At 69.6% G+C, this 115,343-nt stretch carries 99 protein-coding genes and 4 tRNA genes (2 of these 103 cut by a window edge); 78 read left to right on the top strand and 25 right to left on the bottom strand.

Annotated features, from left to right (window positions below):
• From QSK05_RS04650 to QSK05_RS04705, 12 genes are all read left to right on the top strand, one after another.
• On the top strand, positions 1-838 hold the 3' portion of the coding sequence (locus tag QSK05_RS04650) for a glutamyl-tRNA reductase (RefSeq protein ID WP_285594234.1). It extends 533 nt beyond the left edge of the window; the window shows 838 of its 1,371 coding nt (coding positions 534-1,371); its start codon lies off the left edge, out of view; it ends in the stop codon at positions 836-838.
• Positions 839-903: 65 nt separating this feature from the next.
• Positions 904-1,935, top strand: a complete 1,032-nt coding sequence (gene hemC, locus QSK05_RS04655) for a hydroxymethylbilane synthase (protein ID WP_502879732.1) — start codon at positions 904-906, stop codon at positions 1,933-1,935.
• Positions 1,932-3,548: a bifunctional uroporphyrinogen-III C-methyltransferase/uroporphyrinogen-III synthase gene (locus QSK05_RS04660; protein ID WP_285594238.1), complete on the top strand. Its 1,617-nt coding sequence runs from the start codon at positions 1,932-1,934 to the stop codon at positions 3,546-3,548. The genes hemC and QSK05_RS04660 overlap by 4 nt, the downstream gene beginning before the upstream one ends.
• Complete coding sequence (gene hemB / locus QSK05_RS04665; protein WP_285594242.1) at positions 3,545-4,528, top strand: porphobilinogen synthase; 984 nt, start codon at positions 3,545-3,547, stop codon at positions 4,526-4,528. The genes QSK05_RS04660 and hemB overlap by 4 nt, the downstream gene beginning before the upstream one ends.
• A gap of 155 nt (positions 4,529-4,683) precedes the next feature.
• On the top strand, positions 4,684-4,890 hold the full coding sequence (locus tag QSK05_RS04670) for a hypothetical protein (protein ID WP_285594244.1): 207 nt from the start codon (positions 4,684-4,686) through the stop codon (positions 4,888-4,890).
• Positions 4,891-4,962: 72 nt separating this feature from the next.
• Positions 4,963-6,300 (top strand): glutamate-1-semialdehyde 2,1-aminomutase, encoded by a 1,338-nt coding sequence (gene hemL / locus QSK05_RS04675; protein ID WP_285594246.1) that lies wholly within the window; start codon positions 4,963-4,965, stop codon positions 6,298-6,300.
• 122 nt (positions 6,301-6,422) lie between these two features.
• Positions 6,423-7,088, top strand: coding sequence for a histidine phosphatase family protein (locus QSK05_RS04680; protein ID WP_352300274.1), 666 nt, complete (start codon positions 6,423-6,425; stop codon positions 7,086-7,088).
• A 5-nt stretch (positions 7,089-7,093) separates the two neighbouring features.
• On the top strand, positions 7,094-7,645 hold the full coding sequence (locus tag QSK05_RS04685; protein WP_285594250.1) for a TlpA family protein disulfide reductase: 552 nt from the start codon (positions 7,094-7,096) through the stop codon (positions 7,643-7,645).
• Positions 7,642-8,376 (top strand): cytochrome c biogenesis CcdA family protein, encoded by a 735-nt coding sequence (locus tag QSK05_RS04690; protein WP_285594252.1) that lies wholly within the window; start codon positions 7,642-7,644, stop codon positions 8,374-8,376. The genes QSK05_RS04685 and QSK05_RS04690 overlap by 4 nt, the downstream gene beginning before the upstream one ends.
• Before the next feature lies 1 nt (position 8,377).
• Positions 8,378-10,120: a cytochrome c biogenesis protein ResB gene (gene resB, locus QSK05_RS04695; protein WP_285594254.1), complete on the top strand. Its 1,743-nt coding sequence runs from the start codon at positions 8,378-8,380 to the stop codon at positions 10,118-10,120.
• Positions 10,121-11,137, top strand: coding sequence for a c-type cytochrome biogenesis protein CcsB (gene ccsB / locus QSK05_RS04700; protein WP_285594256.1), 1,017 nt, complete (start codon positions 10,121-10,123; stop codon positions 11,135-11,137).
• A gap of 100 nt (positions 11,138-11,237) precedes the next feature.
• Positions 11,238-11,531, top strand: a complete 294-nt coding sequence (locus QSK05_RS04705) for a PLD nuclease N-terminal domain-containing protein (protein ID WP_285594258.1) — start codon at positions 11,238-11,240, stop codon at positions 11,529-11,531.
• A 3-nt stretch (positions 11,532-11,534) separates the two neighbouring features.
• On the opposite strand, the gene QSK05_RS04710 is transcribed toward QSK05_RS04705, so the two are convergent.
• A complete protein-coding gene (locus tag QSK05_RS04710) occupies positions 11,535-14,213 on the bottom strand; it encodes an EAL domain-containing protein (protein WP_285594260.1) in 2,679 nt (892 codons plus the stop codon).
• Positions 14,214-14,393: 180 nt separating this feature from the next.
• On the opposite strand from QSK05_RS04710, the gene QSK05_RS04715 reads away from it, so the two are divergent.
• Positions 14,394-14,687 carry a DUF4229 domain-containing protein gene (locus tag QSK05_RS04715; RefSeq protein ID WP_285594263.1) on the top strand — a complete coding sequence of 98 codons (294 nt, stop codon included), beginning with the start codon at positions 14,394-14,396 and terminating at the stop codon, positions 14,685-14,687.
• Here the strand turns inward: QSK05_RS04715 and QSK05_RS04720 are convergent.
• Together QSK05_RS04720 and menE are read right to left on the bottom strand one after the other, a co-directional pair.
• Positions 14,684-15,565, bottom strand: a complete 882-nt coding sequence (locus tag QSK05_RS04720) for a 1,4-dihydroxy-2-naphthoate polyprenyltransferase (protein WP_285594265.1) — start codon at positions 15,563-15,565, stop codon at positions 14,684-14,686. The genes QSK05_RS04715 and QSK05_RS04720 overlap by 4 nt on opposite strands.
• A gap of 2 nt (positions 15,566-15,567) precedes the next feature.
• Entirely contained in the window at positions 15,568-16,806 is a 1,239-nt protein-coding gene (gene menE / locus QSK05_RS04725) for an o-succinylbenzoate--CoA ligase (protein ID WP_285594267.1), read from the bottom strand.
• A gap of 78 nt (positions 16,807-16,884) precedes the next feature.
• Here menE and QSK05_RS04730 point away from each other — a divergent pair, with 78 nt between their 5' ends.
• Positions 16,885-18,210: a hypothetical protein gene (locus QSK05_RS04730; protein WP_285594269.1), complete on the top strand. Its 1,326-nt coding sequence runs from the start codon at positions 16,885-16,887 to the stop codon at positions 18,208-18,210.
• A 271-nt stretch (positions 18,211-18,481) separates the two neighbouring features.
• Here QSK05_RS04730 and QSK05_RS04735 read toward each other — a convergent pair whose 3' ends face one another.
• Complete coding sequence (locus QSK05_RS04735) at positions 18,482-24,667, bottom strand: EAL domain-containing protein (RefSeq protein ID WP_285594271.1); 6,186 nt, start codon at positions 24,665-24,667, stop codon at positions 18,482-18,484.
• A gap of 102 nt (positions 24,668-24,769) precedes the next feature.
• On the opposite strand from QSK05_RS04735, the gene QSK05_RS04740 reads away from it, so the two are divergent.
• Positions 24,770-25,651: a TIGR03620 family F420-dependent LLM class oxidoreductase gene (locus tag QSK05_RS04740; RefSeq protein WP_285594273.1), complete on the top strand. Its 882-nt coding sequence runs from the start codon at positions 24,770-24,772 to the stop codon at positions 25,649-25,651.
• Positions 25,652-25,700: 49 nt separating this feature from the next.
• Here QSK05_RS04740 and QSK05_RS04745 read toward each other — a convergent pair whose 3' ends face one another.
• Both QSK05_RS04745 and QSK05_RS04750 read right to left on the bottom strand, forming a co-directional pair.
• Positions 25,701-26,075: a PLD nuclease N-terminal domain-containing protein gene (locus QSK05_RS04745; RefSeq protein WP_285594275.1), complete on the bottom strand. Its 375-nt coding sequence runs from the start codon at positions 26,073-26,075 to the stop codon at positions 25,701-25,703.
• Positions 26,076-26,205: 130 nt separating this feature from the next.
• The gene (locus QSK05_RS04750) at positions 26,206-27,156 is read right to left on the bottom strand and encodes a 1,4-dihydroxy-2-naphthoyl-CoA synthase (RefSeq protein ID WP_285594278.1); all 951 of its coding nucleotides are present in this window, start codon (positions 27,154-27,156) and stop codon (positions 26,206-26,208) included.
• 98 nt (positions 27,157-27,254) lie between these two features.
• Here QSK05_RS04750 and QSK05_RS04755 point away from each other — a divergent pair, with 98 nt between their 5' ends.
• Complete coding sequence (locus QSK05_RS04755) at positions 27,255-30,398, top strand: GAP1-M domain-containing protein (RefSeq protein ID WP_285594279.1); 3,144 nt, start codon at positions 27,255-27,257, stop codon at positions 30,396-30,398.
• 130 nt (positions 30,399-30,528) lie between these two features.
• Entirely contained in the window at positions 30,529-32,241 is a 1,713-nt protein-coding gene (menD, locus tag QSK05_RS04760) for a 2-succinyl-5-enolpyruvyl-6-hydroxy-3-cyclohexene-1-carboxylic-acid synthase (RefSeq protein WP_285594281.1), read from the top strand.
• Here menD and QSK05_RS04765 read toward each other — a convergent pair.
• On the bottom strand, positions 32,231-33,490 hold the full coding sequence (locus QSK05_RS04765) for an isochorismate synthase (RefSeq protein WP_285594282.1): 1,260 nt from the start codon (positions 33,488-33,490) through the stop codon (positions 32,231-32,233). The genes menD and QSK05_RS04765 overlap by 11 nt on opposite strands.
• A gap of 216 nt (positions 33,491-33,706) precedes the next feature.
• On the opposite strand from QSK05_RS04765, the gene QSK05_RS04770 reads away from it, so the two are divergent.
• From QSK05_RS04770 to QSK05_RS04855, 18 genes are all read left to right on the top strand, one after another.
• Entirely contained in the window at positions 33,707-34,396 is a 690-nt protein-coding gene (locus QSK05_RS04770; RefSeq protein ID WP_285594283.1) for a demethylmenaquinone methyltransferase, read from the top strand.
• Positions 34,397-36,088: 1,692 nt separating this feature from the next.
• Positions 36,089-36,448, top strand: a complete 360-nt coding sequence (locus QSK05_RS04775) for an NADH-quinone oxidoreductase subunit A (RefSeq protein ID WP_231482892.1) — start codon at positions 36,089-36,091, stop codon at positions 36,446-36,448.
• 47 nt (positions 36,449-36,495) lie between these two features.
• The gene (locus QSK05_RS04780) at positions 36,496-37,050 is read left to right on the top strand and encodes a NuoB/complex I 20 kDa subunit family protein (RefSeq protein ID WP_231482891.1); all 555 of its coding nucleotides are present in this window, start codon (positions 36,496-36,498) and stop codon (positions 37,048-37,050) included.
• A complete protein-coding gene (locus QSK05_RS04785) occupies positions 37,047-37,766 on the top strand; it encodes an NADH-quinone oxidoreductase subunit C (protein ID WP_285594286.1) in 720 nt (239 codons plus the stop codon). The genes QSK05_RS04780 and QSK05_RS04785 overlap by 4 nt, the downstream gene beginning before the upstream one ends.
• Positions 37,766-39,118, top strand: coding sequence for an NADH-quinone oxidoreductase subunit D (locus QSK05_RS04790; RefSeq protein WP_285594288.1), 1,353 nt, complete (start codon positions 37,766-37,768; stop codon positions 39,116-39,118). The genes QSK05_RS04785 and QSK05_RS04790 overlap by 1 nt, the downstream gene beginning before the upstream one ends.
• On the top strand, positions 39,118-40,014 hold the full coding sequence (gene nuoE, locus QSK05_RS04795) for an NADH-quinone oxidoreductase subunit NuoE (RefSeq protein ID WP_285594290.1): 897 nt from the start codon (positions 39,118-39,120) through the stop codon (positions 40,012-40,014). Before QSK05_RS04790 ends, nuoE begins: the two co-directional genes overlap by 1 nt.
• A gap of 7 nt (positions 40,015-40,021) precedes the next feature.
• Complete coding sequence (nuoF, locus tag QSK05_RS04800) at positions 40,022-41,344, top strand: NADH-quinone oxidoreductase subunit NuoF (protein WP_285594292.1); 1,323 nt, start codon at positions 40,022-40,024, stop codon at positions 41,342-41,344.
• Positions 41,344-43,968, top strand: coding sequence for an NADH-quinone oxidoreductase subunit G (locus QSK05_RS04805; RefSeq protein ID WP_285594294.1), 2,625 nt, complete (start codon positions 41,344-41,346; stop codon positions 43,966-43,968). The genes nuoF and QSK05_RS04805 overlap by 1 nt, the downstream gene beginning before the upstream one ends.
• 2 nt (positions 43,969-43,970) lie before the next feature.
• On the top strand, positions 43,971-45,308 hold the full coding sequence (gene nuoH / locus QSK05_RS04810) for an NADH-quinone oxidoreductase subunit NuoH (protein WP_285594296.1): 1,338 nt from the start codon (positions 43,971-43,973) through the stop codon (positions 45,306-45,308).
• Entirely contained in the window at positions 45,301-45,945 is a 645-nt protein-coding gene (gene nuoI / locus QSK05_RS04815) for an NADH-quinone oxidoreductase subunit NuoI (protein WP_285594298.1), read from the top strand. Before nuoH (QSK05_RS04810) ends, nuoI begins: the two co-directional genes overlap by 8 nt.
• On the top strand, positions 45,942-46,916 hold the full coding sequence (locus QSK05_RS04820; protein ID WP_285594300.1) for an NADH-quinone oxidoreductase subunit J: 975 nt from the start codon (positions 45,942-45,944) through the stop codon (positions 46,914-46,916). The genes nuoI and QSK05_RS04820 overlap by 4 nt, the downstream gene beginning before the upstream one ends.
• The gene (gene nuoK, locus QSK05_RS04825) at positions 46,913-47,212 is read left to right on the top strand and encodes an NADH-quinone oxidoreductase subunit NuoK (RefSeq protein ID WP_285594302.1); all 300 of its coding nucleotides are present in this window, start codon (positions 46,913-46,915) and stop codon (positions 47,210-47,212) included. Before QSK05_RS04820 ends, nuoK (QSK05_RS04825) begins: the two co-directional genes overlap by 4 nt.
• A gap of 14 nt (positions 47,213-47,226) precedes the next feature.
• On the top strand, positions 47,227-49,161 hold the full coding sequence (gene nuoL, locus QSK05_RS04830; protein WP_285594304.1) for an NADH-quinone oxidoreductase subunit L: 1,935 nt from the start codon (positions 47,227-47,229) through the stop codon (positions 49,159-49,161).
• A gap of 18 nt (positions 49,162-49,179) precedes the next feature.
• Positions 49,180-50,709 carry an NADH-quinone oxidoreductase subunit M gene (locus tag QSK05_RS04835; protein ID WP_285594306.1) on the top strand — a complete coding sequence of 510 codons (1,530 nt, stop codon included), beginning with the start codon at positions 49,180-49,182 and terminating at the stop codon, positions 50,707-50,709.
• A 35-nt stretch (positions 50,710-50,744) separates the two neighbouring features.
• Positions 50,745-52,286, top strand: coding sequence for an NADH-quinone oxidoreductase subunit NuoN (gene nuoN, locus QSK05_RS04840; RefSeq protein WP_352300280.1), 1,542 nt, complete (start codon positions 50,745-50,747; stop codon positions 52,284-52,286).
• Between the two features lie 5 nt (positions 52,287-52,291).
• Positions 52,292-53,293: a polyprenyl synthetase family protein gene (locus tag QSK05_RS04845; protein ID WP_285594310.1), complete on the top strand. Its 1,002-nt coding sequence runs from the start codon at positions 52,292-52,294 to the stop codon at positions 53,291-53,293.
• 127 nt (positions 53,294-53,420) lie between these two features.
• Entirely contained in the window at positions 53,421-53,738 is a 318-nt protein-coding gene (locus tag QSK05_RS04850) for a Uma2 family endonuclease (protein WP_285595165.1), read from the top strand.
• A 184-nt stretch (positions 53,739-53,922) separates the two neighbouring features.
• Positions 53,923-56,190 carry an FdhF/YdeP family oxidoreductase gene (locus tag QSK05_RS04855; protein ID WP_285594312.1) on the top strand — a complete coding sequence of 756 codons (2,268 nt, stop codon included), beginning with the start codon at positions 53,923-53,925 and terminating at the stop codon, positions 56,188-56,190.
• Here QSK05_RS04855 and rarD read toward each other — a convergent pair.
• From rarD to QSK05_RS04870, 3 genes are all read right to left on the bottom strand, one after another.
• The gene (rarD, locus tag QSK05_RS04860) at positions 56,187-57,119 is read right to left on the bottom strand and encodes an EamA family transporter RarD (protein ID WP_285594314.1); all 933 of its coding nucleotides are present in this window, start codon (positions 57,117-57,119) and stop codon (positions 56,187-56,189) included. The genes QSK05_RS04855 and rarD overlap by 4 nt on opposite strands.
• Before the next feature lie 69 nt (positions 57,120-57,188).
• Entirely contained in the window at positions 57,189-58,280 is a 1,092-nt protein-coding gene (locus tag QSK05_RS04865) for a 2-oxoacid:ferredoxin oxidoreductase subunit beta (protein WP_285594316.1), read from the bottom strand.
• A 1-nt stretch (position 58,281) separates the two neighbouring features.
• Complete coding sequence (locus QSK05_RS04870) at positions 58,282-60,162, bottom strand: 2-oxoacid:acceptor oxidoreductase subunit alpha (RefSeq protein ID WP_285594318.1); 1,881 nt, start codon at positions 60,160-60,162, stop codon at positions 58,282-58,284.
• Between the two features lie 260 nt (positions 60,163-60,422).
• On the opposite strand from QSK05_RS04870, the gene QSK05_RS04875 reads away from it, so the two are divergent.
• Positions 60,423-61,352: a LysR family transcriptional regulator gene (locus QSK05_RS04875; protein ID WP_285594319.1), complete on the top strand. Its 930-nt coding sequence runs from the start codon at positions 60,423-60,425 to the stop codon at positions 61,350-61,352.
• A 60-nt stretch (positions 61,353-61,412) separates the two neighbouring features.
• Here QSK05_RS04875 and QSK05_RS04880 read toward each other — a convergent pair whose 3' ends face one another.
• From QSK05_RS04880 to QSK05_RS04890, 3 genes are read right to left on the bottom strand one after another with little or no spacing between them, the layout of a single operon-like run.
• Positions 61,413-62,159: an amino acid ABC transporter ATP-binding protein gene (locus tag QSK05_RS04880; RefSeq protein ID WP_285594320.1), complete on the bottom strand. Its 747-nt coding sequence runs from the start codon at positions 62,157-62,159 to the stop codon at positions 61,413-61,415.
• Positions 62,156-63,019, bottom strand: a complete 864-nt coding sequence (locus QSK05_RS04885) for an amino acid ABC transporter permease (RefSeq protein ID WP_285594321.1) — start codon at positions 63,017-63,019, stop codon at positions 62,156-62,158. Before QSK05_RS04885 ends, QSK05_RS04880 begins: the two co-directional genes overlap by 4 nt.
• Positions 63,016-63,885, bottom strand: coding sequence for an ABC transporter substrate-binding protein (locus tag QSK05_RS04890; protein WP_285594323.1), 870 nt, complete (start codon positions 63,883-63,885; stop codon positions 63,016-63,018). The genes QSK05_RS04885 and QSK05_RS04890 overlap by 4 nt, the downstream gene beginning before the upstream one ends.
• A gap of 188 nt (positions 63,886-64,073) precedes the next feature.
• On the opposite strand from QSK05_RS04890, the gene QSK05_RS04895 reads away from it, so the two are divergent.
• The 5 genes from QSK05_RS04895 to nuoH (QSK05_RS04915) all read left to right on the top strand — a co-directional run bounded on the left by QSK05_RS04895 (position 64,074) and on the right by nuoH (QSK05_RS04915) (position 67,597).
• Positions 64,074-64,385, top strand: a complete 312-nt coding sequence (locus tag QSK05_RS04895) for a GNAT family N-acetyltransferase (RefSeq protein WP_285594325.1) — start codon at positions 64,074-64,076, stop codon at positions 64,383-64,385.
• A gap of 110 nt (positions 64,386-64,495) precedes the next feature.
• Positions 64,496-64,858, top strand: a complete 363-nt coding sequence (locus QSK05_RS04900) for an NADH-quinone oxidoreductase subunit A (RefSeq protein WP_285594326.1) — start codon at positions 64,496-64,498, stop codon at positions 64,856-64,858.
• Positions 64,859-64,935: 77 nt separating this feature from the next.
• Positions 64,936-65,502 carry an NADH-quinone oxidoreductase subunit B gene (locus QSK05_RS04905; protein ID WP_352300289.1) on the top strand — a complete coding sequence of 189 codons (567 nt, stop codon included), beginning with the start codon at positions 64,936-64,938 and terminating at the stop codon, positions 65,500-65,502.
• 245 nt (positions 65,503-65,747) lie between these two features.
• Complete coding sequence (locus tag QSK05_RS04910) at positions 65,748-66,635, top strand: NADH-quinone oxidoreductase subunit C (RefSeq protein ID WP_285594329.1); 888 nt, start codon at positions 65,748-65,750, stop codon at positions 66,633-66,635.
• Positions 66,632-67,597 carry an NADH-quinone oxidoreductase subunit NuoH gene (gene nuoH, locus QSK05_RS04915; protein ID WP_285594330.1) on the top strand — a complete coding sequence of 322 codons (966 nt, stop codon included), beginning with the start codon at positions 66,632-66,634 and terminating at the stop codon, positions 67,595-67,597. Before QSK05_RS04910 ends, nuoH (QSK05_RS04915) begins: the two co-directional genes overlap by 4 nt.
• Positions 67,598-67,767: 170 nt before the next feature.
• On the opposite strand, the gene QSK05_RS04920 is transcribed toward nuoH (QSK05_RS04915), so the two are convergent.
• Both QSK05_RS04920 and QSK05_RS04925 read right to left on the bottom strand, forming a co-directional pair.
• Positions 67,768-68,253: a GNAT family N-acetyltransferase gene (locus QSK05_RS04920; RefSeq protein ID WP_285594331.1), complete on the bottom strand. Its 486-nt coding sequence runs from the start codon at positions 68,251-68,253 to the stop codon at positions 67,768-67,770.
• Positions 68,250-68,717 (bottom strand): VOC family protein, encoded by a 468-nt coding sequence (locus QSK05_RS04925; protein ID WP_285594333.1) that lies wholly within the window; start codon positions 68,715-68,717, stop codon positions 68,250-68,252. Before QSK05_RS04925 ends, QSK05_RS04920 begins: the two co-directional genes overlap by 4 nt.
• Positions 68,718-69,297: 580 nt before the next feature.
• Between QSK05_RS04925 and QSK05_RS04930 the strand changes: the two genes are divergently transcribed.
• The 8 genes from QSK05_RS04930 (at position 69,298) to htpX (ending at position 77,583) form a co-directional block, all read left to right on the top strand.
• Positions 69,298-69,936, top strand: coding sequence for a TetR/AcrR family transcriptional regulator (locus tag QSK05_RS04930; protein WP_285594335.1), 639 nt, complete (start codon positions 69,298-69,300; stop codon positions 69,934-69,936).
• 49 nt (positions 69,937-69,985) lie between these two features.
• Positions 69,986-70,726, top strand: coding sequence for a 4Fe-4S binding protein (locus QSK05_RS04935; RefSeq protein ID WP_285594338.1), 741 nt, complete (start codon positions 69,986-69,988; stop codon positions 70,724-70,726).
• On the top strand, positions 70,723-71,253 hold the full coding sequence (locus tag QSK05_RS04940; RefSeq protein ID WP_285594339.1) for an NADH-quinone oxidoreductase subunit J family protein: 531 nt from the start codon (positions 70,723-70,725) through the stop codon (positions 71,251-71,253). The genes QSK05_RS04935 and QSK05_RS04940 overlap by 4 nt, the downstream gene beginning before the upstream one ends.
• Positions 71,250-71,627, top strand: a complete 378-nt coding sequence (nuoK, locus tag QSK05_RS04945) for an NADH-quinone oxidoreductase subunit NuoK (RefSeq protein ID WP_285594341.1) — start codon at positions 71,250-71,252, stop codon at positions 71,625-71,627. Before QSK05_RS04940 ends, nuoK (QSK05_RS04945) begins: the two co-directional genes overlap by 4 nt.
• On the top strand, positions 71,624-73,543 hold the full coding sequence (locus QSK05_RS04950) for an NADH-quinone oxidoreductase subunit 5 family protein (RefSeq protein ID WP_285594343.1): 1,920 nt from the start codon (positions 71,624-71,626) through the stop codon (positions 73,541-73,543). The genes nuoK (QSK05_RS04945) and QSK05_RS04950 overlap by 4 nt, the downstream gene beginning before the upstream one ends.
• The gene (locus QSK05_RS04955; RefSeq protein WP_285594345.1) at positions 73,540-75,051 is read left to right on the top strand and encodes a complex I subunit 4 family protein; all 1,512 of its coding nucleotides are present in this window, start codon (positions 73,540-73,542) and stop codon (positions 75,049-75,051) included. The genes QSK05_RS04950 and QSK05_RS04955 overlap by 4 nt, the downstream gene beginning before the upstream one ends.
• Positions 75,051-76,634, top strand: coding sequence for an NADH-quinone oxidoreductase subunit N (locus QSK05_RS04960; protein ID WP_285595167.1), 1,584 nt, complete (start codon positions 75,051-75,053; stop codon positions 76,632-76,634). Before QSK05_RS04955 ends, QSK05_RS04960 begins: the two co-directional genes overlap by 1 nt.
• An 88-nt stretch (positions 76,635-76,722) precedes the next feature.
• Entirely contained in the window at positions 76,723-77,583 is an 861-nt protein-coding gene (gene htpX / locus QSK05_RS04965; protein WP_285594347.1) for a zinc metalloprotease HtpX, read from the top strand.
• 47 nt (positions 77,584-77,630) lie between these two features.
• Here the strand turns inward: htpX and QSK05_RS04970 are convergent, their stop codons facing one another.
• Positions 77,631-78,047, bottom strand: coding sequence for a hypothetical protein (locus QSK05_RS04970; protein WP_285594349.1), 417 nt, complete (start codon positions 78,045-78,047; stop codon positions 77,631-77,633).
• A 137-nt stretch (positions 78,048-78,184) separates the two neighbouring features.
• A complete protein-coding gene (locus QSK05_RS04975) occupies positions 78,185-79,426 on the bottom strand; it encodes a glycosyl hydrolase (RefSeq protein WP_285594352.1) in 1,242 nt (413 codons plus the stop codon).
• A 194-nt stretch (positions 79,427-79,620) separates the two neighbouring features.
• Between QSK05_RS04975 and QSK05_RS04980 the strand changes: the two genes are divergently transcribed.
• On the top strand, positions 79,621-80,499 hold the full coding sequence (locus tag QSK05_RS04980; protein WP_285594354.1) for a dioxygenase family protein: 879 nt from the start codon (positions 79,621-79,623) through the stop codon (positions 80,497-80,499).
• 13 nt (positions 80,500-80,512) lie between these two features.
• On the opposite strand, the gene QSK05_RS04985 is transcribed toward QSK05_RS04980, so the two are convergent.
• The gene (locus QSK05_RS04985) at positions 80,513-81,067 is read right to left on the bottom strand and encodes an NUDIX domain-containing protein (RefSeq protein WP_285594355.1); all 555 of its coding nucleotides are present in this window, start codon (positions 81,065-81,067) and stop codon (positions 80,513-80,515) included.
• Positions 81,068-81,216: 149 nt separating this feature from the next.
• On the opposite strand from QSK05_RS04985, the gene QSK05_RS04990 reads away from it, so the two are divergent.
• Positions 81,217-81,840: an FMN-binding negative transcriptional regulator gene (locus tag QSK05_RS04990; protein WP_352300292.1), complete on the top strand. Its 624-nt coding sequence runs from the start codon at positions 81,217-81,219 to the stop codon at positions 81,838-81,840.
• A gap of 50 nt (positions 81,841-81,890) precedes the next feature.
• Here QSK05_RS04990 and QSK05_RS04995 read toward each other — a convergent pair.
• Positions 81,891-81,972 (bottom strand) — tRNA-Tyr (locus QSK05_RS04995).
• 151 nt (positions 81,973-82,123) lie between these two features.
• On the opposite strand from QSK05_RS04995, the gene QSK05_RS05000 reads away from it, so the two are divergent.
• Positions 82,124-82,618, top strand: a complete 495-nt coding sequence (locus QSK05_RS05000) for a YajQ family cyclic di-GMP-binding protein (protein WP_285594359.1) — start codon at positions 82,124-82,126, stop codon at positions 82,616-82,618.
• Positions 82,619-82,691: 73 nt separating this feature from the next.
• On the opposite strand, the gene QSK05_RS05005 is transcribed toward QSK05_RS05000, so the two are convergent.
• On the bottom strand, positions 82,692-84,245 hold the full coding sequence (locus QSK05_RS05005; RefSeq protein ID WP_285594361.1) for a DHA2 family efflux MFS transporter permease subunit: 1,554 nt from the start codon (positions 84,243-84,245) through the stop codon (positions 82,692-82,694).
• Between the two features lie 196 nt (positions 84,246-84,441).
• On the opposite strand from QSK05_RS05005, the gene QSK05_RS05010 reads away from it, so the two are divergent.
• The 8 genes from QSK05_RS05010 to QSK05_RS05045 all read left to right on the top strand — a co-directional run bounded on the left by QSK05_RS05010 (position 84,442) and on the right by QSK05_RS05045 (position 88,665).
• Complete coding sequence (locus QSK05_RS05010; RefSeq protein WP_285594364.1) at positions 84,442-85,038, top strand: TetR/AcrR family transcriptional regulator; 597 nt, start codon at positions 84,442-84,444, stop codon at positions 85,036-85,038.
• 114 nt (positions 85,039-85,152) lie between these two features.
• Positions 85,153-85,225, top strand: a tRNA-Thr gene (locus QSK05_RS05015).
• Positions 85,226-85,258: 33 nt separating this feature from the next.
• Positions 85,259-85,331 (top strand) — tRNA-Met (locus tag QSK05_RS05020).
• A gap of 69 nt (positions 85,332-85,400) precedes the next feature.
• On the top strand, positions 85,401-85,571 hold the full coding sequence (rpmG, locus tag QSK05_RS05025; protein ID WP_285594366.1) for a 50S ribosomal protein L33: 171 nt from the start codon (positions 85,401-85,403) through the stop codon (positions 85,569-85,571).
• A gap of 84 nt (positions 85,572-85,655) precedes the next feature.
• Complete coding sequence (locus QSK05_RS05030) at positions 85,656-86,105, top strand: MaoC family dehydratase N-terminal domain-containing protein (protein ID WP_285594368.1); 450 nt, start codon at positions 85,656-85,658, stop codon at positions 86,103-86,105.
• Positions 86,102-86,527 (top strand): MaoC/PaaZ C-terminal domain-containing protein, encoded by a 426-nt coding sequence (locus QSK05_RS05035; RefSeq protein WP_285594370.1) that lies wholly within the window; start codon positions 86,102-86,104, stop codon positions 86,525-86,527. The genes QSK05_RS05030 and QSK05_RS05035 overlap by 4 nt, the downstream gene beginning before the upstream one ends.
• Positions 86,524-87,564, top strand: a complete 1,041-nt coding sequence (locus QSK05_RS05040; protein ID WP_285594372.1) for a UDP-N-acetylmuramate dehydrogenase — start codon at positions 86,524-86,526, stop codon at positions 87,562-87,564. The genes QSK05_RS05035 and QSK05_RS05040 overlap by 4 nt, the downstream gene beginning before the upstream one ends.
• A 72-nt stretch (positions 87,565-87,636) precedes the next feature.
• Positions 87,637-88,665 (top strand): adenosine deaminase, encoded by a 1,029-nt coding sequence (locus QSK05_RS05045; RefSeq protein ID WP_285594374.1) that lies wholly within the window; start codon positions 87,637-87,639, stop codon positions 88,663-88,665.
• A 229-nt stretch (positions 88,666-88,894) separates the two neighbouring features.
• Here the strand turns inward: QSK05_RS05045 and QSK05_RS05050 are convergent, their stop codons facing one another.
• A complete protein-coding gene (locus QSK05_RS05050; protein ID WP_285594376.1) occupies positions 88,895-89,176 on the bottom strand; it encodes a hypothetical protein in 282 nt (93 codons plus the stop codon).
• Positions 89,177-89,735: 559 nt separating this feature from the next.
• On the opposite strand from QSK05_RS05050, the gene QSK05_RS05055 reads away from it, so the two are divergent.
• From QSK05_RS05055 to QSK05_RS05065, 3 genes are all read left to right on the top strand, one after another.
• Complete coding sequence (locus tag QSK05_RS05055; RefSeq protein WP_285594377.1) at positions 89,736-90,929, top strand: helix-turn-helix domain-containing protein; 1,194 nt, start codon at positions 89,736-89,738, stop codon at positions 90,927-90,929.
• An 82-nt stretch (positions 90,930-91,011) separates the two neighbouring features.
• Complete coding sequence (locus QSK05_RS05060) at positions 91,012-92,322, top strand: hypothetical protein (RefSeq protein ID WP_285594379.1); 1,311 nt, start codon at positions 91,012-91,014, stop codon at positions 92,320-92,322.
• 121 nt (positions 92,323-92,443) lie between these two features.
• Complete coding sequence (locus QSK05_RS05065) at positions 92,444-93,742, top strand: hypothetical protein (protein ID WP_285594381.1); 1,299 nt, start codon at positions 92,444-92,446, stop codon at positions 93,740-93,742.
• Between the two features lies 1 nt (position 93,743).
• On the opposite strand, the gene QSK05_RS05070 is transcribed toward QSK05_RS05065, so the two are convergent.
• The 4 genes from QSK05_RS05070 to QSK05_RS05085 are packed head-to-tail and all read right to left on the bottom strand — an operon-like array spanning position 93,744 to position 97,213.
• Entirely contained in the window at positions 93,744-94,385 is a 642-nt protein-coding gene (locus QSK05_RS05070) for a response regulator (protein WP_285594383.1), read from the bottom strand.
• Entirely contained in the window at positions 94,382-95,638 is a 1,257-nt protein-coding gene (locus tag QSK05_RS05075; RefSeq protein WP_285594385.1) for a sensor histidine kinase, read from the bottom strand. The genes QSK05_RS05070 and QSK05_RS05075 overlap by 4 nt, the downstream gene beginning before the upstream one ends.
• Positions 95,572-96,378 carry an ABC transporter permease gene (locus tag QSK05_RS05080; RefSeq protein ID WP_285594387.1) on the bottom strand — a complete coding sequence of 269 codons (807 nt, stop codon included), beginning with the start codon at positions 96,376-96,378 and terminating at the stop codon, positions 95,572-95,574. The genes QSK05_RS05075 and QSK05_RS05080 overlap by 67 nt, the downstream gene beginning before the upstream one ends.
• A complete protein-coding gene (locus QSK05_RS05085) occupies positions 96,371-97,213 on the bottom strand; it encodes an ABC transporter ATP-binding protein (protein WP_285594389.1) in 843 nt (280 codons plus the stop codon). Before QSK05_RS05085 ends, QSK05_RS05080 begins: the two co-directional genes overlap by 8 nt.
• 225 nt (positions 97,214-97,438) lie before the next feature.
• Between QSK05_RS05085 and QSK05_RS05090 the strand changes: the two genes are divergently transcribed.
• The 15 genes from QSK05_RS05090 to fusA form a co-directional block, all read left to right on the top strand.
• Positions 97,439-97,511: transfer RNA gene (locus QSK05_RS05090), tRNA-Trp, on the top strand.
• Between the two features lie 163 nt (positions 97,512-97,674).
• Complete coding sequence (gene secE, locus QSK05_RS05095; RefSeq protein ID WP_285594391.1) at positions 97,675-97,896, top strand: preprotein translocase subunit SecE; 222 nt, start codon at positions 97,675-97,677, stop codon at positions 97,894-97,896.
• Between the two features lie 112 nt (positions 97,897-98,008).
• Positions 98,009-98,824, top strand: coding sequence for a transcription termination/antitermination protein NusG (gene nusG, locus QSK05_RS05100; RefSeq protein WP_285594394.1), 816 nt, complete (start codon positions 98,009-98,011; stop codon positions 98,822-98,824).
• Positions 98,825-98,859: 35 nt separating this feature from the next.
• Entirely contained in the window at positions 98,860-99,297 is a 438-nt protein-coding gene (gene rplK / locus QSK05_RS05105) for a 50S ribosomal protein L11 (RefSeq protein ID WP_285594396.1), read from the top strand.
• Between the two features lie 88 nt (positions 99,298-99,385).
• On the top strand, positions 99,386-100,096 hold the full coding sequence (rplA, locus tag QSK05_RS05110) for a 50S ribosomal protein L1 (protein WP_285594398.1): 711 nt from the start codon (positions 99,386-99,388) through the stop codon (positions 100,094-100,096).
• Between the two features lie 263 nt (positions 100,097-100,359).
• The gene (locus QSK05_RS05115; RefSeq protein ID WP_285594399.1) at positions 100,360-101,556 is read left to right on the top strand and encodes a PP2C family protein-serine/threonine phosphatase; all 1,197 of its coding nucleotides are present in this window, start codon (positions 100,360-100,362) and stop codon (positions 101,554-101,556) included.
• A gap of 13 nt (positions 101,557-101,569) precedes the next feature.
• Positions 101,570-103,243, top strand: coding sequence for an ATP-binding protein (locus QSK05_RS05120; RefSeq protein WP_285594400.1), 1,674 nt, complete (start codon positions 101,570-101,572; stop codon positions 103,241-103,243).
• On the top strand, positions 103,240-103,662 hold the full coding sequence (locus QSK05_RS05125; RefSeq protein ID WP_285594401.1) for a response regulator: 423 nt from the start codon (positions 103,240-103,242) through the stop codon (positions 103,660-103,662). Before QSK05_RS05120 ends, QSK05_RS05125 begins: the two co-directional genes overlap by 4 nt.
• Positions 103,663-103,903: 241 nt before the next feature.
• Positions 103,904-104,470: a 50S ribosomal protein L10 gene (rplJ, locus tag QSK05_RS05130; RefSeq protein ID WP_231482817.1), complete on the top strand. Its 567-nt coding sequence runs from the start codon at positions 103,904-103,906 to the stop codon at positions 104,468-104,470.
• Between the two features lie 114 nt (positions 104,471-104,584).
• Positions 104,585-104,965, top strand: a complete 381-nt coding sequence (rplL, locus tag QSK05_RS05135) for a 50S ribosomal protein L7/L12 (protein ID WP_231482816.1) — start codon at positions 104,585-104,587, stop codon at positions 104,963-104,965.
• A gap of 562 nt (positions 104,966-105,527) precedes the next feature.
• Entirely contained in the window at positions 105,528-109,004 is a 3,477-nt protein-coding gene (rpoB, locus tag QSK05_RS05140) for a DNA-directed RNA polymerase subunit beta (RefSeq protein ID WP_352299975.1), read from the top strand.
• Positions 109,005-109,133: 129 nt separating this feature from the next.
• Entirely contained in the window at positions 109,134-113,009 is a 3,876-nt protein-coding gene (locus QSK05_RS05145; protein ID WP_285594407.1) for a DNA-directed RNA polymerase subunit beta', read from the top strand.
• 459 nt (positions 113,010-113,468) lie between these two features.
• Positions 113,469-113,843: a 30S ribosomal protein S12 gene (gene rpsL, locus QSK05_RS05150; RefSeq protein ID WP_052530777.1), complete on the top strand. Its 375-nt coding sequence runs from the start codon at positions 113,469-113,471 to the stop codon at positions 113,841-113,843.
• Entirely contained in the window at positions 113,843-114,313 is a 471-nt protein-coding gene (gene rpsG, locus QSK05_RS05155; RefSeq protein WP_231482812.1) for a 30S ribosomal protein S7, read from the top strand. Before rpsL ends, rpsG begins: the two co-directional genes overlap by 1 nt.
• A 135-nt stretch (positions 114,314-114,448) precedes the next feature.
• Positions 114,449-115,343: the start of an elongation factor G gene (gene fusA / locus QSK05_RS05160; protein ID WP_285595169.1), read on the top strand. Its footprint extends 1,208 nt past the window's final position; only the first 895 of its 2,103 coding nucleotides appear in the window; its start codon is at positions 114,449-114,451; its stop codon lies off the right edge, out of view.

Below are 115,343 nucleotides of genomic sequence, written 5' to 3' on the forward strand. Positions count from 1 at the left end.
CCCGCTGTCCGGCCTGAACGTGCTGGTGCTCGGCGCGGGAGCGATGAGTGGCCTGTCCGTGGCCTCCGCGCACCGCGCCCAGGTCGGCTCGATCTCCGTCTGCAGCCGCACCCTGCCGCGCGCCCGGCGCCTGGCCGAGTCGGTCGACGGGACGCCGGTGCCGCTGGAGCAACTGCAGCCCGCACTGGCCGCGGCCGACCTGGTGATCGCCTGCGCCGGGGCCACCGGCTACCTGGTCGACCGCGAGGCCGCCGGACTGGCCGCGGCCGCCCGCGCCGGGCGCCCGCAGGTCTACGTGGACCTGGCCCTGCCCCGCGACGTGGAGCCGCAGATCGCGGAACTGCCCAGCACCCAGGTGTTCGACCTGGAACACCTCGGCCAGATCCTGACCGCGGAGGGCCTGGCCGAAGACCTGGCCGAGGCCCGCGCGCTGGTCGAGCTCGAGGTCGCGACCTATCTCGCGGATCAGCGAGCCAAGGAGGTCGCGCCGACCGTCGTCGCTCTGCGCGCCATGGCCCGCTCGGTGATGGAGGCGGAGCTCGGGCGGCTGTCCGGGCGTCTGGACGGGCTCGATCCCGACGTCTTCGCCGAGCTGGAACAGACCGTGCACCGGGTGGTGGAGAAACTGCTGCACCAGCCCACCGTGCGGGTGAAGGAACTCGCGGCCGCGCCGGGTGGCGACACCTACGCCGAGGCGCTGCGCCTGTTGTTCAATCTCGGCCCCGCGCCGGAGGCCAAGGCCGGGGAACTGCCCGGGGTGGAGCTCGCCGTCACCCTCGAGCAGGACTCGATGACCGACCTCTCCGCGCTGCTCGGCCACAGCGGAGGAGCTTCGTGACCACGCTCGACAACCTCTACTCGTCGACGTCCGGCGGTTCCGGCCTGGTGCCGACGCTCGACGACCTGCCCAGCGTGCTGCGGCTGGGAACCCGCCGCAGCCAGCTCGCCCGCACCCAGTCGCAGTGGTTCGCCGACCGGCTGGTGGCCGCCCTGGCGCTGGTCGCACCGGAGCGCGAGTTCCGGGTCGAGCTGGTCGAGGTGGTCACGTCGGGCGACGTCTCGGCCGCCTCGAACACCCCCCTGACGAGTCTCGGCGGCACCGGTGTGTTCGTCTCCGCGCTGCGTGAGGCCGTGCTGCGGGACGAGTGCGACTTCGCCGTGCACTCGCTGAAAGACCTGCCCAACGCCCAGCCCGAGGGCCTGACGCTGGCCAGCGTGCCGCGCCGGGAGTGCCCGGCCGACGTGCTGATCGGCCGCGACGACCTGGGCTTCGACGAACTCCCGGCGGGCTCGGTGATCGGCACCGGCTCACCCCGCCGCGCGGCCCAGATGCTCGCGCTGCGCGACGACATCAAGATCGTCGGCATCCGCGGCAACATCGACACGCGCATCGGCAAGGTGGCGACCGGTGAGGTCGACGCCGTGGTGCTGGCCCTGGCCGGCCTGCGCCGCATCGGCCGGCACGCCGAGGCCACCCACGTCTTCACGTCCGAGCAGATGCTGCCCGCCCCCGGGCAGGGCGCACTCGCCGTGGAGTGCCGCTCCGAGACCAACGGCTCGGTGGCGCTCCTGGCCGCGCTGCGGCTGATCGACGACGCGGTCACCCGGTTGTGCGTCCTGGCCGAGAGGGCGCTGCTGGCGCGGCTCGAGGCCGGTTGTGCCGCCCCGGTGGGCGCGCTGGCCACCTACCAGAACTCAGGCGGGGACCAGACGCTGACGCTGACCGCGTTCGCCGGTTCCACCGACGGCACGACGAGCATCCGTCACACCGCGACCGCACGGACGCGCGACCCCCGCACGGACGAGCCGGTCGCCATCACCCTGGGCCGCGCGCTCGCCGAGCAGATGCTCGACGCCGGCGCCGCCCTCCTGATCCCTGTACCAGACCCCGTGCCGGCGGCCGACGAGGCTCTGGCAAGAGAAGGTGACTCGTGACCTCGACCACCACCAGCAAGAAGGCCGCCCCCGGCGGATACGTGGCCTTCGTCGGGGCCGGCCCCGGCGACGACGGCCTGCTCACCCTCCGGGCCGTGGAACGGCTCGGCGAGGCGGATGTCGTCGTCGTCGACCAGATCCCGCGGGAGACGATGATCAGCCGGTACTGCCGGCCCGGCGTCGAGATCGTGGACGCCGGTTTCGGTGAGGACGGCCAGCCGATGACCCGGGCCGGCCGGGCCAAGGTCGTGGTGACCGCGGCGAAGACCGGGGCCCGGGTGGTGCGCCTGATGGACGGCGACCCGGCCACGTTCACCGGTCTGGCCGAGGAGATCACGGCCTGCCGCAAGCAGTCGCTGCCCTTCGAGGTCGTCCCCGGGGTCTCCGCCGCGTCGGCCGTCCCCGCCTACGCCGGTGTGCCTCTCACCCCGCCCGGGGTGAGCAGCGTGCACGTGCTGTACCCGCACGGCGAGGTGGTGAACTGGAAGCTGCACGCCTCCACCGGCACCACCCTGGTGGTGCTGGGGGCCGAGGAAGACATCTCCAACGCCGCCGACGGTCTGCTCTCGGCCGGCCGCAAGGCCACCACCCCGGTCGTCGTCACCTCGCACGGCACCACCACCCGGCAGCGCTCCATCGCCTGCGCACTGGGCGAGCTGATCCCGCTGCTGGCCTCGTCCAAGATGGACAAGCCGATGACCGCGGTGATCGGCGAGGCCGCCGCCCTGCGGGAGAAGGCCTCCTGGTTCGAGACCAAGCCGCTGTTCGGCTGGCGGGTGCTCGTGCCGCGTACCAAGCAGCAGGCCGGGGGCATCGTCTCCGCGCTCGCCGACCACGGCGCCACCGCCCAGGTGGTGCCCACCATCTCGGTCGAGCCGCCGCGCACGCCGCACCAGATGGAGAAGGCAGTCAAGGGCCTGGTCACCGGCCGCTACGAGTGGATCGGCTTCACCAGCGTCAACGCCGTGCGCGCGGTGCGGGAGAAGTTCGAGGAGTTCGGCCTGGACGCCCGCGCGTTCGCCGGGCTCAAGGTCGCGGCCGTGGGCGGGGTCACCGCCACGGCCCTGCGCGACTGGGGCATCGAGCCCGACCTGATGCCGGCCGAGAACCAGTCCGCGCTCGGTCTGCTGGAGTGCTGGCCGCCCTACGACGAGGTGCTCGACCCGATCAACCGGGTCTTCCTGCCCCGCGCCGACATCGCCACCGACACCCTGGTGGCCGGGCTCGAGCAGAACGGCTGGGAGGTGGACGACGTCACCGCCTACCGCACCGTGCGGGCCGCCCCGCCGCCCGCCGAGACCCGGGAGGCGATCAAGAGCGGGCACTTCGACGCGGTCGTCTTCACCTCGTCCTCGACCGTGCGCAACCTGGTCGGCATCGCGGGCAAGCCGCACGCCACCACGGTGGTCGCCTGTATCGGCCCGCAGACCGCGAAGACCGCGGAGGAGCACGGTCTGAGGGTCGACGTGCTGGCCGCCGAGCCGAGCGCCGACGACCTGGTCGCGGCCCTGGCCGAGTACGGCGCCGGGCTGCGGCTGAGCGCCGACGAGGCCGGTGAGCCGGTGCTGCGCCCGAGCCAGCGCAAGGGCGCCACCCGCCGGACCGCGAAGTGAGCGGGTTCCCGGCCGTCCGGTCGCGCCGCCTGCGGGTGAACCCCGCGGTGCGGCGCCTGGTCGGCGAGACCCGGCTGCACCCGGCCGAACTGGTGCTGCCGGTCTTCGTCAAGGAAGGCCTGTCCGAGCCGCACCCGATCAGCTCGATGCCGGGGGTGTACCAGCACACCCGCGACTCGCTGCGTAAAGCCGCGGCCGAGGCCGCCGGCCTCGGGCTGGGCGGGATCATGCTGTTCGGCATCCCGGCGGTGAAGGATGCCGTCGGATCCGGCGCCACCGATCCGCAGGGAATCCTCAACCAAGCCGTCGCCGATGTGCGCGCCGAGGTCGGTGACGACCTGGTCGTGATGGCCGATCTGTGCCTGGACGAGTTCACCGACCACGGTCACTGCGGCGTGCTGACGCCCGACGGCCGGGTCGACAACGACGCCACGCTGGTGCGTTACGCCGACATGGGCGTGGCGCTGGCCGAGGCCGGCGTCCACATGGTCGGGCCCAGCGGGATGATGGACGGTCAGGTGGCTGCCGTCCGTCAGGCCCTGGACGGTCAGGGTTTCCAGGACATCTCGGTCCTGGCGTACAGCGCCAAGTACGCCTCGGCGTTCTACGGCCCGTTCCGCGAGGCGGTGGACTCCAGTCTGGAGGGCGACCGCCGCACCTATCAGCAAGACCCGGCGAACGGTGAGGAAGGCCTGCGCGAGATCGAGCAGGACCTCGCCGAGGGCGCGGACATCGTGATGGTGAAGCCGGCCATGAGCTACCTCGACGTGGTCGCCCGGGCGGCCGACCGGTTCGGCGTTCCCGTTGCGGCCTACCAGATCTCGGGTGAGTACGCGATGATCGAGGCGGCGGCCGCAAACGGCTGGATCGACCGCGGTCGGGCGATCCAGGAGTCGCTCCTGAGTATCCGCCGCGCCGGAGCGTCGATCATCCTCACCTATTGGGCCACGGAAGTAGCAACTTCGCTGCGCTCCAGCTGAACCACGAACTCACGGTTACGGATTCGTCCTCCCGGATTCACCCGACCGGCGCCTTTGGTCACGGGTGAACCGGCCGATCGGGAAGGTGCGGGCCGGATCAGGGCCCGTGGGTCCCCGCACCGGGGACCCACCCGTTCGGCCCTAGGAGGACGGCCATGAGCGTAGGAGCAGTGAGCAACCAGTACGGGTATGTGGGCAACGGCGGCGCAGACCTGCTGTCGTCGATGGCGGCTATCGCCCAGCGCCAGGTGTCCCGGCAGCTGGCCCAGAGGGCGGCGGACGCGGCCCTGGTGGCCGCCCAGGCCGCACAGATGGCGGCGATCCAGGCCGTGGGTGCCGGCCGGGTCGACATGTACCTCTGACCAGCGCCAAGATCAACGGGCCCCCGGACCCCCGATAGCGGGTCCCGGGGCCGGAGCTGGGACACTGCCGGGGTGACAGACGTCAGTGGGGTCTACCCGGCCGACGCTCCCGCCTCGCAGGCGCTTTTCGAGCGCGCCTCTGCCGTGACGCCCGGTGGTGTCAATTCCCCGGTGCGTGCCTTCCGCGCCGTCGGGGGCACACCGCGGTTCATGGTCCGGGGCGAGGGAGCGTATCTCTTCGACGCCGACGGGCGACGTTACGTCGACCTGGTCTGCTCCTGGGGTCCGATGATCCTCGGGCACCGGCACCCGGCAGTGGTCGACGCGGTGTCTGCGGCTGCTGCGAACGGGTTCTCGTTCGGCACGCCGACCGAGGGCGAGGTCGCCCTGGCCGAGGAGATCGTCTCCCGGGTCGAGCCGGTCGAGCAGGTGCGCCTGGTCTCCAGCGGCACCGAGGCGACGATGAGCGCCATCCGCCTGGCCCGGGGGTTCACCGGCCGCAGCAAGATCGTCAAGTTCGCGGGCTGCTACCACGGCCACGTCGACAGCCTGCTGGCCGCGGCCGGGTCGGGCCTGGCCACCTTCGCGCTGCCGGACACCCCCGGTGTCACCGGGGCCGCGGCCGCCGACACGATCGTCCTGCCGTACAACGACGTCGAGGCGCTGACCAAGATCTTCGAGGTGGACGGCGCCCAGATCGCCGCCGTCATCACCGAGGCCGCCGCCGGCAACATGGGCGTGGTCCCGCCCACGGCTGAGTTCGAGGCCGCCCTGCGCGACCTCACCCGGCTCCACGGCTCGCTGCTGGTCTCCGACGAGGTGATGACCGGCTTCCGGGTCTCGAAGGCGGGCTGGCACGGGCTCTCCGGGGGCACGACCCCCGACCTGCTCACCTTCGGCAAGGTGATGGGCGGAGGTTTCCCGGCCGCGGCCTTCGGCGGCCGCGCCGACGTGATGGCGCACCTGGCCCCGTCCGGTCCGGTCTACCAGGCAGGCACCCTCTCCGGTAACCCGGTCGCCACCGCGGCCGGTCTGGCCACCCTGCGCAACTGCACGGACGACGTCTACACCCACCTGCTGTCCGCCTCGGCCCGGCTCGCCGGTGAGGTGCGCGACGCCCTGAACGCGCAGAGCGTGCCGCACGCCATCCAGTTCGCCGGCTCGATGTTCAGCGTGTTCTTCACCGATCTGGACGCGGTGGGCAACTACGACCAGGCACGCCAGCAGAACCTGCCGGCGTTCGCCGCGTTCTTCCACTCGATGCTGAGCCAGGGCGTCTACCTGCCGCCGAGCGCGTTCGAGGCCTGGTTCCTCTCCGCCGCACACGACGACGCCGTGCTCGACGCCGTCGTGGCCGCTCTTCCCCGGGCCGCGAGGGCCGCCGCCGAAGCTGGGAGTATTGACCGGTGACCGAGAACCCGTCCAGCGGTGAGAACGCCACCCCGCCCACCAATGCCGAGCTGATCCACCCCGACGTGCCCTCGGCGCCGGACCACCTGCCCGAGGTGGATCCGGAGGTGAACGCCGGGTTCGTGCACCACCCGGCCGGTGACGAGGCGAACCACCGCACGGTGGTGCACCTGCTGCGCCACGGTGAGGTCTACAACCCGCAGGGCATTTTCTACGGGCGTCTGCCCGGCTTCCGGCTCTCCGAGCTGGGCGAGCGGATGGCCGAGCGGGCCGCGGGCTTCTTCAGCACCCGCGACGTGGTGCTGGTGATCGGCTCGCCGATGGAGCGCGCACAGCAGACCGCCGCGCCGGTCGCCGCCACGCACCACCTCGAGGTCGGTCTCGACCCGCGGATCACCGAGGGCACCAGCGTTTTCCAGGGTCTGACGTTCGGGGTGGGCGACGGATCGCTGCGGCACCCGCAGCACTGGTGGCACCTGCGCAACCCGTTCCGGCCGAGCTGGGGCGAGCCGTACGAGCAGGTCGCCACCCGCATGCTGGCCGGCGCGGCCGACGCCCGAGACAAGGCGGTCGGCCATGAGGCGGTGCTGGTGAGTCATCAGCTGCCGATCTGGATGGCCCGTCTGAAGGCGGAGAACCGGCGTCTGTGGCACGACCCGCGTCGGCGGGAGTGCTCGCTGGCCTCGGTCACCTCGATCACCTACCACGACGACAAGATCGTCTCGGTGGCCTACACCGAGCCCTCCCGGGACCTGCTTCCCGGTGCACAGAAAATTGCGGGAGCCTGACGGTCATGTCTTCTCCAGGGCGGCGCTCGGCCGTCACCGCTGCCGCCGGCGCTCTCCTGCTGGCGGTGGCGGGTTGCTCCGGTTCCTCGAACAGCACTGACACTGTCCAGATCATCCCGGTCGCCGACCGCAAGTCGCCGATCGAGATGTCCGGCACCACGGTGGACGGCGACAAGCTGAACATCGCCACGATGCGTGGCAAGCCGCTTGTGATGAACGTGTGGGGCTCGTGGTGCGGGCCCTGCCGTACCGAGGCCCCGGCGCTCGAAGACGCTTACCAGGAGCTGGAAGGCACCGCCGACTTCGTCGGGATCGCCTTCCGCGACACCCGCACCGGGGCGAAGACGCACGAGAAGGAATACGGCATCACCTACCCGAGCCTGTTCGACGAGGGTGATCTGCTGCTGAACCTGAACGGGGCCGTCACCTCACAGACCATCCCGGTCACCCTGATCCTCGACGCGAAGGGCCGGATCGCCGGCCGCTACGTCGGTGTGGTCAGCAAGGTGACCCTGACGGACGTGGTGAAGGACATCGCCAAGGACACCCCCGCGTGACGGGCACCGTGCTGAGCGGGCCTCTGCTGCTCGCCATCCCGATCGCCGTCCTGGCCGGGTTCATCTCGTTCGCCTCCCCGTGCGTCCTCCCGCTCGTGCCCGGATACCTCGGCTACGTCACCGGTCTCACCGGGGAAGACCTGGAACAGCAGCGCCGCGGCCGGATGGTGCTCGGAGTGAGCCTGTTCATCGCCGGGTTCACCGCGGTCTTCGTCACCATGGGCTGGATCGCGGGGGCGCTGGGGCGCTCGCTGATGGAGTACAACGACGTCATCACCCGTGTGCTCGGTGGGGTGACGATCGTGCTCGGCCTGGTCTTCGCCGGTTTCGTGCCGAAGCTCGCCGGGGAGAAGCGGATGGACGTCCGCCCGGCCGCCGGCCTGATCGGCGCACCCCTGCTGGGGGTGGTCTTCGGGCTCGGCTGGACCCCCTGCATCGGCCCCACCCTCACCGCGATCGTGTCGCTGTCCAGCGGTTTCGGCGACGCGCAGCGCGGTGGGCTGCTGGCCTTCGCCTACTGCATGGGCCTGGGCCTGCCGTTCCTGCTGGCCGCCCTCGCCTACCGGCGGGCCATGTCGGCGTTCGGCGTGCTGCGCCGGCACCGGGTCGCCATCACCCGCTTCGGCGGAGCCATGCTCGTGCTGATCGGCGTGATGCTCGTGTCCGGTCTGTGGGCGCACCTGATCGCCGGCAGCCAGGGCTTCATCGCCGGCTTCGAACTGGCGGTCTGAGATGAGCGTCGACGACGAGATCGAGCTGAGGCCGGGGCAGAAGGGCAAGATGCCCCGGATCGACGCCAAGAACGACGTGGCCCAGCCGAAGCTGAGTCCCCTGGGCTGGCTGCGCTGGACGTGGCGCCAGCTGACCAGCATGCGCACGGCGCTGATCCTGCTGATGCTGCTGGCTTTCGCCGCGGTGCCGGGCTCGCTGATCCCGCAGACCCGCATCGACCCGTCCAAGGTCAGCACGTTCCTCGAGGACCACCCCGACCTGGGGCCCTGGGTGCGACGGCTCGACGGGTTCGACGTCTACGGCTCGCCCTGGTTCTCCGCGATCTACCTGTTGCTGTTCATCTCGCTGATCGGCTGCGTGGTACCGCGCACCCGGCAGCAGTACAAGGCGCTGCGGGCGAAACCGCCGCGCGCCCCGCGCCGGCTCGAACGCATGCCGGTGCACGCCACCACCCATACTCCGGCGTCCTCCGAAGAGGTGCTCGCGGCGGCCCGCAAGGCGCTGCGCCGCAAGCGCTACCGGGTGCACGCGCACGACGCCGAGACGCTCTCGGCCGACCGCGGCCTGCTCAGCGAGACCGGCAACCTGGTCTTCCACCTGGCGCTGCTCGGCCTGCTGGCGACGATGGCGATCGGCTCGTTCATCAGCTACTCCGGCCAGAGCGTGGTGGTGGTCGGCGACAAGTGGTCGAACACCCTGCCGCAGTACGACTCCTTCACCGGCGGCCGGGCGGTGGGCGCCGACGACCTGGCGCCGTACTCGTTCACCCTGAAGAGTTTCGACGCCGACTTCGACAAGGTCTCGACCGGTAACCAGTTCGGCGCGGCCCGCGACTTCGAGGGCAAGCTCGAGGTGATCGAGAAGCCGGGTGCCACGCCGGTGGAGCGCACGATCAAGGTCAACGATCCGCTCGACGTGAACGGCTCGCGGGTGTTCCTGGTCGGTAACGGCTACGCGCCGAAGATCACCGTGCGGGACGGTGAGGGCAACGAGGTCGCCTCCGGAGCGGTGCCGTTCCTGTCGACCGACGCGAACTACACCTCCACCGGTGTGCTGAAGATGGCCGACGCCAAGCCCGAGCAGCTCGGCCTGATGGCCGTGTTCCTGCCGACGGCGAGCACCGATCCCGACACCGGCGCCGAGATCTCGGTGTTCCCGGACGACGACAACCCGAAACTCCAGCTCTACGCCTTCACGGGTGACGTTGGTCTGGACGACGGTGTCGGGCGGTCGGTCTACGTGCTCGACACGAGCAGGCTGACGGCGATCAAGGGCTCCGACGGCAAGCAGTTCACCAAGACCATCGGCGTCGGCGACAGCGTGAAACTGCCCGGTGGCAACGGCACCGTCACCTTCGACGGTGTCACCCGGTACGTCGCACTCGACGTGCGGTACGACCCGACGAAGATCTACGTGCTGGTCTTCGCCCTCGCGGCCCTGTGCGGTGTGACGGCCTCGCTGTTCGTCCGCCGCCGCCGGGTCTGGTTCCGGGTCACGCCGTCGGGCGGCATCACCGCCGTGGGGATCGGCGGCCTGTCGCGCACCGAGGACACGCAACTCGCCGAAGAGGTGCGTAGCCTGCTGATGACCGCGGTACCGGACAGAGTCGACCGAGTCGACCGAGTCGACCCGGTCGACCCGGTCGACCGGGTCGACCCGGTGGAAGTGAAAGCGCCCGAAACCGCGGGCGGGACGAACGATGAGCCGGCGAGGCGCCACGAGCCGCCGGGCGAAGGAGTCTGAGTGGGCGTCAACGAGAACCTGGCGCATCTGAGCAACAACCTGATCTATTCGGCGATGGCGGCCTACGCGGTCGCGCTGATCGCCTTCGCCATCGATCTCTCCGGCCGCGGCCGGGTGGCCAGTCCTGCCGTACAGCAGGGCGTGCGGCAGCAGGAGTTCGGCGAGGGCAGCGTGCTGACCCTCAACGGTCCGGGCGCCGGCGGCACCGAGCTGCCCCGCACCTCACTGGCAGCCGGCGACACCTCGAGCGAGAAGCGCCAGACCGTGGCCATCGCCGTCATGGTGACCTGGGTGGCCCTGGCCCTGCACATCGGGGCCGTGGTCTGCCGCGGTCTGTCGGTGGAGCGGGTGCCGTGGGGCAACATGTACGAGTTCTCGATCAGCGGCTCGGTCGTCGTGACCGCCGTCTACCTGATCGCGCTCTGGCGTGCCGACCTGCGGTTCCTCGGCACGTTCGTGATCGGCCCGGTACTGCTCACGCTGGGTCTGGCCATCGCCGTGTTCTACACCGACGCCGCCCAGCTGGTGCCGGCCCTGCAGAGCACCTGGCTGGTCGTGCACGTGTCGGTCGCCTTCGTGGCCTCCGCGCTCTTCGTGCTCGGCTTCTCCCTGACCGTGCTGCAGCTGGTGCAGGACCGCCGGGAGGCGCTGATCACGGCCGGGAAGCCGCCGGTGCGGGGCGCCTTCATGGAGAAGCTGCCCAGCGCCGGGGTGCTGGACCGCACCTCCTACCGGCTCTACGCCGTGGCCTTCCCGCTCTGGACGTTCACCCTGATCGCCGGGGCGATCTGGGCGGAGAAGTCGTGGGGCCGCTACTGGAACTGGGACCCGAAGGAGATCTGGAGCTTCGTCATCTGGGTCGCCTACGCCTCCTACCTGCATGCCCGCGCCACCCGCGGCTGGGACGGCCGCCGGGCTGCCTACCTGGCCTGCGTGGCGTTCTTCTGCCTGATGTTCAACTGGTTCGGGGTGAACATCTTCTTCGCCGGTCTGCACTCGTACGCCGGTGTCGGATAGAGCTTCGACCACCCGAACGCAGGACGCCGACCCGCACGGGTCGGCGTCCTGCGTTCTTTGCGGTCCAGCGCGATGGGGGTCGAACACCTACCATTGGCCAATGGCCAGAGTTCTCTTCGTACTCGCGGTGATCGGGGTCACCATCTACGCCGCCATCGACTGCCTGCGGAGCGACGACGACGAGATACGTATCCTCCCGAAACCGTTGTGGTTGCTGTTCATCGTGCTGATCCCGCTGCTCGGGGGAGTGACCTGGATCCTCTTCGGGCGCCAGTCGTCGCCGGGCCATCAGCCACCGCGCCGGTTGCGCACCCTGGGGCCGGACGACGACCCCGAATTCCTGCGCAATCTCGATGTGCGCAGGCCGAAGCCCGACGACGGCGAGAAGAAGTAACGCCTACGGCTTCTCCGAGCGCAGCCGAAGTTCACGCGGCATGCGCAGGGTGAGCAGGTTGGTCACGTCCTGGGCCGACATCGGCCGGGCGATCGCACTGCCCTGCACGGCGTCGGCCCCGATCTGCCGCGCGCCCTCCAGCTGCTGGGCGGTCTGGACCGACTCGCAGATCACCTGGAGCCCCAGGGAGTGGCACAGCCGGGCCACGGCCCGGGGCACGTCGTCGCCCTCGCCGAACTCGTTCAGCTCCGGAGCCAGCCGTCCGTCCAGCTTCACCGCGCTGATCGGCAGCCGCCGCAGCATGGTCAGCGAGGTCCCGCCACAGCCGAAGTCGCCCAGTGCCACGAAGATCCGCAGTGAGCGCAGCATGCCCAGGGTCCGCAGAGCCTGTTCCGACTCCACCAGCTCGCCCGCGCCGACCTGGAGCACCAGGGACGAGGCGGCCAGCCCCCGGATGGCCAGCTGGGCCGCCACCTCGTGGGCGAAGTCGGGGTCTTCGAGCTGGGCGGGGGAGAGGCTGACCCAGACCTGATCGATGTTGATGCCCTCGTGCCGCCAGATCACCAGGGCGGCCAGGGCCCGGTTGATGGTCTGCAGGCCGAGCGTGACCCCCAGGCCGAGGTCGTCGGCCAGCGGCACGAAGGTGGACGCGGTCACGGTGACGCCGTCCTGCCGCCGCCAGCGCGGCAGAGCCTGCGCACCGGCGATCCGGTCGTCGTCGTCCGTCCCGCGGCCGAGGGCGAGCATGGGCTGGAAGTCGACCTCGATCAGGCCCATCCGCACCGCGTGCCGCAGTTCCTGTTCCAGGCCGGCCCGCATCAGGCTCTGGGCGCGTAGGGCGGTGTCGAACATGGCCCAGCGGCCGCGGCCCCGGCCCCGGGCCGTGCGCACGGCCTCGTCGGCCGCCTGCAACAGGTCGTCGGCGGTGGTCAGGCCCGGGGTGGTGGTCAGGCCGCCGGCGGAGATCGGGCCGGGCGAGGTGATCGGGTCGGGTCCGGAGACGGCCCCACCGAGCGAGCACGTCAGGCTGAACTCGCGGGCCCCGGCGAGAACCGGCTCGTCCAGCAGACGGCTGATCACCCGGGCCACGTCGGCGCAGGTGTCGGCGTTCGGTGGGAGCAGGTCGTCGCTGAGCATCACGGCGAACTGCTGCCGGGACACCCGGGCCACCAGAGCGTCCGGGAAGTGCCCGGCGATCCGGCCGCCCACCTGCCCGGCCAGTTCGTCGGCCGTACCCGCGCCCAGGCTGTCGGCCAGGTCGTCGAACCGGTCCACCTCGGCGAGTACCAGGCCGACGGGCCGACGGTTCTGAGGGGCGAGGGAGAGGGCGAGCGCCCCGAGCAGGCCGTCACGGTTCGGGAGGCCGGTGGCCGGGTCGAGGGACGACGATGCGGCGAGCACGGCGGCCCGGGCCCAGGCCTGGCGCTCGCCGGCCCGGGCGGCGCCGGCTGCCCGGGTGAGGCGGCGGCGGGCGGCGGTGGCGGTGATCCCGACCAGGGCGGCGACGAGTACGCCCGAGCCCAGCGCGATCTGGATGCCGACGACGGGGTGGTCCTGCGGGTCGGCCAGCAGACGCGCGATCCGGGCCGGGCCGTCGATCAGGGTGCGGCCGGTCAGGGCGCCGGTCAGGGCGATCACGCCGAGTGCGGTGACGGTCCAGCCCGCCACCGGGCCGACCAGCAGCGGGTAGGAGGCCACGGTGGTCAGGGCGATCACCAGCGACACCGGGGTCAGGGCGGGTTGGAGCACGGGCAGCGCGGCCGCGACCCCCAGCAGGGCGGTGGCGCGCAGCACCCGGGCTGCGGTGAATCCCGGCAGCAGCAGGGCCATCAGGCCGGCGAGGGGCAGGACCGAGAGAGTCAGCCAGACCGGGGGCGGCGCGGCGACGGCCCAGGCGGTGGCCGAGGCGATCAGCGACAGCACCAGGGTGAGCAGGGCTTCCGGCATCCGGCGGGGTTCGGTGGGGGATGCGGGCGACGGGACGGCCGGCTCGGGGACCGGGTTGAGAGTGGTGCGGGTGAGGACCCGGAGGTCTTCCGACGGTGCTCTCGACGGCTCCTGCGACGGCTCCTGCGACGGCGACGGCGACGGCGACTGCGACGGCGACTGCGGCGACGACTGCGGCGACGACTGCGGCGGCTGCGCCGGCTGGGGGTGGCGGATCAGCTTCGGTCCGTCGGACAGGTCGATCGCCATCGGTGTGGGCATTTCCCACTCGGCGGTGTCGCGCTCCTCCTCCTCCTCGTCGGTGCCCCGGTCCTGCGGTGTGTCCAGGGCATCCGCCGGGTTCGGCGGGTGGGCCGCCGACCTGGGCCACGGGATACCGCTTCCGGCGCGCGGGTCGGCGGGCCGGCTGACCCCGAACGTCAGGGTGTCGAAACCGCACTCGCCGGCGCGGGAGACCTGGTCGCGCAACGGGTTGGCGACGGCCATCGGTGGGGTCAGCAGCTTGGGCTGCTCGACCGGTGCGGTGGCCGCGTCCCGCCGGGTGCGACGGTGGGCCAGCCGGGTGCGCATGCGTCCGGGCCGTCGTCTCCAGCGTCCGCCGGTGCCGGGGCGCCCGGGCCGGTCGGGCCGGTCGGGCCGGTCGGGCCGGTCGACACCGAAACCACCGGCGGGCAGTGCCGTCCGGTCGTTGCGGCCCGTGGGCTCGCCGCCGCTGTTGGCCCCGAGAAGCGTCATGGTGTCCCCCTGCTGGCGCCGGATCTGCTCAGCGGGCCCCTACGGCACTCCTCACCCGGACGGGTGAACGCTGATGGCTCTGCTTCGGCAGGGAAGGGGAACGGCTTGAAGTCCTGAGCAATCCTGGAGCCGCCCTGGAGCCGGTGCAGGGCGGCCGATCGGGCCGACTACCCTGATGACGTGCACCAGGCCCTGATCAAGTACACCGTCATGCGGCTGGCGATCTTCGTGGTCGTCCTGATCGTGCTCGACCTCTTCATGGATCCGAGCGTGGTCTGGATCGCCCTGGGCGCCGGGATCTCGCTGGCGCTGTCGTACCTGCTGCTGAGCCGGCCGCGGGAACAGCTCACCGAGGCCATCGTCGAGCGCACCGAGAAGCGGCTGAACGCCAAGCACGAGGGCCTGGCCCGCTCCGACGCCGAGATCGAGGACGAGGCGGACGAGGCGGCCCGGGCCCGCGGCGAACAGTCTTAAAAACCCAGCCCGACAGCGATCAGTAGCGCCCAGACCAGACCGAGCCGGCCCGTGTCCTTCAGCGCCGGGATCAGGCCACGGCCCGTCTCGCCGGTCGTCACGCAGGTCACCGGGCCCCGGGCCAGCGGCAGTGCGAGCAGCGCGATCGTGGTCCACGGGTGCCAGGGGGCGATCACCACGGTGAGTACGAACGGCGTCGCGACCAGGAACACGTAGAACACCCGGGTGCTGGCGTCACCGAGCCGTACCGCCAGGGTGTTCTTCCCCGTCACCGAGTCGGTCGGGATGTCGCGCAGGTTGTTCGCCACCAGCACCGCGCAGGCCAGCGAGCCCATGCCGGCGGCCGCCGCGACACCGGAGGCCGAGAGGGTGGCGACCTGGGTGTACATCGTGCCGAGAACCGCCACCAGGCCGAAGAACACGAAGACCGCGACCTCGCCCAGCCCGGAGTAGCCGTAGGGGTGCTTGCCGCCGGTGTAGTACCAGGCCGCGAGCACGCAGATCACGCCGATCGCGAGCATCCAGTACTGCCCGGCCAGCACCACGAGCAGCAGCCCGGCCACCCCCGCGAGGCCGAAGCAGGCGAACGCGGCCGTCTTGACCTGCCCGGGGGCGGCGGCCCGTGACCCGGTCAGCCGGAACGGCCCGACCCGGTTGTCGTCGGTGCCGCGGATACCGTCGGAGTAGTCGTTGGCGTAGTTCACGCCGACCTGCAGGGCCAGCGAGACGATCAGCGCCAGCAGGGCCTCGAACAGTTCCAGCGCGCCCCAGCCGATGTCCTGGCCGATCGCCGCACCGGTACCGATGAGCACGGGGGCCACCGCGAGCGGGAGGGTGCGCAACCGCGCGCCCTCGACCCATTGGGCAGTGGTGGCCATGCTCAGTTTCCTTCCGGAGACCCGGGCACGGGGGTGCCCGAGAGGATCGTCGTGATCGCCGCGCGGTCGGGCTTGCCCGGCCCGCGCAGGGGGAGGTGCTCCAGCACCGTCAGCTGCCGGGGCGCCGACCGGGCGGACAGCTCGTGGGTGACCCGTGCCCGGACCTCGGCAAGGGTAGGGGCTTGCGCGCCCGGCGTGAGCACGAGCGCCGCGCCCACCCGCTGTCCCCACTCCGGATCGGGCACCCCGACCACCACCGCCTCGGCCACCCCGGGAAGGCGTTGCAGCACGTCCTCCACCGGGCCGGGGGCGATGTTGACCCCGCCGCTGATGATCATCGCGTCCAGGCGGCCGTGGACCCGCAGCCGGCCGTCGGCCCAGGAACCGTGGTCGGCGGTGACGAACACACCGTCCCGGAAGGGCGCGCCCAGATAGCCGCGGGCCAGGGTCGGGCCGCTGATCCGGATCCGGCCGGTGCCCTCGTCCAGGGCGATCCCCACCCCGTCCAGCGGCACCCCGTCGTAGACGCAGCCGCCCGCGGTCTCGCTCATGCCGTAGGTGGTGACCAGCCGGGCCCCCGCCTGCGCGGCCCGCGCCAGCAGGGTCTCGCCGACGGCCGAACCACCGACCAGGACCGCGTCGTAACGGCACAGGGCCCGCGTGGCGGCCGGGTCGTCGAGGATGCGGGTGATCTGGGTCGGCACCAGCGAGGTGTAGAGCCGACGGCCCCTCAGCCGGGCGGTGGCCCCGGCGAACCCCTCCGGCGTGAAGCCGCCGCCGAGGTCCATCACGCCCGGCGTGGTGCCCGCGACCAGCGAGCGCACCAGCACCTGGAGGCCGGCGACGTGCTGGGCGGGCAGGGCCAGCAGCCACTGCCCACCGCCGCCGAGCCGGTCGTGGGTGGCCGAGGCGGAGGCGAACAGGGCGGACGCGGAGAGCAACACCCGCTTGGGGACGCCGGTGGAACCGGAGGTGCGCACGGAGACGGCCGTCGGGTCGGCCGGATCGTCGTCGGGGCCCAGTAGCGGTACCGGTTCCTCGACGAGATCCAGGACGCCGGGAGGTGCCGGATCGGGACGTTGCGTGGGTTCGAGGTGACTTTGTGGAACTTTGTCGCTGAGGGCGAGGGCGGGTCCACTGCCCGAAAGCGCCTCCCGAAGGGCCGGTAGGACCCCCAGAATTCGGTCGTCCGCGCAGGTCAGCCGGGTTTCGAGGGTACGTGCGGAGGGCCCGGGAGTCACCGTCCCAGCGTAAGCGGTGACCGGTTCGGTCAGCGCGGCAGGTTCCCCAGACGGTCAGTAAGTGGCAGGCTGCTGCTCGTGCATTCCGTGGAACAGGCGTTGGCAGCTATCAGCCGCGCCGAACCCGAGGTGGCCGAGGACGCTCGGGCGGCTTGGGAATCGCTGACCGGGGGTGACGGCCCCGAATCGGTGACGCAGTGGCGGCTCCAGCAGTTCTGCTGGGACGAGCTGAACCGGGCCTGGATGTCGGACGGTCAGGGCCGGTGGCGGGTTGCCACGGCGCTCTCCGCCCTGCTCGACGGCCTGGGCATGCAGCGCTACGCCGGTATCGCGCGCAGCGACACCACGCGTCAGATTCTCTTCACCGGTGATCAGGCCCCCGACCGGGGCCGCACCGTGGTGCGCCGGGCCATGCAGCGCTCGGGCATCGAGCCGCCCGACACCGAGCTGCTCACCTGGGGCGCGATCATGGGCACGGCCGAGGCACAGGCCCGCGAGGCGGTGGCCGACCGGCTGGAACTGGCGGTCGCGGTCGGCGACCTGCAGCCCGGCACCCGGGGCTGGCGTGATCTGCAGGCCGAGATCACCCTCAACGTTCTGCTCTCGCCGCGGATGGACCTCTCCGGTGAGGCCCTGTACGACCAGATCCTCGACGAGCGTCTCGACGACTGGATCCGGGGCCCGCGCTCGACCACCCGCGGTGGTCTGCTCGCCCCGCTGGAGACCAGCCTGCGCGAGAACGTCGACCCGGGCATGGCCGCGCCCGCCCGGGCCCTGCTGCGCCCCCTCGACTGGCTGCTCACCGAGATCGGCGACGGCCTGGCCCTGACCGCGGCCGGCTACCTGCCGCCGCGCACGGTCTCCCGCGCCCTCGACGAACTGGGCTGGCGCGACGAGCTGATCGGCCCCGCCAACCGCGAGGTCGACGCCTACCCGGTGCTGGTGCTCCGTGAGACCGCCCAGCGTCTGGGCCTGTGCCGGCGCCGCGCCTCCCGTCTCACCCTGACCCCGAGCGGCCGGGCCGCGCTCGCCGACGGCCGCACGCTGTGGCAGGCCGTGGCCGCCGGTCTGGTCGGCCCCGAGCACTCCGCCCTGGCCGTGGCCTGGGAGGTCGTGCTGGCCGTGCTCGCCCCGGGCGACGTGGTCGGTGAGGAAGACGTGCGCACCCTGGTGCAGGCCGTCATCACCGAGTCGGGCTGGCGGGTGGCCGGGCGCCGCACGCCGAGCGAGTCCGACACCAGCGCGCTGTTCTTCGCGGTGCTGCGGGAGCTGCGCTGGATGGAACTCGTCGAGGAGTCCGGCGCGCTGCTGGACCGGCAGCTGCGGGCACGGGCGGGTGCGGCCGACCTGTTCCGGGCCGCGCTGCGACACCGGGTGCTGCACCGCGACATCGTCCCCTTCTAGTGCGGCGACCACGAAGGCTGGCCACCTCCTCGTTCGTGATCAGGTAAACCTTCCCCGGGGAGGTGGGGGCACCTTCCGGCCGAAGGCTGGGGGATTGCCTGATCACGGTGAGTTGGTGGCCACCGCACCTGGGCGTGTGGGGGAAGTCCATGCCTCCTGCGGGGCACCCGGTGAGCCGTCATGACACGTCCGGCGTGGCCCCGGGGAGAACCACCACGAGCCGGCTCACCGGGCACCTCCGCAGCTCACGGCGTGATCCGCGGGACAGACCCTAGAATTTACTCAAGAACTCAGGAAGCTGTTCCGGCGGAAGCGGTCTGGCGAACCAGTAGCCCTGGCCGGTCTCACAGCCGATGTCGCGCAGCAGATCGGCCTGGGCCTCGCTCTCGATGCCCTCGGCGGTGGTCTGCAGCGAGAGGATCCGGGCCAGGTCGACCACGGTGCGCACGATCGCCAGGTCTTCGCCGACGGTCTCGATGTTGTCGATGAACGACTTGTCGATCTTCAGCTTGTCTACCGGGAAGCGTCGCAGGTAGGACAGCGACGAGTAGCCGGTGCCGAAGTCGTCGATCCCGACCTGCACCCCCAGCCGCCGCAGCTCGGACAGCTGCGCGGTGATGCCCTCCGGATCTTCCATCATCACCGTCTCGGTCAGTTCGAGCGTGAGGGCGGAGGCGGGCAGCCCGGTCTCGGCCAGCGTGCTGATCACGTGCTCGGGCAGCCCTCCGTCGGAGAGCTGACGGGCCGAGACGTTGATGTTGAGCCCCAGGTCGACGTGGGCGTGACGCCGCCAGGCGGCCACCTGACGGCAGCTGAGGGCCAGCACCCACCGGCCCATCTCGATCACCGAGCCGGTCTCCTCGGCGATCGGCACGAACACGGCCGGCGAGATCATCCCGCGCTCGGGATGACGCCAGCGGATCAGCGTCTCCACCCCGAGCGGACGACGTGCGGCCAGGTCCATCAGCGGCTGGTAGACCAGCTCGAACTGGCCCTCCGACAGGGCGCGGCGCAGGTCGCCCGCCAGCTCCAGCCGGTCGCGGGCGTCGGCCTGCATCTGCGGTTCGAACACCACCGCCCGCCGTGAGCCGGTCTTCTTCGCCCGGTACATCGCCAGGTCGGCTTGCCGGAGCAGCTCACCGGTCCCGGGCTGGGCCGGGTCGCCGTGGGCCACACCGAGACTGGCGGAGACGAAGAGGTCCCGCCCGGACAGTCGCACCGGCTGGGCCAGCGCCGCGGTGATCCGCTCGGCCGCCCGCAGGGCCGCACCCGGGCCGCGGGTGCCCTCCATCAGCACCGCGAACTCGTCACCGCCCAGCCGGGCCACGGTGTCGCTCTCCCGGATGCACTCACCCAGCCGCCGGGCCACCTCGGCCAGCAGCTCGTCGCCGGCGCTGTGCCCGAGGGTGTCGTTCACCGCCTTGAACCGGTCCAGGTCGATGAACAGCACGCTCACCTCGGAGATCTGGGCGTCGTGCCCGCCGTCGGCCGACAGGGCCTGCTGCAGCCGGTCCAGGAACAGCGAACGGTTGGCCAGACCGGTCAGCGAGTCGTACGACGCCTCGCGGATCGCCTCCAGCGTGCTGGCATCGTTCAGGGCCAGGCTGACCTGCTCGGCGAACGCTCCGAGCAGGTCCTGACGCCAGTCCTCGGGACCGAGCCGGTCGGCCGCGCTGGTCACCAGACTGCCGATGATGCGGCCGCTGACGTGCACCGGGGCCGCGATCAGGGTGACGCTCTCCAACGCGCCGTCCAGCTCCGTGACCAGCTCGTTCGCCGCAATCGCGGCCTCGGCCATCCGCAGCACCGCCTCGTCGGTGTCGGTGCCGGACCGGTGCCCGCTCACCGAGGGGATGTTCGGCCGCCCGTCGCCCTCCGGGTCGCGCAGCACCAGGGCCACGAAGGCGCCCTCGAGCATGCCCGAAGCGCCCTCGGTGACGGAGTCCATCACCATCTGCAGCGGCACCCGGTGGGCAATGTCCCGCTGGATCGCCAGCAGGGTCTCCAGCAGGCGCTCGCGCTGTCGCACGGTCTCCAGCAGCCGTTCGCGCTGCTGCCCCTCGAGCTCGGTGTGCCGCCGGGCCAGGGCGTTCTCGAACGACACGGCCAGCTGACCGGCGATCAGCCGGACCGCGTCCAGCCGGGACGGCGAGAAGGCGTTGCTGTGCAGGTGGTTCTCCAGCACGAGCACCAGGCGGTTCTGCCCGCCGGAGCCGATCGGGACCACCATCAGTGCGCAGCAGCGCAGGTTGACCAGGTGCTCGTCGGCGCTGAAGCGGTCGTCGCGGGTGGCGTCGGCGACCAGCAGGGGTTCGCCCGTGCGCTCGGCGTACCGGAAGGCCGACACCGGAAAACCCTGGTCCGGCCCGGTCCGGCGGCCCGGCACGGTCCAGTCCCCGTCGGCGTCACGGATCAGGATCGTCACGTCGGTGGCCCCGGTCATCGCGGTGAGCACCTCGACCACCCGGGCGTGCAGCTGATCGAACCCGGTCTCCCGGGCGACCGCCTGGGACGCCGACAGGACCGCGAGAAGGTCGACGGGGTCGCCGGTCTCGGGTACGACGACGGCGTCCACGGCGGACGGGTCGCGTTCGGGCAGGGCGGTGCGCAGATGGGGGTGGCGCCGGTGCAGCTGTTCCACCTTCGCGCTCGCCCCCCAGACCGCGTACGAGTCCCGGGCCAGGGTGAACATCGCCCGGGCGCCGTACGCGTGGCCGTGCGCCTCTCGGAACATCCCGGCGCGCTCCAGCACGGTGGCGCGGTGCCAGCCGCGGTTGGCCGGGGCGTGCAGGATCGCGTCGTCGAAATGCTTCATCGCGGCCGGCAGGTCGTCGTCGGCCCAGGCCACCTCGGCGTCGATCCAGGAGACCAGGTGGCCGAAGGTGGCGGGCAGGTCGGCGGCGCGAGCGGCCAGCCAGTCCCGGCCGGCCGCGAGCCGGTCGCGGGAACCGGGCCGGCGGGCCAGCGACAGGGTGTTCAGCAGGTGGGCCTGGGCCGCGGCGTAGGTGCTCTCCAGGAACACGAACGTCTCCATGACCCGGTCGATCTCGGACCGCAGGGTGGCGTCGTCACCCATCACCGCGGCCCCGGTCGCCCGCAGCAGGTGCCGGTTCACCCGGGCGGCGGGCGTGGCCGGTTCCGGTGCCCGCACGACCTCTTGTCCCTGCAGCTCCTGCGCCAGCTCGCGGTAGCCCACGATCAGCTGCCGGGCCTGTTCGTTACTCATCCGGGAGGCCAGGGCCAGACCCTGGTCGGTGATCGCGAGCAGCCCGGTCAGGTTCGGGGTGAAGTCGAGCAGGCTGGAGCACAGCGTGCTGTAGCTGAACGCCGCCGACTGTGGTTCGCCGCCGCGCAGCAGCCCGGACTCGGCCTGCTGCAGGTCGGCGATCGCCGTCTCCAGCGGCTCGAACCAGGGCCGGGCGGTGGCGCCGCAGAGAAACCGGGCGTGCGAGGTCTCCGGCTCGTAACCTCGCTCGGCGCTGACCGTCAGGACCCGGCGCACCACGCGGTAGCCGGTGCGGAAGTCGCCGGCCCGGCCGATCGTCAGCAGGGCGGAGTGCGAGAGCGACTCCACCAGACCCCGGAGCGGGCCGTGCTGCGCCCACATCTTCCAGCCGGCCAGGATCAACCAGCCGAGGAGGTCGTGGTCGGCGAAGTAGGCGGTGTGATTGAGACGCCGCAGCACATCGGCGCGGGCGAGGACGAGCGGGTCGTCCGTGGCCGGTCGGAGCCGGTCACCGGCCACGTCGTCGGCCTCGGCCCAGGCCGTGAATCCGGGTAGCCCGGCCTCGACGAGGCCGGGCAGCAGCTCCTTCGCCGGCACGTCCAGACCCAGCCGGGCCAGGTGCGAGCGGCCGAGGTCGATGGCCTCGGCCACCCGGTCCCGGTTGGTGAGGGCAGCGATCTGCAGGCACACCGACTCGTTCAGCCGCAGCGGGTCGTCGCAGCGCCGGCGTACCGATGCGAACAGCTCGTCCATGACGTCGAGCCGCCCGAGCCCGTACAGGGTGGCGTGGCGTTCCAGGTCGAGCCGCAGCCGCAGCTCCTCGTCGGCGGGGTCGTGGCGGCCGGCCAGCAGGGTCTGCGCGGCGGCGTAGAACCGTTCCGCAGAGCCGGGGTTCGTCACCCGGATCGCCGAGCCCGCACGTTCCAACAGGTCGGCGGCCCGGCGTTGCTCGGCCGGATCGGTGAGTTCGGGCAGCGCGGCCACGTACTGGGCCGCGGCGGTGGTCAGGTGCCGGGGGTCGGACGAGAGGCGGTGCGCGACGGTGAGGTGCAGCATCAGTGCGGCCACGGCGCCGGGGCCGCCCAGCCGGTCGCGCACCAGCTGACGGCTGCGCTCGTGCCGGAACCGCACGGTGGCGTCACCCTCGGCCTCCCCGGTGGTGGTCACGATCAGGCCGTCGGCCAGGGCGGGCCCGAGCCGGTCGTCCAGCTCGGCCACCGACATGCCCGCCGCCGTGGCCAGCACCGTCAGCTCGCTCTTCTGCCCCAGCCCGGCCAGCACCTCGAGCACGGCCACCGTCTGGTCGGGCAGGCCGCGCAGCCGGGCGGCCAGCAGGTCGCCGCTCTCGCTGCCGACCAGCCGTCCGTTCACCGCGATGGTGTCCCAGGTCCAGCCGGACTCGCCGAGTCGCAGGGCACCGTCGGTGCGCAACGCGTTCAGCAGCTCGATCGTCTCGTACGGGTTGCCCCGGGTGCGGGCGCCGACCACGTCGGCCAGCCGGGCGGCCTCCCGGCGGTCCAGTCGCAGCATCTCGCCGAGCATCCCGGCCAGGTCGTCACGGCTGAGGTTCTCCAGGCGGACCGCCGGGGGCCAGAGCCCCAACTGGGTCCAGCGCGGTATCAGCATCCCGACGGAACCGGCCGGACCGGCCGGACCGGCCGGACCCGTCGGACCGGGCGTCTCGTCGTCGCGGAAGACCCCCACGACCAGCAGCCCGTCGATGTCGTTGCCCGACAGCACCGCGTCGAGCAGACCCAGCTGGAACGGGGTGGCCCACTGCAGCGAGTCCAGCACCATCACCATCGGCCGCTGTCGTGAGGCGGTGGCCCGCAGCACGTCGACGGCGCCCTGCCGGGCCCGGCTCTGGATCTCCAGCGGGTCGCCCAGCGGTGGGTCGCCGGTCACGCCGAGCACCGGTGCCAGGTCGGGCACCAGCCCGGCCATCAGGGAGGCGTTGCCGCCGAGCATGCGGCGCAGTCGCTGACGCTGCTCCAGCAGGGCGCTCTCCGGCTCTGCCAGCAGCAGCCGGCCCAGCGACCCCAGGGCCTCGACCACCGCGTCCGACCGCAGGTCCGCCTCGGCCGCGTCGAAGGTGCCCGCGATGAACCAGCCGCCGGCCGCGGCGACGACGGGCCGGAGCTGATCGACCAGGGTGGTCTTGCCCACCCCGGCCCGCCCGGTGACCAGCAGACCGCCCGTGCCGCCGGCCCAGACCGTGGTGAAGGCCGACCGCAGACGGGCGATCTCGGTGTCCCGGGCGAACAGCCGGGCCGGGCCGGTGAGCTGGTGCGGGAAGTCGTGGTCGCCGAGCACGAACGGGCGGATCGTCGCCATCTGCCGCCCGGCGTGACCGCCACCGGCCGCGACCATCTCCTGGCGCAGCCGCTTCAGGTCGTGCAGCAACCCGGCCGCGCTCTGGTAGCGCCGGCCGGGCTCCTTCTCCAGCAGCTTCGCCACGATCTCCGAGAACGGGCGGGGACAGGCCGGGTTCATCATGTGCACGGGTGTGGGCAGCCGGGCCAGCTGGTCGCGCATCAGGCTCAGCGCGTCGCCCTCGCCCCGGCCGAACGGGGGCCGGCCGGTACACAGCTCGTAGAACACCACCCCGAGCGCGTAGAGGTCGGCCCGCTGGTCGACCGGCTGGGCGGTGCGGCCGGTCTGCTCAGGAGCCAGGTAGACCAGGCGGTCGATGATCGAGTTCGAGTGCGAGTAGCCCGGCTGCTCGCCGGAGAACAGCGTGGCGCGATCGAAGTTGACGATGATGGGCCGGTTCTGCGGAACGCTGAGCAGGATCACCTCGGGACTGAGATCGGTGTGCACCACGCCGCGCTCGTGGATCCGGGTGATCAGCGTGGCGAGGTCCACCGCGACGTCGACGAGGGCCGGCAGGTCGAGGTGCCAGTCGGGGGAGCGGGTGAGCTGACGCAGCGAGTTCCCCCGGAAGGCCCGCACCTGGTAGATCGGCCCGGTGACCTCGCCGACCAGCTGGGGCACGCCGTTGATGCCCCGCAATCGCTCCATCACCGCCGCCGAGTGCCGCGCGCGCAGGGAGGCGTTCGAGCCGTGCAGCTCCCGGCGGATCACGGCGTCCTCACCGGTGCCGATCCGGGTGACCCGGCCGTACCGGTCGTCGTACAGCAGCACCTCGCCCGGGGTCGGCCCGGTGGGCGCCCGCTGTTCCGGAACGGGTCCCTCGGCCCGGGTGTTGTTCCCCGGTTCTGTGTTCGTCATCAGTCGTGCCTCGCAATCCCCGTCACCCAGAGATATCGGAGGCCCGACGGGCGTCTTGACGTCTCGATCCCCAGGCGCCGTAGGCTGGGTCACATGTTAGATGTGGATCGAACAGATGACATCCCGCTGACCGCGCCCTACGGGGTCTGGCTGGGCCTCGGCCCGCAGGCGCTCGGGGCGTACGAGGGCAGGGAGGGCGAGTTCGCCGCCGAGCTGGAAGGTCTGGGCTGGCCGGCGCTGTGGGTGGGCGGGTCGTGGGGCGCCGACCTGGCGCCGATCGAGCGGCTGCTGGCCGGCAGCGAGAACCTGGTGGTCGGCACCTCGATCGCGAACATCTGGCGCGACCCGGCCGAGCAGGTCGCGGCCTCCTACACCCGGGTGGCGCAGCAGTTCGGGGGCCGGTTCGTGCTCGGCCTGGGGGTCGGCCACCATCCGCAGACCGAGCTGAACCAGGGGCAGTACGCGAAACCCCTGGCCAAGCTGGCGGCCTTCCTGGACGTGCTGGACACCGCCGATCCGCCGGTGCCGGCCGGTCACCGGGCGCTGGCCGCCCTCGGCCCGAAGGCGCTGGAGCTGGCCCGCGACCGCTCGGCCGGTGCGCTGCCCTACCTGACCACGCCCGAGCACACCCGGACCGCCCGGCAGGCGCTGGGCCCGGGCACGTTCCTGGCGCCGGAACAGAAGGTGGTGCTCAGTGACGACCCGGTGCAGGCCCGGGGCCTGGCCCGCACGGCGCTGAAGCCCTACCTGTCCCTGCCGAACTACGTGAACTCGTGGCTGCGCCTGGGCTTCGAGCCGGCCGACGTGGAGAACGGCGGCAGCGACCGGCTGATCGACGGCCTGTTCGGCTGGGGCCCCGACGCGCTCGAGCGTGTGCGGCAGCACCGTGAGGCCGGGGCCGATCACGTCTGCGTGCAGCCGGTCCCGGCTCCGGGGCGGCATGCCCTGGACGATCTGAAAATCATCGCCCGGGAACTGTTCTGATCAACAATGAAGGACGCGGGTGGGCACCCGTGGGTGCCCACCCGCGTCCTTAATTCTCGGGGTCTTCCTTCTCGGGCTTCTCGGACTCCTCGTCGGGCCGGGTCAGGGTGCGCTTGCGCTGCGCCCGGGCCAGGCCGGCGATGAAGTCCGGGTCGTCGTCGGGCCCGACCGGGTACTGGCTCATGCCCTCCGCGGCCCAACCGGTGCCGGAGGGATGGCCCGGGGCGTGCTCGTGGCGGCCCCGCCGTGGTCCGGTGGCCAGCAGCCAGAGAACGGCGCCGAAGAGCGGTACCACGATGATCACGGCGACCCATTGGCCCCGGGTCAGGCGGTACAGCTCGTCGGGCGGCGTCTGCAGCACATCGAACACCGAATACACGATCAGGCCGATGTAGAGCAGCGCGGGCAAGGTGGTCAGCAGCACGACTCCGCTCCCCCTTCTGTCGGTGTCCCCAAAGCCTGCCACGTTCTTCGCTCGTTGTGACCGGGCTCAGGCTGAGAGTAGGTCCCGAATCCGCCGGGAGCAGCGCGACGGGAGCCGCGGCCCGGTGGGTTCAGTAGTAGTAGGGGTACGGACTCCAGTCGGGTTCGCGCTTCTGGAGGAACGAGTCGCGCCCCTCGACCGCCTCGTCCGTCATGTAGGCCAGCCGCGTCGCCTCGCCGGCGAACACCTGCTGGCCCATCAGACCGTCGTCGGTGAGATTGAACGCGAACTTCAGCATGCGCTGCGCGGTCGGGCTCTTGCCGTTGATCTCCGCGGCCATCCGCAGCGCCGCGTCCTCCAGCTCGGCGTGGTCGGCGACCTCGTTGACGGCGCCCATCCGCTGCATGGTCTCGGCGTCGTAGGTCCGGCCCAGGAAGAAGATCTCCCGGGCGTTCTTCTGGCCCACCATCTTCGCCAGGTAGGCGGAACCGTAACCGGCGTCGAAAGACCCGACGTCGGCGTCCGTCTGCTTGAACCGGGCGTGCTGGCGGCTGGCGATGGTCAGGTCGCAGACCACGTGCAGGCTGTGCCCGCCCCCGGCCGCCCAGCCATTGACCACGGCGATCACCACCTTGGGCATGGTGCGGATCAGCCGCTGCACCTCCAGGATGTGCAGCCGGCCGCCCTCCGCCTTCACCCGGGCGGAGTCCACGGTCTCGGCGGTCTCGCCCTGCGCGTACTGGTAACCCGAGCGTCCGCGGATGCGCTGATCGCCACCGGAGCAGAAGGCCCAGCCGCCGTCCTTCGCGCTCGGGCCGTTGCCGGTGAGCAGCACGGTGCCCACGTCAGGAGTGCGCCGGGCGTGGTCGAGGGCCTGGTAGAGCTCGTCCACGGTGTGCGGACGGAAGGCGTTGCGGACCTCGGGACGGTGGAAGGCGATACGCACCGTGCGGCCGGCTGGACCCGATCGGGTACATCTGTGATAGGTGATGTCGGTAAAGTCGTATTCGGGAACGGACTCCCATGATGACGGATCGAAGATCCCGGAAACGGTCTGATCAGCATCGTGGGAGCTCGTCATCCGACCGAGAATAGGCCGACCGGCTTCGCGCACCGGCTCGGCCCCCGCATGGCGAGCCCCAGGGCGGGGGTGGTGACGAAGTGGTTCGCGAACCACGGATGAGGTTCACCCTCCGTGGGCAGGATGCGGTCTGGTACTACCAGCACCGCTCCCACAGCCATGTCCTCGTCGACCCCGACGCCGCGAGCCGTTCCCAGGTGCCTGGATTCGTCCGGCCCGTCGAGCTCTGGGCGGCTCCGCAGTGGGCACAGCCCCCGGTGGCTCCGGTGGTGCGCTACGCACAGCTCTTCGGCTCGCTGGTCTCCCTGGAGTCTCTCGAGGCCCTGGACAGCGACTTCGACGGTGACTTCGACTTCGGCAGTGACTTCGGCAGTGACTTCGGGTCCGGCCCGGCGGCCGGGCCCGGCCCGGTGATCGACCGCAGCCGGGTGGTCGACTTCGTGGCCGACCCGCAGTTCCGGCCCGGGGCTCTGGGCACGTTGATGGACGCGGTGGCGGCGGCCGCCGCCGGTGGCCCGCCGGTGGTGCTCGCCGCACCCAGCATCGACACCGGCGCCCGGTGGATCGGCCTGGTCAGCTTCCTCGTCCCGCCGTCGGTGGGGCTGAGACTGTCGTTCTCCACCTTCGAGCGGCTCACCGACGTGCTGGCCCGGGCCAGTGCCGAGGCCGGCGGCGAGGGTGACCTGATCTCGGCCGCGTTGCAGGAAGACGACCCGGAGGGCTGGCGCACGCCGGTGCTCAGCGTGGTGCTCGAGGCCGACCTGGACTCGCCCCGCACCCTGCCCCGCGGCGACGACCTGCCCGTCGTCATCGTCGACCCGCGCGTCGAGGCCGCCGTCGTGGCCGCCGTCGTGGCCGCCGGTCACCAGGTCTACCGCCGTACCCATCTGGGTCAGCGCGTGCGGGTCACCGACTGGTCGCGCCTGGCGCTCGACGCGGTCGGGGAGGAGCCCGGCGCGCTGGAGCGGTGTCTGCGCCGCATCGACGAGATCGCCATGACCACCCCGCCCTCGGGGCCCCGCGGTCACGGGTGGCCCGGCCCGGACTTCACCAACGCCGCCTGGTTCCTCGCCGCCGCCGTCGCGCTCACCCCCGGGCTGCCGCTGGCCCTGCCCACGGCCACTCGCATCATCCTGCGCGACACCCCACCCGGCCTGCAGCTGTCCGACGACCTCGCCGCCGCGCTGGCCTCGCTGGTCGCGGCCACGGTCGACAACGCCGCCCAGGCCTGGGACCGGCTGGTCTCGGCCCGCGAGGCCGACCCGCCGCGCCCCGCCCTGGTGCAGGCGGCCTTCGAGAGCTACCTCTATCTCGCCCTCGACGACGACGCCTGGTTCCTCCAGAACCCGCCGCCGCTGCCCGCGACCATCCGGTTCGACCCGGGCCTGGCCGCCCGGCTGCGCTCGCCGCTGGCCAAGCTGACCGACCGGCTGGCCCGCCCGGCCGGCGGCGGTGAGGCCGGGGTCCGGCACGGCGTGCTGCTGCTGCGCGCCATCGACTTCGCCCACCGCGCCGCCCGGCTCGTGCACGGGCCGGACCTCGCCGCGGCCGGACTGGAACTGCTGGCCGACCGGGCCGCGCGCCTGCTCACCGACGACGGTGAGGCTCTGGGGGCCCGGATCGCCGAACAGGCCGGGCCGCTCGACGAGGCCGCGCTGGCCCGCTGGATCGTGCCGCACCTGGCCGAGGTCGGGCACGAGCCCGGCGGCTGGTTACACACCGGCCGGCGCCCCGGCGAACGGCTCCCGGCCGCGGTCCTGACCCTGGTCGCCCCGGCGGTGGACGCCGACCGGCTGGCCCGGCTGGGCCCCGAGGAACTGGCCGCGGCCGACCTCGGCCCGGGGCCCGACCGGGTGGCGCTGGAGGTGGCGGTGGCCTCGGCCACCGGCCGGATCACCGGTGACCCGCGCCTGCGCGGGCCCGCGGTGCGGCACCTGCTGCGCCTGGCCGTCGACACGAATCCCCAGGCCGACCCGGAACCGCTGGTCGCGGGCATCTTCGACCGGCTGGCCGCGGGTGAGCCGTGGAGTGCGGCCCTGCTCCTGCAGATCGCCGAGCCGGCCCCGCCGAAGCTGACGCCCCACCTGGTGCCGGTCGCCCTGCAACACCTGGCCGACTGGCTGGACGACACCGACAGCGCCCGCCTGGCCGCGACCTTGCTCAAACGCGTCGACTTCCTGCCCCGCCGCGACCAGGACGGCCGGGAGCGCCCGCGCCGGGCCGGCGTCACCGATGCCCAGGCCCAGCTGCTGAACCTGCTGGCCGTCACCGGCCCGGGCTGGCAGGAGCAGGACGACGGGCTGCACCGCCGGGCCGCCGAACTGCTGATGTTCGCCGACCGGGCCTGGCCCGGCCTGGAACCCGGACAGCGCCGCCTGATCGCCCCGCGGGTCACCGTGGCCGCCTTCGCCGTCGCGATCGCCGCCGAACCCGCCCAGCGGGACACCGTGCTGCGCTCGAGGCTGCCCGTGGTGCCGGTCGGCAGCGCCTGGCGCGAGGCGGTACCGCTCGGTCTGGACGCCGCGCTGCCCCTGATCGTGGGTATCCTCCGGCAGAACCGGCACCGTCTGGCCGGTGAGGTCGTGATCGCCTCGACCCGGGCCGTGCTGCGCCCGGGTGAGCTCTCGCCGCAGGCCCTGCGGGCCACCGGCGCCGACGTTCCCCGGCTCCCCGCACTGCCGGTCGGCCCGGTCCTGCGGCAACTGGTGGCGACCGAGAACGAGGCCGTCTCCGGGGCTGCCTTCGCCTCGCCCCCGACCCGGGGGGCCGACGCCGCGACCCGCCTGACGGCCTCCCTGGCCGCGCTGGTGGAGGCCGAGGTGCGCTCCACCCCGGGTCCCGCCGACCGGGTGGCCCTGCGCACGTTCTGGGAGCAGGCTCTGCCCGGCGCCGTGCCGGCACTCGACCCGTTCCCGTTCCACAACGACGAGCCCGAGGTGACCAGCAGCAGCGTGGTGACCGCGGGGGAGTCCGACCGGGCCCTGCGCTTCCGGCTGCGGGCGGCCCGCTCGGCCCTGGGCGGTTACCTCTCGACCGGGCCGATCCGGCTCCCCGAGCTGCCCTTCCGGGCCACACCCCCGCACGGCCTGACCCCGGACGACCGCCCCCACGGCCACGACGCCCCGGGCGCGGATGCCGACTCGCCGCCGCAGCCCCCGCTCCGCCGTCCGCGGGGGGCCGAGCGCGCGGTGAACCGGCCGCCCTGGCTGGAATGGCTGAGAACCGGAAAGCGCCGACCGTAGACATCGGGCTGCCGGGGAAAGTCTGCATGATCACGAAGGGTTCGGTGGGTTCCCCGGCGATCATGAACCCGCCCGGGGCCCGGGGTGCTGGGACGGCGACACCTGGGAGCATGGGCGACGTGATTGCCCGGTGAATCCCTCGACCGCCCTGGCCACCGTCCTGGTCGACTCCCTTGCCCGACTCGGCGTGCGGCACGTCGTGCTCTGCCCGGGCAGTCGCTCGGCCCCGCTGGCCTACGCCCTGGCCGAGGCCGCCGACGCCGGCACCCTCGACCTGCACGTGCGCATCGACGAGCGCACGGCCGCCTTCCTGGCACTGGGCCTGGCCCGGGGCAGTGGTGTCCCGGCCGCCGTGGTCACCACCTCCGGCACGGCCGTGGCCAACCTGCATCCCGCGGTGCTGGAGGCGGCACACTCGGGAGTGCCCCTGCTGGTGCTCTCCGCCGACCGGCCGCACGAACTCCGCGGCACCGGCGCCAGCCAGACCACCGATCAGGTCAAGCTCTTCGGGTCGGCCGTGCGCTGGTTCGGTGAGATCCCCGCGCCCACCGGGCACCGGGCCGGACAGGTCGCGGGCTGGCGCAACGTCACCTCCCGGGCCGTGGCCGCCGCCCGGGGCCTGATCGGCCACGCGCCCGGCCCGGTCCAGCTCAACATCGGCTTCGCCGAGCCGCTCACACCGGACGAGGGTGAGCCCGGTCCCTGGCCCGAGCAGCTCGTGCCCGACGCCCCGGCGACGACGACCTCGTCCGCCGGGATCGTCCCTGGTCTCACCTCCATCCCCGAACCCGCTCCGCCGGCCCCGTTCGTGCTCGCATCCGGGCCCCGCACGGTCGTCCTCGCCGGGGACGGCGCCGGACCCGAGGCCGCCCACCTGGCCACCCGCGCCCACTGGCCGCTGCTCGCCGAACCCTCATCGGGCGTCCGCGATTCCACGACCGCTGCGCCCTACCGTCTGCTGCTGGGCACCCAGCTCGGCGAGAAGATCGAGCGAGTGATCGTCTTCGGCCGTCCGACGCTGTCCCGCCCGGTCACCCGGCTGCTCTCGTCGCGCACGGTCGAGATCATCGTCGTCTCGCCCCGCCCCGACTGGAGCGACGCCGGGCGCCTGGCCCGGATCGTGGTCCCCGCCGTGACGGTGGCCGACCACCGGGCGCACGACGAGACCTGGCTCAGCGAATGGCTTTCTGCCGCCCAGGAGACCGAGAAGGCGATCGGTGCGGTGATCGACGACGAGGAGAGGCTCACCGGCCAGCTCGTCGCCCGCGAGATCGCCGGGGCCACCGGGCCCGACGATCTGCTGTTCTCCGGATCCAGCAACCCGATCCGCGACCTCGACCTGGTGGCGCGGATCCCGCACGGCGCCCAGCTGATGGCCAACCGGGGCCTCGCGGGCATCGACGGCACGATCTCCACGGCGATCGGGGCCGCGCTCGCCTCCGGCCGCACCACCCGTCTGCTGCTGGGTGACCTGACCTTCCTGCACGACGCCAACGCGCTGCTGCTGGGGCCGGGCGAGCCGCGGCCGAACCTGCAGATCGTGGTGGTGGACGACCACGGCGGCGGTATCTTCGCCACGCTCGAGCACGGAGCCCGGGCCGAGCGCGGCGAGACCCAGAACCGGCACTACGAAAGGGTGTTCGGCACACCCCAGGAGGTCGACCTGGAGGCCCTGGCCCGCGGCTACGGGGTGGCCTACGCCCGGGTCGCCGACGCCGGCGAGCTGGAGGCGAGGCTTACCTCGTCCATCATCGGCATCTCTTTACTGCACGTGGAGATCGACCGCACGCGGCACCGTGAGCTGACGGACAAGCTGCGCCGGGCTATCGGGGCTAGCGGCTGAGAGCACCCCGGATCGGCAGCAGCTTGGCCTCGGACTCGGCCAGCTCGGCCTCCGGGTCGGAACCCGCCACGATGCCGCAACCCGCGAAGAGCCGTAGCAGACGCGGGTTCTCGTCGGACAGTGCAGCACAGCGCAGCGCGATGCCCCACTCGCCGTCGCCGGCCGCGTCGACCCAGCCGACCGGTCCGGCGTAACGCCCGCGGTCCATCCCCTCGACCGACTCGATCAGCTTCGCGGCGGCCGGGGTGGGCGTGCCACAGACCGCGGCCGAGGGGTGCAGCGCGGCGGCCAGATCGAGCGAGGTGGCGCCGTCGGCCAGGACCCCGGTCACGTCCGTGGCCAGGTGCATCACGTTGGGCAGGTGCAGTACGAAGGGGGAGTCGGGCACGTTCGTCGTGGTGCAGTGCGGGGCCAGGGCATCGGCCACGGAGCGCACGGCGTACTCGTGCTCCTCCAGGTCTTTGCTGGAACGGGCCAGAGAGGCGGCCAGAGCCAGGTCCTGCTCGTCGTTCTGCGTACGCCGGATCGTGCCGGCCAGCACCCGCGAGGTCACCAGGCCGCGTTCCAGCTTGACCAGCATCTCCGGGGTGGCGCCGACCAGGCCGTCGACGCTGAAGGTCCAGCAGTTCGGGTAGTCGGTGGCCAGCCGGGCCAGCAGGTCACGGGGGTCGACGTCGTCGACGGTGCGGGCCAGCACGTCGCGGGCCAGCACCACCTTCTCCACCTCACCGGCCCCGATCCGGCCGATCGCCTCGGCGACCGCGGCCTTCCACTCCTGCGGGTCGAGCGCACCGGGCACGAATCGTGTGCCTTCCGGGGCGGTCAGCTCGCGCTCGGAGGACGTCAGGGCGACCGGGGCCGGAAGCGCCCCGTCGGCACTGATCGTGGTCAGCCACCAGGTGTCGCCCCGGAAGCCCACCACCACCTCGGGCACGATCAGCACGCCACCGGCCGGGGAGCCGGCCGAGAAGGCGAACGAGCCGAAGGCCACCGGACCGGTGCCGGGCAGCCGGACCTCGTCGCGGACGACCGCGTGACGCGCCGTCTCCGCCCAGGTGCGGGCCACCGAACCGAACCGGGTCTCGCCCTCACCGGTGATCCGCATCGCCTCACCCCAGCCGACCAGGCCCTCTCCACGCCGCACCCAGGACAGGCCCGGGCCGGGCGGGAGCAGGGACAGCAGGGGACCGGGGTCGGAGATCGCCACGGTGCGGGCAACCAGGGGAGCCAGGGCGGGAGCAATGGTCATGATGGCTTCCAGATTAGGAGCGCATCGGCAGACATTCACTGCCGGGTCCACCCTCTCCGGCGCTCGCGAACCCGGCGTATCGGGCAACGCCGCAGGCGATCAACGCTGTCACCTGCGTCCCTCAGGTAACGGTGAACCCAACTGTGAACTCGCGCACCCTGGGTCCGAACGGGCGCGATGGAGCGCTCCGGGCCCGCCCGTGGGAGCATCGACACCATGTCCCGCGCTGGTCTGGAGAAGACGCCACATGAGGTGGCGAGCATGTTCGACGGTGTCGCCGCTCGCTACGACCTGACGAACACCGTGCTGGCGATGCGCCAGGACGTCCGCTGGCGGAAGCTGGTCGCACAGGCCCTCGACCTGCGGGCCGGGCAGTCCGTGCTCGACCTGGCCGCCGGCACCGGTACCTCGAGCGAGCCCTTCGCCGACGCCGGGGTGCACACCGTGCCCTGCGACTTCAGCCTGGGCATGCTGCGCGTGGGTAAGACCCGCCGCGCCGACCTGCCCTTCGTGGCCGGCGACGCCACGAGGCTCCCCTTCGCCGATGCCTCGTTCGACGCCGTCACCATCAGCTTCGGCCTGCGCAACGTGGTCGACGTCGACGCCGCCCTGGCCGAGATGCGCCGCGTCACCCGGCCTGGCGGAAAGCTCGTGGTCTGCGAGTTCTCGCACCCCACCTGGGCGCCGTGGCGCACCGTCTACACCGAGTACCTGATGCGCGCCCTGCCCGAGGTGGCCAAGGTGGTCAGCTCCAACCCCGACGCGTACGTCTACCTGGCCGAGTCCATCCGCGCCTGGCCCGACCAGCGTGGCCTCGCCGCCAAGCTGAACGGCGCCGGCTGGGACAACGTCAGCCACCGCAACCTCTCCGGCGGCATCGTGGCCCTGCACCGCGCCTACCGCTGAGCCGCTCTCCCGCTGGTGCCCTCGTCCCTTCGGGCCGGGGGCACCAGCATTTTGGCTTGAGGACGTCGTTGAGCCCCGGTCCCACCGGTCACCTCGGTGAGATGGGGGCGGGTGGGATCGATCAGGATCACCGGGGCGATGGGCACCTCTCGCTCGGACACTTGGCGGCCTGGTGGACCGGTTTGCTCGGCGACCTCGCGGCTCGGCGGCCTGGCGAACCGGTGGCTCGGCGGCTCGGCGACCGGCACGGCCACGTGGCGCGTCACCCGTGGAGGGTGCGGGGTGCTCGGGAGCGCATCAGTTTCGGCTGTGGTGCCTGATTCGGCTGCGGCACCAGTCTCGGATGCCACCTGGTGTCCGCACCGAGCCGCTCTCGCACCCCACGCGCGCTCCCAGCACGGGGCGCTGATCGTTACTGGGGAAGATCTGACCCTGTATAGCGCACGGATCTTCCCCAGTCAGGCTGAGCAGGCCCGGTCTGAGGATCGTGTGCACTCGTTGCGGGTAGGGCGCAAGGAATGCACACGATCCCGGATCGGACGCTGAGATGGCCTGGGCCACACAACCTCCTGCCGCCCCGACACCCCAGCTGCCCCGTCCTCCTCCGATTCCCCTCAGCTGCCCGGCGCCGGACGATTCCGAGTTGCCGCTCTGAGATCCTCGCGCCCCGAGTCGCCCAGCACCCGAAGCCTCCGAGCTACCCGGACCTCTTGAAGCCATGCGGAGCCTTGGGGGCGCCTCGTCCCCTGGGACTACGCGGAGCCTTGAGACCGCTTCGTCTCCTGGGGCATGTGGAGTCTTGGGGTTGTCTCGTCCCTGGGGCCATGCGGAGCCTTGAGACCACCCGTCCCCTGAGGCACGCAGACCACGACCCGCCTGACTGCGACCCTCCGTAACCGACCGGCCCGGGACTCACGCAGCCACACAGATCTCCCAACCCTGACCTCCATGACCCCAACCCCCTGACGGGACCCAGGGCCTGCGTCCTCAAACACTGCGACCTCCCGCCACCCCCCTCATCGGCCCTCGTCCACCCGGCGGGTGGTTGGCGTGGATTCGGGACTTTGGGCCGGGGTTACGAAAGGACCGTTGGAAATAGCAAGGCCCTCGGCCGTAAGATTTCGAAGTGTTCGGTGAACGGTCGTAGTAGTTCCACCTAAACCCGCACATCGCCTTTTGGCTGAAACCTCAAGCAAAACCCACCAGTACTAATGTCACACAGTGTCGAAATAAATGAGGCGCCTGGAATATGGGCCGCGAGCGAGGTGACACGGGGTGACGAAAACAAGGCCAAAAGTCCTTCGCCGGGCCTCCGCGAGTCCCGTGAATTAGCACCTCATTTTGTCACCTAAATCGACCCCGTTTTGCCGACGCCCTGAAAAGCCTTACCTCGCAATCATGTTCAGAAATGAATTACGGTACTTCAAGGGTTCGTAAAGCAGCAGGTCAGTGCCGGAAGGAACGGCTGGGCAAAGCGGTACCCCACGAGCCCGTTGCCTTCTGTTCTGGTCGTATGCTGTGCCGCGTGAATCACTTCACAAGCGGGTTCAGTCGCCCTTCACGGGGGATCACCAGCAATCGCGACGGCGCGGCACACCCAGCGGCCGTGGCGCATTTGCAGGCCCCTAGGATGGGCGCGGCCCGGGTCGTTCCGGTCCGTTCAATGGTGACAAGTGCGGGAAGGCTGCTGTCATGAACCCATACGTCCCGATCCTGGCTCTGATGGCCATCGGTGGTGGGTTCGCCGTCTTCTCCGTTGCCGCCGGCGCCTTCACCGGCCCCAAGCGTTATAACCGGGCCAAGCTCGAGGCCTACGAATGCGGCATCGAGCCCACTCCGCCGGCTGCGGGCGGTGGCCGGTTCCCGATCAAGTACTACCTGGTGGCGATGCTGTTCATCGTCTTCGACATCGAGAGCGTCTTCCTCCTTCCGTTCGCGGTCGCCTTCGACTCTCTCGGCGTCTTCGCGCTGGTCGAGATGGTGCTCTTCGTGATCACCGTGTTCATCGCTTACGCCTACGTCTGGCGCCGCGGCGGCCTGGAGTGGGACTGAGGCCCGAGCCCACGAGGCCCAAACCCACCAGGACAGAGGGAATCTAGATGGGTATCGAAGAGAAGCTCCCCAGTGGTTTCATGCTGACCTCGGTCGAGGTGCTGGCCGGCTACATGCGTAAGGCCTCGCTCTGGCCTGCGACATTCGGCCTGGCCTGCTGCGCGATCGAGATGATGACCAGTGGCGCGCCGCGCTACGACCTCGGCCGGTTCGGCATGGAGGTCTTCCGGGCCTCGCCGCGCCAGGCCGACCTGATGATCGTGGCGGGCCGGGTGAGCCAGAAGATGGCCCCGGTGGTGCGCCAGGTCTACGACCAGATGGTCAACCCGAAATGGGTTCTGTCGATGGGCGTCTGCGCCTCCTCCGGCGGGATGTTCAACAACTACGCGATCGTCCAGGGCGTCGACCACATCGTGCCGGTCGACATCTATCTGCCTGGTTGCCCGCCCCGTCCGGAGATGCTGATCAACGCGATTCTGGAGCTGCACCAGCAGATCCAGAACATGCCGCTGGGCGTCAACCGGGAAGAGGCGGCCCGCGCGGCCGAGGCGGCGGCGCTCAAGGCCATCCCGACCTCCCAGATGAAGGGCCTGCTCCGATGACCAGCGGGACCGACGGCATCGACGAACCCGGCGAACTGTCCGTCCACACTGTCGAGGCCGACGTGATCACCACCCGGCGCGGCATGTTCGGCAACCGGGGCTCGGGTGACACCTCGGGCTTCGGGGGACTGGTGCGCAGCGTCGCGCTGCCCCCGCCCTCGCCCCGCCCCTACGGCGGCTGGTTCGACACCGTCACCGACCTCCTGGCCGAGGCACTCACCGCGGCGGGTACCGACCCGGCCGGTGTCATCGAGTCGGTGGTGGTCGACCGGGGCGAGATCACTTTCCACATTCACCGCGAGCACATCCTGCTGGTCGCGAAAACCCTGCGGGACGAGCCCGATCTGCGGTTCGAGCTGTTCTCCGGCGTGAGCGGTGTGCACTACCCCGACGACACGGGCCGGGAGCTGCGCGCCGTCTACCACCTGACCTCGATCACCCACACCCGCCGGGTGCGGCTCGAGGTCTCGGTGCCGGACTCCGACCGGCACATCCCGTCGGTCGTCGAGGTCTACCCCAGCGCCAACTGGCACGAGCGCGAGGTCTGGGACTTCTTCGGCCTGATCTTCGACGGCCACCCGGCGCTGACGCGCATCCAGATGCCCGACGACTGGCCGGGCCACCCCCAGCGCAAGGACTATCCGCTCGGCGGAATCCCGGTGGAGTACAAGGGCGCCACCATTCCGCCGCCGGACACGAGGAGGTCGTACAACTGATGGCCGAATCCACGATCGACGCGGACAACTCGACCGACGCCGCCGAGAAGGCGGCCGAGGGCAAGGTCTTCACGTCTGCCGGTGGCGACTGGGCCGACATCGCCGAGGAGGCGACGAACCTCGGCGAGGAACGCATCGTCGTCAACATGGGCCCTCAGCACCCGTCCACCCACGGGGTGCTCCGGCTCATCCTCGAGCTCGACGGCGAGACGGTCACCGAGGCCCGCTGCGGCATCGGATACCTGCATACCGGTATCGAGAAGAACATGGAGTTCCGTTCCTGGACCCAGGGCGTGACCTTCGTGACCCGCATGGACTACCTGACCCCGCTGTTCCAGGAGGCCGCGTACTGCCTGGGCGTGGAGAAGCTCCTGGGCATCACCGACGACATCCCCGAGCGGGCGACGGTCATCCGGGTGCTGCTGATGGAGCTCAACCGGGTCAGTTCGCACCTGGTCGCGCTGGCCACCGGTGGTATGGAGATCGGCGCCCTGACCGTGATGACGGTCGGTTTCCGGGAGCGCGAGGTGGTGCTGCACCTCCTGGAGCTGATCACCGGCCTGCGTATGAACCACGCGTTCATCCGCCCCGGCGGCCTGGCGCAGGACCTGCCGCCCGGCGCGATCGACCGGATCCGCGAAGACATCCCGCTGCTGCGCAAGGGCATCTCCGACATCGAGAAGCTCAGTAATGAGAACCCGCTGGTCAAGGCCCGGATGCAGGATGTCGGCGTGCTCGACCTGACCGGGTGCATGGCGCTGGGCGTCACCGGGCCGGTGCTGCGTTCCACCGGTTTCCCGCACGACCTGCGCAAGTCCGAGCCGTACTGCGGTTACGAGACCTACGACTTCGACGTGCAGACCTGGGACACCTCCGACGCCTACGGGCGGCTCCGCATCCGGATCAACGAGATGAAGGAGTCGCTCAAGATCGTCGAGCAGACCCTGGACCGGTTGCAGGAGATGGGTCCCGGCCCGGTCATGATCGCCGACAAGAAGATCGCCTGGCCGGCCCAGCTGGCCATCGGCGGTGACGGGATGGGCAACAGCCTGGACCACATCAAGGAGATCATGGGCACCTCGATGGAGGCCCTGATCCACCACTTCAAGCTGGTCACCGAGGGCTTCCGGGTCCCGGCCGGGCAGGTCTACCAGGCGGTCGAGTCGCCCCGCGGCGAACTCGCGGTGCACCTGGTCTCGGACGGCGGAACCCGGCCTTACCGGGCCCATTTCCGTGACCCGTCGTTCCACAACCTGCAGGCGATGGCGGCAATGAGCGAGGGCGGGCAGATGGCCGACGTGATCGTGGCCGTGGCGTCGATCGACCCGGTGATGGGTGGGGTCGACCGCTGATGGCACTCTCCGCAGAAGCCGTCCAGCGGCTTTCCACCGAGGCCGGGCAGATCATGGCCCGTTACCCGCAGCAGCGCTCGGCCCTGCTGCCCATGCTGCACCTGGTGCAGAGCGAGGAAGGCTACGTCAGCCCGGACGGGATCGCGCTGTGCGCGGAGCTTCTCGGGCTCAGCACGGCCGAGGTGTCCGCGGTCGCGACCTTCTACACGCAGTACAAGCGCCACCCCAACGGTGAGTACACGGTCGGGGTCTGCACCAACACGCTGTGCGCGGTGATGGGCGGCGACGCCATCTTCGACTCGCTCGAGGAGCACCTCGAAGTCGGTCACGACGAGACCACGCAGGACGGCAAGATCACCCTCGAGCGCCTCGAGTGCAACGCGGCCTGCGACTTCGCGCCGGTGGTGATGGTGAACTGGGAGTTCTTCGACAACCAGACGCCGTCGTCGGCCCGCAGGATCTGCGACCGGCTGCGCGCCGGTGAGCCGGTGGCCCCCACCCGGGGGCCGAACCAGGTGCCGACCTTCAAAGAGGTCTCGCACGTGCTGGCCGGTTTCAACGACGGACGCGCGAACGAGGGCGTCGGGGCCGGTGAGGCTTCCCTGCGGGGAACCCTGCTGGCGGCCGAGAAGGGCTGGCAGGCGCCTGGTCCCGCGGGTACCGGGGGTCCGTCGGCCGAAAAGCCCCAACAGGGGACGTCCACCACGACGACTCCGGCGGCCACCGCTTCCGCGGCGGCAGACGTCAAGGACCGCGCGGCCAAGACCAGTGGCTCTGACGCACCCGCGGTCGACCCGGGCACGAAGAACCGCGCGGGCACCCAGGCGGGCAAGTCCCCGGCCGAGGCGACGCAGGGCGAAGCCGATCCGGGCACCGGCACCGAGACGAAGGGCTGAGGTTCCGATGACTGAAACAGTACGTGAGCCGGTCACTCTCACCCCCGTGCTGTCGAAGCACTGGAACGAGGCCGAGTCCTGGACCCTGGAGAGCTACGAGCGCAACGGCGGTTACCAGGCCCTGCGCAAGGCGCTGGCCATGGCCCCGGAAGACGTCGTCAGTGCGGTGAAGGACTCCGGCCTGCGCGGCCGGGGCGGCGCCGGCTTCCCGACCGGGCTCAAGTGGAGTTTCCTGCCCAAGCCCGACGGCAACCCGCGCTACCTGGTGATCAACGCCGACGAGTCGGAACCGGGAACCTGTAAAGACATTCCGCTGATGATGGCGACGCCCCAGTACCTGATCGAGGGCGCGATCATCACCTGCCACGCGATCCGGGCCGAACGCGCGTTCATCTACCTGCGCGGCGAGGTCGTGCACGTGTACCGCCGTCTGCTGCAGGCGGTCGAGGAGGCCCGCGCCGCGGGTTATCTCGGCGAGAACGTGCTGGGCTCCGGGCAGAACATCGACATCGTGGTGCACGCCGGCGCCGGCGCCTACATCTGCGGCGAGGAGACGGCGCTGCTCGACTCGCTCGAGGGACGGCGCGGTCAGCCCCGCCTGAAGCCGCCGTTCCCGGCGGTCGCGGGTCTGTACGCCCGGCCCACCGTGGTCAACAACGTCGAGTCCATCGCCAGCGTGCCGAGCGTCATCGACAACGGCTCGAGCTGGTTCTCGGGCATGGGCACTGCCAAGAGCGCCGGTTTCGGTTTCTTCTCGCTCTCCGGGCACGTGAAGCGGCCCGGCCAGTACGAGGCCCCGCTGGGCATCACGCTGCGCGAGCTGATCGACATGGCCGGGGGCATGCGCGAAGGCCACGAGCTGAAGTTCTGGACCCCGGGCGGCTCGTCCACCCCGATGTTCACGGCTGAACACCTCGACGTGCCCCTGGACTTCGAGTCCACCGGGGCCGCCGGTTCGATGCTCGGCACCCGGGCGCTGCAGATCTTCGACGAGACGGTCTGCGTGGTGCGGGCCGTACTGCGCTGGACCGAGTTCTACGCGCACGAGTCCTGCGGCAAGTGCACCCCGTGCCGTGAGGGCACGTACTGGCTGGTTCAGGTGCTGCGCCAGCTGGAGAACGGTCAGGGTCAGCCGTCCGACCTGGACCGTCTGCTAGACATCTGCGACAACATCCTGGGCCGCTCGTTCTGCGCCCTCGGTGACGGCGCGACCAGCCCGATCAGCTCGTCCGTCCAGCACTTCCGGGACGAGTACCTGCGCCACCTGGACGAGGGCGGCTGCCCCTTCGACCCGGTGAAGTCCACGCTCTTTGCTGGAGTGAACGCCTGATGACCGTCACCGATCCGTCCAAGCCAGCCGTTGATCTGGTGACCCTGACCATCGACGGGGTCGAGGTCAGCGTGCCCAAGGGCACCCTGCTGATCCGCGCCGCCGAGGAACTGGGCATCGCCATCCCGCGGTTCTGCGACCATCCGCTCCTGGCCCCGGCCGGCGCCTGCCGGCAGTGCCTGGTCGAGGTCGCCATGCCGGACCGGGAGGGGAACGTGCGGCCGATGCCCAAGCCGCAGGCATCCTGCACCATGACGGCCACCCCCGGGATGGTGGTCAAGACCCAGCTCACCTCGCCGGTCTCGGAGAAGGCCCAGCGCGGGGTCATGGAGCTGCTGCTCATCAACCACCCGCTGGACTGCCCGGTCTGCGACAAGGGTGGCGAATGCCCGCTGCAGAACCAGGCCCTCGCGAACGGCCAGGGCGAGAGCCGCTTCACCGAGGTGAAGCGCACCTTCCCCAAGCCGATCCGGATCTCCACCCAGGTGCTGCTCGACCGGGAGCGCTGCATCCTCTGCCAACGCTGCACCCGGTTCTCCAAGGAGATCGCCGGCGACCCGTTCATCGATCTGCAGATGCGCGGCGCGCACCAGCAGATCGGTACCTTCTCGCCCGGCGTCCTGGACTTCCACGTCGATCTGCCTTACCCCGTCGTCCGCACCAGCGAGGAACTCGAGCCCACCGTGGAGTCCCCGACCCAGGGGTCCACGAAAGATGAGTCCCGCGGCGCCTCGCACGATCACGTCACCGGTACCTACGCGGCCGACGGCATCACCACCCGCGGCGAGTCCATGCTCGACGAGTCGGGCCAGCCGTTCGCCAGCTACTTCTCCGGCAACACCATCCAGATCTGCCCGGTCGGCGCGCTGACCGGTGCGGCCTACCGGTTCCGGGCCCGCCCGTTCGACCTGGTGTCGAGCAAGGGCGTCTGCGAGCACTGCGCCGGGGGCTGCGCGCTGCGCGTCGACCACCGTCGCGGCAAGGTCGCGCGGCGTCTGGCGGCGGAAGACAGCGCGGTGAACGAGGAGTGGAACTGCGACAAGGGTCGCTGGGCCTTCACCTGGTCCACCGGCGCCGACCGTCTGACCCACCCGCTGGTGCGCGACCCGGAGTCCGGGGAGCTGGAGCCGGTGAGCTGGCCGTACGCCCTCGAGGTGGCGGCGAAGGGCCTGCTCAAGGCGCGCGACGCCGGGGGAGTGGGTGTGCTGCCCGGCGGTCGGCTGACCGTCGGTGACGCCTACGCCTACGCCAAGTTCGCGCGAGTGGTGCTGCGCACCAACGACATCGACTTCCGTTCCCGGGCCCACTCGGCCGAGGAGGAGGCCTTCCTCAGCCACGCCGTGGCCGGTACCGGCCTGGGCGTCACCTACGCCGCGCTGGAGGCCGCACCGTCGGTGCTGCTCGCCGGTCTGGAGGCCGAGGAAGAGGCGGCCAGCGTCTTCCTGCGGCTGCGCAAGTCGGTGCTGAAGGGCCGCAAGAAGGTCTACTCGATCGCGCCCTGGGCCAGCCGCGGCCTGATCAAGCTGTCCGGCACGCTGCTCCAGACCGTTCCCGGTCAGGAGGCCGCCGCACTCGGTACCGCGGCCGCCGCCGAGGCGGTGGCCGAGCCCGGTTCGATCATCCTGCTCGGCCCGCGCCTGACCGAGTCGCCCGGTGCCTACCAGGCCGCCCTGGCCCTGGCCGCGAGCTCCGGTGCCCGGCTGGCCTGGGTGCCGCGCCGGGCCGGGGAGCGGGGTGCGGTCGAGGCCGGCGCCCTGCCCGGTCTGCTGCCCGGTGGCCGCCCGGTCTCCGACCCGGCCGCCCGGGTCGACATGGCTGCGGCCTGGGACGTGGAGAGCCTTCCCTCCCAGCCCGGACGCGACGCCACCCGGATCGTCGACGCCGCCGCCGCCGGCGTCCTGGCCGGTCTGCTCGTCGGTGGTGTCGACCCCGACGACATGCCCGATCCGGCCGCTGCCCGGGCCGCCCTGGAGACCGCGTCGTTCGTGGTCAGCCTCGAGGTGCGGGCCAGCGCGGTGACGGCCTACGCCGACGTCGTGCTGCCGGTGGCCCCGCCCGCCGAGAAGGGCGGCACGTACCTCAACTGGGAGGGCCGTCACCGGGAGTTCCCGCAGGCCCTCACCTCCGACGCCCTCAGCGACGGCGAGGTGCTCGACTCCCTGGCCTCCGAGGTCGGGGCCTGGCTCGGGCTGCGCGGCGAGCTGTCCGGCACCGCCGAGCTGGCCTCCCTGGGTCGCTGGGAGGGTGCGAAGGCGGACAAGCCCGAGAACCACACCGTGCCGGTGGCCGGAACCACCGTGCTCTCGACCTGGTCGATGCTGCTCGACCGGGGCCGGCTGCAGGACGGCGAGCCGTACCTGGCGGGCACCGCACACCGCGCGGTCGCCCGGATGTCTCCGGTCACCGCCGCGCAACTGGGCGTGCAGAACGGGATCTCGAGCAACGTGACGGTGTTCAACGACCGTGGGGAGATCACCTTGCCGCTCGCCCTGACCCCGATGCCCGACGGCGTCGTCTGGCTGCCCAGCAATTCCCCGGGCAGCCCGGTCCGCTCGAAGCTGGCGGCCGGCAACGGTGACGCGGTCTCCGTGCGGCTCGCCGGTGACCAGCTGATGGGAGCCTGATCGTGCTCACGCCCGCGCTTCTCGCGGAGAACCCGACGGCGAACTTCTCCGAGGACACCGGCTGGGTCGTCCTGGTGAAGGCCGTGCTGCTGTTCGCGGTGGCCGTCGTCGCGACGCTGCTGATGATCTGGGCCGAGCGCCGCGTGGTGGGCCGGATGCAGTCGCGTCCCGGCCCCAACCGCCACGGACCGTTCGGCCTGCTGCAGTCCCTGGCCGACGGCGTGAAACTGGCGCTGAAGGAAGACATCATCCCGGCGGCGGCCGACAAGGTCGTCTTCGTGATCGCGCCATTGATCGCCTGCACGGCCTGCTTCACCTCGTTCGCGGTGATCCCGTTCGGGCCGCAGGTCCGTATCCCGTTCACCGACATCGACACTCCGCTGCAGCTCACCGACATGAACGTCGCGGTGCTGTTCATCCTGGCCGTGGCCGGGATCGGGGTGTACGGCATCGTGCTGGCCGGCTGGTCGTCCGGCTCGACCTACCCGCTGCTGGGTGGTCTGCGGTCCTCGGCCCAGGTCATCTCTTACGAGATCGCGATGGGGCTCTCGCTGGTCAGCGTGTTCCTGTACTCCGGCTCGATGTCCACCTCGGCGATCGTCGAGGCACAGCAGTCGATCTGGTGGTGCCTGCCACTGCTGCCGTCGTTCGTCATCTACGTGATCGCGATGGTCGGCGAGACCAACCGGGCCCCGTTCGACCTGCCCGAGGCCGAGGGTGAGCTGGTCGGTGGCTTCCACACCGAGTACAGCTCACTGAAGTTCGCCCTGTTCTTCCTCGCCGAGTACGTCAACATGGTCACCGTCTCGATGCTGGCGACCACGCTGTTCCTCGGCGGATGGCGGGCCCCGTGGCCGATCTCGCTGTGGGACGACGCGAACACCGGCTACTGGCCACTGATCTGGTTCGCGGTCAAGACCTGTCTCTTCCTGTTCATGTACATCTGGCTGCGCGGCACGCTGCCGCGTCTGCGCTACGACCAGTTCATGCGCTTCGGCTGGAAAATCCTCATCCCGGCCGCCCTGCTCTGGACGATGGCCGTGGCCGTCGTGCGGGCCATGGACCAGTTCGGCAACATCGACCGCCGCGACCGGGTCATGATCCTGGTCGGAGTGGTGCTGGTGCTGGCGATCGTCTGGGGCGCGGTCGAGGCTCTGAGAGGCACGCCGCCCGAGGAGAAGCCGGCCGACCCGGAGATCCCGGTCGACCCGTTCGCGGGCGGATTCCCGGTGCCGGCGATGCCCGGCCAGCGGCTGATCCGGACCAATGGGCAGAACGAGGGTCAGGCTTCCGGCCCCACTGACGCAACACCCGCACTGGAGGAGGTCCGCGGTGGCTGACCGCAATTCGAACGAGACCTCGTCGGACGGCGGTGGCTGGCTCTCGGCCTTCGCCCCCATCGCCGGGTTCGGTGTCACCTTCGCGACGATGTTCACGAAGGTTGTCACCGAGCAGTACCCGGAACAGAAGGTCCCGACCGCACCCCGGTTCCACGGGCGTCACCAGCTGAACCGGCACCCCGACGGGCTGGAGAAGTGCATCGGCTGCGAGCTGTGCGCCTGGGCCTGCCCGGCCGACGCCATCTTCGTCGAGGGAGCGGACAACACCGAGGAAGACCGGTTCTCGCCCGGTGAGCGCTACGGCCGCGTCTACCAGATCAACTACCTGCGCTGCATCCTCTGCGGCCTGTGCATCGAGGCCTGCCCGACCCGGGCCCTGACCATGACGAACGAGTACGAGCAGCTCAAGGGCAGCACCCGGGCCGGCCTGATCTTCGAGAAGCAGGACCTGCTGGCCCCGGTGCTCGGCGGGATGATCCCGGCCCCGCACCCGATGGTGCCCGGCACCACCGAACAGGACTACTACCAGGGCAAGGTCACCCAGTCGGTGCCCGAGCAGCAGGAATGGGTGGACGCGCGCACGGGCGAGGACGAGAAGGCCGAGCCGGTCGAGTCGGTCAAGGGGGGCGACCGGTGAACACCGCGCTCCTGCTCGCCACCTCACCCGGCGCCTCCGACTACGGCAGCAGCGGTGAGAACTGGCTGTTCTGGGTCATCGCGATCATTTCCGTGCCCGCCGCACTCGGTCTGCTGTTCTGCCGCAAGGCGGTTCACGCCGCGCTGTGCATGGCTCTGGTGATGGTCTGCCTCGGCATCGTCTACCTGGCGCTGCAGGCACCGTTCCTCGGAGTGGTGCAGATCTTCGTCTACGCCGGCGCCGTGATGATGCTGTTCCTCTTCATGATGATGCTGGTCGGCGTCGACTCCTCGGACTCGCTGGTCGAGACCATCAAGGGTCAGCGCTGGCTGGCCCTGGTCTTCGGTCTCGGCCTGGCCGGCCTGATGATCACGGTGATCGGTCAGGTCACCTACGACGGCGCCAAGGGTCTGCAGAACATCGACGCCGAGGGCAACATGACGAAGATGGCCGAGATGATCTTCGGCCAGTACGTCTGGGCCTTCGAGGCCACCAGCGCCCTGCTGATCACCGCGGTGCTCGGCGCGATGGTGCTGGCGCACCGCGAGCGGCTCACCCCGAAGGCGACGCAGCGCGACCTGGCGATCAAGCGCATCAAGGAAGGCACGATCAAGGCCCCGCTGCCCTCGCCCGGTGTCTTCGCCCGGCACAACGCGGTCGACATCCCGGCCCTGCTGCCCGACGGCAGCCCGTCCGAGCTGTCGGTCTCGCGGGTGCTCATCGCCCGGGGGCAGAACCAGTCCGTGCTCACGGTCGCCGAGGACGTGGCGATCATCGAGGCGGAGATCAGCCCGAACGCCCAGAACCAGGCGGACGCGCAGGGCCACCCGCTCAAGGGCCCCGGGAACCCGGGGTTCGAGACCGGGACGACCAGCACGTCCACCATCGAGACCGCCACGAAGACCGCAACGACGACCGGGACGACCGGGACGACCGGGACGACCGCCAAGACCGAAGGGGACCGGTCATGAACCAGATTCACTGGCTGTACCTGTCGGTGCTGCTGTTCTCGATCGGTGCCGTGACCGTGCTGGTCCGGAAGAACGCGATCGTGGTCTTCATGGGCGTCGAGCTCATGCTGAACGCCGCCAACCTGGCGTTCGTCACCTTCTCCCGCATCAACGGGAACATCGAGGGCCAGGTGATCGCGCTGTTCGTGATGCTCGTCGCGGCCGCCGAGGTGGTCGTCGGACTGGCGATCATCTTCACCATCTTCCGCACCCGCAGGTCTGCGTCGGTCGACGACGCCAACCTGCTGAAGTACTGAGAGGCACGGCCGTGATGCTGACTTCCGCCGCCGAGCCGGGGGTGTACCAGGCCGCGGAGGGCGCCGTTCAGTCCGGCGCCTGGCTGCTGGTCGCCCTGCCGGCCCTGGGTGCCGCGATCCTCCTGCTCGGCGGTCGCCGCCTGGACAAGTGGGGCCACTGGCTCGGCGTGGTGATGAGCTGGGCCGCCTTCGTCTGGGGCGCACTGCTCTTCTTCAGCCTGCTGGGCGCGGACGCCGAGGAACGTGCGATCCACCTGAACCTGTTCACCTGGATCCAGGCGGGCACGTTCCGCCTCGACGCCGGGCTGCTGGTCGACCAGCTGTCGATCGCGTTCGTGCTGCTGGTGACGTTCGTCGGCTCGCTGATCCACGTCTACTCCGTGGCCTACATGGAGCACGACCCGGACCGGCGCCGGTTCTTCGCCTACCTCAACCTCTTCGTCGCCTCGATGCTGCTCCTGGTCCTGGCCGACTCCTACCTCCTGATGTTCGTCGGCTGGGAGGGCGTCGGTCTTGCGTCCTACCTGCTGATCGGTTTCTGGAACTACAACCCGGCCTACGCCACCGCCGCCAAGAAGGCGTTCATCGTCAACCGCGTCGGTGACGTGGGACTTTCGCTGGCGATCATGGCGATGTTCGCCGCGTTCGGCAGCGTCTCGTTCAGCGACGTCTTCGCGAACGCCGACTCCGCGAGCGAGAACAAGCTCACCGTCATCGGCCTGCTGCTCCTGGTCGGCGCCTGTGGAAAGTCCGCGCAGTTCCCGTTGCAGTCCTGGCTCGGCGACGCGATGGCCGGTCCCACACCGGTTTCCGCACTGATCCACGCCGCGACCATGGTCACCGCCGGTGTCTACCTGGTGGTGCGCTCCGGGCCGGTCTACATCGGTGCGCCGGACGCCCAGCTGGTGGTCGTCATCGTCGGTGCGATCACCCTGGTCTACGGGGCGATCGTCGGCTGTGCGAAGGACGACATCAAGAAGGCCCTGGCCGCCTCGACGATGTCGCAGATCGGCTACATGATGCTCGCTGCCGGGCTGGGCCCGGTCGGCGCCGCCTTCGCGATCTTCCACCTGCTCACCCACGGCTTCTTCAAGGCCGGCATGTTCCTCGGCGCCGGATCGGTCATGCACGGCATGAACGACTCGGTGAACATGCGCACGTTCGGACGTCTTTCCGGGGTCATGAAGATCACCTGGGTGACGTTCGGGCTGGGTTGGCTGGCCATCATCGGCTTCCCGTTCCTGTCCGGCTTCTGGAGCAAGGACAAGATCATCGAGGCCGCGTTCATCGGGGAGGGCTGGCGGCCCTGGGTCTTCGGGCTCACCGCCATGCTGGCCGCCGGTATCACCGCCTTCTACATGTCCCGCCTCTTCTTCATGACCTTCCAGGGCAAGGAGAAGCGCTGGAACGACGACGCCCACCCGCACGAGTCGCCGGCCCTGATGACGGTGCCGATGATGATCCTCGCGATCGGCTCGGCCTTCCTCGGTCTGGCGCTGGGCGTCACCAACGGGCTCGTGCACTGGCTGGAGCCGGTGACCGGCGCCCACGGCGAGGAGGAACCGGTGCTCTCGGTTCCCGTGATCACCGGGGCCACACTGGTTCTCGTCGCGGTGGGCGTGGCCCTGGCCTGGCGGATGTACTGGCAGGCCTCGGTCCCCGTGACCGCGCCCCGCGGAAGCCTTCTCACCCGCGCCGCCCGGCACGACCTGTTCCAGGACGACATCAACGAAGGCCTGTTCATGCGCCCGGGCCAGTACCTGACCCGCGCGCTGGTGTTCGTGGACAACCGGGGTGTGGACGGTGCCGTGCGCGGCCTGGCCGCTCTCATCGGCGGCCTCGGCGGCAGGCTGCGCCTCCTCCAGACCGGTCTGGTCCGTTCCTATGCCGCGTCGATGCTCGCGGGCGTCGTCATCCTCCTCGGCGGCATGCTCGCCGTCCGCCTGTAATCACTGATTGAGGAACCCATGGACTTCCCCTGGCTGACGGTGATCGGAGCCGTCCCTCTGGCGGGCTCGGCCGTGATCGCGGCCCTGCCCAAGGCGCTCGCGCCGCGGGCGAGGCATGTCGCCCTCGGCGTCTCGCTGGTGGCGTTCGCACTGACCGTGGTCGCGGCGCTGCAGTTCGACACCGCACGCGCCGGCGAGATCCAGCTCACCGAACTGCATTCCTGGATCAGTGAGTTCGGCGTCAGCTACGCGCTCGGCGTGAACGGCATCGGCCTGGTGATGGTGGCGCTGTCCACCGTGCTGGTGCCGGTCTGCGTGCTGGCCGCCTGGAACGAGGTGGACGAGGAGAAGGCCCGGTTGTTCTACGGGCTGATCATGGTGCTCGAGGCGATGATGATCGGCGTCTTCGCGGCGCGCGACCTCTTCCTCTTCTACGTGTTCTTCGAGGCCATCCTGATCCCGGTCTACTTCCTGATCGGGGCCTTCGGCGGCAACGAGCAGCGTCGCCGGTACGCCGCCGTGAAGTTCCTCAGCTACTCGCTCACCGGTGGGCTGATCATGCTGGTCGGGGTGATCAGCCTCTACCACGCCGGTCCGGGCGGTGATCGCGGCTTCCTGATCGACAATCTGACCGGCCTGGACTTCTCCAGCCCGACGGCCGAGCGGCTGATGTTCGTCTCGCTCTTCATCGCGTTCGCGATCAAGGCGCCGATCTGGCCGGTGCACACCTGGCTGCCCGACGCGGCCGCCGAGGCCCCGGCCGGGGTGGCGGTGCTGCTGGTCGGTGTGCTCGACAAGATCGGCACCTTCGGCATGCTGACCCTCTGCCTGCCGCTCTTCCCCGGAGCCAGCAAGTGGGCCGCACCGACGATCCTGGCCCTGGCCGTGGTCTCCGTGCTCTACGGGGCGCTGCTGGCGATCGGCCAGACCGACCTCAAGCGCCTGATCGCCTACACCTCGATCTCGCACTTCGGTTTCATCGTGCTCGGCATCTTCGCGATGACGTCCACCGGCCAGGCCGGTTCGACCCTCTACATGGTCAACCACGGCTTCTCCACCGCCGCGCTGTTCCTGGTCGCGGGCATGCTGATCCACCGCCGCGGCTCGGCCGACATCGACGAGTACGGCGGCCTGCAGCGCACCACCCCGGTGCTCGCCGCGGGCTTCCTGCTGGCCGGTCTGTCCAGCCTGGCGCTGCCCGGCATGTCGAGCTTCGTCAGCGAATTCATGGTGCTGACCGGCACGTTCATCAAGTACCCGGCGGTGGCCGTACTGGCCACGCTCGGCATCGTGCTCGCGGCCCTCTACATCCTGCTGACCTACCAGCGCATGTTCACCGGGCCGGTCAAGGAGTACTCGAACGGCTGGAAAGACCTCAGCACCCGCGAGGTCCTGGTGGTCGCACCCCTGGTCGTGGTCATCCTCTTCCTCGGTGTCTACCCGAAACCCGTTCTGGACGTCATCAATCCAGCCATCAGCACCACCATGCAGCAGGTCGGCGTCACGGACCCCGAGCCGACCGTCGCAGTTGAGGGAGAGAACAAGTGAACGCTCCTTCGGTCGACTACACCGCGGTAGCGCCGATGCTGGCCGTCTTCGTCGCGGCGCTGCTCGCCGTGCTCGTCGAGGCCTTCGCACCGCGCGCCCAGCGGTTCATCATCCAGGTCTTCCTGGCGACGGTCAGCATCGCCACCGGCTTGATCTTCGTGGTCTACCTGGCCACCCAGGACACCTCCAAGACCACCGCCGGCGGCGCGGTCGTCATCGACGGTCCGGCGCTCTTCCTCCAGGGCACCATCCTGGTACTCGCCCTGATGGCCGTGCTGACCATGGCCGACGAGGCCTCGCCGGAGTCCAGCGCGTTCACGTCGCAGGCCTCCGCGGTGCCCGGATCGGTGGACGAGGCCCGCGCCTCGCGCCTCGGCCTGGTGCAGACCGAGATCTACCCGCTGATCCTGTTCTCGCTGGTCGGCATGCTGCTCTTCCCGGCCTCGAACGACCTGCTGACGATGTTCATCGCCCTCGAGGTGCTGTCGCTGCCGCTGTACCTGCTCTGCGGCATGGCCCGTCGCCGTCGTCTCCTGTCCCAGGAGGCGTCGCTGAAGTACTTCCTGCTGGGCGCGTTCTCGTCGGCGTTCTTCCTGTTCGGTGCCGCTCTCCTCTACGGCTTCGCGGGCTCCGTGCGCCTGTCGGCCATCGCCGCGGCGATCGCGGACGGCGGCGGCACCACCGCCGCCTCGGCCGTGGTCGGCAAGGACGGCCTGCTGCTCATGGGTATCGGCCTGCTCGCGGTCGGCCTGCTGTTCAAGGTCGGCGCGGTGCCGTTCCAGTCCTGGACCCCGGACGTGTACCAGGGCGCCCCCACCCCGGTCACCGGCTTCATGGCCGCCTGCACCAAGGTCGCCGCGTTCGGTGCACTGCTGCGTATCGCCTACGTCGCCATCCCGGGCGTGCGCTGGGACTGGCAGCCGGTGATCTGGGTGATCGCCGCCCTGACCATGCTGGTCGGCTCGATCATCGCGATCGTCCAGGCCGACGTGAAGCGCATGCTGGCCTACTCCTCGATCGCCCACGCCGGGTTCATCCTCGTCGGCCTGCTGGCGATGGACCGGGCGGGTATCGGTGCGGTGCTGTTCTACCTCGCGGCCTACGGCTTCACCACCATCGGGGCCTTCGCCCTGGTGGCCATGGTGCGTACCTCCACCCCGGACGGCGGTGTCGGCGGTGAGGCTACTCACCTCTCCCAGTGGCAGGGGCTCGGCAAGCGGTCGCCGTGGCTCGCCGCGATCTTCACGCTGTTCCTCCTGGCTTTCGCCGGAATTCCGCTGACCAGCGGCTTCACCAGCAAGTTCGCGGTCTTCTCGGCCGCTGCCGACCAGGCGCCGTGGGGTCCGGGCCTGGTGGTCGTGGGTGTGGCGGCCAGCGCGATCGCCGTCTTCTTCTACATCCGCGTCATCGTGTTGATGTACTTCAACGACTCGGTAGGCGATGCTGTAACCGTGACCCGCCCCGGAGCCCTGACGACCCTCGCCGTCGGCGTCGGTGTCGTCGCGACGATCGGGCTCGGCATCCTCCCTGCCGCTGCCCTTCAATTGGCCAACAGCTCGTCTGTGTTCTTACCGTGAGTGCTGTGACCGCTTCCCTGGATCTGCCGGTGGCCGACGCCGCCCTTGCCGAGTCCGTTCGTATCGGCATGGAAACGGTCGAGGCCCGGCTGCGAGAGGCGGTCCAGCAGACCGACCAGCTCGCTGATACGGCCTCCCGTCATCTCGTGGAGGCAGGGGGCAAGCGGGTCCGCCCGATGCTCACCCTGCTGGCCGCACACCTCGGTGACGGAGACCGTCCCGAGGCCGTGCAGGCCGGGGTGGTCGTCGAGCTGACCCACCTCGCCTCGCTCTACCACGACGACGTGATGGACTCCGCCGACCAGCGCCGCGGTGCCGCCGCGGCCCACCTGGTCTGGGGCAACCAGGTCGCGATCCTCGTCGGTGACCTGCTCTTCGCCCGGGCGTCGCGCATCGTCGCCGAGCTCGGCCCCGAGGCCGTCGACATCCAGGCCGCCACCTTCGAGCGGCTGTGCCTGGGCCAGATGCACGAGACGGTCGGCCCGTCGCCCACCGACGACCCGATCGCCCACTACCTGCAGGTGCTCGGCGACAAGACCGGTTCGCTCATCGCCACCGCCGGCCGCTTCGGTGCCATGTTCGGCGGCTGTGACGCGCAGACGATCGACATCATGATCCGCTACGGCGAGCTCGTCGGTGTCGCCTTCCAGCTCGCCGACGACGTCATCGACCTCTCCAGTGCCGGCCGGGTCTCCGGCAAGGTGCAGGGCACCGACCTGCGCGAGGGCGTGCCCACCCTGCCCACCCTCCTGGTCCGCCGGGCCGCCGCCGACGGTGACACCGACGCGTCCACCATTGTCGGCATGCTCGACGGCGACCTCTCCGACGACGCCCGGCTGGCCGAGACCATCGAGGCTCTCAACGAGCACAAGGTGATGGACACCGCCCGCGACGAGGCGGCCCGCTGGGCCCACGACGCCGTCAGCACCCTCGATCCGCTGCCGCAGTCGCCGGCCAAGGCCGCCCTGCAGAAGTTCGCGGAAGCCGTGGTCGACCGCACCCGCTGACACCGACCCGCGTAACCGTGCCCGGTAGCCCCTGTGCAGGGGTGGCCGGGCATGTCTCTTTTAGGCTTTCCCCACGTCAGGAAATTGGGCATTTTCACAAATGTCTAGATGATCGGGGGATCCACACATCTCGGTCGCCAAGGCCGAGGCAGCCAATGATTTGACGAAGAACTCCTTCGCCCCGGACGACCTCATTCTCGTCGTCGAAGTGATATCGAACGACACCGAAGAGAACGACCGCGAGACCAAGCTGGAGATCTATGCGCGTCACCGGATCCAGCACTACTGGATCGTCGAGAACGAAGGCAACCTGCCGGTCGTCCACGTCTACGAACTCGACCACACGATCAGGTTCTACCGGCACACCGGTATCTACCGAGAGCGCCTCACGTCGACCACGCCTTTCGAGATCGACATCGATCTCACCGGACTCGACCGCATCTGACGCAAGCGCCGGGCGTCCTCCATCCTGTGCGGGCCGACATACCCGAGGCGCCCCGTGCCCTCGACCCGCCCGACGCGTTCCTTGTTCTCTTGACTCCACGGGGGCTGCTCTGGTGACTCACCTACCCCTCAGGTAGCGTCACAAGAGTGGGTTCTGTAGTGCTGCCGATTGTGAGGTCCGGGTCATGAGTCGAGCTCCGCGCGAAGATTTCGACGAGAGCGACGTTCAGGTCGGGCATTCCAAGGACTCCGCCGCCGGCGTTCCCGGGGTTTACCACGCGCTGAAGAAGTCGTACGAGCAGATGGGCGCCACCCGCACCACGCGCACGCTGCTGAAGCTGAACCAGAAGGACGGGTTCGACTGTCCGGGCTGTGCCTGGCCGGAGAAAGACCACCGGCATGTGGCGGAGTTCTGCGAGAACGGGGCCAAGGCCGTCGCCGAGGAGGCGACGAAGCGCACGATCGGGGCGGACTTCTTCGCCCGGCACGCCGTCTCCGAGCTCGACCAGAAGACCGACTGGTGGCTGGGACAGCAGGGCCGGCTCACCGAGCCGCTGATCAAGCCCGCCGGCCAGGACCACTACGTGCCGATCAGCTGGGACTCCGCGTTCGACCTGATCGCGACCGAGCTGCGGGGGCTGGACAGCCCGAACCGGGCGACCTTCTACACCTCGGGCCGTACGAGCAACGAAGCCGCTTTCGTGTACCAGCTGATGGTGCGGGCGCTGGGCACGAACAACCTGCCCGACTGCTCGAACATGTGCCACGAGTCGTCCGGCTCGGCGCTGACCGAGGCGATCGGCGTGGGTAAGGGCAGCGTGCAGATCGACGACCTCGAGCAGGCCGATCTGATCGTGGTGATGGGCCAGAACCCGGGCACCAACCACCCGCGCATGCTCGCCACGCTGGAGGCGGCCAAGCAGAACGGCGCCGTGATCGTGGCGGTGAACCCGCTGCCCGAGGCCGGCCTCATCAACTTCCGCAACCCGCAGACGCCGAAGGGCGTCGTGGGTTCGGGCACTCCGCTGGCTGACGACTTCCTGCAGATCCGGATCGGCGGTGACCAGGCCCTGCTGATGGCCGTGGCCCAGATCCTGCTGCAGCACGACGAGGTGATCGACCACGCGTTCATCGCCGAGCACACCGCCGGGTTCGACGAGTACGCCGCCCACATCAAGGGTCTCGACCTGGCCGAGCTGGTCCGGGCGACCGGCCTGACGCAGTCGCAGGTGCGCGATCTGGCCGACCGGTTCCTGGCCTCGCGCAAGACCATCGTCTGCTGGGCGATGGGCATCACGCAGCACAAGCACTCGGTGCCGACGATCCACGAGATCGTGAACGTGCTGATGATCCAGGGAAACCTGGGCCGTCCGGGAGCCGGGGTGTGCCCGGTACGCGGTCACAGCAACGTGCAGGGCGACCGCACCATGGGCATCTTCGAGAAGATGCCCGAGTGGTTCCTCGACAACCTGCAGCAGGAGTTCGGCTTCGAGCCGCCGCGCCAACACGGCTTCGACGTGGTCGACAGCCTGCGGGCCATGCGCGACGGTGAGATCGACGTGTTCATGGCGGTCGGCGGCAACTTCGTGCGGGCCACACCTGACAGCAACCTGACCGAGGCGGCCCTGCGTCAGTGCCGCCTCACCGTGCAGGTCTCGACCAAGCTCAACCGCTCACACACGGTCTGCGGCGAGACCGCGCTGATCCTGCCCACGCTCGGCCGCACCGACCGCGACCGGCAGGCCTCGGGTGATCAGAAGGTCAGCGTCGAGGACTCGATGAGCCGGGTGCACGGTTCGCGCGGACACCTCAAGCCCCCGTCCGATCAGCTGCTCTCCGAGGTGGCGATCGTGACCCGCCTGGCCCGGCGGGCGGTCGGCGACCGGGTGGACGTGCCCTGGGACGACTTCGAGGCCGACTACTCCACGATCCGCGACCGGATCTCCCGGGTGGTGCCCGGCTTCGACGACTACGAGACGAAACTGGCCGACCCGAAAGGTTTCACGCTGCCGCACGCCACGCGCAGCCGCCGTTTCCCGACGAAGACCGGCCGGGCCAACTTCACCGCCTGCCCGCTGGAGTACCCGAAGATCCCCGAAGGCCGGTTGCTGCTGCAGACCCTGCGCAGCCACGACCAGTACAACACCACGATCTACGGTCTGGACGACCGCTACCGCGGCGTCACGGGCGGCCGCCGGGTGGTGTTCGTGAATGCCGACGATCTACGGACGCTCGGGCTGGCCGACGGGGAGATGGTCGACCTGGTCTCGGAGTGGGTGGACGGGGTGGACCGGCGCGCCGAGAACTTCCGGATCGTGCAGTACGACACCGCGAAGGGCTGCGCGGCGGCCTACTACCCGGAGACGAACGTGCTGGTGCCGCTGGACAGCGTGGCCGACACCAGCAACACGCCCACCTCGAAGTCCGTGATCGTGCGGCTCGAGAAGGTCTAGGAAACAGCGACGCGGGCGGCGGCGAGTCGATCGGATCGCTGCCGCCGCGCGGTGACCAGGCTGTCGGAGGTCAGGAGCACCAGGGCCACCCAGACCAGGCCGAAGCCGGCCCAGCGGGAGGCCGGCATGTGCTCGTCCAGCACCAGCACGCCGCAGAGGAACTGCAGTACGGGGGTCATGTACTGCAGCAGACCCATGGTGGAGAGCGGCACCCGGCTGGCCGCGGAGGCGAAGAGCAGCAGCGGCACGACCGTGACGAAACCCGTCGACACGAGCAGAAGCGCCTGCCACGGCGGGTTGTCGGCGAAGGTGCTGTTGCCCTGAGCGCCCAGCACGACCAGCGTGATGATCGTGAACGGCGCCAGCACCAGGTTCTCGGTGCTCAGCCCGGCCAGGGCGCTGACCCCGCCGTTGCTGCCGACCTGCTTCTTCAGCAGGCCGTAGGTGCCGAAGCTGAGGGCCAGGGAGAGGGCGATCGTTGGCACATGCCCGTAGTTCACGGTCAGGACGATGCCGGCGACCACGCCCACGCCCACGGCGGCCCACTGCATCACACGTAGCCGCTCGCGCAGCACGATGACGCCCAGGGCCACGGTGATCAGCGGGTTCAGGAAGTAGCCGAGCGCGGCCTCGACCACCTGATCGCTGTTGACGGCGTAGATGTAGACGCCCCAGTTGATCGCGATCAGGAACGCGGCCGTGCCCAGGAGCAGCAGCTGACGGCGGTTCCGGAGCACCGCCCCGACCTCCGGCCACGAGCGCAGGGCCGTGAGGAGGACGAGGCAGAGCACCCCGCTGCAGAGGATCCGGTAGGACAGCACCTCGATCGCACCGGAATCGGCCAGGAGCCGGAAGTAGAGCGGGAAGATGCCCCACAACAGGTAGCAGGAGAAGCCGTAGATGATGCCTTTACGGGTCTCCGGATTCATCCCACGATTCTATGGGGGGCGGCCGGGTGCTGCCGGACGCCGACCCCGTCCGGGCCCGGGTCACCCGGCTTACCCGGCGACGGTCCAGGTGTCCTTGCCGGCCAGCAGCGCGGTCAGGTCGTCGTCCGTGGCCGGGCCGTTGTTGGCCTCGACCGCACCGTTCACCTGGGCCCGCACCAGGTCGTCGTAGGCCGGGCGCACGACCTTGCGGAACACTCCGAGCGGCACGTGCGACAGCGTCGGGTCGTCGAGCCGGGACAGGGCGAACTGGGTGGCCGGGTTCGGGTTCTCGGCGTCGTGCACCAGCACGTTCTCGAGACCGGCCGCGTCGATGTCGGCCACCTCGAGCGTGCCGTCGGCCGCCCGCACCACGCCCTTGGTGCCGTCCACCCCGAAGCGGATCGGCTCGCCGTGCTCCAGCCGGATCAGCCGGGCCTGGGCCTCGTCACGGTCTTTCAGCACGTCGAACGCGCCGTCGTTGAAGATCGGGCAGTTCTGGTAGATCTCCACGAGCGCCGAACCACGATGTTCCACGGCCTGTTTCAGCACCGAGGTGAGGTGCTTGCGGTCGGAGTCGAGGGTACGGGCGACGAACGTGGCCTCGGCGCCCAGTGCCAGGGACACCGGGTTGAACGGGGTGTCCACCGAACCGACCGGCGTCGACTTGGTGATCTTGCCGGGTTCGCTGGTGGGTGAGTACTGACCCTTGGTGAGGCCGTAGATGCGGTTGTTGAACAGCAGGATGGTCAGGTTCACGTTGCGGCGCAGCGCGTGGATCAGGTGGTTGCCACCGATCGAGAGCGCGTCGCCGTCGCCCGTGATCACCCAGACGTTCAGGTCGGGCCGGGCCGTGACCAGGCCGGTCGCGATCGCCGGGGCCCGTCCGTGGATCGAGTGCAGGCCGTAGGTGTCCAGGTAGTACGGGAAACGGGACGAGCAGCCGATGCCCGAGACACAGACCACGTTCTCCCGCCGGATGCCCAGCTCGGGCATGAAACCCTGCACGGCGGCGAGGATCGCGTAGTCGCCGCAGCCCGGGCACCAGCGCACCTCGGCGTCGGCGGTGAAGTCCTTGCGGGTCTGCTTCGGGTCGTCCGGGGTCAGGAGCGGCACTCCGGCCAGGCCGGAGAGCACACTCGGCATACCGAGTTCCGTGGTCATGTCAGTAAACCTCCTCGATCTCGGTGGCGAGTGACGTGATCGCGGTGGCGATCTCCGCGGAACTGAACGGCAGGCCCCGCACCTGGTTGTAGCCGCGGGCATCCACCAGGTACTTCCCGCGCAGCAGCAGGGAGAGCTGGCCCAGGTTCATCTCCGGGATCAGCACCCGGCGGTAGCGCTTCAGCACGTCACCGGTGTTGGCCGGGAACGGGTTGAGATGGCGCAGGTGGGCGGTGGCGACCCGGATCCCGGCCTTGCGGGCGTCGCGGGCCCCGGCCGCAATCGGGCCGAAGGTGCTGCCCCAGCCGATCACCAGCACGTCGGCGTCACCGGCCGGGTCGTCGACCTCGAGGTCGGGCACGTCGATGCCGTCGATCTTCGCCTGGCGCAGCCGCACCATCTTGTCGTGGTTGTCCGGGTCGTAGCTGATCTCGCCGGTGCCGTCGGCCTTCTCGATGCCGCCGATGCGGTGCTCCAGGCCGGCCGTGCCCGGGGGCGCCCAGGGCCGGGCCAGCGTGGCCGGATCGCGGTCGAAGGGCCGGAACGCGGGCGCCCCGGGCTCGGGCTTCGCCGCGAAGTCCACGTGCAGGTCGGGCAACGATGCCACCGAGGGCAGCTGCCACGGCTCGGAACCGTTGGCCAGGTAGCCGTCCGACAGCAGCAGCACCGGCGTGCGGTAGGTGATGGCCACCCGCACGGCCTCGATCGCCGCGTCGAAGCAGTCGGCGGGCGAGCGCGGCGAGATCACCGGCACCGGCGACTCGCCGTTGCGCCCGTACATGGCCTGGAGCAGGTCGGACTGCTCGGTCTTGGTGGGCAGTCCGGTGGAGGGGCCGCCACGCTGCACGTCGACGATCACCAGCGGCAACTCGAGCGACACGGCCAGGCCGATGGTCTCGCTCTTCAGCGCCAGACCGGGCCCGGAGGTAGTGGTCACGCCGATCGCGCCACCGTACGAGGCGCCCAGGGCGGCCCCGATCGCGGAGATCTCGTCCTCGGCCTGAATGGTGGTGACGCCGAACTTCTTCATGCCCGACAGCGCGTGCAGGATGTCGGAGGCCGGGGTGATCGGGTACGAGCCCAGTACCACCGGCAGCCCGGAGCGGTGCCCGGCGGCGACCAGACCGTAGGCCAGAGCGGTGTTGCCGGTGATGTTGCGGTACGTGCCGGCCGGGGCCGGGGCCGGCGCGATCTCGTAGGAGACCGCGAAGCCCTCGGTGGTCTCGCCGAACGCCCAGCCGGCCTTGAACGCGGCCAGGTTGGCGGCCAGGATCTCCGGCTTGCGGCCGAACTTCGTCTTCAGGAACCGCTCGGTGCCCTCGGTCGGCCGGTTGTACAGCCAGCAGAGCAGGCCCAGCGCGAACATGTTCTTGGAACGCTCGGAGTCCTTGCGGCTGAGCCCGAACTCCTTCAGCGCCTCGACCGTCAGGCTGGTCAGCGGCACCGGCTGCACCTGCCACGACTCCAGCGAGCCGTCATCGACCGGGCTCGCGGTGTAGCCGACCTTGGCCAGGTTCCGCTTGGTGAACTCGTCGGTGTTCACGATGATCGTCTTGCCGCGGGGCAGGTCGGACAGGTTGGCCTTGAGCGCGGCCGGGTTCATCGCGACCAGCACGTCGGGTGCGTCGCCGGGGGTGAGTACGTCGTGGTCGGCGAAGTGCAACTGAAAACTGGAGACGCCGGGCAGGGTGCCCTGGGGAGCGCGGATCTCGGCGGGGAAGTTGGGCAGCGTCGCCAGGTCGTTGCCGAGTGAAGCGGTCTCGGCGGTGAACCGGTCACCGGTCAGCTGCATACCGTCACCGGAGTCGCCGGCGAAACGGATCACCACACTGTCGATCTGCTCGACCCGTGAGGGGGCCGGGACCACAGCAGTGTCGTCCATGAAGTTCTCCTCAGTCAGCCTGGCTGTACCCGAGCGTCGTTCCACCCCGTGGTTCGCGGGCACCGTTCCAGTGTCTCGCTGCAGGGCGGGTCGTACGCCACTCAGGTTCCCCTTAGTTCGGGTGATCTGCTAGTGGCCTCGGCGCACTGGGCACGGGCGGGACACAGTGCACCACCCTGCGCCGCGATCGGCCCGTTGGCTAGTGCCTTCGGCCCTGTGCGGTCACAAGTTGGACTTGTGACGGGGCTAACCTGGATCCCATGCCACTGTCCCCGCGGGTGCCCGAACTCACGGCGCTCGACCTGCTGCTCTCGGTGGCCCGCACCGGCAGTCTGGGTGCCGCCGCGCGGGAGCACCACATCAGTCAGCAGGCCGCCAGCGAACGCATCCGCCGTCTCGAGGGCACTCTCGGGGTGCAGGTGCTGCGGCGTAGCCGGCAGGGGTCGACCCTCACCACCGCCGGGGCCCTGGTCGCCGACTGGGCCGGGCAGCTCACCGAACTCGCCGCCGGGCTGGAGGCCAGTGTCGCGGCGTTGCGGGCCGAGCACCACGCCCGCCTGCGTGTGGCCGCCAGCCTGACCGTCGCGGAGTACCTGATGCCGCGCTGGCTGGTCACTTTGCGGCACCAGGTCGAGGCCCGGCACGACGAGCTGTCGGTGCAGCTGACCGCGACCAACTCCGAGGAGGTCGCCGAGCGGGTGCGCGACGGCCGGGCCGGCCTGGGGTTCGTCGAAGGGCCGGCCGCCCCCGACGACCTGGCCTGGCGGGAGATCGGCACCGACTCTCTGGTGCTGGTCGTGCCCACCGGTCATCCCTGGTCACGGCGCCGGCGTCCGGTCGGCGCGGCCGAACTGGCCGCCACGCCGCTGGTCTCGCGGGAGGCCGGGTCGGGCACCCGTCGCGCGCTGGAGGTCGCGCTCGAGGCGGTGGGCCACGTGGGCATTGAGCCGTTGCTGGAACTGTCCGGCACCGCGGCCGTGCGGGGCGCGGTGCTGGCGGGGGCCGGCCCGGCAATGCTGAGCACGCTGGCGGTGGCCGACGACGTGGCCTCCGGCCGGCTGCGCACGGTCGCCGTCACCGGCCTGGCCCTCGACCGCCGTCTGCTGGCCGTCTGGTCGCTGGGCAGTTCGCCCCGCGGACCGGCCTCCGACCTGCTCACCATCGCTCTGAGAGGGCGCAGTCAGAGATGAAAATGGGGGACGCCGGCCAGCTCGCCAAGGCGAGCTGACCGGCGTCCCCCATTCAACGAACTAAAGCCGCCCCGCCTCGATGATCCGCCGCAGGAACTGCCGCGTGCGCTCCTGCGTCGGCTCCCCGAGAACCTGCTCCGGGGCACCCCGTTCCAGCACGCGTCCACCATCGAGGAAACACACGTGGTCGGCCACCTGGCGGGCGAAGCCCATCTCGTGGGTGGCCACCAGCATGGTCATGCCCTCGGACTTCAGGTCGCGCAGCATGGCCAGCACCTCACCCACCAGTTCCGGGTCGAGAGCCGACGTGACCTCGTCGAACAACATCAGCACGGGGTCGTTGACCAGCGACCGGGCGATCGCGACGCGCTGCTGCTGACCACCCGACAGATGGTCGGGATAAGCGTCCGCCCGGTTCTTCAGGCCCACCCGCTCCAGCGTCACCAGCGCCCGCTCGCGTGCCAGTTCCGCCGGGACGCCGTGCACCTTCCGCGGTGCCAGCGTGATGTTGTCCAGCACGGTGAGGTGCGGGAACAGGTTGAACGACTGGAAGACGATGCCGATCTTCGAGCGCACCTCGTCGGCGTTCACCCGCGGATCGGTGATGTCGCGGCCCTGCAGCTCGATCACACCGTCGTCGACCGTCTCCAGCAGGTCGATACAGCGCAGCAGCGTGGACTTGCCCGAGCCGGAGGCGCCGATCAGCACCACCACGTCGTGCTCGTCCACGTCCAGGCTGAAGTCGCGCAGCACCACGCTGCGCCCGTAACTCTTGCGCAGGTTCTCGATACCGAGCAGCGCGCTCACAGATGGCCTCCGCCCGGGACGGCCCCGTAACGCCGTGCCGCCCGGTCGGTGAGCCGGGTCAGCGGGATGGTCAGCACCAGGAACAGGGCCCCGGCCACCACGTACGGGGTGAAGTTGAAACTGGTCGCGGTCTCGATCTGGGCCGCCCGCACCGCGTCGATCGCGGCGCCGAGCACCGAGATCAGACCCGAGTCCTTGGTCAGCGAGGCCAGGTCGTTCAGCAGCGGCGGAACCACCCGGCGCACGGCCTGCGGCAGCACCACGTAGCGCATGCTCTGCGGTCCGCTCAGGCCCAGCGACCGGGCCGCGGCCCGCTGGCTCGGGTGCACCGACTCGATGCCGGCCCGGAACACCTCGGCCACGTACGCCGAGTAGGTCAGCACCAGGGCCACACAGCCCAGCACGATCGGATCGGTCGGCACCCCGGTCAGGTTCAGCGCGGGAACGCCGAACCCGACCAGCAGCAGCACCAGGATCAGCGGCAGGCCCCGGAAGACGTCCACATACACCGTGGCCAGTGCCCGCAGCGGCCAGAAAACCGGTCCTCGCAGCGTTTTCAGCACCGCGAGAGCCATGCCGACGATCAGCACGCACAGGGCACTGACGGCGAAGACCTGGACGTTGATCCAGAAACCGGCCAGCACGGCGGGGAAGGACTCGACGGCCTTGTCCCAGTTGAAGAACGTGGTGCGCGTGCGTTCCCAGCCGGGGGCCGACATCACGGCCGTGATCAGCGCACCCCCGATGACGAGGGTGCTCAGACCCGCGATCAGCAGCGATCGCAGACCCTGGCGCTTGCGGTACGCGTCCCGTTCCCGCTGGCGGGCGGACGGGCTCCAGGTGTCCTCGACAGAACTCACTTCAGCTCAGGCGCCCCGGCCGACTCGGTCAGCCACTGCGTCTCGATCTTGTCCAGCGTGCCGTTCTCCCGCAGGGTGTCCACGGCCTGGCTGACGCAGCTGGTCAGCGAGCTGTTCTTACCCAGCACCAGACCGAACTGCTCCGGTGTGTCGCTGGTGGCGGGCAGCTGGCCCACCACCACACCGTCGTCGAGTTCGGCGGAGGCCAGGTAGAGCGCCGTGGGCAGGTCGACCACCAGGCCGTCGATCTGGCCGTTGTTCAGGGCCAGCTTGGCCTTGTCGTTGTCGTCGAACACGGCCGGGGTCTGGCTCGGGTCGATCACCGTCTTGATGGCGTTGTAGCTGGTGGTGCCCACCTGGGCACCGAGCTTCAGATCCTTGAGGCCGGCCAGGCCGGTGGCGCTCGCGGCCTTGTTGCCCTTGAGCGCCACGACGGCCTGGGTCACGTCGTAGTAACCGCTGGAGAAGTCCACGGCCTGCTTGCGCTCGTCGTTGATCGAGAACTGGTTGATGTCGAAGTCGAAGCTCTTCTTACCCGGCTGCACCGCGGCGGTGAAGATCACCGTCTCCCACTTCACCTGGTCGTCGGTGTAGCCGAGCTGATGGGCCACGGCGTAGGCCACGGCCGACTCGAAGCCCTTGCCGTTGGACGGGTCGTCGTCCTGGAACCAGGGTTCGTAGGCGGGCTTGTCGGTCCCGATGGTGAGGGTGCTCGCGGTCAGCGTGTCGAGGTCGGCAGGTGTGCACGAGGACGCGGAACTGGAGGACGAGGCGCTCGCCTCGTCGTTCGAGTCGGCGGGTGCGCAGGCCGCGACGGCCAGCAGGGCGAGAATTGCGGTGCCGGCGGCAGGCAGTCGGCGGGACATCGATACTCCAAGGTCAGCGCAGGATTCGGCGGTTGAGTGTATAGCTGCGGGTTTGGGCTCGCAGATGCGGTTAACGCATCCGGGTCTGTGAGGCGTCTGTTCATGACCAGCCATGAACAGGAAATTCACCACGCCATCACACGGGGGCACCCTCAATGATCATCGGGGCCCGTGTGTTCTCATGACGCATGGCCGAAGTACGGGAGAACCGTGACGAGAACCGCTTCGAGATCTGGGTGGACGGCGAGCTGGCCGGGTTCGCCGAGCACCGCGGGCCCGGCCCGGTGGTGAGTTATGTACACACCGAGATCGGCGAGAAGTTCGGTGGTCAGGGTCTGGCCACCCAGCTGATCCGCGCGACCCTCGACACCGAGCGCGAGCGGGGGTCGAAGATTCTCCCGGTCTGTCCCTTCGTCAAGGCGTTCGTGGAGAAGCACCGCGACTACCTCGACCTGGTGCCCGCGAACCGGCGGGCGGCGTTCGGCCTGCCCGAGAGCTGACCCGAGAACTGACCGAGAGCTGACCCGAGAACTGAGTCGGACCGTGAGTCCGACCTGAGCCCGAGTTGGTCCCCCGGTTCTGTCGGTGGTGGTCGCTACAGTCGTTCCTCATGGAGGGCCTGGAGACGTACCTGATCGTCGCCACGGTGATCGCGGCCGGGGTGCTGCTGTTCGCCGGGGCGATGGGGGCGGCCCGGGCCCTGCGCCCGCAGGTGCGCTCGGCCGAGAAGACGCTCACCTACGAGAGCGGGGTCGACGCCGAGGGGTCGGGCTGGGCCCAGAGCCAGATCCGTTACTACCTCTACGCCTTCCTCTACCTGATCTTTGCGGTCGATGCGGTGTACCTGTTTCCGTGGGTCACCGTGGTGAAGGATCTCGGCTGGGCCACGCTGGGCGAGATGGGCGTGTTCATCGGCATCATCGCCGTCGGGCTGATCCACGCCATCCGTCGCGGGGTGCTGCGATGGATCTGACCGACCCGACCGACCCGACCGACCTCACCAGGCCCGGTGGCGGTGCCCGGGGCATCTCGCCCAAGACCGCGCTGCCGATGCCGGTGCTGCGGTCCCAGGTGCCCGCGGAGCTCGGTCCGCTGAGCGCCGTCGCCCCGCACCCGCTGCGGCTGGTGCTGAACTGGGGCCGGCGTTATTCGCTCTGGGTGTTCAACTTCGGCCTGGCCTGCTGCGCCATCGAGTTCATCGCCGCCAGCATGGCCCGCCACGACTTCATCCGGCTGGGCGTGATCCCGTTCGCCAACGGCCCGCGCCAGGCCGACCTGATGGTGGTCTCCGGCACGGTCACCGACAAGATGGCTCCCGCCGTGCGCCGGCTCTGGGAGCAGATGCCGGAGCCGAAATACGCCATCTCGTTCGGTGCCTGCTCCAACTCGGGTGGCCCGTACTGGGACTCGTACTGCGTGACAAAGGGCGTCGACCAGATCATCCCCATCGACGTCTATGTGCCCGGCTGCCCGCCCCGTCCCGAGGCGCTGCTCCAGGGCATCGTGAAGCTGCAGGAGAAGATCGCCACCGAGAACCTCTCCGCGCGTTACGGGTCGCGCCGTCGCGGGGCGGCGAGTCTGAGCCGCGGCCTGGTGTCGAAGGGCGCGCACGCGTGACCCCCCGGCCCGTCGAGGGTGACGTACTGGCGACCTGGTTCACCGCAGCACTTCGGAAGGCCGCCCCGGAAAACAGCGCCAACCCGGGAAGCCTCGCCGGCCCGGATAGCGGCGCTGACCTAGGGAGCCTGGCCGGCCCGGTTAGCAGCGCTGATCTGAAGAGCGGCAGCACCCAGGCAGGCCGCGAAGCCGATCCGGAGGGCGAAGGGTTGGCTGACCAGGAGGCCGGGGCTCCACTGGTCACGGTGAGCGTAGACGCCGCCGGCACCCCGGTGGTCGATGTTCCCGCCTCCGGCTGGGTCGCGGCGGCCACCTGCGCCCGTGACGAACTGGACCTCGACTTCCTCGACTGGCTCTCGGCGGTGGACGAGCCCGAGGGCGATCCGGCCGGGCTCGACGTGGTGCTGCACCTGGCCGGGTCCGACTCGTTCGGCTCGTCCGACCGCAGGGTGCGCCGCCTGCTGCTGCGCACCCGGGTGCCGAACCGAGACCTGAATCTGCCGAGCCTCACGTCGCTGTGGCCGGGTGTGGCCTGGCACGAGCGTGAGACCCACGAGATGTTCGGCCTGACCTTCACCGGCTTCTCCGACGGTTCGGGGGCCGGGCTGCGCCCACTGCTGCTGCCCGACGGTTTCGAGGGCACCCCGCTCCGCAAGTCGTTCGTCCTGGCCGCCCGCGCGGCGAAGGCCTGGCCCGGTGCCAAAGATCCCGGCGACTCCGGCGCCAAGGCCCCCACCCGCCGCAAGACCCTGCCCCCAGGAGTCCCGGACCCGTCCTGGGGCCCCCACGAACCAGGCACTCCACGAGAAGTCGCCTCCGAGCCACCCCGCCGAGCGTCACGGGCGGGCATTCCCGAGCGCCCCGCAAGGATCGCCCGGGCGACGAGTCGGGTAGTCAGGACGACAGAGGCTCCCATCGAGGCGACCGGGGCTCGCGCTTCTGTCGACCCGGCAAAGACTTCCGTTGTCCCCGCCGCGGCCGGCGCTCTCGCCCCTGCCAGTCCGTCCGAGCCGAACGAGACCGCCGCGTCCACTCCCGCGTCCACTCCCGCGTCCACTCCCGCGTCCACTGCCACCGACGATCCCTCGGCGCACACCGAGCTACCCGCGTCCACCCCCGAGCGCGACGCATGACCCTCGACGCCGGGCTGGTGGCCGAGATCGTGCTGCGCACGCTGGCCGTGCTGGTCGCGTTCCTCACCCTGCCGCTGGTGGTCGGGCAGACCGAGCACAAGGTGATGGCGCACATGCAGGGGCGGCTGGGCCCGATGTACGCCGGAGGGTTCCACGGGTGGGCGCAGCTCGTGGCCGACGGGGTGAAGTTCCTGCAGAAGGAAGACATCGTCCCGGACCGGGCCGATGCCGGCGTGTTCCGGCTGGCTCCCGGGGTGGCGCTGGTGCCTTATCTGGTGGCGATGGCGGTGATTCCGCTGAGCCCGGACTGGGTGGCGGCGGACGTGGACGCCGGGCTGCTGTTCGTCCTGGCCGCGAGCGCCGTCGCGGTGCTGGGCACCCTGATGGCGGGCTGGTCGAGCGGGAACAAGTACGCGCTGCTGGGGTCGATGCGTGCGGCCGCCCAGCTACTGGCCTACGAGCTGCCGCTGGTGCTGGCGGCGGCGAGCGTGGCGATGGCCGCGGGCACGCTGTCGCTGACGGGCATCGGTGAGGCCTGGCAGTGGTGGTGGCTGTTCTGGCAGGCCCCGGCCCTGATCGTGTTCGTGGTGGCAGGGCTGGCCGAGGTGCAGCGCCCGCCGTTCGACATGCCGATCGCCGACTCCGAGCTGGTGGCCGGTCCCTACACCGAGTACACCGGGCTGCGGTTCGCGTTGTTCCTGCTCAGCGAGTACGCGGGCATCGTGGTGCTGTCCGCGCTGACCGCGGTGCTGTTTCTCGGCGGCTGGCACGGCCCGTTCAGCGACACGCTGGGCCCGCTCTGGACGCTGCTGAAGACCGGGATGGTCGCGGTCGTCGTGATCTGGCTGCGGGTGGCCTGGCCACGCCTGCGGGAGGACCAGCTGCAACGGCTGGCCTGGGCGGGGCTCGTGCCCGTCGCCCTGGCCCAGCTGGCCCTCACCGCCGTGGTCGTCGTGGCCTGAGAACCAGGGCGTGTCCTGCGGATCATCGCCTACTGCGGGGTGCCCGGAGAGCCGTCTGGACGCGTCCGGTGTGGCCCCACGGAGGAACGCTACGAGCGGGCCCACCGGCCACGTCCAGCCCGGCTCACCGGGCACCTCCGCAGCTCACGGCGTGATCCGCAGGAAAGGCCCTAGTCCAGGTTCTTCACGAAGTGGAGCGCGCCTTCCTCGTGCTGGTAGAGCCCGAAGCCGGCGTGCGGCAGGTAGCCCGCGCTGCGGTACAGGGCCACGGCCTCCGGCTGCTTCGTGCCCGTCTCCAGGATCAGGCGGGTGTAGCCCAGGGCCATCGCGCGCAGCTCGGCCGAGGCCAGCAGGCGCCGGGCCAGGCCGTGACGGCGGAACCCGGGGCGCACGTACAACCGCTTCATCTCCACCGACCCCTCACCCTCGGCGGGGTTCCCCCGCAGGCCGACGCAGCCGGCGAGCTCGCCACCGGCCTCGGCGATGGTGAACAGGCCCGAGGGCGGAGCGAATTCGGCCGGGTCGACGGGGGTGTCGTCCGGTCCGCCGTAGCGGACGACGTACTCCTGCTGGACCTCGGCGATCAGGGAGACCGCTTCAGGGCTGTCGAACGGGACGTCACGGAAGACCAGATCGGTTACGGGGGAGTTGCTCACGGCTCCCATAGTTCCACGGGGTTGCCTTCGGGGTCGTGCACCCGGGCGAAGCGGCCGTTGGGATAGATCTCCTCGTCGACCTCGACGGCGATGCCGGCCCGCCGCAGCTGGGCCACCATCGCGTCCAGGTCGCGGACCCGGAAATTGACCATCCATTGCTGCTGGGGTCGCCCGAAGTGCTCGGCGTCGTCAGCGAATGCGGCGAAGACCGTCGGCCCGGACTGTGAAATCCAGGGCGCTTCTTCGTACGTCAAGGGCACTGGCGTCACGCCGAGGTGGTCTTCATACCAGGCGGCCAGTCTCTCCGGATCCTTGCTCCGGAAGAACAGTCCCCCGATGCCCGTCACGCGTTCCACAAATGGGAATACTGCCAGAAGGGCCGCGATCAGGCCGCTCGGAGTGGTTGGCGCATTCTGTTCCTGGGCGTCGCGGGCGCCTGGAAAAAGACAGAATGCGCAGGTCATGAATGGAATTATCGATCTCGCGAGGTAGCCGGATTTCGTGCTGAATTCGCTGGCCGTAGGGGCGTGGTGGCACGGATGGCGCACTATCGCTGCACTGCCGATGCCGTTCGGTGGCGCAGTGGCCCGGTGACGTTCTGGATGACGTGGCCGGACCTTTTTCGTGCGCATGAATTAATGACAGGTGTCGGGGTAGTGGTCGGTCGTACGGCCCGCTCCCATTTTTGTCATTGGGTGCCTAAAAGGGGGACGCCGAGGGCTCCGGCGGCCGGCGCGTGAGTGCGGTGGGTGTCCGCCTCCGTGGGGCGCCCGTGGGGCACTCGTGGGTTCAGAGACTCGCCCCCATCACTGTGGGTGACGGCGAGTGTTCGAGGGTAGAGCTGGATTCGCCGGATCCGGAGGCGCCGGTAAGGACAGCGGCTAATATCACTATTGGCCGTCCGGTCCCCGGGATCCGGTTTGCCGGGAGATCGGTCCGTGTCGGATGTGCCGTAATCCACCGCAATCGGAATATTGATGGTCATGCCGGTGGCGTGTACGTTCCGGCGCGGGCATTTGTCGGAACACGCTTGAGGTGGGTGACGTGGCGCGGCAGCAGGCTGAGATCCGGCGCGAGGAGATTCTCCGGGCCGCGGCGGCGGTGGTCGGGCGCAAGGGATTCGCGCGGACCCGGGTGGCCGATGTCGCGGCGGAGCTCGGAATCAGTGCCGGCCTGGTCTTTTACCATTTCGATTCCAAAGAGCGGCTGCTCTCCGAGGCATTTGTGATGGCCTCCGACCGCGATCTGGACGCCATGGACGCGGCGATTGCCGGCCCGGGCACCCACGCCGAGCGCGTGCGTAACGTGATCCGGCTCTACCAGCAGATCTCCTCCGACCCCGGCGACCGCGAGGTGTGGTCGCACAACATCGACGCCTGGGCCGAGGGCCGCTACACCGCCGAGATCCGCGAGGTGGTCCGCCGCAATGACGCGCGCTGGCGCCACGGCCTGACCCGGCTGGTCGCGGCCGGGGCTGAGGCCGGGGAGTTCACCTGCCCCGACCCGCAGGAGGCCGCGCTGCGGATCTGCGTGATGCTCGACGGGCTCGCGGTCGCCACCCAGGTCCGCGGCACGCTGGCGAAGGGCAGGGCGAGAGCATGGGCCGAGGAGCACGCCGCGCGAGAACTGGGGCTCCCGGCGCCGGTCTTCCCGGTGCAGCAGCTTCCACCCGCCCAGCGCTGACCCGTGAGGCGCGTCGCGCGAGTGACGTCGAACACGGCAAGATGCATCGGTGACCAACCCACAGCACGACGACGCGGGTAGCCCTGACGGCCACCGGCACGGCGTCGGCGGGGGCCTGGTCTCCGGGCTGGCCACCACGGCCCGGGCCCTGGCGCGGCACACCCACACGCAGGAGTACCCGGACGTCCGGCCCGATCTGCCTCCACGCAGCCGCGGGGTGATCGCCCTGCTCGCCGAGAACTGCACCAGTTGCATGCTGTGCGCCCGTGAGTGCCCGGACTGGTGCATCTACATCGAGTCGCACAAGGAAGAGGTCCCGGCTCCCGAGCCCGGCGGCCGTCCCCGGCAGAAGAACGTGCTGGACCGCTTCGCCATCGACTTCTCCCTGTGCATGTACTGCGGCATCTGCATCGAGGCCTGCCCGTTCGACGCGCTCTTCTGGAGCCCCGAGTTCGAGTACGCCGAGTTCGACATCCGCGACCTGCTGCACGAGAGCGACCGGCTCGAGAGCTGGATGGCCAGCGTCCCGCCCCCGCCCCTGCCCGACCCCGGAGCCGTCGAGGCGAAGGAGGTCGGCGTGGCGAGAACGGCCGCGGACAAGGCGATTGCGGCGTACGAGGCGTCCTTGGCGAGGAAGCGTGAGGCCGAGGACCCGGACGCCACCACCCCGATGGTGCCGGTGGACGACCAGGCGGGGGAGACGTCCATCAGCACGGACGAAACCACCGAGTTGCCCCCGGTGACCGACGAGACCCAGGTCTTGCCACCTGCTGACGAGGGTGAGCGGTGAGCGGACTCGACCTGCTCCTCACCGCCCTCGCGGTGCTGGCGGCGGCGAGTGCGCTGCTGGCCGTGACCGGCTCACGCGTCGTGCACTGCGCCCTGTGGCTGGTGGTGAGTCTGGGTGCGCTGGCCGGTGTGTACCTGGTGCTCGGCGCCGAGGTGGTGGCGCTGGTGCAGCTGCTGGTCTACGTCGGCGCCGTGGTGGTGCTGGTGATCTTCGCGCTGATGCTGACCCGGGCCCCGGTGGAACCGAGCAGTCGCCTGGACGCGCCGAAGGGCCAGAAGCTGGCGGCGGTGGTCGCGGGCATCTCGGTGGGCGGGATCCTGGCCGGAACGCTGATCTACGCCCTGCAGGACCTGACCGTCGAGGTGCAGGGCGAGCAGGGCAGCGCCCGGAACATCGGCCAGGCCGTGTTCTCCGGCTGGCTGCTGCCGTTCGAGCTGCTCTCGGTGCTGCTGCTGGCGGCCCTGGTGGCGGCGATCGCGGTGTCGCGTCACCTTCCCGGAACGACCGAAGACGGCGGGGAACAGTGATCCACCTGCTCGGACCGGCCGTCCTGGCCGCGGCCCTGGCGGGGATCGGGGTCTACGGCATTCTCGCCCGGCGCAACGCCGTGCTCGTGCTGATCGGCGCGGAACTCCTTCTCAACGCCGCGAACGTGTTGCTGGTGACTGCTTCGGCGCTACCGGCGGGCGGTCTGGCCGGGCTGGAGCACAGCCAGGCCTACCACGACCCGCTGATCCCGGGGCAGGTGATGACGATCTTCGTGATCACCGTCGCGGCCGCGGAGATCGGCCTGGGCCTGGCGATCGTGCTGCTGCTGTTCCGGGCCCGCGGCACTGTGGAGCTGACCGCGGTACGGGAACTGGGCGAGGCCTCGCCCACGCACACGGAGACACCGTCGTGACCGAGTCCGCCGCCATCCTCACGATCGTGCTGCCCGCCGTCTCGGCGATGCTGGGGCTGCTCATGGGCAAGGCCTGGGCCCGGGACTGGGCCGTGCTCGGCTCGCTCGGCGCCCTGGTGGCCGCGATCGTGGAACTGGTGCTGGTCGGGACCGACGGCCCGGTCACGGCGTTCGGTTTCCTCGGCCGGGCCCAGCTCGGGGGCACCACCATCGATCTGACCCTGCGCTCCGACCAGCTCTCCGCCGCGGTCGCCGCTCTGGTGGCCCTGGTCGCGTTCTGCGTGCAGATCTACTCGACGGCCTACCTGGCGGGGGAGGGCACGCCGCAAGCACCGACCCGCTACCCGGCCTACGCCGCGACGGTCTCGCTGTTCACCGCCGCGATGATGCTGGTGGTGCACTCCGCCGACCTGGTGCTGCTGCTCATCGGCTGGGAGATCATGGGCTTGGCCTCGTACCTGCTCGTCGGTCACCACAGTGAACGGGCGGGCGCGAGAGCGGCTGCCACCAAGGCTTTCCTGGTCACCCGGGTCGGCGACATCGGGGTGGTGCTGGCGGTGGTGGTGCTGATCGCGGGGGCGGGCACCACGTCGATCAGCGACCTGAACCGGGCCGCCACCGAGAATGAGATCGGCCACGGCACCGTGCTGACGGCGGGCCTGCTGCTGCTTGCCGGAGTGGTGGGCAAGTCGGCGCAGTTCCCGCTGCACATCTGGCTACCGGATGCGATGGAGGGCCCGACCCCGGTCTCGGCCCTGATCCACGCCGCGACCATGGTGGCGGCCGGGGTGTTCCTGATGGCCCGGTTGCTGCCGCTCTACCTGACCGTGCCGGGCGCCCTGCAGACCGGCGCCGTCCTGGCCTCGATCAGCATGGTCGGCGCGGCCCTGGCGGCCTTGGCCCAGACCGATCTGAAACGGCTGCTGGCCTACTCCACGATCAGTCAGGTCGCGTACATGCTCGGCGCGGTCTGCGTGGCTTCCGACCGTGAGCTGGGCTCCGGTGACCCGACAGCGCTCGCCGCCCCGGGCGTCCTCCATCTTCTCTCGCACGGAGCCTTCAAGGCGCTGCTGTTCCTGGCCGCCGGATGCATCGTGCACATCGTCGGCTCGACGGCGCTCGCCGACATGGGTGGGCTCTGGCGCACGCACCGCAGCCTGGCCGTGCTCTTCGGGATCGGGTTGCTGGGGCTGGCGGGTATCCCGCCGTTCGGGGGGTTCTGGTCGAAGGAGGCCGTGCTGTCGGCCGCCGACGAGGCTGCCCACGCCGGCACCTGGGCGGGCTGGACCGTGCTGGTCGCCGGGGTTCTCACGATCGTGCTGACCGGGCTGTACGCGGGGCGGGCCTGGGCGATCGTCGCCATGGGGCGGGGCCCGGTGCTGCCCGCGGTGGGTGACGCCGAGACCGAGGAACCGCACGAGAACGCGCACGGGCACGGGGTACCCGTCGCGATGATGCTTCCCCTGTACCTTCTGGCGATCCCGACCGTGGCCTTCGGCCTGGTACTGCTGACCCCGTTCGATCTGCTGCACGGCGTCGAGATTCAGCCCGGCACCGCGATCACCGGTGCGCTGCTCGCCCTTTCGGGGGTCGGTTGGGCGGTCTCGGCGCCTCGTCTGGGCACCCCGGACATTGCCGTGGCCCTGCCCATGAGAGCGAGATCCTTGCTGGAGAACGCTTTCTACTTCGACGTCGTGATCCGGGTACTCGTGGTGCGCCCGGTACTGGGGCTGGCGCGGACGGTGCAGATGCTCGAGCGGGACGTGGTGGACGCGTATGTGCGGGGTGTGCGGCCCACCACCGAGATCGCCGGGGCCGTGCTGCGCCGCGCCCAGACCGGTCTGGCCACGGCCTACGCGGCCTGGGTGTTCGTCGGCGCGGTCGTGCTCACCGTGGCCGGGATGGTGCTCGTATGAGCTGGTCGTCGTGGTTACTGCCGGTGTTGGTGCTGGTGCCGTTCATCGGTGCCCTGGTGCTGACGGTCCTTCCGGACCGGTTCGCCGTCCGGACCGGGCTGGGGGTCGCCCTGGTCACCCTGGCCCTGGCCGTCCTCGCCACCTACGAGACGAGCGTGGCCGGGTTCGGCCGGATGCAGCTGGAGGTACGCACCGACTGGGTGCCCGCCCTGGGCCTTCAGGCCCATCTGGGGATGGATGGGGTCAGCGCACCCCTGGTCCTGCTCACCGCTCTGCTGGCCGTGCTCGTGTGCCTGCACCTGACCCGGGTGGGACCGGGCCGTCACCTGGTGATCTGCGTGCTCGTGGTGACCGGCGGCGCCCTCGCCACCTTCACCGCGCTCGACCTGCTGCTGTTCTTCATCGCCTTCGAGACCGTGCTGATCCCGATGTGGCTGGTGATCCGGATCTGGGGTGACACGACCCAACCCGGAGGGACCGCCACCCGCGACGACGCCGCGAGCCGGTTCGTGCTCTACACCGCCACCGGCTCGGCGCTCATGCTGCTCGGGATCATCCTGGTGATCGCCCGCACCGGCACCTCCGACCTGACCGAGCTGATCGAACGCGGCGGCGCCGGGATGTCGGTGACCACCCAGACCGTGGCGGCCGGGCTGATCGTGTTCGGCCTGGCCGTGAAGACCCCGATGTGGCCGCTGCACACCTGGCTGCCCCCGGCCCACACGATCGCCCCGACCGCCGGATCGGTCCTGCTCGCCGGGATCCTGCTGAAACTCGGCACGTACGGCCTGGTGCGGGTGGCCTTGCCGGTGCTGCCCGCCGGCCTGCAGAACGTGGCCCCCTGGCTCGGCGGCTTCGCGGTGGTGGGCATCGTCTGGGCCGGTCTGGCCTGCCTGACCGAGCGCGACCTGAAGCGGCTGGTGGCGCTGTCGTCGGTGGCGCACATGGGTTTCGTGCTGCTCGGGGTGGCCTCGATGACCCCGACCGGCCTGCAGGGCGCGCTCTACGCCAATATCGCGCACGGCGTGGTGAGCGCCCTGCTGTTCTTCGTCGTCGGGGCGCTGAAAGACCGCCACCACAGCGCCGACCTGACCGTGCTCGGCCCCGGCCTGCGCGACCGGCTGCCCCGGCTGGGAGGGCTTCTCACCCTGGGCGCGGTCGCCGGTCTCGGACTGCCCGGCCTGGCCGTGTTCTGGGGTGAGCTGCTGACGATCGCCGGGGCCTGGCAGTCCTCCGCCCTCGGCGCCCTCGACCGGCCCTACGCCGTGATCGCCGCGGTCGGCACCGTGATCGCCGCCGCCTACTGGCTGCGCGTGCTGCGGCTGATCTGGCAGGGAACGCCGCTCACGGACCAGGCCGAGCTCCCCGACGCCACCCCTCACGAGACCGCCGTCACCCTTCCCCTGGTGGTGGCCACCGTCGTCCTCGGACTGTTACCCGGTCCGCTGCTGTCCACCACCGCCGGGGTGGTCCGGCTGCTCCTGCCCGGCGGGGGAGTGGTGCCGTGATGCTCACCGACATCACCGGGACGCTCACCGGTGTCCCCGAGATCGACGCGGTGGCCCTGCTCCCCGTCATTGCCCCCGTGGTCGCGCTGCTGCTGGTGCTGCTGATCGACGCCGTCCGACCGGTGAGGCCCCTGCTGAACCTGGTCACCCTGGCCGGCCTGCTCACCGCCGCCGGTGGGGTGGCCTACCTGGCGCTCGAGGGCACCGAACGCTCCACGGCCTGCTCCACCGGAGTGGTGGTGGGCACGGCCGGCCTGAGCGGGCCCTCACCCCTGCCCGAGAGCCTGAGCCCGTCCGACGTCGGCTTCGGCTGCTCCTACCTGGTTTCCGACTTCACCCTCACCGTGCAGGCGATCGTGCTGGTGGCCGCGATCGGCTGCCTGCTGCTGGCCGTCGACGGCCCGGGCGCGAAGGACCGCACCGCCCACCACACCCTGCTGCTCGCCACCGTGGCCGGTGCCACCGCCCTGGCCGGTGCCCGTGACCTGGCCACCCTCACCGTGGCCCTGGAGACCGCGACCCTGCCGGCGATCGGCCTGATCGCCCTGCGCCGCGACGCCCAGGGAGCGCAGGCCGCCGTCACCCTGCTCCTCACGGCCATCGCCTCCCTCGGCCTGCTGCTGCTCGGCATCGGCCTGCTCTTCCTGGCCACCGGCTCGCTCTACCTCTCCCGGATCGCCGATGTGCTTGCCTCCGACCCGGACGAGAAGGTGCTCGTCGTCGCGGTGGCCGGGGCGGTGCTCGCGCTTGCGGGTATCGGGTTCAAGATCTCGCTGGTGCCGTTCCACCAGTGGACGCCCGACACCTACGCGGGCGCCCCGCTGCCGATCGCCGCGCTGCTGTCCACCGTCTCCAAGGCCGCCGGGCTGGCCGCCGCCGCGGTGCTGCTGGGTATCGGGCTGCCGGCGCTGCACGCCGCCTGGGCGCCCGTGATCGGGGTGCTGGCCGCGCTGACCATGACCGTCGGCAACCTGGTGGCGTTGCGCCAGCAGGTTGCCGTGCGGCTGCTGGCCTGGTCGACCGTGGCCCAGGCGGGCTGGGTGGTGCTGCCGCTGGCGGCCTCGGGCACCACCCGCGACGGTGTGCGGGAGGCGGTCGGGGCCTCACTCGGCTACCTGCTGGCCTACGTGGTGGCCAGCCTGGCCGTGTTCGCCGTGGTGGTGCTGGTCGCGCGGCACCACCGGGCCGGTGAGGAACACACCCTGGCGGCCTACCGCGGCCTGGCTCGCACCGAACCGGTGGCGAGCGCTGTCCTGATGTTCGCCCTGGCCTGCCTGGCCGGGCTCCCGCCGGGGGTGATGGGACTGATCGCCAAGGTGGTGGCGCTGCGCCCGGTGGTGGACGCACAGCTCTGGCCGCTGGCCGTGGTCGCGGCCCTCAACGTAGCCCTGGCCCTGGCCTACTACCTGCGCTGGACCGCGCTCCTGCTCGCCACGACCGATCAGGTGACCGATCAGGCGACACCCCGGTGGCGCCTGCGCCCCGCGGAGGGGATCGTGTTGGGTGGAGCCGCGGCAGGTTGTCTGGGTCTGTCCATCGGGGCCGGGACGATCGCCGGACTGTTACCCGACCTCCTGCACTGAGGCGCCGGGAACGTGATCAAGCCGGATACCGTTGAGTTTCCTGACGGTGCCCGGTGGCACCGATCGAGAGGAGTCAGGGAGCGCCGAAATGGGCCATAGTCATTTCAACGGGCTGAAGACCGCGATTCTGCTGGGCGGGATGTCGGCCGGCCTGATGGTGGTCGGCATGGTGATGGCCGGGCAGACCGGTCTGTTCATCGCGCTGGCCATCTCACTGGCCATCAGCGGTTACCAATACTGGAACTCCGGCAAGATGGCGATCCGCTCGATGCGGGCGCGGCCGGTCAGCGAGGCCGAGCAACCGGCGATGTACCGCATCGTCCGGGAGCTCTCCAACGAGGCCCGCCAGCCGATGCCCGCGCTGTACGTGTCGCCGACGCAGGCGCCCAACGCCTTCGCCACCGGCCGCAACCCGCGGCACGCGGCGGTCTGCTGCACCGAGGGCATTCTCCAGATCCTCGACGAGCGGGAGCTGCGCGGTGTGCTCGGCCATGAGCTGATGCACGTCTACAACCGTGACATCCTCACCGCCTCGATCGCCGGTGCCCTGGCCAGCGCGGTCACGTTCATCGCCAACTTCGCCTTCTTCTTCGGCGGCAGTGACGACGACGAGCGGCCGAACTTCATCGCCATGATCGCCTTCTCGATCCTCGGCCCCCTGGCGGCCGGCATCATCCAGATGGCGATCAGCCGCACCCGTGAGTACGACGCGGACGAAGACGGCGCCAAGCTCACCGGCGACCCGCTGGCGCTGGCCTCGGCCCTGCGCAAGCTGGAGATGGGAACCCGGCAGCTGCCGCTCCCGCCCGAGCGCGAACTGGTCAACGCCAGCCACATGATGATCGCCAACCCGTTCCGCGGGGGCGGTGTGGCCAAGCTCTTCGCCACCCACCCGCCGATGGCCGACCGCATCGCCCGTCTGGAGTCGATGGCCGGTTACCGGCGCTGAGCGACCGTAAGCCCCCGGAGCCGTTGCTCCGGGGGCTTCGTCATATCTCAGAGCTTCTCGAGGTCCGGCTCCTCCAGGAGCAACTTCACCTCGGCGGGCGTCAGGGAACCCGCCTCCAGCCGCTTCTTGTCCAGCCACGCCGCGAGCAGGGTCCGGGCGGTGGACGCGTCACAGCCCAGCCGCGCCATGATCATCCCGGTCGCCAGGTCGCTCATCTGCTGGGTCTGGACCTGCGACACGGCGTCGCGGGCCTGACCGGCCTGGTCATCGAGATCCCGGTCCAGGGCCAGGCACATGGTCAGCGGATCCACGTATCGCCGGAGACGGTCGGTCTCGACGCCGTCACTGATCTCGCCGAGCAGCAGGCCGATCATGGTGTTCAGCAACTCGCGCAGAGGAGTGGAGCTCTGGAGTCTCTCCGGCTGAGCGGTGTCGGGCCTCGGCGGACGGCCTGTGGTCGTCATGCAGTCGTACTTCCCCATCCATCACAGGGCGGGAGGATTATGCGGGTCCCGCCAGGAAATGGATCTTTACGACTGCTTCACAAAGGTCCGGAAGGATCTTAGCCCGGACGGGGCACTGCTAGGTGCAGGCGGGGGCCCTACGACGACGCGGACTCCCGGTAGAGCGGAAGGAACAGTTCCTTGAACTTCGCTGCGCTGTTCGGGAACGAGTTCTCCAGGCTGTGCTGCCCGCCCGAGCCGTCGCTGTAGTCATACTCGAAGTACGAGGCGTACGCCACATTGTTGTCCGTGTCGGTGATGAAGTCGTACATTCGCTGGATGTAGTCCGGGTCGTCCGAGCCCCCTATACCGTCCGGTCGCTGCCACACCCCCCACTCCGGCAGGGTGAGCTGCTTGCCGTGCTCCCGGGCGAAGTTCGACCAGTACTTCAGGCCCCGGTCCCCGCCGTAGATCGACTCGTCCCAGGCCTGCTTCTGGTGCTTCACATAGCAGGCGCTGTCACAGGTGTCCGGGTACGGATAGGCCTTGCCCGACACGTCGTACGCGTCCACCCCGACGTAGTCGACCACGTCGTCACCGGGGTAGTAGTCCGCCGCGTCGTAGGCGTTGGAGCCGTTGTTGACGTTCCAGTCGAACGCGAAGTTCGCCCCCGGCACCGACCGCATCGTCTCGACGATGGTGCGGTAATAACTCTTCCAGCTCTCCGAGTCCTCCGAGGCCCAGGGCCAGTCGGACAGGTTGAACTCCCAGCCCACCCTCAGGATCGCGTCTTCCTGGCCGCTCGCGACCAGGTTCTGCGCCAGGGTCTGGAAGTACTGGTCGTACTCGCCGTTCGCGCCCGACCGCAGAGTGCCGCTGCCGTCGGTCGGCAGCATCGCCACCGCGTAGACCAGCCGGTACGGAGTGTCCTTCCACTCGTCCAGCAGATATTGCGGGTCGGCGATGTTGTCCCAGGTCTCGCGGGCCGAGAAGTCGACCACGTAGCTGACGTCGGCGCCGAGCCACTGCTCGTAGGCGGCCACCTCGTCCGCCGACGTCTGCTTGAACACCCCGAACTTCGGGCCCGAGGTGGTGGTGCCCGAGGCCGACGCGCTCGCGGTCGGCGTGGTGCTGCCGTCACCGTCGTCCGAGCCGCGGGTGGCGACGAAGATCGTGCCGACGAGGGCCAGCGCGGCCACGGCGGTGCCGGCTCCGATCAGCAGCCGGCGACTCGGCCCGGTCGGTCCGGTCGGCCCGGTCGGTACCGGGGCGGTCGGTAGATCACCTTCGGGAACGGTGGACGAGGCCCTCACCGGTTCGGGGTGGCTTGCGGACGCGGCATGCCGGCCTTCGGAGGAGTCCTCGGGACGCGGTGCGTCGTCAGAGGGCGTGGCACGCATGGTCGCAAAGCCTTTCGACGGATCCGGCGGTTCTTCCAGTCTCGAGAATGCCCCGTGGGCACGGTGAATCCGCTGAGAGTCGCAACGATGAAGCACAGTCGCCCCAGGGGCCACTGATGCAGGTCACCCGGACGGCCGTGATAAGCCGCCCCCGATACTTGACCGTTCAACTAAATGCTTTTATCGTCAAGTACATGACGACCACGGTGGATCCCACAGCGCCCGGTGCGGCCTTCGACGCCTTCCTTCCCGAGGCGCTGGCCACCAGCCGGGCCCAGCGACTCTGGACCCCGGAAGACGGTGCGCTGCCCGCGCTGTACCTCTCCCACGGGGCACCCCCGCTGTTCGACGACGGCGACTGGATGGACCGGCTCCTGGCCTGGGCGCAGAAGATGCCCAAGCCGAAGAGCATCCTGATCATCAGCGCGCACTGGGAGTCGGCGCCGCTCAGCCTGACCAGCCCGTTCGCCAATACCCCGCTGGTCTACGACTTCGGCGGGTTCGCCCGGCGCTACTTCGAGATGGAGTACGGCACACCCGACGCCTCGGAGCTGGCCCGCCTGGTCGCGTCCGTCTTCCCGGACGTCGAGACCGTGCACCAGCACCAGAGCCGCGGCCTGGACCACGGCGCCTGGGTGCCGCTGAAGGTCATGTACCCGCTGGGCGACGTGCCGGTGCTGCAGCTGAGCATCCCGACGCACGACCCGGCGAAGCTGATGGACCTCGGCCGTCGCCTGCGCCCGCTGCGGGAGGAGGGCGTCATGATCATCGGCTCCGGCTTCATGACGCACGGCCTGCCGTTCCTGACCCGCGACGCGATGATGGGCAAGATCCCCGGCTGGTCGGCCGACTTCGACGCCTGGGCCCAGGACGCCCTGGCCCGCGGCGACGTGGACACGCTGATGAACTACCTGAAGCGTGCTCCCGGCCTGCCCTACTCCCACCCCACCGTCGAGCACTTCGTGCCCGCGTTCATCACCCTGGGCGCCGCCTCGAACCCCGAGGCCCCGGTCACCACGACCATCGAGGGCTACATGTGGGGCCTGTCGAAGCGTTCCTTCCAGGTGGCCTGAAAATCCCGGGGTCTCAACGCTCCCGGCGGCCGTAGGTCGTGTACTCCGTGGTGCCCCGCTCCTGCGCCTCGATCGCCCGCTGCAACCGCCGGGTCAGCGAGGGCGTGAGCGGAGCGCCCGCGAGGTCTTCGGGGGCCACGAAACGGGTGGCCCGCAGCTCGCTCTCCTGCAGCACCAGACCGTCGATCGCGGCCTGGTCGAGCACTCCGCCGTCGAAGACGAACTGGATCTGGTCGCGCCACACCCCGTGCCGCGGCACCCAGTCCACGACCAGCAGCCGGCCCGGCTCGCGCTCCAGCCCGAGCTCCTCGGTCAGCTCCCGGGCGCAACCCAGGCGCGGGTCCTCGTCGTCCTCCACCGCGCCCCCGGGCATCACCCAGGTGGGCTTGTAGACCGCCTCCAGCAGCAGCACCCGGCCCTGCCCGTCCCGGAGCAGGGCGGCCGCCGCCACGTTCTTCGACGGCAGCCGGGACGAGATGCCCGGGTTGAACTCGGCCTCCGGCACACCCTCGGTGAGCAGGTCGTCGTCGAGGCTGGGCAGGTCGGTCACGAAATCGCCGGTGGTCACGACCAGCGATCGAACACCTCCCCGATCCCACCGGGCAAGCTGACAGCCCGACCGCGCGGCAGAGTTCACCGGATCGACCCACGCCCGGCCGGCCGGCCTCTCCCGATTGGCCGTGGACCGCCCAGGGTGACCCACGCATGATCGTGCCCATGTACGTCCCCACGCATTTCGCCGCCGATGACGAGCAGGTGAGTGATCTCCTGCACCGCCACGGCGCGGCCGACCTGATCACCCCGACCGCGCAGGGGCTGATCGCCACCCTGCTCCCGCTCCTGTTCGAGCCCGCGACGGGTGGGCCCGGCGCCCTGCTCGGCCACGTGGCCCGCAACAACCCGCACTGGCAGCAGCCGGCGACCGGTGAGTCGCTGGTGATCGTGCGCGGCCCCGACCACTACGTCACGCCGTCCTGGTACGCCTCCAAGGCCGAGCACGGCCGGGTGGTGCCGACCTGGAACTACCTCACCGCCCACGTGTACGGCGAGTTGGTCTGGCACGACGACCCGGCCTGGCTCGACTCCCTGGTGCGCCGGCTCACGGACAAGCACGAGGCGGGCCGCGAACAGCCGTGGAAGGTCGACGACGCCCCGCCCTCGTTCGTCGCCGGACAGTTGCGCGCGGTCGTCGGGGTCGAGATGCGGATCACCCGGATCGAGGCGAAGTCCAAGTTCAGCCAGAACAGGCCGGAGGCGGACCGGAAGGGCGTGGCGGCCGGTCTGCTGGCCGGGGGCGACGTGGACGGGGCCCGTGCGGTGGGGCGCCGAGCCCCGTCCTGAGGCAAAAGCAGAAGGGCCCCTGACCAGGTCAGGGGCCCTTCTGGTGCACGTGGCCGGTGCAGGGTTCGAACCTGCGTAGGCTGAGCCGTCTGATTTACAGTCAGATCCCTTTGGCCACTCGGGCAACCGGCCGTGCTCCACCGTGCGGGCCCGTGAGCCCGTCCGGCGGATGCGAGGATAGCAAGGATCGCGGGTGTTTCGCGCATCCGTTCTCTCCGGGGCCCGCGCGCACCCGGTGCGATCCTCTGTGAACAACCCACTAGCAAGCATCAAGGAGCTTCTCTTGGCCAGCGATTCGTCGTTCGATGTGGTCAGCAAGGTCGACCGGCAGGAGGTCGACAACGCGCTCAACCAGGCGGAGAAGGAGATCGCCCAGCGGTACGACTTCAAGGGCGTCGGCGCTTCGATCGAGTGGAGCGGTGAGACGACGGTCGTCATCAAGGCGAACAGCGAGGAGCGGGTGACCGCGGTTCTGGACGTGTTCCAGAGCAAGCTGATCAAACGTGGTGTCTCGCTAAAGGTTCTGGAGTCCAGCGAGCCGAAGGCCTCGGGCAAGGAGTACCGGATGGAGTCCGAGATCAAGGAGGGTCTCAGTCAGGAGATCGCCAAGAAGATCGGCAAGATCATCCGGGACGAGGGCCCGAAGGGTGTGAAGTCGCAGATCACCGGCGAGGAGATGCGCGTCTCCAGCAAGAACCGGGACGACCTCCAGGAAGTCATCGCGCTGCTCAAGGGCGCGGACCTGGATGTCGCCCTGCAGTTCGTGAACTATCGCTGAGACGTGACCCAAGACCCCGAAAAATTGAGGACGCCTCCGGTGGCTACCGGAGGCGTCCTCAATTTGAGGTACATCACACCTGGGTGAGCTCGTGCTCCGGCCGGCCCACCGCGTCCCGGTGCCGGGCCGGCAGGAGCAGGGCTGCGGACACCGCCGCGAGGGCGGCGACGGCGGAGGCGATCAGCGAACCGGCCTGCAGACCGTCGACGAACGACTGCCGGACCGCGGTGGCAGCCGGCCCGGCCACCGATGCGGGCAGCCCCGAGACCACGCCGAGGCCGGCCGTCACCGACGCCCGGGCGCTGTCCGCGGCCTCCCCGCCGACGCCCAGCCCGATCAGGGTGTCGTGCACGTGGCTGCCGTAGAAAGAGCTCATCACCGACCCCAGCACGGCCACACCGAGGGTGCCGCCGACCTCGCGGGTGGTGTCGTTGACGGCCGAGCCGACGCCGGCCTTCTCCCGGGGCAGGGCCCCGAGGATGGCGTCGGTGGCCGGGCCCGTGCTCATCGCCAGGCCACCGGCCATCAGCACCATCGCGGCGATGATCGAGCCCCAGTAGTGCGAGTCGAGGGTCGTGGTGGAGGCCAGGAGGAAGCCGGCCGACATCAGCGCCAGGCCGCCCGCCACCACCACGGTGGTGCCCAGCCGCTTCATCAGCATGATCGCGACCGGTGACAGGGCGCCGGTGACCAGCGCGAACGGCAGGGTGGCCAGGCCCGAGCGGAGGGCTCCCCAGCCCTGCACGGCCTGGAAGTACTGGGTGATCAGGAAGATGAAGCCGAAGAGCGCGAAGAACGCCGCGGTGATCGCCCCGCTGGCGGCGCTGAAACGCGGGTTCCGGAACAGGGTCACGTCGAGCAGTGGCTGCGGGTGACGGGCCTCCCAGGTGACGAACGCCACCAGGAGGACGGCGGTGGTGACGAAGCCGGTGATCGTGGCCGGTGAGGTCCAGCCGTGGTTCGGGGCCTCGATCAGGGTCCAGACCAGCGTGGCGGTGAAGGCGACCGAGCCCACGGCGCCGAGCCCGTCGAAGCCACTGGAGTGCGGGTCTTTCGAGTCGCGCAGCAGGAACCAGCCGGCGGCCAGGGCGATCACCACGATCGGCGGGTTCACCAGGAACACCGCGCCCCAGTCGAAGTGCTCCAGCAGCACACCCCCGCTGACCGGCCCGATCGCCACCGCCAGGCCGGAGATGCCGGCCCAGATGCCGATGGCCGTGGCCCGTTCCCGGGCGTCGGTGAAGATGTTGGTGAGCAGGCCCAGGGTGGCGGGGTAGATCAGCGCCGCGGCCACGCCCATCGCGGCGCGCCCGGCGATCAGCTGCTCGGTGTCGGTGGCCAGCGAGGCGGCGAACGAGGTCAGCCCGAAGAGCACCAGGCCCACCTGCAGGGTGCGCAGCCGGCCGAAGCGGTCGCCGAGGTGGCCGGTCAGCAGCAGGAGGCTGGCGAAGACCAGCGTGTACGCGTCGACGATCCACTGCAGCCCACTGGTCGACGCCGAGAGATCCCGGCTCAGCGTGGGGAGGGCGACGTTGACGATGGTGTTGTCGACCGTGACCAGCAACACGCTCAGGCACAGCACGGCGAGCATCCACCAGCGGTGGGGGATCGGGGCTTCCTCGGGCACGGCCAACTCCTTAGAACATCGTCCTATATTTATGGCACAACGTTCTATTAAGTTGTCCCGTTCGTCAACCCGCACGGTTGCGTGGGGGAGGATGGGTGCGGTCGGTGCTGAGCGGAGGACGACGATGGGCGAACGTAAAGCTGCTGGTCGGGGCGTAAAAACCCGAGCGGCACGCACTCCTAGCCGGGATCTGGAAGTGGCGCTGACGGATGCCGCCGAGGTGGTGCTGGCGCGTGAGGGGCCGGGCGGTGTGACGGTGCGGGCGGTGGCGACCGAGGCCGGCGTGGCTCCGATGGGTGTCTACAACCGGTTCGGCAGCAAGGACGGCCTGGTCGGGGCGCTGCTGATGCGGGGTTTTGCGGGGCTGACCGAGGCGATCACGGTTCCCGGGGAGACCGACGCGATCACCCGGATGTGGCTGGCCGGGGTGCGGTACCGGGAGTACGCGCTCGCGCACCGGTCGCACTACGCCCTGATGTTCGGCGACCGGCTCGGTGGTGATGAGCTCCCGCCCGACCTGGTGGCCTGCCTCGACGGATCGTTCGCCGTGCTCGTCGACCGTGTGGCCGTGCTGATCGCGGCCGGGTACTTCACCGCGGGTGACCCGGAGCTGATCGCCCAGCAGGTCTGGAGTGCGGTGCACGGCGCGGTCTCGCTGGAGCTGGCCGGCCGGCGGAAGTCGGGTGATGCCGAAGCCGGCTACCGGCAGCTGCTGCGCATGGTCTTCCGCGGTTTCGCGGTGCCGGGGGCCCTGGTCTTCCCTGATCCGGACGGGCCGCCGGTACCGGCCTGAGCTGCGGGAACGGCAGTCCGGGCGTGGCGCGCAGCCATCGATTTCTGTCTCGGGCCCCGGATCCTGTACTGTTGGCGAAGCCCGCCGGGGAGAAAGACACCGCCCGGAAGGCAGGCCCCGATAGCTCAGTCGGTAGAGCGTCTCCATGGTAAGGAGAAGGTCTAGGGTTCGATTCCCTATCGGGGCTCTGGTTGGTCTTGTTCAGAGCGAGGCCGCTCCTGGCGGGGTAGCTCAGTTGGTAGAGCAAACGACTCATAATCGTTGTGTCACGGGTTCAAGTCCCGTCCTCGCTACTCTGAAGTTATCCACACCGCGCAGATCGATCCTCATCGACAGCGACTCCATCTGAAAGAGGCACAGCCGTGGCCAGCAAGTCCGCCGACGTCCGTCCCAAGATCACCATGGCGTGCGTCGAGTGCAAGGAGCGCAACTACATCACCAAGAAGAACCGGCGTAACAACCCGGACCGGATGGAACTGAAGAAGTTCTGCCCGCGCTGCACCAGCCACACGGCGCACCGCGAGACCCGCTAGGTTGTTCCGTCGGAAGGCCGTCCCGTTAACGGGGCGGCCCTTCGTCGTGTTTGCGTGTTGAGTCAGAACCAAGGAGTGGGACTCGTGGGCGTCAACCCAGAGATCGTCGGGAAGATCTACACCGATGCACCGGTCTACGAGGTGGGCCGCGAGAAGATCCGCGAGTTCGCCCAGGCGATCCGGTCCACCGACCCGGTGCACACCGATCCCGAGGCCGCCCGTGCGCTCGGCTACCCCGACGTGGTGGCGCCGCCCACCTTCGCGATCGTGATCGCGCAGCGCTGCGAGGGCCTGGTGATGACCGACCCCGACGCCGGCATCGACTACTCCCGCCTGGTGCACGGTGAGCAACGCTTCACCCATCACCGCCCGATCGTCGCCGGTGACCGTCTCACCTCGGTCGCCCACGTTGACGACGCCCGGGTGATGGCCGGCAACGGCCGGGTGATCACCCGCGTCGAGATCACCGACGCCGCGGGCGAACCCGTCACCACAGCGGTCTCGATGGTGCTGATCCGGGCGGAGGAGGCATGAGCGTGAAGTTCGACGACATCTCGGTCGGTGAGGAGCTGCCCCCGGCCGACGTCACCGTCACCCGGGCCGACCTGATCCGCTATGCGGGTGCCAGCGGTGACTTCAACGTCATCCACTGGAACGAGCGGGTGGCCACCTCCGTCGGCCTGCCCGGTGTGATCGCCCACGGCATGTACACGATGGCGCTCGGCGGGCAGTACGTCAGCGAGTGGGCCGGTGACGCGGGCGCGGTCGTGGAGTACGGCACCCGGTTCACCAACCTGGTGCCGGTACCGGACGACGAGGCCGGCGCCACGGTCACCTACAGCGGGAAGATCACCAAGACCGACGAGGCGGCTCGAACCGTCACCGTCACCCTGACCGCGCTCCACGCCGGCCAGAAGGTCCTGGGCAAGGCGATCGCCGTGGTCCGGCTCCCGTGACTCTTCTGGCCGACCTGACAACCCTTCGGGTGGGCGGCCCGGCCCGCCGGCACGTGATCGCCGCCTCCGCCGACGACATCCTCGCGGCCGTGCGCGAGGCCGACGACGCCGGTGAGCCGCTGCTGCTGATCGGCGGCGGCTCCAACCTGGTGATCGGCGATGCCGGGTTCGAGGGCACGGTGATCCAGGTCGCCTCGCGCGGGATCACGGTGCACAACGTCGACTACTGCGGTGGCGCGGAGATCACGGTCGAGGCCGGTGAACCGTGGGACGGCGTGGTGGCCCGGGCCGTGACCGAGGGCTGGATCGGCGTCGAGGCGCTGTCCGGCATCCCCGGCTCGACCGGTGCGACGCCGGTGCAGAACGTGGGTGCCTACGGCCAGGAGGTGTCCGGCACCGTCGCGAGTGTGCGCACCTGGGACCGGGCCGAGCAGAAGATCCGCACGCTGGCCGCGGCCGACTGTCGCTTCGGTTACCGCGACTCGCTGTTCAAGCGGGAGCGGTTCCGGGGCGGGCCGCGCTACGTGGTGCTGCAGGTGTCGTTCCAGTTCGTCGTCGCGGACTTCAGCGAGCCGGTGAAGTACGCCGAGCTGGCCCGTTCGCTCGGCGTGGAGATCGGCGACCGGGTCCCTCTCGCACAGGTGCGGGACAACGTCCTCGAACTGCGGGCGGCCAAGGGCATGGTGCTCGACGCGCCCGACCACGACACCTGGAGTGCCGGGTCGTTCTTCACCAACCCGGTGCTGCCGGCCGATCAGGCAGCCGCGCTGCCCGCCGACGCTCCGCGCTACCCCACCGCCGACGGACTGGTGAAGACCTCGGCCGCCTGGCTGATCGACCATGCCGGTTTTTCCAAGGGTTTCGGGCTGCCCGGCCCGGCGAGCCTCTCCACCAAGCACACCCTGGCCCTGACCAACCGGGGCCCGGCGGTCACCGCCGACGTGCTCGACGTGGCCCGGCAGGTACGCGACGGGGTGGAGAAGACCTACGGCGTACGGCTGGTGCCCGAGCCCGAACTGATCGGCTGCGAGCTCTAGGGAACGGCCGCAGCGACGGCAGGGTGACGGCAGCGTGACGGAGCACTGACCGGGAGCTGGCAAACTCTGTTCATGGAGCGCCCGGTCAACACTCTGCCCAAGGCCCATCTGCATCTGCACTTCACCGGTTCCATGAGACCGGACACCCTGCGGGAGATGGCGGCGAAGCACCGGATCCGGCTGCCGGAGAGCCTGCGCGAGCACCACCTGCTGCGCCTGACTCCCGACGAGCGGGGCTGGTTCCGGTTCCAGCGCCTCTACGACTCCGCGCGTGCCTGCGTGCGCGACGAGGACGACATGCGTCGTCTGGTGCGCGAAGCCGCGGAAGACGACGCCGCCGAGGGGTCCCGCTGGCTGGAGATGCAGGTCGATCCCACGTCGTACGCCCCGCACGTGGGTGGTCTGACCCCGGCGCTGGAGATCGTGCTCGACGCCGCACGGGAGGCCTCGGAGACCACCGGCTGCCAGGTCGCGATCATCGTGGCGGCCAGCCGGATGCGTCATCCGCTGGACGCGCGCATCCTGGCCCGGCTGGCGGCCCGGTACGCCGGTGAGGGGTCCGGCACGGTGGTGGGTTTCGGCCTGAGCAACGACGAGCGCCGAGGTGACACCGAGGAGTTCGCGGGGGCCTTCCGGATCGCACGCAACGCCGGGCTGGCCAGCGTGCCGCACAGCGGCGAACTGAGAGGGCCCGATCACGTCCTGCAGACTCTCGACACCCTGCACCCCGACCGCCTCGGGCACGGCGTGCGTGCGGCCGAGAGCCCGGAGGTGCTGGACCGGGTGATCGAGGCTGGTGTGGCTCTTGAGGTCTGCCCCGCCTCCAACGTGGCACTCGGGGTGTATCCGACGCTGGACGAGGTGCCACTGCAGAAATTGGTGGACGCCGGTGCCCGGGTGGCGCTGGGGGCGGACGACCCGCTGTTGTTCGGTCCGCGGCTGGCGGCCCAGTACGAGGCGGCGCGTGATGTGCACGGCCTGTCCGACGACGGGCTGCAGTACCTGGCGTCGTCGTCGATCGAGGCCTCCCGGGCCCCCGACGACGTGAAGAAGCAGCTCCTGGCCGAGGTCGAGGCCTGGGGGAGCAGCGCCACATCATGAGGGCGTGGCTCCGGCGGCGAACCCGGAGCCACGCCCTGGATGAGCCCGGTCTGTTGTTCCTTGCTCCCTCAAGCGGAACAACAGACCAGGCGCCGCGCCTCTCGGTGCGCGGCTCCGGTTCGGTGGGGCCCGACGGGGGGCAGGTCCTGGCCGAACCGGAAGCTTGTGTTGTCAGGCGGTTTCGCCTGGTGGTGCAGTACGCGGGCCGGGTGCGGTGCCGACGGTGAGGTCAGCTCGGCGCGCCGGCGGCCGCGAGGATGATGGAGATGACGGCGACCCCGACCACGGTCATCGTCACGCCGAGCAGGACGGTCTTCATCAGGAGCTTGAACGGGTGCTGCAGGACGATCACGAACGGCTGCTGGAACTTGCTGATGATGCTCACCATCACCAGCACCACCGCGCAGACCAGGAGCACGACGAGCACGACCGCACCCTGTCCTCCGTCGCTGTCCCCCGAGGCGATCAGTGTGTTCAGAGATGATGCGCTTCCCGCGTTGTAGCCGGTCACTGGGTTCCCCTCCCTCGTGCGGCCGAGCAAGGTGCGGGTCGCAGGGCGACCGCTGATTCCGCGGGGTCCAGAGGTGTTCGAAGACCTGCGGTCCGTCAGTCCTCGTCGCTGAAGAGGGCGGCGGGGCGACTGGTGTTCAGCTGAAAAGTACTTGACCTCAGTGTGACCACACTGAAGCGTCAAGGCAACCCATTTCAGGTACTGATTCGACCCAATAAATGAAATTTCAGTGCCATTCAGTCATGCCTCCCAGGAGTGGACTGGCGTTACTGACCCGCCTCCTGAGAGCCGCTGATCATCACCGAGGGTGCGCAGGAACCGTTGCAACGTTGTCATTTTCGACCGGGCAGTGACATCAATTGGTGTCAATGAAATTGTCGTCCCGACAGTTGTCGACCGCTATTGTTCGAGGTATCGGGCAAAGCAGGAAGAGTGCAGGACACGCGCGGTTTCAATTCTGCTCAAGCTCTCCCCGACTGAAGCCCTTCAGTGGTTAACTTGATGAGTCGGCGTGGGCTGTAGTTCCAGCGGACTTCAGTGAAGTGGGGGTGTGGTGGAGATGGCCGAGGCAGCGAACACCCGTCTGGGCAACCGGTTGCGGTCCCTGCGGCAGCATCATTACTCGCAGGTGGTCACCCAACGGCAACTCTCCACCGCGCTGAGGCTGAGCGGTGCACTGATCAGTTCCTGGGAGAGCGGATCGGCGGTCCCCCCGGAAGACCGTCTCAACGGCTATGCGCGGTTCTTCTGCTCGGAGCGTTCGATCGAGGGGGCGGTGGCCCGGCTGCTGCCGGAAGAAGAGCTCACCCCCGATGAGGAGTACACGCGGGAAAGGCTTTTCGAAGACCTGCGGGCACTGCGCAACGAGGTTCTGGACGAGCCGGGCGACTTCGGCCGGGAGACCGGCGCGCTCGGCGGGCGATTCCTGCACTACGCGGACGGGCAGCCCATCACGATTCTCTGCACTCCGCTCAGCGCCCGGCAGCTGGGGTATGACGATGCCCGGGCGCAGACCGGAGACCTGTTGCCGGCGGTGCAGTACACCACCAACCAGCACCACCCCAACTACGTGCGCAACCTCGGTAACGCCGACATCGACGCCCTGATCGAGCTGGTCGGTCACGTGCGGGCGGAGAACCCGACCGCCGACGTGCAGTGGATGACGTACGACCGGGTCAGCTCGGCCGATCAGTTCACCGGCCACCTGATCCTGCTCGGTGGGGTGGACGAGAACATCCAGGAGGTGCCGGACGGCACGGTCAGCGTCCTGGGCGTTCTGCGTGACCAGCTCGACGTGCCGATCCGGTTGCAGTGGGACGAGGACGGCATCGAGTTCGACGGCGAGGTCCAGGTGCTGCTGGACGGCGAGGGCATCCCCACCTCCGACCTCGAGAAGGTCCAGGTGCGCGAACCGCACCGTCCCGAGTGGGTAGCCGGCACGTCCGACAGCCGCAACCGCCAGTACCTGCGGGGCGTTCCTCAACTGCTCTCCGACGTCGCGATCATCCAGCGCACCCGTAACCCGTTCAACCCGGGCGCGTCCGCGACCCGGTTCGGCGGCATGTTCAGCCGTGGCACCTACGGCGCGGTCCGCGCCTTCACCGACGCCCGATTCCGCTCGCGAAACGAGCAGTGGCTCGAAAACACCCTCGAATCCGAGGACTTCTGGATGCTGCTGAGGGTTCCGGTCATCGCCGGAACCACGATGACGCCCGACCTGGGGCGCGCGGCCACCCGCATTCGTACTTCCTGAGCCTTCCTGAGCCTTCCTGAGTCTCCTGCCTGCGACCTGCCCCCGGCCGGTCGCCTGAGCCGAAAACCGGGTCATGACCTTCATGTCTCCTGCGTCCACGCCGTGGACGCACACTCAGCCGTGCTCGCCCGCCGTTCCAGGGCCGGCACCGGCGCCTGCCCAGGATCTGGCGGCGGACTACCGCGCCAGCCATTCCGGCCTGCTGAACAGCATCTACGGCCCGGGGCGCCCAACCCTCCCGCCCGAGGGCAGCAAGCTGGACGCCTACGGGCCACGGCTCGGCGAGCGTCTGCCGGGCGGCCCCCGGCGCGGTGGCATCGTGGTGCCGACCTGCCGTGACTTCCTCACCACCAAGCCCGGCCTGCTCTTCGCCGCCGAACTCGCCCAGGCCCACGACTGCTACCTGTTCGTCGTGCTCAGCCGCGACGCCCGGGCACCGGAGTTCCCCGCCAAGATCCGCGAGATGCTCGGGGAAGCACTGATTCTGGTCGAGCTGGACGAGGTGCACGATGACTGGTCACCGGGGCTGGAGTCCTCGAACGACCCCCTCAGCGCGCTGCACCGTGTCAACGATGTCGGCCGCAAGCGCAACCTCGGCCTGATGCTGGGCCAGCGCCTGGGGTGGGAGTTCCTGCTCTTCCTGGACGACGACATCTCCCCGCACGAACGGGGTTCGACCCTCGACGAGAACCACCTGGCCCATGCCCTCCGGGTGATGACCCTGGACGACGACCTGCAGGCCGTCGGCTGGCCCCTGGTCGGCTTCGACGACAACTCGGTGGTCGGTCACGCCCGTCCCCGGGCCGGCCTGCCCCAGGACATCTTCATCAGCAGCGGGGCCCTGCTGCTGCGCTGCACCCAGCAGATGGCCTACTTCCCGGAGAACGTCTACAACGAGGACTGGCTGCTGCTGCTCATGCTGCTGGCCCGCTCGGGCAACTACCAGCGGGCTCTGGCTGCGGGAGGCCCGGTGCGCCAGCAGGAGTACGACGCGTTCTGCCCGGTGCGCGCCCGGTCCGAGGAGGTGGGGGAGATCCTCGGTGAAGGCCTGATGAACCTGGTGGAAGACCACGGGCCGGGTTTCGTGAACCTGATGAGCAACCGATTCTGGAAGCGGGTGAAGGCCGGACGCCGCTCTCTGCTGCGCACCATCATGGAGAAGGTCGCCGATCAGGAGCGCGTCGTCGTCTGCATGAACACTGCACTCCAGACGCACGGGGATATCCCCCTACCCGGCCTGACGAAATACGCCAGAACCTGGTGGCAGGATCGCGAGCAATGGGAACGTGTGCTGGTCAGCCTGCAGTTCGAGGCGCGGGACCGGCGTTCCGAACCGGAGATCGTGGAGCTACTCATGAGTCCGCGCGCGCCCTGGTCGTCACTGGCGAACTGAGGGGGTTGCCAGGCCTCGCTTCTCCCCGTCAGCATCGGTATCGGCCGAGGGCGGACAGTCTCGGCCTGACAGCGAATTGCTCCCGCCACCCGCTGTCATCGCACGGGGAAAGGCGGGGACCATGCTGGACGGGGAGAAGTGGCGGCCGGTCGCGCACCATGCTTCGCATGCGCACCTCATCCGCTCGGATTGGCCTGAGAACTATCAGCGTTCGGTCTCTGCGGTCGTCGTGCCCGCGAGTAGGCCGAGCTGGAACCTGGGGCCCGCGGTACGGCTGGCCGAGGAACTCGGCTGCCCTCTGGTCGTGGCGTGCAGCGCCCGGGCCGAGGTCGGCGAGGTCGCGCTCGAGCTGGACCGATGGCAGGGCGTGGCCTTCCGGATCGGCGCCGAGCCGCCCGTTGCCGTGCGCCGGTTGCGCACCCGGCAGCTGGCGCTCGAGACTCCGGCCGACGACCCACGCGTGCCCCGGGCCCGCCGGGAGCCGGCCGGTGACCGGACCGGCCGGGCCGTGCTGACCCGGGGCCTACTGACCCGGGCCCGAGCAGTACCCGACGGGGCACGGAGCCAGGCGCCCTATGTGGACGTCTCGACCAAGCGCAATGTCGCGCTGCTGTTGGCCCGGCAGCTCGGCTGGCGCCGGTTGTTGTTCCTGGACGACGATATTCAGCCACCGCCGGCCCGGGAGATCCTGCGGGCCTCGGCGATGCTCGGGCCTTCCGGCGCTTCGATGGCCAGCTGGCCGGCGCAGGAGTTCCCCGACAACTCGGTGGTCTGCCACGCCCGGCGCGTGGTCGGTCTGGAACAGGGCACGTTCCTCGCCGGCGGCTGTCTGCTCGTCGACCTCACCCGCACGCTGCCGTACTTCCCCGGGGTCTACAACGAGGACTGGCTGTTCTGCTGGGAGGCCGTGCGCGACCGTCGCATGGCCATGCCCGGCAGCGTCGATCAGATCCCGTACAACCCGTTCGACCCGCGCCGCGCGACCCGGGAGGAGTTCGGCGACGTGCTGGGGGAAGGACTCTTCGCGCTGCTGCACCGTTCGCCCGCCGAGGTCCTGCTGGGGCTGGCCGGTCAGGGCCCGGACGCCGGGCGGGCCCGCCTGGTCGAGCCTGCCCGCTACCGGGGCTACTGGTCGCAGGTGCTCGCCGGGCGGCACGCGATGCTGGCCGAGGTGACAGGTCGGCTCGAGGCCCGGGCGGCCACCGACCCGGAGGCGGCGGTGCAGTTGCGGGCCGTGCGCGCAGGGCAGGAGCGACTGAACCTGATCACGCCGTACGAGCTGGCCGAGTTCGTCGCGCTCTGGCTGCAGGACCTGCAGACCTGGCGGTACGAGCTGGCCCAGCTGCACCGGCAGGAGACCTTCAAGGGGGCGTTCAATCAGCTCGGTATCGACGAGTTCCAGAGGGTGGGGGTCATGTAGATCAAGAAGGGGGCGGTAGTGCACCGGCCTGGATCGCGACCATCACCGCCCGGGTCCGGTCGTCGACGCCCAGCTTGGCGAAAACCCTGAGCAGATGGGTCTTCACGGTGGCCTCGCCGATGAACAGCTCACGCGCGATCTGGACGTTGGACAGGCCCCGCGCCACCGCCCGCAAGACCTCGACCTCACGCGGCGTCAGCGGGTTCGCCGGGGTCGGTGCCGGTGGGGTGCGCAGACGGGAGACCAGTCGCGCGGCGACCGGTGGGGCCAGTACGGTCTCGCCGCGGGCGGCGGCGCGCACCGCGTCCACCAGCACGGGGCGGGGTGTGTCCTTCAGCAGGTAGCCGGTGGCCCCCGCCTCGACCGCGTGCACGATGTCGTCGTCCGTGTCGTAGGTGGTGAGCACCAGTACCCGGGTCTGCGGCAGGGTGGAGGTGATGGTGCGGGTGGCGCCGACGCCGTCCAGTCCGGGCATCCGCAGATCCATGAGCACCACGTCCGGGCGCAGCGCGGTGGCCCGGGAGACGGCCTCGACGCCGTCACCGGCCTCGCCCACGATCGTCATGTCGGGCTCCACCTCGAGCAGACCGGCCAGGCCGGAACGAACGATCGGATGGTCGTCCGCCACCAGGATCCGGATCACCCGGTCACGTCCCTCGGTACCCGTACGGTGATCGTCGTGCCCCGGCCGGGGGTGCTGGCCACCTCGAGGCCGCCACCGCCCGCCCGGGCCCGGTCACGCATCCCCGTGAGCCCGAAACCGCGTGGTGCCACCTCGTCCTCCATCGTGAAACCCTTGCCGTCGTCCGAAATCTCGATCATCGCGTGCTGCGCCGTACCGATCAGTCGCACCGAGACCGAACGGGCACCCGCATGTCGCCGCACGTTCGCCAGGCCCTCCTGGGTGGCGCGCAGCAGCACCACCTCACGATCCCGGGTGAGACCGGTCAGGTCGCCCGTCACCGAGACGTCAGTAGCGATCCCGGTCTCCGGCCCGAACCGGCCGGCGAGCCGGCGTACCGCGTCGGCCAGGGTGCTTCCGTCCAGCCCGACCGGGGAAAAGGCGGCAACCAGAGATCTTGCCTCGCCGAGGTTTTCGCGAGCGACCGACTCGATCAGAGCGAGCTTTCCGTCGAGTGCCGAACCTTCCCCGGGCAGTGCCGCCCGGGCCACCTGCGCGAGCATCACGATGCTCGTGAAGCCCTGGGCCAGGGTGTCGTGGATCTCCCGGGCCAGTCGTTCACGCTCGGCCTGCACACCCTGGGTGTGGTGCGCGCGCCCGAGCTCCGCCCGGGTCTGCTCGAGTTGCTCGATCAGCTGCGACCTTTCGGCCGACTGATCGATCACACCCTGGATCCAGAGGCCGAACGCGCCGGAGAACACGGTGCTCAGCACCATGATCGGGAGCGTGTGGCCGGCGTTCTCCGCGGTCCAGCCACCCCCGGTCATGAAGCCGAGCGTGGCGGCCAGCCCGAGCAGGCCGGTCAGGACCACGCCGGTCCGATGGTCCGGCGAGAACAACCACACCTGCGGGAACACGATGCACAGCAGCAGGGCCAGTGACGAGTCCGTGCCGCACGCCACCCCGGTCGCGAGGATCACGGTCAGCAGATAGGCGATCTCGGGTCGCCCGCGGCCCGGCACGTGCATGTCGGGGCGGAACGTGAGGAAGGCCAGCACGATCGCCGCGATGCACACCAGGGCGAGGTTTCGTTGCGCCGCGCTCAGATCGGTGGCGGTCACCAGGCGGATGACGGCCACCACCATGAAGGCCGCGAACCCCAGGCCCCACCCGCGGGCGAAACGGTTCCAGACGTGCGGCGCCGTGCTCACCGCGGGCCGGGTCGCTGCCAGCGGAAGGTCCGCAGGGCCAGTGCCGTCCCGATCACCAGCCATGCCGTCAGTATCAGGGCCGTCAGGCCGAGCTGCCAGGATCCGGAGACCTCGGCCCCGGCGAAGTCCGCGGGCAGGAACACCGAGCGCATGCCCTGGGCCAGCCAGCGCAGCGGGAAGAGCGAGCCGAGCGTCTGCATCCAGCCCGGGAGATCGGTGAACACGAAGAACACCCCGGAGACGAACTGCAGCACGATCACCACCGGGGTGACCACCGCCGCCGCACTCTTCGACGAGCGGGCGAGCGACGAGTAGGCGATGCCCAGCACCGTACCGGCGCTGGTCCCGAGCACGAAGACCCAGGCGAACCGCAGCCACAGCATCGGGTCGGTGGGGAGCTCGAGGTGGAACAGCAGGGCCCCGACGGCCAGCAGGATCGCGGTCTGCAGCACGCTGGTGACCAGGACCAGCCCGATCTTGCCGAGGAAATAGGCCATCGGCGGCATCGGGGTGCCCCGCAGGCGCTTGAGTGTGCCGTCGTCGCGCTCGACCGCGATCCCGATGGCCAGCGTCTGGAAGCTGGACAGGACGACACCGGACGCGATCATCCCGGCGGTGAAGTACTGGGTGAACGACACCCCGGGGGCCAGGTCGTCGTCGAAGACCGATCCGAACACGAACAGCAGGATCACCGGGAAGGAGAAGCTGAACACCACGGTCTCGCGCAGCCGGAAGAACTCCTTGAGCTCGAGCCCGGTACGCGCCAGACCCAGCGAAAGTGTGCTCGGCAGAGCGTCATTCATGGCCCGCTCCGATCATTCCGAGATAGATGTCCTCCAGGGTCGGGCGCAGCACCTGAAGATCCGGCACCTCGCCGTCGTACCGCTGCGACAGGTGCGCCACCGTGCTGGTCGGGGTATCGGTGAGCTCCTCGCCGTCCCGCCACACCACCCGGGCCTGCCGCCCCTGCCGCCCGCCCAGCTGGGCCGGCGTGTTCACCTCGATCAGCCGTCCGCCCACGATCACCCCGACCCGCCCGGCCAGCTGCTCGGCCTCGTCCAGGTAGTGCGTGGTCAGCAGGATCGTCGTGCCCTCGTCCCGCAGCAGCCGGATCAGTTCCCAGAACGAGCGCCGGGCCTGCGGGTCGAACCCCGTCGTCGGCTCGTCGAGGAACAGCAGATCGGGAGAACCGACGATGCCCAGCGCCACGTCCAGACGCCGCCGCTGCCCACCGGACAGGGCCCGCACCCGGGTGTTCCGCTTCGGCTCCAGACCCACGGCCTGGATCACCTCGTCCACGTCACGGGGTCGCGGGTAGTACCGGGCGAAGTGCCCGACCAGCTCACCGACACTCAGCTCGGCGTAGTCGTTCGAGGTCTGCAGCACGATGCCGATCCGGGCCCGCCAGGCCCGTCCGGCCTGCTGGGGGTCCTGCCCGAGCACACTGACCTCACCACCGTCGCGCTCGCGGAATCCCTCGAGGATCTCGGTCGTGGTGGTCTTGCCGGCCCCGTTGGGACCCAGCAGCGCGAAGATCTCCCCGGCCCGGACGTCGAGGTCGAGATCTCTCACCGCGACCAGGTCGCCGTAGCGTTTCGCCAGGCCGCGGACCCGGATGGGTAGGGAATCGGTATCCATGCCGTCATACTGGTTCCGAGAGTCGCCGCGTAGGGGCAACCAACGGGCTGACAGGCGTCCACCGGTCGGTGGACGCACCTGGCAGCGCAGCGGTGCAGACACCCCCGATGAGGTGCCGGTTCGACCCAAGGCCTCATCGATGCGTAGACTCTCGCCCGGGTGGTTGCGATCCGCCAGTCTGAGGCGCACCGATGGTGTGCTGACTGGAAGTGAGCTTCTATTCGTAGGGCAGTGGCGCAATTGGTAGCGCACCGGTCTCCAAAACCGGCGGTTGTGGGTTCGAGTCCCTCCTGCCCTGCGGGATGTGTTCGTGGCAACAGGATGTGCCACGAGGCCGACAAGGGCCCGTATCGACAGGTTCGATGCGGGCCGCGACCACGGGCCGACCTAGATCCACGCCTCGGCGCTGGCTCGGGCGGACCCGGGCCTGACAACGGGGCCTAGACAACCAGGTGAGGACCGTGAGCAGCACGTCATCGACGAAGAAGCGCAGGGGCGGGCCGTTGCTCTTCCTGCGGCAGGTCGTGGCCGAGCTGCGGAAGGTTGTCCGGCCGACCCGGAACGAACTGATCACCTACACGTCTGTAGTGCTGGTCTTCGTCATGGCCGTGATGCTGTACGTGTCGGCGCTGGACTTCGGCTTCGGCAAGTTCGTGCTCTGGGCGTTCGGCGGCGGCAGCTAAGTCGCCTCCAGGCCGGCTCCCGTAGAGGATCGCAAGATCGAACGTGAGCGTTGAGAGCGGGCCTGACCTGAACGTGACCAGGCCGAAGGTACGAAGGGAAGCAGGACAAAGCGTGTCCGAGAACACCTCGCAAGTCACCGAGGAGAAGATCGACCTCGCCGCCAAGGCAGCTGAGGCCGATTCCGACGCCGCCGCCACCGATGAGGTGGCGGACGCCCTCGAGCAGGACGAGCTCACCTCGGCCGACGAAGCTGACGAGACCGACCGGTCGGACGAGGCCGATGAGACCGACGAGACCCCGACCGCCGGTGCGGACGACGAGCCCGCTGTCGACCCGGTCGAGGAGTTCAAGGCCGGTCTGCGCCGCGCCCCGGGCGACTGGTACGTGATCCACTCTTACGCGGGTTACGAGAACCGGGTCAAGGCCAACCTCGAGAACCGCACCACGAGCCTCAACATGGAGGATTACATCTTCCAGGTCGAGGTCCCGATGGAAGACGTCACCGAGATCAAGAACGGTCAGCGCAAGCAGGTCCGCCGGGTGCGCATTCCCGGTTACGTCCTGGTGCGCATGGACCTCACCGACGAGTCCTGGGGCGCCGTCCGGCACACCCCGGGCGTCACCGGTTTCGTCGGGCACACGCACCAGCCGGTGCCGTTGAGCCTGAACGAGGTGTTCTCGATGCTCGCCCCGGCCCTGGAGCCGACGGAGAACGCGGGCACCAGCAAGAGCTCCGGCAAGTCTGAGGTGAAGGTCGTCGACTTCGAGGTCGGCGAGACCGTCACCGTGATGGAAGGGCCGTTCGAGACCCTGCCGGCCACCATCTCCGAGATCAACGCCGACGCCCAGAAGCTCAAGGTGCTGGTCTCGATCTTCGGTCGGGAGACTCCGGTCGAACTGTCGTTCGCCGACGTCTCCAAGATCTGATCGCACCTAAACACCCGGAAAAAAGGAACAGCGTCATGCCCCCCAAGAAGAAGGCCAAGGTCTCAGCTCTGATCAAGCTGCAGATCAATGCTGGCCAGGCCACTCCCGCCCCGCCGATCGGCCCTGCGCTCGGTCAGCACGGCGTGAACATCATGGAGTTCTGCAAGGCGTACAACGCCAAGACCGAAGGCCAGCGCGGCAGCGTGGTGCCGGTGGAGATCACGGTCTACGAAGACCGTTCCTTCACCTTCATCACCAAGACCCCGCCGGCCTCCGAGCTGATCAAGAAGGCTGCGGGCGTTCCCAAGGGCTCCGGCGAGCCCCACAAGACCAAGGTCGGCACGCTCACCGCCGCCCAGATCCGGGAGATCGCCCAGACCAAGCTCGAGGATCTGAACGCCGCCGATCTGGACAACGCGTCCCGGATCATCGCCGGCACCGCCCGCTCGATGGGCATCACGGTCCAGGGCTGAGTCCCTCCCCGTACTGAACTTTTTTCACAGCACCGCGTGGCAGGGCCCAGCGCGGCCCGTCGACCACAACCTCTCCAGGAGGAGAACCATGAAGCGCAGCAAGTCCTACCGCGCAGCGGCGGAGAAGATCGACAGCTCCGAGCTGTACTCCCCGCTTGACGCGGTCAAGCTGGCCAAGGAGACGTCGAACACCAAGTACGACGCCACCGTCGAGGTCGCATTCCGCCTGGGTGTCGACCCGCGTAAGGCCGACCAGATGGTCCGCGGCACCGTGAACCTGCCGAACGGCACCGGCAAGACCGTCCGGGTGCTGGTCTTCGCCACCGGTGACCGTGCCGCGCAGGCCGAGGCCGCGGGCGCCGACATCGTCGGCTCCGACGACCTGATCACGAAGATCCAGGGCGGCTTCCTCGACTTCGACGCCGTCGTCGCCACTCCCGACCTGATGGGCAAGGTCGGGCGTCTGGGTAAGGTGCTGGGCCCGCGTGGCCTGATGCCGAACCCGAAGACCGGCACGGTGACGATGGATGTCGCCAAGGCGGTCGAGGAGATCAAGGGCGGAAAGATCGAGTTCCGCACCGACAAGCACGCCAACCTGCACTTCATCATCGGGAAGACCTCGTTCACCGAGACCCAGCTGGTGCAGAACTACGCGGCCGCGATCGACGAGGTCATGCGCCTCAAGCCGTCCGCCGCGAAGGGTCGCTACTTGAAGAAGGCGACCATGACCACCACCATGGGCCCGGGCATCCCGGTCGACCCGACCCAGGTGCGTGTGCTGGTCGAAGACCAGGCCTGAGCCTGTTCCGCACCGGCACGAACCCGGGCGCCTGACGCCCGGGGCGACCACCTGATGAACGGCCCCGTTCGCACTGTGCGAGCGGGGCCGTTCTCATGATCACTAAAGCGCATCATCGCCGTCTGGCAGGGGCAATTTCTACTGATCCGCAAGGTAGGGTTAATGGGCGCGGCGCCAAACGGGGTACCCCGTATGTGGTGAGGGTCCAGCAGCCGGGCCCCAGCGCCGTTTGCTGTGCACAAAAAGTGTGGGGCGGAGGCCCGGTGTACGAAACTGAACGACTGGAAGAACCGGCGGCACGCTCGGAGAGCAGGCTGCTGCTCGTCGAGGACGACGACGGTGACGCGCTGATCGTCGAGGATCTCCTGGACCTTGCCGGCAGCGACTTCGAGATCGTTCGCGCCCGCAGTCTCAAGCAGGCCCGCGACCTCCTGCGTCGCAACCGCTTCGGCTGCGTCCTGCTCGACCTCGGCCTGCCCGACGGGCAGGGCCTCGACGTCGTGCACGCCTTGCTCGACGAGGCCTCCGACGTCGCGGTCATCTGTTTCACCGGCCTGGACGACGAGCGCTCGGGGGCCGCCGCGGTCGCCGCCGGCGCTCAGGACTACCTGGTCAAGGGCCAGGTCGACGGTGAGCTGCTGAGCCGGGCGATCCGTTATGCGATGGAGCGCCGCCGGGCCGAGGAGCAGTCCCGTCAGCTCTACGCCAGCGAGGTGCGGGCCGGGGAGTACGCCCGTCTGGAACGTGGCCTGCTGCCGCTCACCCAGACCCGCGACCCCGCCCTCGGCGTCACCGCCCGCTACCGCCCACAGGCCGGTGACCTGCTCGGAGCCGACTTCTACGACGTGGTCGAGGCTCCCGACGGCCGGGTCTTCGTGCTGATCGGCGGCGTCGCCGGGCACGGACCGGAAGAGGCCGCGCTCGGGGTCAGCCTGCGGGTCGCCTGGCGGGCCCTGGTGATGGCCGGGGTGGACCCGAACCGTCTGCTGCCGGTGCTGGAAGACGTGCTGATCCGTGAGCGGCGCTCGGACGAGATCTTCGTGCAGGCCACGCTCTGCGTGATCGACGCCGACCGGCTCACCGCGCACCTGTGGCTCGCCGCCCACCTGCCGCCGGTCCTGCTCGACCCGGTGCCCACGCCGCTGCCGGGTGACCCGGCCAGCCTGGCGCTCGGCCTGCTCCCGCCCGGTGCCTGGCGGGGCCGCAAGATCACCCTGCCCACCCGGTGGCGGCTGCTCTTCTACACCGACGGTCTGGTCGAGGGCTCTCGCGGCCACGGTATGCCGCACGAACTGGGTGTGCCCGGTCTGCTCGACCTGGCCCGGTCCAGCCGCGTGATCAGTGACGACGGTGCCGACGTGGTGGACGACCTGCTCGATCGGGTGCAGGGTGCGCACGGGGGAGAGCTACCCGACGATGTCGCGGTGATCGCCGTGCAGTGGCCCCGAGAATTCCAGTGACGAGAGACTTTCAGTGACACAGACGCAGTCCGTGGCCGGCGACACCCTGTGGGAGCGGATCCGGCAGCCCCGGGTCTGGGGTGTCCACGGCCGCATCGCCGCCGCCCTGGTCGTGGTGGTGGCGCTACTCACCGGGGTGGTCACCGCGGCTGTGGTGACCCTGCTGGAGACCCGGCAGGTGCAGCGTGAGGTGGTCCGGGACTATTACGACGGGCTGCGTTCGTCGCAGAACTACTTCATCGCGATGCTCGACTCGGAGACCGCGATCCGCGGTTACGCGCTGACCCACGACAAGTCCGCGCTGGACCCGCTGAACGACTCGGGCCAGCCCTGGGACCATCCGGTCTCCGGCAACCTGGACACGGTGCTGCCCGACACCAGCGTGGTGCCGAAGATGCAGGAGGCCGAGAAGGCCGCCCAGGTCTGGTACTACGAGTGGGCCGCCCCGACGATCCAGTCGCTCGAGGACGGCGCGGACCTCACCGAGGCCGACTTCACCGAAGGGCGTCAGCTCTTCGACGTCTTCCGGGCCCGCTACACCGAGGCCATCAATATCCTGCGCCCGGAGCGGGAGAAGGCCGCCGACCATCTGGGCGAGGTGACCAACCTGGGCTTCGCCATCGGCGTGCTCAGCGCGATCATCTGCCTGGTCGCCGGCGTGGTGCTGTGGATCCTGATGCGGCGCTGGGTGAGCCGGCCGGTGGCGTTCCTGGCCGGTGAGGCCCGGATCGTGGCCAACGGTGAGCTGAGCCATCAGGTCATCGGCATCGGCCCTCCGGAGTTCGTGCAGCTGGGTGCCGATGTCGAGATGATGCGCCACCGGCTGATCAGCGAGGTCGAGAAGGCCGAACAGGCCCGGCGCGAGACGCTGCAGGCCCGGACGATCCTCGAGGAGCAGACGCAGGAGCTGCAGCGGTCGAACCGGGAGCTCGAGCAGTTCGCCTACGTCGCCTCGCACGACCTGCAGGAGCCGCTGCGCAAGGTGGCGAGCTTCTGCCAGATGCTGCAGCGGCGGTATGGCGGGCAGCTCGACGACCGGGCCGACCAGTACATCCACTTCGCGGTGGACGGGGCCAAGCGCATGCAGCAGCTGATCAACGACCTGCTGGAGTTCTCCCGGGTGGGCCGGCTCAGCACGCCCTCCGCAGACGTGGACCTGTCCGAGTGCCTGGCGAACGCACTGCTGAACCTGGAGACGGCCAAGGAGGAGTCGGCGGCCGAGGTCACCGCCGACGATCTGCCGGTGGTGCACGGTGAGGCGCCGCTCCTGACCCAGGTGCTGCAGAACCTGATCGGCAACGCGATCAAGTTCCGGGCCGGCGCGGCTCCCCGGATCCGGATCACCACCCGCCGGGACGGCGATTTCTGGGAGTTCACCTGCACCGACAACGGCATCGGCATCGAGCAGGAGTACGCCGACCGGGTCTTCCTGATCTTCCAGCGCCTGCACGCCAAGGAGGCCTACGGGGGCACCGGCATCGGGCTGGCCATGTGCAAGAAGATCATCGAGTACCACGGCGGGAAGATCTGGGTCGAGCCCCCGGCCGCCGACGCGGTACCGGAGCCCCGGGACGGTGTCTGGGAGCCCGGCCAGGACGGTCCGGGTACCACCATCCGCTGGACCCTGCCGGTCAACTCCGACCTGAAGGTGCTGGAGTCCGAGCCCACGGTGAAGGTGATGCGGTGATAGCGATCCTGCTGGTCGAGGACGACCCGGGCGATGTCCTGATGACGCGGGAGGCCCTGGAGGGCACCGGTCTCGCCAGCCGGCTGAACGTGGTGGGGGACGGGGCGCAGGCCCTGGACTTCCTCTACAAGCGCGGCGAGTACACCGACGCGCCGACACCCGACCTGATCCTGCTCGACCTGAATCTGCCCAAGGTGCACGGCCGCGAGGTGCTGGCCCAGGTCAAGGACGACCCGCAGCTGCGGCAGATCCCGGTGGTGGTGCTGACCACCTCGGAGGCTGAGGAAGACGTGCTGCACAGCTACGACCTGCACGCCAACGCCTACGTGACCAAGCCGGTGGACTTCGAGCAGTTCGTGAAGGTGGTGCGTCACATCGACGACTTCTTCGTGAGCATCGTCCGGCTGCCCCGGCGCTGAATTTTGTTCTGGGCGCTCTTCACCCGTACTCTTGACGTAGCCAAAGATCGCCGGTCGCCGTCCTCTACCGAGTTCGGCCTAAGGTCCCGCCATTGCGTGGGCGACCTGCGTAGGTGTCCGGATTGGCTTTGATTGCTCCGCCCCTGATGGGTGGAAGACTTCCAACGCCCCGTGCATCTGCGCGGGGCGTTTCGCACGTCTGGGGCCGTGACCGCACCGGCAACAGAAGTGAAGGAGTCCCATGGCACGGGCAGACAAGGCTGCGACGATCGCAGAACTCACCGAGAAGTTCCGCGGTTCCAACGCCGCGGTCCTGACCGAGTACCGAGGACTGACCGTCTCCCAGCTCACGCAGCTGCGTAAGAGCATCGCGGAGCACGCGACCTACACGGTCACCAAGAACACGCTGACGAAGCTGGCTGCGCAGAACGCCGGCGTCACGGCGTTCGACGGCGAGCTGGCCGGTCCGAGCGCGGTTGCGTTCGTCACCGGTGACGCGGTCGAGGTGGCCAAGAGCCTGCGTGACTTCTCGAAGGCGAACCCGGCGCTGGTCGTCAAGGGCGGTTTCCTTGACGGCAACCCGCTGACCGCCGACGAGGTGCGCAAGCTCGCCGACCTGGAGTCCCGCGAGGTGCTGCTGGCCAAGATGGCCGGCGCGATGAAGGCGTCCCTCACCAAGGCCGCCGTCCTCTTCAACGCCCCGCTCTCCAAGACGGTCCGGACTGTCGACGCCCTCCGGGCGAAGCAGGCCGAAGGCGCTCCCGCAGCTGCCGAGAGCGAGACCGCGGCCGAGACCGTGGAGGCCTGACCTCAGGTCAGTCCCGCACCACCTGATTCATCTGGATCCTGCGCAGCAGATCCACTTCTCCAGACCTCGTTGCGGAGCATGTCTCGCAACGCAGTACCGAAAGGGATAGCCACCATGGCGAAGCTCAGCACCGACGAACTGCTCGACGCCTTCAAGGAACTGACCCTGATCGAGCTCTCCGAGTTCGTGAAGGCGTTCGAGGAGACCTTCGACGTCACCGCCGCCGCCCCGGTTGCCGTGGCCGCCGCCGGTGGCGCCGCTCCGGCCGAGGCCGCTGTGGAGCAGGACGAGTTCGACGTCATCCTCGAGGCCGCCGGTGACAAGAAGATCCAGGTCATCAAGGAGGTCCGTGGCCTCACGAGCCTGGGTCTGAAGGAAGCCAAGGACCTGGTCGACGGCGCCCCGAAGGCCGTCCTCGAGAAGGTCGCCAAGGACGCTGCGGAGAAGGCCAAGGCTGCCCTCGAGGGCGCCGGCGCCACCGTCACCCTGAAGTGATCTCCGCCCGGCGCACCGCCGGGCATGCTCCACGGTTCCCCGTACCGCCCGGCGGTGCGGGGAACCGCTGCTTTGGGATGATTCACATTGCACCGGTCGTCGCGCACCGGTCGTCGTCCCGTACTCCTCGAAGCTCTGGGTCCGCCCTGTCACCCGATCGGCCGAACGGCCAGGTAGCAGGCTCGTTCCTCCGGATGATGTGGCTCTGCACCGTTCGTGGTCCGCGAGTGTGACCGGAAGTCGACGCAAAGTCGGCACACCGGTCACCGGAATGTCGCGGCGCGTGGGGTTGACGCTGGTCTGAGCGCTTGTCATGCTCTTTCTGCAAGCACCGCCGTAGAGCGTGAAGATGCAGGTGAGCCGGGCTACGCCCATCGTCTGCGCCAGGCTCTGAACGGCGACGTGCTGAGTTGCCAGCACCGGCTGAAATGCCGGTTAGACAGTCCTGGCCATTTTCCGGTAGGGTGAGCCTTTGCGCTGACCTCTGCCCTCCAAGCGTCGATTCGCGGGAGAATCCAGAGCGCGCGCACGTTACGCCCGCAGGCCCGTGGAAGGACCCCTCTTGGCTGCCTCGCGCACCGCGTTCAATGGCTCGACTAGCCCGTCCGGCCGTATCTCTTTCGCCAAGATCCATGAACCGCTTGAGGTTCCCAACCTCCTGGCATTGCAGACCGACGCATTCGACTGGCTGCTCGGCAACAACAAGTGGCAGGCACGGGTGCAGGCCGCCGTCGACGGTGGCCGCCAGGATGTGCCCATCACCTCTGGTCTTGAGGAGATCTTCGAAGAGATCTCCCCGATCGAGGACTTCTCCGGATCGATGAGTCTGTCGTTCCGTGACCACCGCTTCGAACCGCCCAAGTACTCGATCGACGAGTGCAAGGAGCGGGACATGACGTACTCGGCCCCGTTGTTCGTGACGGCCGAGTTCATGAACACCACCACCGGCGAGATCAAGAGCCAGACCGTGTTCATGGGCGATTTCCCGCTCATGACCGAGCGCGGCACGTTCGTGATCAACGGCACCGAGCGAGTCGTCGTCTCGCAGCTCGTGCGTTCGCCCGGTGTCTACTTCGAGCGCTCGATCGACAAGGCCTCGGACAAGGACATCTACACCGTCAAGGTGATCCCGTCGCGCGGTGCGTGGCTGGAGTTCGAGATCGACAAGCGCGACATGATCGGTGTCCGCATCGACCGTAAGCGCAAGCAGTCGGTCACGGTGCTGCTGAAGGCGCTGGGCTGGTCCGAGGCGCAGATCCTCGAGGAGTTCGGCGAGGTCGACTCGATCCGCCAGACGCTGGAGAAGGACCACACCGCCAGCACCGACGAGGCGCTGCTCGACATCTACCGCAAGCTGCGCCCGGGCGAGCCGCCGACCCGTGAGGCCGCGCAGACGCTTCTGGAGAACCTGTACTTCAACCCGAAGCGTTACGACCTCGCCAAGGTCGGCCGGTACAAGATCAACAAGAAGCTGGGCCTGAGCCAGCCGCTGACCGACAGCGTGCTGACGGTCGACGACATCATCGCGGCCATCCGCTTCCTGGTGACGCTGCACGCCGGCGGCACCTCGATGCCGGGCACCAAGAACGGTGACCCGATCGACCTGGTGGTCGAGGTCGACGACATCGACCACTTCGGCAACCGGCGTCTGCGTACGGTCGGTGAGCTCATCCAGAACCAGGTCCGTACCGGCCTGTCCCGGATGGAGCGCGTCGTCCGGGAGCGGATGACGACCCAGGACGTCGAGGCGATCACGCCGCAGACCCTGATCAACATCCGCCCCGTGGTGGCGTCGATCAAGGAATTCTTCGGCACCTCGCAGCTGTCGCAGTTCATGGACCAGAACAACCCGCTGGCCGGCCTGACCCACAAGCGTCGTCTCTCGGCGCTGGGCCCGGGTGGTCTGTCCCGTGAGCGGGCCGGGTTCGAGGTCCGTGACGTGCACCCCTCGCACTACGGCCGGATGTGCCCGATCGAGACCCCGGAAGGCCCGAACATCGGCCTGATCGGCTCGCTCGCCACCTACGCGCGGATCAACCCGTTCGGCTTCGTCGAGACCCCGTACCGCCGGGTCGAGAACGGCCAGGTCCTCACGGACATCGACTACCTGACGGCCGACGAGGAAGACCACGTCATCGTCGCGCAGGCCAACGCTCCTCTGACCGAGGACTGGCGTTTCGTCGAGGACGGCGTCCTGGCTCGGTCGAAGGGTGGCGAGGCCGAGCTGGTCCCCGCCGCCGAGATCGACTACATGGACGTCTCGGCCCGGCAGATGGTGTCCGTCGCCACCGCGCTGATCCCGTTCCTCGAGCACGACGACGCCAACCGCGCGCTGATGGGCTCCAACATGCAGCGGCAGGCGGTGCCGCTGGTGAAGTCCGAGGCTCCGCTGGTCGGTACCGGCATGGAGTTCCGGGCCGCGGTCGACGCCGGGGACGTGGTGGTCGCGCACACCGCCGGAGTGGTCACCGAGGTGTCGGCCGAGGCCGTCACCACGATGAACGACGACGGCACGCACACCACCTACAAGATCGCCAAGTTCCGCCGCTCCAACCAGGGCACGTCCTACAACCAGCGCGTGCTGGTGGACGAGGGCCAGCGTCTGGAGGTCGGCTCGGTCATCGCCGACGGCCCGGCCACCGACCTCGGTGAGATGGCGCTCGGCAAGAACCTGCTGGTCGCGTTCATGTCCTGGGAAGGGCACAACTACGAGGACGCGATCATCCTCTCCCAGCGTCTGGTGCAGGACGACGTCCTCTCCTCGATCCACATCGAGGAGCACGAGGTCGACGCCCGCGACACCAAGCTGGGTCCGGAAGAGATCACCCGGGACATCCCGAACGTGGCCGAGGAGGTCCTCGCCGACCTCGACGAGCGCGGCATCATCCGGATCGGTGCCGAGGTCGTCCCCGGCGACATCCTGGTCGGCAAGGTCACGCCCAAGGGTGAGACCGAGCTGACGCCGGAGGAGCGGCTGCTGCGCGCGATCTTCGGTGAGAAGGCGCGCGAGGTCCGTGACACCTCCCTGAAGGTGCCCCACGGTGAGATCGGCACGGTCATCGGCGTCAAGGTCTTCGACCGCGAGGACGGCGACGAGCTGCCCCCGGGCGTCAACCAGCTGGTGCGCGTGTACGTGGCGCAGAAGCGCAAGATCACCGATGGTGACAAGCTGGCCGGCCGTCACGGCAACAAGGGCGTCATCTCCAAGATCCTGCCGGTCGAGGACATGCCGTTCCTCGAGGACGGCACGCCGGTCGACATCGTGCTCAACCCTCTGGGTGTGCCGAGCCGGATGAACGTCGGCCAGGTGCTGGAGACGCACCTGGGCTGGGTGGCCTCGCGGGGCTGGGAGATCGAGGGCGAGCCCGCCTGGGCCAAGCTCATCTCCGAGGACCGTCGCCAGGCTCCGCCGAACACCCGGGTCGCCTCCCCGGTCTTCGACGGTGTGCGGGAGGAGGAGATCATCGGTCTCCTCGACTCCACCCGGAAGACGCGTGACGGCGTCCGTCTGATCGACGGCACCGGCAAGGCGACCATCTTCGACGGCCGTACCGGCGAGAAGCTGCCGATGCCCGTCTCGGTCGGTTACATGTACATCCTGAAGCTGCACCACCTGGTGGACGACAAGATCCACGCCCGCTCCACCGGTCCGTACTCGATGATCACGCAGCAGCCGCTGGGTGGTAAGGCGCAGTTCGGTGGTCAGCGCTTCGGCGAGATGGAGGTGTGGGCCCTCGAGGCCTACGGCGCCTCCTACGCCCTGCAGGAACTGCTGACGATCAAGTCCGACGACGTGGTGGGTCGCGTCAAGGTCTACGAGGCGATCGTCAAGGGCGAGAACATCCCGGAGCCCGGCATCCCGGAGTCGTTCAAGGTCCTCATCAAGGAAATGCAGTCGCTGTGCCTCAACGTGGAGGTGCTCTCCAGCGACGGCACCTCCATCGAGATGCGCGACTCGGACGAGGACGTGTTCCGCGCCGCCGAGGAACTGGGCATCGACCTGTCCCGTCGTGAGCCCAGCAGCGTCGAGGAAGTCTGAGCCGGAAGTAGCGCCGCGCGGCCCGCGTCAATCGGAAGGATGCGGGCCGCGCCGGCCTCCCGCTCACCACGGACTGAGAAGTCCGGTCAGTAAAAAATTAAGAACTACCCAGGAGAAAGCAGGCACGTCTTGCTGGACGTCAACTTCTTCGACGAACTGCGTATCGGCCTGGCCACCGCCGAAGACATCCGGCAGTGGTCGCACGGCGAGGTGAAGAAGCCGGAGACCATCAACTACCGCACGCTCAAGCCGGAGAAGGACGGACTCTTCTGCGAGAAGATCTTCGGTCCGACCCGGGACTGGGAGTGCTACTGCGGCAAGTACAAGCGCGTCCGCTTCAAGGGCATCATCTGTGAGCGCTGTGGCGTCGAGGTGACACGCGCCAAGGTGCGTCGTGAGCGCATGGGTCACATCGAGCTTGCCGCCCCGGTGACCCACATCTGGTACTTCAAGGGTGTCCCGAGCCGTCTGGGCTACCTGCTCGACCTGGCGCCGAAGGACCTCGAGAAGGTCATCTACTTCGCCGCTTACATGATCACCTGGGTGGACGACGAGTCCCGCCACCGTGACCTTCCCTCGATGGAAGCGAACATCGAGGTGGAGAAGAAGGAGATCGAGAACCGGCGCGACTCCGACGTCGAGGCGCGCGCCAAGCGTCTCGAGGGCGACCTCGCCGAGCTCGAGGCCGAGGGCGCCAAGGGCGACGTGCGCCGCAAGGTCAAGGAATCGGCCGAGCGCGAGATGTCGCAGCTGCGCAAGCGCGCCGACGCCGAGATCGACCGGATCCAGCAGGTCTGGGACCGCTTCAAGAACCTGAAGGTCCAGGACCTCGAGGGTGACGAAATCCTGTACCGCGAGATGCGGGACCGGTTCGGCATCTACTTCGAGGGTGGGATGGGCGCCGCCGCGATCCAGAAGCGGCTGGAGTCCTTCGACCTGAACGCCGAGGCCGAGAGCCTGCGCGAGACGATCGCGACCGGTAAGGGGCAGCGCAAGACCCGCGCCCTGAAGCGGCTCAAGGTGGTCTCCGCGTTCCTCACCACCAACAACTCGCCGCTCGGCATGGTGCTCGACTGCGTCCCGGTGATTCCGCCGGACCTGCGGCCGATGGTTCAGCTCGACGGTGGCCGCTTCGCCACCTCCGACCTGAACGACCTGTACCGCCGCGTGATCAACCGGAACAACCGCCTCAAGCGTCTTCTCGACCTGGGTGCGCCGGAGATCATCGTCAACAACGAGAAGCGGATGCTGCAGGAGGCCGTCGACGCGCTGTTCGACAACGGCCGCCGCGGCCGGCCGGTGACCGGCCCGGGTAACCGCCCGCTGAAGTCGCTGTCCGACATGCTCAAGGGCAAGCAGGGTCGTTTCCGCCAGAACCTGCTGGGCAAGCGCGTCGACTACTCCGGCCGTTCGGTCATCGTCGTCGGCCCGCAGCTCAAGCTGCACCAGTGCGGTCTGCCCAAGCAGATGGCGCTCGAGCTGTTCAAGCCGTTCGTGATGAAGCGCCTGGTCGACCTGAACCACGCGCAGAACATCAAGTCGGCCAAGCGCATGGTCGAGCGGGCCCGCCCGGTCGTGTGGGACGTGCTCGAAGAGGTCATCTCCGAGCACCCCGTGCTGCTGAACCGTGCGCCCACCCTGCACCGTCTGGGTATTCAGGCGTTCGAGCCGCAGCTGGTCGAGGGCAAGGCCATCCAGATCCACCCGCTGGTCTGCTCGGCCTTCAACGCCGACTTCGACGGCGACCAGATGGCGGTGCACCTGCCGCTGTCCGCCGAGGCGCAGGCCGAGGCCCGCATCCTGATGCTGTCGAGCAACAACATCCTGAAGCCGGCTGACGGCCGCCCGGTGACCATGCCCACCCAGGACATGATCATCGGTCTGTACCACCTGACTCTCGACAATGACGAGAGCCCGGTCGGTGAGGGCCGTTCGTTCAGCTCCATCGCCGAGGCGATCATGGCCTTCGACGCGGGTCAGCTGCACCTGCAGGCGAAGATCAAGCTGCGCTTCGACGACATCGTGCCGCCGTCCGACTGGCAGGCGCCGGAGGGGTGGACCGCGGGCGACGCGGTCATTCTCGAGACCAGCCTGGGCCGGGCCCTGTTCAACCAGACCCTGCCGCCGGACTACTCGTTCGTCGACAAGGTGGTGGGCAAGAAGGAGCTCTCGGCGATCGTCAACGACCTCGCCGAGCGCTACCCGAAGGTCGCCGTGGCCGCGACGCTGGACGCCCTCAAGGCGGCCGGTTTCCACTGGGCCACCCGGTCCGGGGTCACGGTCTCGATCTCCGACGTCGTCACCCCGCCGCGCAAGGCCGAGATCCTCGACGGCTACGAGCAGCGTGCGGCGAAGGTGCAGTCGCAGTACCTGCGCGGTCTGATCACCGACGACGAGCGCCGTCAGGAGCTCATCGAGATCTGGACCAAGGCGACCAACGAGGTCGCCAAGGAGATGGAAGCCAACCTCCCGCGTACGAACTCCATCTACAAGATGGTGTCGTCCGGTGCTCGTGGTAACTGGATGCAGATGCGCCAGATCGCGGGTATGCGAGGCCTGGTCGCCAACCCCAAGGGCGAGATCATCCCGCGCCCGATCAAGGCGAACTTCCGCGAAGGTCTCTCCGTGGTCGAGTTCTTCATCTCGACCCACGGTGCCCGTAAGGGTCTGGCCGACACCGCCCTGCGTACCGCCGACTCGGGTTACCTGACCCGTCGTCTGGTGGACGTCTCGCAGGACGTGATCATCCGCGAGGAGGACTGCGGCACCGAGCGCGGTCTGGTCATGCCGATCGCCACGGAGACCCCGGACGGGGGCATCCGGGCTCACGACTCGGTCGAGAACAGCGTGTACGCGCGGTCCCTGGCCCAGGACGTGGTGGTGGACGGCGAGGTCGTGCTGACCGCCAACACCGACCTCGGCGACCCGAGCATCGAGCTGCTGCTGTCCAAGAACGTCCGTGAGGTCAAGGTGCGCTCCGTGCTCACCTGCGAGTCCAAGGTGGGCACCTGTGCCCGCTGCTACGGACGTTCGCTGGCCGCCGGTCACCTCGTGGACATCGGTGAGGCCGTCGGCATCATCGCGGCCCAGTCCATCGGTGAGCCGGGTACCCAGCTGACGATGCGTACCTTCCACACCGGTGGTGTCGCGGGTGAGGACATCACCCACGGTCTGCCGCGTGTGCAGGAGCTCTTCGAGGCCCGTACCCCGAAGGGTGTGGCCCCGATCTCCGAGGCCGCCGGCCGGGTGCGGATCGACGACACCGACCGCTCGCGCAAGCTCGTGGTGGTGCCGGACGACGGCTCCGAAGAGGTCGCCTACCCGGTGTCGAAGCGCTCCCGCCTCCTGATCGAGGACGGTCAGCAGGTCACGGTCGGCCAGAAGCTGATCATGGGTGCGATCGACCCCAAGCAGGTGCTGCGCATCCTCGGGCCGCGTGCGGTCCAGGTGCACCTGGTGGACGAGGTGCAGAATGTGTACCGCAGCCAGGGCGTGGGTATCCACGACAAGCACATCGAGGTGATCGTCCGCCAGATGCTGAAGCGGGTGACCATCATCGAGTCCGGTGACGCCGAGCTGCTGCCCGGTGAACTGGTCGAGCGGTCCCGGTTCGAGACCGAGAACCGTCGGGTGGTGTCCGAGGGCCTCCAGCCGGCCTCGGCCCGTCCGGACCTGATGGGTATCACCAAGGCGTCCCTGGCGACCGACTCGTGGCTGTCGGCGGCCTCCTTCCAGGAGACCACCCGCGTCCTCACGAACGCCGCCATGGAGGGCCGCAGCGACCCGCTGCTGGGCCTCAAGGAGAACGTCATCCTCGGTAAGCTCATCCCGGCGGGTACGGGTCTGCCCCGTTACCGCAACGTCCGGGTCGAGCCGACCGAGGAGGCGAAGGCCGCCATGTACGCGATGCCGGGCTACGAAGAGGTCGACTACGGCCACTTCGGTGTCGGCACCGGTCAGGCGGTCCCGCTGGAGGAGTTCGACCTCGGCCGGTACGACCGCTGAGGTAGCAGAACTGATGTCGATTCCCGGCCGTCTCCGTGCTCCGGTTCCTGCAGAGGAACAAAACCGGCGCGCGGGGCGGTTGGGGACCGTGGGTGTGGGGTGGGTCCGGCGTCCGGCTGGGCTCACCCGCCATCGAACTGATGAGACAGGGGAGAAGCCCCTGATCCGAGTGCGGGCCGTTTTGACGCTCGCGCGGGCCAGCGGGTAGCCTCACAGTTCGTGCCCGAGTTCTCTTGGGCTGCCGCGCGTGCCCTCCTGGCGGTCCGGAAGCTGTCAGCGTGTGTAGTGCGCAAGCGAAGCTCCCACCCCGCGGGACGTCGCCGGGCAATATCGCGAGGATCGCGACACGCCCGAGCGCGGGGTGCGGCCGCAAGGCCGTGCGCGACGATCCGGACACAGCAACACCAGCACCACCCAGCAAGTCAGGTAGCACAAGCGAGCAGAGAGTTCGGAGAACCGGTGCCCACGATCCAGCAGCTGGTCCGAAAGGGCCGGCAGGACAAGGTCAGCAAGACCAAGACCCCTGCTCTCAAGGGCAGCCCCCAGCGCCGTGGTGTGTGCACGCGTGTGTACACAACCACGCCGAAGAAGCCGAACTCCGCTCTGCGTAAGGTCGCGCGTGTCAAGCTGACCTCCCAGATCGAGGTCACGGCGTACATCCCGGGTGTCGGTCACAACCTGCAGGAGCACTCGATCGTGCTCGTCCGCGGCGGCCGTGTGAAGGACCTTCCCGGCGTCCGGTACAAGATCATCCGCGGTTCCCTCGACACCCAGGGTGTCAAGAACCGTAAGCAGGCTCGCAGCCGTTACGGCGCGAAGAAGGAGAAGAGCTAATGCCCCGCAAGGGCCCGGCCCCTAAGCGGCCGCTCGTCGTCGACCCCGTGTACGGCTCGCCGCTGGTCACCCAGCTGGTGAACAAGATCCTGCTCGACGGGAAGAAGTCCACCGCCGAGAAGATCGTCTACGAAGCGCTGGAAGGTTGCCGCGACAAGACCGGTAACGACCCGGTCATCACGCTCAAGCGTGCGCTGGACAACGTGAAGCCGGCCCTCGAGGTCCGCAGCCGCCGTGTGGGTGGCGCGACCTACCAGGTCCCGGTCGAGGTCAAGGCCGGTCGCTCCACGACCCTCGCGCTGCGTTGGCTCGTCGGCTACTCCCGGGCACGCCGGGAGAAGACGATGACCGACCGTCTGATGAACGAGATCCTGGACGCGAGCAACGGCCTCGGCGCGGCGGTCAAGCGTCGCGAGGACACGCACAAGATGGCGGAGTCCAACCGCGCGTTCGCTCACTACCGCTGGTAATTCAGGCGGTAGTCATCTACCCACCACTGCGGCCGCCGGGATCCGGCGGCCACAGTGGCGCCGGGAAATCCCGGTAGTCAAGCACTGCGGGAAATTCCCCGGCGGAACTGAAACCTCATGAGAGAGGCGATCGACGTGGCACAAGACGTGCTGACGGACCTCAACAAGGTCCGCAACATCGGCATCATGGCTCACATCGACGCCGGCAAGACCACCACCACTGAGCGGATCCTGTTTTACACCGGGATCAACTACAAGATCGGTGAGGTCCACGACGGCGCCGCCACGATGGACTGGATGGAGCAGGAGCAGGAACGTGGCATCACGATCACGTCCGCTGCCACCACCTGTTTCTGGGAAGGCAACCAGATCAACCTGATCGACACCCCCGGGCACGTCGACTTCACGGTCGAGGTCGAGCGCAACCTGCGCGTCCTCGACGGTGCTGTCGCTGTGTTCGACGGCAAGGAGGGTGTCGAGCCGCAGTCCGAGACGGTCTGGCGGCAGGCTGACAAGTACGACGTGCCCCGCATCTGCTTCGTCAACAAGATGGACAAGCTGGGTGCGGACTTCTACTTCACGGTGCAGACGATCATCGATCGTCTGGGCGCCAAGCCGCTGGTCATCCAGATCCCGATCGGTGCTGAGTCTGACTTCACCGGCGTCATCGACCTGATCCACATGCGTGCGCTGACCTGGCGTGGCGACACGGGCAAGGGCGAGGCGTACGAGATCGAGGACATTCCGGCCGACCTTCAGGAGAAGGCCGAGGAGTGGCGTCAGAAGATGCTCGAGACGGTGGCCGAGTCTGACGAGGCGCTGCTCGAGAAGTTCTTCGGTGGCGAAGGTCTCACGCCCGAGGAGATCAAGGGCGCGATCCGGAAGCTGACGATCTCCAGCGAGGTCAACCCGGTTCTGTGCGGTTCGGCGTTCAAGAACAAGGGCGTTCAGCCCATGCTCGACGCCGTGATCGACTACCTGCCGACCCCGCTGGACGTCCCCGACGTCGAAGGGCACCCGCTCAACGACG

Origin of the sequence: Kineosporia sp. NBRC 101731 (assembly GCF_030269305.1) — a bacterium.
Lineage (GTDB): Bacteria > Actinomycetota > Actinomycetes > Actinomycetales > Kineosporiaceae > Kineosporia.

Excerpts from the sequence above, each read along its gene's own strand:
- QSK05_RS04890 (WP_285594323.1), bottom strand. The coding sequence starts at position 63,885 with ATGTCCCGCCGACTGCCTGCCGCCGGCACCGCAATTCTCGCCCTGCTG.
- QSK05_RS04970 (WP_285594349.1), bottom strand. The coding sequence starts at position 78,047 with ATGACGACCACAGGCCGTCCGCCGAGGCCCGACACCGCTCAGCCGGAG.
- QSK05_RS04955 (WP_285594345.1), top strand. The coding sequence starts at position 73,540 with ATGAGCTGGTCGTCGTGGTTACTGCCGGTGTTGGTGCTGGTGCCGTTC.
- QSK05_RS04805 (WP_285594294.1), top strand. The coding sequence starts at position 41,344 with ATGACCGTCACCGATCCGTCCAAGCCAGCCGTTGATCTGGTGACCCTG.
- QSK05_RS04855 (WP_285594312.1), top strand. The coding sequence starts at position 53,923 with ATGAGTCGAGCTCCGCGCGAAGATTTCGACGAGAGCGACGTTCAGGTC.
- QSK05_RS05085 (WP_285594389.1), bottom strand. The coding sequence starts at position 97,213 with ATGGATACCGATTCCCTACCCATCCGGGTCCGCGGCCTGGCGAAACGC.
- QSK05_RS04670 (WP_285594244.1), top strand. The coding sequence starts at position 4,684 with ATGAGCGTAGGAGCAGTGAGCAACCAGTACGGGTATGTGGGCAACGGC.
- QSK05_RS04905 (WP_352300289.1), top strand. The coding sequence starts at position 64,936 with ATGCCGGTGCTGCGGTCCCAGGTGCCCGCGGAGCTCGGTCCGCTGAGC.
- nuoL (WP_285594304.1), top strand. The coding sequence starts at position 47,227 with ATGCTGACTTCCGCCGCCGAGCCGGGGGTGTACCAGGCCGCGGAGGGC.
- QSK05_RS04685 (WP_285594250.1), top strand. The coding sequence starts at position 7,094 with ATGTCTTCTCCAGGGCGGCGCTCGGCCGTCACCGCTGCCGCCGGCGCT.
- rplA (WP_285594398.1), top strand. The coding sequence starts at position 99,386 with ATGAAGCGCAGCAAGTCCTACCGCGCAGCGGCGGAGAAGATCGACAGC.
- QSK05_RS04895 (WP_285594325.1), top strand. The coding sequence starts at position 64,074 with ATGGCCGAAGTACGGGAGAACCGTGACGAGAACCGCTTCGAGATCTGG.
- nuoE (WP_285594290.1), top strand. The coding sequence starts at position 39,118 with ATGGCACTCTCCGCAGAAGCCGTCCAGCGGCTTTCCACCGAGGCCGGG.
- QSK05_RS05060 (WP_285594379.1), top strand. The coding sequence starts at position 91,012 with ATGTCTCCTGCGTCCACGCCGTGGACGCACACTCAGCCGTGCTCGCCC.
- QSK05_RS04870 (WP_285594318.1), bottom strand. The coding sequence starts at position 60,162 with ATGGACGACACTGCTGTGGTCCCGGCCCCCTCACGGGTCGAGCAGATC.
- resB (WP_285594254.1), top strand. The coding sequence starts at position 8,378 with ATGAGCGTCGACGACGAGATCGAGCTGAGGCCGGGGCAGAAGGGCAAG.
- rplJ (WP_231482817.1), top strand. The coding sequence starts at position 103,904 with ATGGCACGGGCAGACAAGGCTGCGACGATCGCAGAACTCACCGAGAAG.
- QSK05_RS04735 (WP_285594271.1), bottom strand. The coding sequence starts at position 24,667 with ATGACGAACACAGAACCGGGGAACAACACCCGGGCCGAGGGACCCGTT.
- rarD (WP_285594314.1), bottom strand. The coding sequence starts at position 57,119 with ATGAATCCGGAGACCCGTAAAGGCATCATCTACGGCTTCTCCTGCTAC.
- QSK05_RS04960 (WP_285595167.1), top strand. The coding sequence starts at position 75,051 with ATGCTCACCGACATCACCGGGACGCTCACCGGTGTCCCCGAGATCGAC.
- QSK05_RS05080 (WP_285594387.1), bottom strand. The coding sequence starts at position 96,378 with ATGAATGACGCTCTGCCGAGCACACTTTCGCTGGGTCTGGCGCGTACC.
- QSK05_RS05065 (WP_285594381.1), top strand. The coding sequence starts at position 92,444 with ATGCTGGACGGGGAGAAGTGGCGGCCGGTCGCGCACCATGCTTCGCAT.
- rplL (WP_231482816.1), top strand. The coding sequence starts at position 104,585 with ATGGCGAAGCTCAGCACCGACGAACTGCTCGACGCCTTCAAGGAACTG.
- nuoF (WP_285594292.1), top strand. The coding sequence starts at position 40,022 with ATGACTGAAACAGTACGTGAGCCGGTCACTCTCACCCCCGTGCTGTCG.
- QSK05_RS04710 (WP_285594260.1), bottom strand. The coding sequence starts at position 14,213 with ATGACGCTTCTCGGGGCCAACAGCGGCGGCGAGCCCACGGGCCGCAAC.
- rpsG (WP_231482812.1), top strand. The coding sequence starts at position 113,843 with ATGCCCCGCAAGGGCCCGGCCCCTAAGCGGCCGCTCGTCGTCGACCCC.
- QSK05_RS04780 (WP_231482891.1), top strand. The coding sequence starts at position 36,496 with ATGGGTATCGAAGAGAAGCTCCCCAGTGGTTTCATGCTGACCTCGGTC.
- QSK05_RS04770 (WP_285594283.1), top strand. The coding sequence starts at position 33,707 with ATGTCCCGCGCTGGTCTGGAGAAGACGCCACATGAGGTGGCGAGCATG.
- QSK05_RS04765 (WP_285594282.1), bottom strand. The coding sequence starts at position 33,490 with ATGACCATTGCTCCCGCCCTGGCTCCCCTGGTTGCCCGCACCGTGGCG.
- QSK05_RS04790 (WP_285594288.1), top strand. The coding sequence starts at position 37,766 with ATGGCCGAATCCACGATCGACGCGGACAACTCGACCGACGCCGCCGAG.
- QSK05_RS04900 (WP_285594326.1), top strand. The coding sequence starts at position 64,496 with ATGGAGGGCCTGGAGACGTACCTGATCGTCGCCACGGTGATCGCGGCC.
- QSK05_RS04835 (WP_285594306.1), top strand. The coding sequence starts at position 49,180 with ATGGACTTCCCCTGGCTGACGGTGATCGGAGCCGTCCCTCTGGCGGGC.
- QSK05_RS04785 (WP_285594286.1), top strand. The coding sequence starts at position 37,047 with ATGACCAGCGGGACCGACGGCATCGACGAACCCGGCGAACTGTCCGTC.
- QSK05_RS04875 (WP_285594319.1), top strand. The coding sequence starts at position 60,423 with ATGCCACTGTCCCCGCGGGTGCCCGAACTCACGGCGCTCGACCTGCTG.
- QSK05_RS04980 (WP_285594354.1), top strand. The coding sequence starts at position 79,621 with ATGACGACCACGGTGGATCCCACAGCGCCCGGTGCGGCCTTCGACGCC.
- QSK05_RS04865 (WP_285594316.1), bottom strand. The coding sequence starts at position 58,280 with ATGACCACGGAACTCGGTATGCCGAGTGTGCTCTCCGGCCTGGCCGGA.
- nuoN (WP_352300280.1), top strand. The coding sequence starts at position 50,745 with ATGCTGGCCGTCTTCGTCGCGGCGCTGCTCGCCGTGCTCGTCGAGGCC.
- QSK05_RS04720 (WP_285594265.1), bottom strand. The coding sequence starts at position 15,565 with ATGGCCACCACTGCCCAATGGGTCGAGGGCGCGCGGTTGCGCACCCTC.
- QSK05_RS04755 (WP_285594279.1), top strand. The coding sequence starts at position 27,255 with ATGAGGTTCACCCTCCGTGGGCAGGATGCGGTCTGGTACTACCAGCAC.
- nuoH (WP_285594330.1), top strand. The coding sequence starts at position 66,632 with ATGACCCTCGACGCCGGGCTGGTGGCCGAGATCGTGCTGCGCACGCTG.
- QSK05_RS04990 (WP_352300292.1), top strand. The coding sequence starts at position 81,217 with ATGTACGTCCCCACGCATTTCGCCGCCGATGACGAGCAGGTGAGTGAT.
- QSK05_RS05035 (WP_285594370.1), top strand. The coding sequence starts at position 86,102 with ATGAGCGTGAAGTTCGACGACATCTCGGTCGGTGAGGAGCTGCCCCCG.
- QSK05_RS04775 (WP_231482892.1), top strand. The coding sequence starts at position 36,089 with ATGAACCCATACGTCCCGATCCTGGCTCTGATGGCCATCGGTGGTGGG.
- QSK05_RS04750 (WP_285594278.1), bottom strand. The coding sequence starts at position 27,156 with ATGACGAGCTCCCACGATGCTGATCAGACCGTTTCCGGGATCTTCGAT.
- QSK05_RS04705 (WP_285594258.1), top strand. The coding sequence starts at position 11,238 with ATGGCCAGAGTTCTCTTCGTACTCGCGGTGATCGGGGTCACCATCTAC.
- rplK (WP_285594396.1), top strand. The coding sequence starts at position 98,860 with ATGCCCCCCAAGAAGAAGGCCAAGGTCTCAGCTCTGATCAAGCTGCAG.
- nuoK (WP_285594302.1), top strand. The coding sequence starts at position 46,913 with ATGAACCAGATTCACTGGCTGTACCTGTCGGTGCTGCTGTTCTCGATC.
- QSK05_RS05045 (WP_285594374.1), top strand. The coding sequence starts at position 87,637 with ATGGAGCGCCCGGTCAACACTCTGCCCAAGGCCCATCTGCATCTGCAC.
- QSK05_RS05055 (WP_285594377.1), top strand. The coding sequence starts at position 89,736 with ATGGCCGAGGCAGCGAACACCCGTCTGGGCAACCGGTTGCGGTCCCTG.
- QSK05_RS04975 (WP_285594352.1), bottom strand. The coding sequence starts at position 79,426 with ATGCGTGCCACGCCCTCTGACGACGCACCGCGTCCCGAGGACTCCTCC.
- htpX (WP_285594347.1), top strand. The coding sequence starts at position 76,723 with ATGGGCCATAGTCATTTCAACGGGCTGAAGACCGCGATTCTGCTGGGC.
- QSK05_RS05075 (WP_285594385.1), bottom strand. The coding sequence starts at position 95,638 with ATGGCTGGTGATCGGGACGGCACTGGCCCTGCGGACCTTCCGCTGGCA.
- QSK05_RS04925 (WP_285594333.1), bottom strand. The coding sequence starts at position 68,717 with ATGACCTGCGCATTCTGTCTTTTTCCAGGCGCCCGCGACGCCCAGGAA.